Origin of the sequence: Burkholderia glumae LMG 2196 = ATCC 33617 (assembly GCF_000960995.1) — a bacterium.
GTDB lineage: Bacteria > Pseudomonadota > Gammaproteobacteria > Burkholderiales > Burkholderiaceae > Burkholderia > Burkholderia glumae.
On record NZ_CP009434.1, the window covers coordinates 458353 to 573695 of the forward strand.

102 protein-coding genes and 3 pseudogenes (2 of these 105 only partly in view) are annotated in these 115343 nt (G+C 68.7%); 45 read left to right on the plus strand and 60 right to left on the minus strand.

Annotation, left to right across the window (positions count from 1 at the left end; translation table 11 throughout):
* On the plus strand, positions 1-1282 hold the 3' portion of the coding sequence (locus tag KS03_RS03330; RefSeq protein ID WP_015878184.1) for an OprD family outer membrane porin. It extends 173 nt beyond the left edge of the window; only the last 1282 of its 1455 coding nucleotides appear in the window; its start codon lies off the left edge, out of view; it ends in the stop codon at positions 1280-1282.
* Positions 1283-1325: 43 nt separating this feature from the next.
* Here KS03_RS03330 and KS03_RS03335 read toward each other — a convergent pair whose 3' ends face one another.
* The 3 genes from KS03_RS03335 to KS03_RS03345 all read right to left on the minus strand — a co-directional run bounded on the left by KS03_RS03335 (position 1326) and on the right by KS03_RS03345 (position 4344).
* Positions 1326-2315, minus strand: a complete 990-nt coding sequence (locus KS03_RS03335) for a DedA family protein/thiosulfate sulfurtransferase GlpE (RefSeq protein WP_015878183.1) — start codon at positions 2313-2315, stop codon at positions 1326-1328.
* A 174-nt stretch (positions 2316-2489) separates the two neighbouring features.
* A complete protein-coding gene (locus KS03_RS03340) occupies positions 2490-2759 on the minus strand; it encodes a hypothetical protein (RefSeq protein WP_015878182.1) in 270 nt (89 codons plus the stop codon).
* A gap of 181 nt (positions 2760-2940) precedes the next feature.
* Complete coding sequence (locus KS03_RS03345) at positions 2941-4344, minus strand: GntP family permease (RefSeq protein WP_015878181.1); 1404 nt, start codon at positions 4342-4344, stop codon at positions 2941-2943.
* Positions 4345-5553: 1209 nt separating this feature from the next.
* Here KS03_RS03345 and KS03_RS32580 point away from each other — a divergent pair.
* The 3 genes from KS03_RS32580 (at position 5554) to KS03_RS03360 (ending at position 9212) form a co-directional block, all read left to right on the plus strand.
* Entirely contained in the window at positions 5554-5841 is a 288-nt protein-coding gene (locus KS03_RS32580) for a hypothetical protein (protein WP_015878180.1), read from the plus strand.
* A 101-nt stretch (positions 5842-5942) separates the two neighbouring features.
* Positions 5943-6233 (plus strand): H-NS histone family protein, encoded by a 291-nt coding sequence (locus KS03_RS03355; protein ID WP_015878179.1) that lies wholly within the window; start codon positions 5943-5945, stop codon positions 6231-6233.
* A gap of 588 nt (positions 6234-6821) precedes the next feature.
* Positions 6822-9212: a bifunctional acetate--CoA ligase family protein/GNAT family N-acetyltransferase gene (locus KS03_RS03360; protein ID WP_015878178.1), complete on the plus strand. Its 2391-nt coding sequence runs from the start codon at positions 6822-6824 to the stop codon at positions 9210-9212.
* 399 nt (positions 9213-9611) lie between these two features.
* Here the strand turns inward: KS03_RS03360 and KS03_RS03365 are convergent, their stop codons facing one another.
* On the minus strand, positions 9612-10163 hold the full coding sequence (locus tag KS03_RS03365) for a hypothetical protein (protein WP_015878177.1): 552 nt from the start codon (positions 10161-10163) through the stop codon (positions 9612-9614).
* Positions 10164-11028: 865 nt separating this feature from the next.
* Between KS03_RS03365 and KS03_RS03370 the strand changes: the two genes are divergently transcribed.
* Together KS03_RS03370 and KS03_RS03375 are read left to right on the plus strand one after the other, a co-directional pair.
* Positions 11029-11646 carry an N-acyl amino acid synthase FeeM domain-containing protein gene (locus KS03_RS03370; RefSeq protein WP_015878176.1) on the plus strand — a complete coding sequence of 206 codons (618 nt, stop codon included), beginning with the start codon at positions 11029-11031 and terminating at the stop codon, positions 11644-11646.
* Between the two features lie 190 nt (positions 11647-11836).
* Positions 11837-14824, plus strand: a complete 2988-nt coding sequence (locus tag KS03_RS03375) for a putative bifunctional diguanylate cyclase/phosphodiesterase (protein WP_015878175.1) — start codon at positions 11837-11839, stop codon at positions 14822-14824.
* 45 nt (positions 14825-14869) lie between these two features.
* Here KS03_RS03375 and KS03_RS03380 read toward each other — a convergent pair.
* From KS03_RS03380 to KS03_RS03455, 19 genes and pseudogenes are all read right to left on the minus strand, one after another.
* Positions 14870-15364 (minus strand): annotated as a pseudogene (locus tag KS03_RS03380) (TonB-dependent receptor domain-containing protein); the annotation flags it as partial.
* A 34-nt stretch (positions 15365-15398) separates the two neighbouring features.
* Entirely contained in the window at positions 15399-15827 is a 429-nt protein-coding gene (locus KS03_RS29420) for a tail fiber assembly protein (protein WP_015878174.1), read from the minus strand.
* A 4-nt stretch (positions 15828-15831) separates the two neighbouring features.
* Entirely contained in the window at positions 15832-16788 is a 957-nt protein-coding gene (locus KS03_RS03385; RefSeq protein ID WP_015878173.1) for a gp53-like domain-containing protein, read from the minus strand.
* A 12-nt stretch (positions 16789-16800) separates the two neighbouring features.
* A complete protein-coding gene (locus tag KS03_RS03390; RefSeq protein WP_015878172.1) occupies positions 16801-17397 on the minus strand; it encodes a putative phage tail protein in 597 nt (198 codons plus the stop codon).
* The gene (locus KS03_RS03395; protein WP_017432231.1) at positions 17397-18518 is read right to left on the minus strand and encodes a baseplate J/gp47 family protein; all 1122 of its coding nucleotides are present in this window, start codon (positions 18516-18518) and stop codon (positions 17397-17399) included. Before KS03_RS03395 ends, KS03_RS03390 begins: the two co-directional genes overlap by 1 nt.
* Positions 18515-19129 (minus strand): phage GP46 family protein, encoded by a 615-nt coding sequence (locus KS03_RS03400; RefSeq protein WP_015878170.1) that lies wholly within the window; start codon positions 19127-19129, stop codon positions 18515-18517. The genes KS03_RS03395 and KS03_RS03400 overlap by 4 nt, the downstream gene beginning before the upstream one ends.
* Positions 19130-19186: 57 nt before the next feature.
* Entirely contained in the window at positions 19187-19702 is a 516-nt protein-coding gene (locus tag KS03_RS03405; RefSeq protein ID WP_015878169.1) for a phage baseplate assembly protein domain-containing protein, read from the minus strand.
* Complete coding sequence (locus KS03_RS03410; protein WP_015878168.1) at positions 19699-20868, minus strand: phage baseplate assembly protein; 1170 nt, start codon at positions 20866-20868, stop codon at positions 19699-19701. The genes KS03_RS03405 and KS03_RS03410 overlap by 4 nt, the downstream gene beginning before the upstream one ends.
* 3 nt (positions 20869-20871) lie before the next feature.
* Positions 20872-22242, minus strand: a complete 1371-nt coding sequence (locus KS03_RS03415) for a DNA circularization protein (RefSeq protein WP_015878167.1) — start codon at positions 22240-22242, stop codon at positions 20872-20874.
* Positions 22243-22245: 3 nt separating this feature from the next.
* Complete coding sequence (locus KS03_RS03420) at positions 22246-24636, minus strand: phage tail tape measure protein (protein WP_015878166.1); 2391 nt, start codon at positions 24634-24636, stop codon at positions 22246-22248.
* 48 nt (positions 24637-24684) lie between these two features.
* Positions 24685-25233 (minus strand): phage tail assembly protein, encoded by a 549-nt coding sequence (locus KS03_RS03425; RefSeq protein ID WP_017432229.1) that lies wholly within the window; start codon positions 25231-25233, stop codon positions 24685-24687.
* 89 nt (positions 25234-25322) lie between these two features.
* Entirely contained in the window at positions 25323-25694 is a 372-nt protein-coding gene (locus KS03_RS03430) for a hypothetical protein (protein ID WP_017432228.1), read from the minus strand.
* Positions 25695-25741: 47 nt separating this feature from the next.
* Positions 25742-27199 (minus strand): phage tail protein, encoded by a 1458-nt coding sequence (locus tag KS03_RS03435; protein ID WP_234038089.1) that lies wholly within the window; start codon positions 27197-27199, stop codon positions 25742-25744.
* Positions 27200-27270: 71 nt separating this feature from the next.
* Positions 27271-27537, minus strand: a complete 267-nt coding sequence (locus tag KS03_RS29425; RefSeq protein WP_102952619.1) for a hypothetical protein — start codon at positions 27535-27537, stop codon at positions 27271-27273.
* Positions 27506-28120, minus strand: a complete 615-nt coding sequence (locus KS03_RS03440) for a hypothetical protein (RefSeq protein WP_017432226.1) — start codon at positions 28118-28120, stop codon at positions 27506-27508. The genes KS03_RS29425 and KS03_RS03440 overlap by 32 nt, the downstream gene beginning before the upstream one ends.
* Entirely contained in the window at positions 28120-28554 is a 435-nt protein-coding gene (locus KS03_RS03445) for a phage virion morphogenesis family protein (protein ID WP_015878164.1), read from the minus strand. Before KS03_RS03445 ends, KS03_RS03440 begins: the two co-directional genes overlap by 1 nt.
* 117 nt (positions 28555-28671) lie before the next feature.
* Positions 28672-28842: a hypothetical protein gene (locus KS03_RS32585; RefSeq protein WP_230674376.1), complete on the minus strand. Its 171-nt coding sequence runs from the start codon at positions 28840-28842 to the stop codon at positions 28672-28674.
* 302 nt (positions 28843-29144) lie between these two features.
* Positions 29145-29543 carry a hypothetical protein gene (locus KS03_RS03450; protein WP_015878163.1) on the minus strand — a complete coding sequence of 133 codons (399 nt, stop codon included), beginning with the start codon at positions 29541-29543 and terminating at the stop codon, positions 29145-29147.
* Positions 29540-29923, minus strand: coding sequence for a regulatory protein GemA (locus KS03_RS03455; RefSeq protein WP_017432225.1), 384 nt, complete (start codon positions 29921-29923; stop codon positions 29540-29542). The genes KS03_RS03450 and KS03_RS03455 overlap by 4 nt, the downstream gene beginning before the upstream one ends.
* A 121-nt stretch (positions 29924-30044) precedes the next feature.
* Here KS03_RS03455 and KS03_RS29435 point away from each other — a divergent pair.
* Positions 30045-30862, plus strand: a protein-coding gene (locus KS03_RS29435; RefSeq protein ID WP_085962362.1) for an IS5-like element ISBugl2 family transposase whose coding sequence is annotated in 2 segments (ribosomal slippage) — positions 30045-30393 and positions 30393-30862 — 819 coding nt in all. Because the reading frame shifts where the segments join, the coding sequence is not laid out codon by codon here.
* Here the strand turns inward: KS03_RS29435 and KS03_RS03460 are convergent.
* From KS03_RS03460 to KS03_RS29440, 7 genes are read right to left on the minus strand one after another with little or no spacing between them, the layout of a single operon-like run.
* Entirely contained in the window at positions 30787-31218 is a 432-nt protein-coding gene (locus KS03_RS03460; RefSeq protein WP_158335143.1) for a hypothetical protein, read from the minus strand. The two genes, KS03_RS29435 and KS03_RS03460, sit on opposite strands and share 76 nt — an antisense overlap.
* The gene (locus KS03_RS32215; protein WP_167343584.1) at positions 31215-31382 is read right to left on the minus strand and encodes a hypothetical protein; all 168 of its coding nucleotides are present in this window, start codon (positions 31380-31382) and stop codon (positions 31215-31217) included. The genes KS03_RS03460 and KS03_RS32215 overlap by 4 nt, the downstream gene beginning before the upstream one ends.
* A complete protein-coding gene (locus KS03_RS30895; protein ID WP_127913876.1) occupies positions 31379-31594 on the minus strand; it encodes a hypothetical protein in 216 nt (71 codons plus the stop codon). Before KS03_RS30895 ends, KS03_RS32215 begins: the two co-directional genes overlap by 4 nt.
* Positions 31595-31601: 7 nt before the next feature.
* Positions 31602-32594 (minus strand): AAA family ATPase, encoded by a 993-nt coding sequence (locus KS03_RS03465; RefSeq protein ID WP_015878161.1) that lies wholly within the window; start codon positions 32592-32594, stop codon positions 31602-31604.
* A gap of 9 nt (positions 32595-32603) precedes the next feature.
* Positions 32604-34214, minus strand: a complete 1611-nt coding sequence (locus KS03_RS03470; protein WP_020379842.1) for a Mu transposase C-terminal domain-containing protein — start codon at positions 34212-34214, stop codon at positions 32604-32606.
* A gap of 54 nt (positions 34215-34268) precedes the next feature.
* Positions 34269-35318: a hypothetical protein gene (locus KS03_RS03475; RefSeq protein WP_017432570.1), complete on the minus strand. Its 1050-nt coding sequence runs from the start codon at positions 35316-35318 to the stop codon at positions 34269-34271.
* Positions 35315-35506, minus strand: coding sequence for a DNA-binding protein (locus KS03_RS29440; RefSeq protein ID WP_015878158.1), 192 nt, complete (start codon positions 35504-35506; stop codon positions 35315-35317). Before KS03_RS29440 ends, KS03_RS03475 begins: the two co-directional genes overlap by 4 nt.
* A gap of 81 nt (positions 35507-35587) precedes the next feature.
* Here KS03_RS29440 and KS03_RS29445 point away from each other — a divergent pair, with 81 nt between their 5' ends.
* From KS03_RS29445 to KS03_RS29465, 7 genes are all read left to right on the plus strand, one after another.
* A complete protein-coding gene (locus KS03_RS29445) occupies positions 35588-36058 on the plus strand; it encodes a helix-turn-helix domain-containing protein (RefSeq protein WP_015878157.1) in 471 nt (156 codons plus the stop codon).
* Between the two features lie 54 nt (positions 36059-36112).
* Complete coding sequence (locus KS03_RS29450; RefSeq protein WP_080569416.1) at positions 36113-36646, plus strand: hypothetical protein; 534 nt, start codon at positions 36113-36115, stop codon at positions 36644-36646.
* 731 nt (positions 36647-37377) lie between these two features.
* Positions 37378-37752, plus strand: a complete 375-nt coding sequence (locus KS03_RS03480; RefSeq protein WP_015878156.1) for a putative holin — start codon at positions 37378-37380, stop codon at positions 37750-37752.
* Positions 37749-38420 carry a transglycosylase SLT domain-containing protein gene (locus KS03_RS03485; RefSeq protein ID WP_015878155.1) on the plus strand — a complete coding sequence of 224 codons (672 nt, stop codon included), beginning with the start codon at positions 37749-37751 and terminating at the stop codon, positions 38418-38420. The genes KS03_RS03480 and KS03_RS03485 overlap by 4 nt, the downstream gene beginning before the upstream one ends.
* Complete coding sequence (locus KS03_RS03490; protein WP_042967439.1) at positions 38417-38878, plus strand: hypothetical protein; 462 nt, start codon at positions 38417-38419, stop codon at positions 38876-38878. The genes KS03_RS03485 and KS03_RS03490 overlap by 4 nt, the downstream gene beginning before the upstream one ends.
* 343 nt (positions 38879-39221) lie before the next feature.
* Positions 39222-39497, plus strand: a complete 276-nt coding sequence (locus KS03_RS03500) for a hypothetical protein (protein WP_017432575.1) — start codon at positions 39222-39224, stop codon at positions 39495-39497.
* 3 nt (positions 39498-39500) lie between these two features.
* Positions 39501-39716 (plus strand): DUF1804 family protein, encoded by a 216-nt coding sequence (locus KS03_RS29465; protein ID WP_017432576.1) that lies wholly within the window; start codon positions 39501-39503, stop codon positions 39714-39716.
* A 29-nt stretch (positions 39717-39745) separates the two neighbouring features.
* Here the strand turns inward: KS03_RS29465 and KS03_RS03505 are convergent, their stop codons facing one another.
* Entirely contained in the window at positions 39746-40792 is a 1047-nt protein-coding gene (locus KS03_RS03505) for an IS481 family transposase (RefSeq protein WP_012734099.1), read from the minus strand.
* A gap of 191 nt (positions 40793-40983) precedes the next feature.
* Between KS03_RS03505 and KS03_RS32590 the strand changes: the two genes are divergently transcribed.
* The 3 genes from KS03_RS32590 to KS03_RS32600 are packed head-to-tail and all read left to right on the plus strand — an operon-like array spanning position 40984 to position 41824.
* Positions 40984-41199, plus strand: coding sequence for a phage head morphogenesis protein (locus KS03_RS32590; RefSeq protein WP_230674560.1), 216 nt, complete (start codon positions 40984-40986; stop codon positions 41197-41199).
* Complete coding sequence (locus KS03_RS32595; RefSeq protein ID WP_017433755.1) at positions 41200-41412, plus strand: hypothetical protein; 213 nt, start codon at positions 41200-41202, stop codon at positions 41410-41412.
* On the plus strand, positions 41390-41824 hold the full coding sequence (locus KS03_RS32600) for a hypothetical protein (protein WP_017433754.1): 435 nt from the start codon (positions 41390-41392) through the stop codon (positions 41822-41824). The genes KS03_RS32595 and KS03_RS32600 overlap by 23 nt, the downstream gene beginning before the upstream one ends.
* A 261-nt stretch (positions 41825-42085) precedes the next feature.
* Here KS03_RS32600 and prpR read toward each other — a convergent pair whose 3' ends face one another.
* Entirely contained in the window at positions 42086-44125 is a 2040-nt protein-coding gene (gene prpR, locus KS03_RS03515) for a propionate catabolism operon regulatory protein PrpR (protein WP_015878154.1), read from the minus strand.
* Positions 44126-44339: 214 nt separating this feature from the next.
* On the opposite strand from prpR, the gene prpB reads away from it, so the two are divergent.
* The 5 genes from prpB to KS03_RS03540 all read left to right on the plus strand — a co-directional run bounded on the left by prpB (position 44340) and on the right by KS03_RS03540 (position 51657).
* Positions 44340-45233 carry a methylisocitrate lyase gene (gene prpB, locus KS03_RS03520; RefSeq protein ID WP_015878153.1) on the plus strand — a complete coding sequence of 298 codons (894 nt, stop codon included), beginning with the start codon at positions 44340-44342 and terminating at the stop codon, positions 45231-45233.
* 101 nt (positions 45234-45334) lie between these two features.
* Positions 45335-46504: a bifunctional 2-methylcitrate synthase/citrate synthase gene (prpC, locus tag KS03_RS03525; protein ID WP_015878152.1), complete on the plus strand. Its 1170-nt coding sequence runs from the start codon at positions 45335-45337 to the stop codon at positions 46502-46504.
* Between the two features lie 85 nt (positions 46505-46589).
* Entirely contained in the window at positions 46590-49184 is a 2595-nt protein-coding gene (acnD, locus tag KS03_RS03530; RefSeq protein ID WP_015878151.1) for a Fe/S-dependent 2-methylisocitrate dehydratase AcnD, read from the plus strand.
* Between the two features lie 126 nt (positions 49185-49310).
* Complete coding sequence (prpF, locus tag KS03_RS03535) at positions 49311-50501, plus strand: 2-methylaconitate cis-trans isomerase PrpF (protein ID WP_015878150.1); 1191 nt, start codon at positions 49311-49313, stop codon at positions 50499-50501.
* A gap of 91 nt (positions 50502-50592) precedes the next feature.
* A complete protein-coding gene (locus KS03_RS03540) occupies positions 50593-51657 on the plus strand; it encodes a CaiB/BaiF CoA transferase family protein (RefSeq protein WP_035978987.1) in 1065 nt (354 codons plus the stop codon).
* Positions 51658-51796: 139 nt separating this feature from the next.
* On the opposite strand, the gene KS03_RS03545 is transcribed toward KS03_RS03540, so the two are convergent.
* Both KS03_RS03545 and KS03_RS03550 read right to left on the minus strand, forming a co-directional pair.
* On the minus strand, positions 51797-52240 hold the full coding sequence (locus KS03_RS03545; protein ID WP_015878148.1) for a PaaI family thioesterase: 444 nt from the start codon (positions 52238-52240) through the stop codon (positions 51797-51799).
* A 247-nt stretch (positions 52241-52487) separates the two neighbouring features.
* Positions 52488-53600 carry an AGE family epimerase/isomerase gene (locus tag KS03_RS03550; RefSeq protein WP_015878147.1) on the minus strand — a complete coding sequence of 371 codons (1113 nt, stop codon included), beginning with the start codon at positions 53598-53600 and terminating at the stop codon, positions 52488-52490.
* Positions 53601-53710: 110 nt separating this feature from the next.
* Here KS03_RS03550 and KS03_RS03555 point away from each other — a divergent pair, with 110 nt between their 5' ends.
* The 3 genes from KS03_RS03555 to KS03_RS32220 all read left to right on the plus strand — a co-directional run bounded on the left by KS03_RS03555 (position 53711) and on the right by KS03_RS32220 (position 56361).
* Positions 53711-54406 (plus strand): MgtC/SapB family protein, encoded by a 696-nt coding sequence (locus tag KS03_RS03555; protein WP_015878146.1) that lies wholly within the window; start codon positions 53711-53713, stop codon positions 54404-54406.
* Between the two features lie 231 nt (positions 54407-54637).
* Positions 54638-56059 carry a hypothetical protein gene (locus tag KS03_RS03560; protein ID WP_052690853.1) on the plus strand — a complete coding sequence of 474 codons (1422 nt, stop codon included), beginning with the start codon at positions 54638-54640 and terminating at the stop codon, positions 56057-56059.
* A gap of 146 nt (positions 56060-56205) precedes the next feature.
* Positions 56206-56361 carry a hypothetical protein gene (locus tag KS03_RS32220; RefSeq protein WP_015878144.1) on the plus strand — a complete coding sequence of 52 codons (156 nt, stop codon included), beginning with the start codon at positions 56206-56208 and terminating at the stop codon, positions 56359-56361.
* A gap of 410 nt (positions 56362-56771) precedes the next feature.
* On the opposite strand, the gene KS03_RS03565 is transcribed toward KS03_RS32220, so the two are convergent.
* Positions 56772-59675: a heavy metal translocating P-type ATPase gene (locus KS03_RS03565; protein WP_080942740.1), complete on the minus strand. Its 2904-nt coding sequence runs from the start codon at positions 59673-59675 to the stop codon at positions 56772-56774.
* A 161-nt stretch (positions 59676-59836) separates the two neighbouring features.
* The gene (locus KS03_RS03570; protein ID WP_015878142.1) at positions 59837-60187 is read right to left on the minus strand and encodes a DOPA 4,5-dioxygenase family protein; all 351 of its coding nucleotides are present in this window, start codon (positions 60185-60187) and stop codon (positions 59837-59839) included.
* 365 nt (positions 60188-60552) lie between these two features.
* Here KS03_RS03570 and KS03_RS03575 point away from each other — a divergent pair, with 365 nt between their 5' ends.
* Positions 60553-62004 (plus strand): DUF1254 domain-containing protein, encoded by a 1452-nt coding sequence (locus KS03_RS03575; protein WP_015878141.1) that lies wholly within the window; start codon positions 60553-60555, stop codon positions 62002-62004.
* 413 nt (positions 62005-62417) lie between these two features.
* Positions 62418-66313, plus strand: a pseudogene (locus tag KS03_RS03580) (DUF748 domain-containing protein).
* A 68-nt stretch (positions 66314-66381) separates the two neighbouring features.
* Here the strand turns inward: KS03_RS03580 and KS03_RS03585 are convergent.
* Entirely contained in the window at positions 66382-66612 is a 231-nt protein-coding gene (locus KS03_RS03585) for a hypothetical protein (RefSeq protein ID WP_015878139.1), read from the minus strand.
* A gap of 102 nt (positions 66613-66714) precedes the next feature.
* On the minus strand, positions 66715-67941 hold the full coding sequence (locus KS03_RS03590; RefSeq protein WP_015878138.1) for a YbfB/YjiJ family MFS transporter: 1227 nt from the start codon (positions 67939-67941) through the stop codon (positions 66715-66717).
* A 197-nt stretch (positions 67942-68138) separates the two neighbouring features.
* On the opposite strand from KS03_RS03590, the gene KS03_RS03595 reads away from it, so the two are divergent.
* Positions 68139-69068: a LysR family transcriptional regulator gene (locus KS03_RS03595; protein ID WP_015878137.1), complete on the plus strand. Its 930-nt coding sequence runs from the start codon at positions 68139-68141 to the stop codon at positions 69066-69068.
* A 405-nt stretch (positions 69069-69473) separates the two neighbouring features.
* A complete protein-coding gene (locus tag KS03_RS03600) occupies positions 69474-70010 on the plus strand; it encodes a carboxymuconolactone decarboxylase family protein (RefSeq protein WP_015878136.1) in 537 nt (178 codons plus the stop codon).
* Between the two features lie 103 nt (positions 70011-70113).
* On the opposite strand, the gene KS03_RS03605 is transcribed toward KS03_RS03600, so the two are convergent.
* Positions 70114-70401, minus strand: a complete 288-nt coding sequence (locus KS03_RS03605) for a hypothetical protein (protein ID WP_015878135.1) — start codon at positions 70399-70401, stop codon at positions 70114-70116.
* A gap of 212 nt (positions 70402-70613) precedes the next feature.
* Between KS03_RS03605 and KS03_RS03610 the strand changes: the two genes are divergently transcribed.
* Positions 70614-71684, plus strand: a complete 1071-nt coding sequence (locus tag KS03_RS03610; protein WP_015878134.1) for a phytoene/squalene synthase family protein — start codon at positions 70614-70616, stop codon at positions 71682-71684.
* 70 nt (positions 71685-71754) lie between these two features.
* Here KS03_RS03610 and KS03_RS03615 read toward each other — a convergent pair whose 3' ends face one another.
* The 3 genes from KS03_RS03615 to KS03_RS03625 are packed head-to-tail and all read right to left on the minus strand — an operon-like array spanning position 71755 to position 74389.
* Positions 71755-71949, minus strand: a complete 195-nt coding sequence (locus tag KS03_RS03615; RefSeq protein ID WP_015878133.1) for a hypothetical protein — start codon at positions 71947-71949, stop codon at positions 71755-71757.
* Entirely contained in the window at positions 71921-72928 is a 1008-nt protein-coding gene (gene cydB, locus KS03_RS03620; protein WP_015878132.1) for a cytochrome d ubiquinol oxidase subunit II, read from the minus strand. The genes KS03_RS03615 and cydB overlap by 29 nt, the downstream gene beginning before the upstream one ends.
* A gap of 45 nt (positions 72929-72973) precedes the next feature.
* Positions 72974-74389, minus strand: a complete 1416-nt coding sequence (locus KS03_RS03625; protein WP_015878131.1) for a cytochrome ubiquinol oxidase subunit I — start codon at positions 74387-74389, stop codon at positions 72974-72976.
* Positions 74390-74886: 497 nt separating this feature from the next.
* On the opposite strand from KS03_RS03625, the gene KS03_RS03630 reads away from it, so the two are divergent.
* The 4 genes from KS03_RS03630 to ltaE all read left to right on the plus strand — a co-directional run bounded on the left by KS03_RS03630 (position 74887) and on the right by ltaE (position 78015).
* A complete protein-coding gene (locus KS03_RS03630; protein WP_015878130.1) occupies positions 74887-75228 on the plus strand; it encodes a hypothetical protein in 342 nt (113 codons plus the stop codon).
* Positions 75229-75245: 17 nt separating this feature from the next.
* Entirely contained in the window at positions 75246-75815 is a 570-nt protein-coding gene (locus tag KS03_RS03635) for a YMGG-like glycine zipper-containing protein (protein WP_015878129.1), read from the plus strand.
* Between the two features lie 518 nt (positions 75816-76333).
* On the plus strand, positions 76334-76822 hold the full coding sequence (locus tag KS03_RS03640) for a MarR family winged helix-turn-helix transcriptional regulator (protein ID WP_015878128.1): 489 nt from the start codon (positions 76334-76336) through the stop codon (positions 76820-76822).
* A gap of 173 nt (positions 76823-76995) precedes the next feature.
* Positions 76996-78015, plus strand: a complete 1020-nt coding sequence (ltaE, locus tag KS03_RS03645) for a low-specificity L-threonine aldolase (RefSeq protein ID WP_015878127.1) — start codon at positions 76996-76998, stop codon at positions 78013-78015.
* Positions 78016-78785: 770 nt separating this feature from the next.
* Here the strand turns inward: ltaE and KS03_RS03650 are convergent.
* From KS03_RS03650 to KS03_RS32605, 6 genes and pseudogenes are all read right to left on the minus strand, one after another.
* On the minus strand, positions 78786-79193 hold the full coding sequence (locus tag KS03_RS03650; RefSeq protein ID WP_015878126.1) for a DUF6232 family protein: 408 nt from the start codon (positions 79191-79193) through the stop codon (positions 78786-78788).
* Between the two features lie 123 nt (positions 79194-79316).
* On the minus strand, positions 79317-79577 hold the full coding sequence (locus KS03_RS03655; protein WP_015878125.1) for a DUF2866 domain-containing protein: 261 nt from the start codon (positions 79575-79577) through the stop codon (positions 79317-79319).
* 203 nt (positions 79578-79780) lie between these two features.
* Positions 79781-80938 carry a porin gene (locus KS03_RS03660; RefSeq protein ID WP_015878124.1) on the minus strand — a complete coding sequence of 386 codons (1158 nt, stop codon included), beginning with the start codon at positions 80936-80938 and terminating at the stop codon, positions 79781-79783.
* Between the two features lie 409 nt (positions 80939-81347).
* Positions 81348-82463: a succinylglutamate desuccinylase/aspartoacylase family protein gene (locus tag KS03_RS03665; protein WP_015878123.1), complete on the minus strand. Its 1116-nt coding sequence runs from the start codon at positions 82461-82463 to the stop codon at positions 81348-81350.
* Positions 82464-82663: 200 nt separating this feature from the next.
* Positions 82664-83446, minus strand: a complete 783-nt coding sequence (locus KS03_RS03670) for an ABC transporter substrate-binding protein (RefSeq protein WP_015878122.1) — start codon at positions 83444-83446, stop codon at positions 82664-82666.
* 332 nt (positions 83447-83778) lie between these two features.
* A pseudogene (locus KS03_RS32605) lies at positions 83779-84433 on the minus strand (LysR family transcriptional regulator).
* A gap of 372 nt (positions 84434-84805) precedes the next feature.
* On the opposite strand from KS03_RS32605, the gene katG reads away from it, so the two are divergent.
* Positions 84806-86989, plus strand: coding sequence for a catalase/peroxidase HPI (gene katG, locus KS03_RS03680; RefSeq protein ID WP_015878121.1), 2184 nt, complete (start codon positions 84806-84808; stop codon positions 86987-86989).
* Between the two features lie 150 nt (positions 86990-87139).
* On the plus strand, positions 87140-88327 hold the full coding sequence (locus tag KS03_RS03685; protein WP_015878120.1) for an SGNH/GDSL hydrolase family protein: 1188 nt from the start codon (positions 87140-87142) through the stop codon (positions 88325-88327).
* 19 nt (positions 88328-88346) lie between these two features.
* On the opposite strand, the gene KS03_RS03690 is transcribed toward KS03_RS03685, so the two are convergent.
* The 3 genes from KS03_RS03690 to KS03_RS03700 form a co-directional block, all read right to left on the minus strand.
* Positions 88347-89816, minus strand: a complete 1470-nt coding sequence (locus KS03_RS03690) for a carbohydrate porin (RefSeq protein WP_015878119.1) — start codon at positions 89814-89816, stop codon at positions 88347-88349.
* Between the two features lie 50 nt (positions 89817-89866).
* Complete coding sequence (locus tag KS03_RS03695) at positions 89867-90079, minus strand: hypothetical protein (RefSeq protein ID WP_127913879.1); 213 nt, start codon at positions 90077-90079, stop codon at positions 89867-89869.
* Positions 90080-90259: 180 nt separating this feature from the next.
* Positions 90260-91672: an MFS transporter gene (locus KS03_RS03700; RefSeq protein WP_015878118.1), complete on the minus strand. Its 1413-nt coding sequence runs from the start codon at positions 91670-91672 to the stop codon at positions 90260-90262.
* A gap of 99 nt (positions 91673-91771) precedes the next feature.
* On the opposite strand from KS03_RS03700, the gene KS03_RS03705 reads away from it, so the two are divergent.
* Positions 91772-92722: a LysR family transcriptional regulator gene (locus KS03_RS03705; RefSeq protein WP_015878117.1), complete on the plus strand. Its 951-nt coding sequence runs from the start codon at positions 91772-91774 to the stop codon at positions 92720-92722.
* A 180-nt stretch (positions 92723-92902) separates the two neighbouring features.
* Here KS03_RS03705 and KS03_RS03710 read toward each other — a convergent pair whose 3' ends face one another.
* The 8 genes from KS03_RS03710 to KS03_RS30910 all read right to left on the minus strand — a co-directional run bounded on the left by KS03_RS03710 (position 92903) and on the right by KS03_RS30910 (position 106821).
* Complete coding sequence (locus tag KS03_RS03710) at positions 92903-97717, minus strand: cellulose biosynthesis protein BcsC (RefSeq protein ID WP_045678724.1); 4815 nt, start codon at positions 97715-97717, stop codon at positions 92903-92905.
* Positions 97708-98943: a cellulose synthase complex periplasmic endoglucanase BcsZ gene (gene bcsZ / locus KS03_RS03715; RefSeq protein ID WP_015878115.1), complete on the minus strand. Its 1236-nt coding sequence runs from the start codon at positions 98941-98943 to the stop codon at positions 97708-97710. The genes KS03_RS03710 and bcsZ overlap by 10 nt, the downstream gene beginning before the upstream one ends.
* A gap of 4 nt (positions 98944-98947) precedes the next feature.
* Entirely contained in the window at positions 98948-101473 is a 2526-nt protein-coding gene (gene bcsB, locus KS03_RS03720) for a cellulose biosynthesis cyclic di-GMP-binding regulatory protein BcsB (RefSeq protein ID WP_045678725.1), read from the minus strand.
* 106 nt (positions 101474-101579) lie between these two features.
* Positions 101580-103784 (minus strand): UDP-forming cellulose synthase catalytic subunit, encoded by a 2205-nt coding sequence (bcsA, locus tag KS03_RS03725; protein WP_015878113.1) that lies wholly within the window; start codon positions 103782-103784, stop codon positions 101580-101582.
* On the minus strand, positions 103781-104572 hold the full coding sequence (bcsQ, locus tag KS03_RS03730) for a cellulose biosynthesis protein BcsQ (protein WP_015878112.1): 792 nt from the start codon (positions 104570-104572) through the stop codon (positions 103781-103783). Before bcsQ ends, bcsA begins: the two co-directional genes overlap by 4 nt.
* Positions 104569-105459: a cellulose biosynthesis protein BcsP gene (bcsP, locus tag KS03_RS03735; RefSeq protein ID WP_015878111.1), complete on the minus strand. Its 891-nt coding sequence runs from the start codon at positions 105457-105459 to the stop codon at positions 104569-104571. The genes bcsQ and bcsP overlap by 4 nt, the downstream gene beginning before the upstream one ends.
* 65 nt (positions 105460-105524) lie before the next feature.
* Positions 105525-105980 carry a cellulose biosynthesis protein BcsD gene (bcsD, locus tag KS03_RS03740; RefSeq protein WP_015878110.1) on the minus strand — a complete coding sequence of 152 codons (456 nt, stop codon included), beginning with the start codon at positions 105978-105980 and terminating at the stop codon, positions 105525-105527.
* 493 nt (positions 105981-106473) lie between these two features.
* Complete coding sequence (locus KS03_RS30910) at positions 106474-106821, minus strand: hypothetical protein (RefSeq protein WP_127913880.1); 348 nt, start codon at positions 106819-106821, stop codon at positions 106474-106476.
* Positions 106822-106823: 2 nt separating this feature from the next.
* On the opposite strand from KS03_RS30910, the gene KS03_RS03745 reads away from it, so the two are divergent.
* From KS03_RS03745 to KS03_RS03775, 8 genes are all read left to right on the plus strand, one after another.
* A complete protein-coding gene (locus KS03_RS03745) occupies positions 106824-107582 on the plus strand; it encodes a DUF969 domain-containing protein (protein ID WP_015878109.1) in 759 nt (252 codons plus the stop codon).
* Positions 107579-108529 (plus strand): DUF979 domain-containing protein, encoded by a 951-nt coding sequence (locus KS03_RS03750; RefSeq protein WP_015878108.1) that lies wholly within the window; start codon positions 107579-107581, stop codon positions 108527-108529. Before KS03_RS03745 ends, KS03_RS03750 begins: the two co-directional genes overlap by 4 nt.
* Positions 108530-108888: 359 nt before the next feature.
* A complete protein-coding gene (antA, locus tag KS03_RS03755) occupies positions 108889-110277 on the plus strand; it encodes an anthranilate 1,2-dioxygenase large subunit (protein WP_015878107.1) in 1389 nt (462 codons plus the stop codon).
* A 3-nt stretch (positions 110278-110280) separates the two neighbouring features.
* Entirely contained in the window at positions 110281-110778 is a 498-nt protein-coding gene (gene antB, locus KS03_RS03760; protein ID WP_015878106.1) for an anthranilate 1,2-dioxygenase small subunit, read from the plus strand.
* A gap of 16 nt (positions 110779-110794) precedes the next feature.
* Positions 110795-111835 carry an anthranilate 1,2-dioxygenase electron transfer component AntC gene (gene antC, locus KS03_RS03765; RefSeq protein ID WP_015878105.1) on the plus strand — a complete coding sequence of 347 codons (1041 nt, stop codon included), beginning with the start codon at positions 110795-110797 and terminating at the stop codon, positions 111833-111835.
* An 86-nt stretch (positions 111836-111921) separates the two neighbouring features.
* Positions 111922-112926: an AraC family transcriptional regulator gene (locus KS03_RS03770; protein ID WP_015878104.1), complete on the plus strand. Its 1005-nt coding sequence runs from the start codon at positions 111922-111924 to the stop codon at positions 112924-112926.
* Between the two features lie 219 nt (positions 112927-113145).
* Positions 113146-113544, plus strand: a complete 399-nt coding sequence (locus KS03_RS31975) for a hypothetical protein (protein WP_102952620.1) — start codon at positions 113146-113148, stop codon at positions 113542-113544.
* Positions 113507-114472 carry a chemotaxis protein gene (locus KS03_RS03775; RefSeq protein ID WP_015878103.1) on the plus strand — a complete coding sequence of 322 codons (966 nt, stop codon included), beginning with the start codon at positions 113507-113509 and terminating at the stop codon, positions 114470-114472. Before KS03_RS31975 ends, KS03_RS03775 begins: the two co-directional genes overlap by 38 nt.
* Positions 114473-114732: 260 nt before the next feature.
* Here KS03_RS03775 and KS03_RS03780 read toward each other — a convergent pair whose 3' ends face one another.
* Positions 114733-115343, minus strand: partial view of a 2-oxoglutarate dehydrogenase E1 component gene (locus KS03_RS03780; RefSeq protein ID WP_015878102.1) — the 3' portion only. It continues 2041 nt past the right edge of the window; the window shows 611 of its 2652 coding nt (coding positions 2042-2652); its start codon lies off the right edge, out of view — the gene reads right to left on this strand; it ends in the stop codon at positions 114733-114735.

A 115343-nucleotide genomic window follows, 5' to 3' on the forward strand; every position in this document is an offset into this window, starting at 1 on the left:
GACCGGCACGGCGGCGAATCAGGCGGGCTCGCCCGTGCCGAGCCCGGACCTGTCGAGCCAGGCGAAGTCGCAGGGCTTCGTTCGCGACAGCCACTTGCAGCTGATGTTTCGCAACTACGCGGACCTGCTCGACGCCAAGGGCGGCCCGCATCGCCACGCCTGGGTCCAGGCGCTGATGGCGAACTTCGAGTCGGGCTACACGACGGGGCTGATCGGCTTCGGCGTGGACGCGTCGGCCTACGCGGCGCTGAAGCTCGACGGCGGCGCGGGCGGCGGCAACATGGTGCATGTGGCCGACGGCGGCGGCTCGAACCAGCTCGCCTGGGCCTATCCCGGCCTCTACGACGTGAAGGCGCGGATCTCGAACACCGTGATCAAGTACGGCCTGCAGATCGTCGACAACCCGTTCATGGAGCCGCACGACAATCGCGCGCTGCCGCCGACCTTTCTCGGCGCGACGATCGTCAGCAACGAGTTCCGCAACGTGATGCTCGAGGCCGGCAGCTTCACGAAGACCGACGCGCGCGGACGCTCCACGCTGATCGGCCTGCGCTCGCAATACGGCGGCACGCGCATCGATCGGCTGAGCTACGCCGGCGGCACCTGGGACTACATGCCGGGCGGCACGGTGGCGCTCTATGCGAATCAGGCCGAGAACGTCTGGAACCAGTACTACGCGTCGGTGCGGCAGAGCTTCGGCGTGCCCGCCGGCATCAAGTGGAGCGGCTTCGGCAACGTGTATTCGACGCACGACACCGGCGACGCACGGCAGGGCGGCATCGACAACCAGGCCTATAGCCTGTCGCTGGCCGCCCAGCACGGGCCGCATGAACTGCTGCTCGGCTACCAGCAGGTGCTCGGCAACCAGTTCTTCGATTACCTCGCCGAGACGAACGGCATCTTCCTTGCCGATTCGATGGACGTCGACTACAACGCGCCGCATGAAAAATCGCTGCAGCTGCGCTACACGTTCTACGGCAAGGACGGCGGCCTGCCCGGCTTCAAGGCGATGGTCTGGGCGCTGACGGGATGGGGCGCCGACGGCTCGGCGGGCGCGGCGCAGGACCCGACGCACGCGGGCATCTACTGGAAGGACGGCCTGCCGGTGCAGGGGCGCCACCACGAGTTCGGCTTCATCCCTTCCTACACGATCCAGGGCGGGCGCTTCAAGGACACCCGGATCACCTTCGTCGCGATGTGGCACGTGGGCTCGGCGCACTACTCGGACAGCACCAATCAGGAATACCGGCTGGTGGTCAATCTGCCGATGACGGTGTTCTGAGCGTCGGCGCAGAGGCGGGCCCGCGGGCCTCGGGCCGCGCGGCTCAGGCCGTCTTCGGCGCCGGCGCGGCCGGGACCGGTTCGGCCAGCACGATGCCGGCCAGCGGCCGGCCGGAGTCGCGCCAGGCGTCGAGGCCGCCGCGCAGCGCGAGCGCGTCGGTGAAGCCGGCGTCCGACAGCCGTCTGGCCATCAGCACCGCCGACACCTCGTTCGGGCAGGCGCAGTAGGTCACGAACCTTTGCGACAGCGGATAGCGGGCGGCCAGATCGCGGATGTGCCGCTCGTCGGCGAACACCGCGCCGGGAATCGAGAACGGATCGAGGCGCCGATGCTCGGCGGTCCGCACGTCGATCACGACGGGCGGCGGCCCCGCATCGGCATGCAGCAGTCGATCGAGCTCGTCGACGCCGATGCGCGCGTGGACGAGCTGGCGCAGCAGCGCGCGGCGGCGCATCCAGCGCACGCTCGCGTAGAGCGCGAGCAGCACGGCGACGACGGCCAGCGCGGCGTGGCCGAGCCGGCTCGCGGCCGCCAACAGCCAGTCGATCTGCTCGGCGAACACGAGCCCGATCAGCAGCCCGGCCGCGGCCCACAGCAGCGCGCCGAGCGCGTCGTAGCCGACGAAGGTGCGATAGCGCGTGCCGAGCGCGCCGGCCAGCGGCACCGACACCAGCGACAGCCCCGGCACGAAGCGCGCGATCGCGAGCACGCGCACGCCCCAGCGACCGAAGAACTGCTCGGTTTTTTTCACGCAACTGTCGCGCGATAGCGACAGCCGGCAGATCGTCCTCAGCGTCTTGCCGCCGAAGCGGCGCCCCGCCGCGTACCAAGCCGAGTCGCCGAGCAGCGCCGCCGCCACCGACAGCAGCAGCACCGGCACCAGTTGCATGCCGAACACCTCGGGATGCAGGGTGGCCATCGCGCCGAACAGGACGAGCGTGGGCATTGCCGGCACGGGCAAGCCGAGCGCGGCGGCCAGCACGTTGACGAACACGATCAACGGCCCGTATCGGGCGATGAGGTCATGCAGCATGATCGATGGGTGAAATGCGAAAGCAGCGGGCGTGAGTCGGACACGCGAATCGGACGGGACCGATTATCGATCACTTTCGGGTCAAGGGAGCGTCGGCTGAACGGCCGGGCCGGAGGGCGGGAGGGTGGGGGTGAGCGATGCGCAACGCAAACGCTCACCGCCGGGCGGAACGACTCAGGAAGGCGTGCGTGCGAACGTGGCCACGCCGTGCGATTCGCCGGGCAGCTCGGCGCCGTGCGAGCGGATCGCGGCGATCAGTTCCGCCGGCGTGATCTCGTAACGCACCTCGCGATGGATGCCGGGCTTGCGCTCGTCGACCTCGATCAGCAGCACGCTTTTACCGTCATCGGTGGCTTCGAGCCGCAGCGAGCGTAGCTCGCGGCCGTCGGCTGCATCCAATTCGGTCAGCAGGGTCATCGCCCCGGAAGCACCGGTAGTGCGCATCGAACAGATCCTCGTGTCGTGTCAATGGAAGATATCGTGCTGCTAACTGCTCTGTTGCAGTGTAACGCGAACCGGCCAATCGCAACGAGAATTTCGAGTTCCGAGGCAGCGCGGGATGCCCGGCTGGCGCGAGGTATCGGGCGACCGGGCGGCGCCGGCCAGGCGGCGCGCCCGCTGCATTTCAAACCAGTCCGGTAACGTAATAGACGGCGATCACGAAGAACACCGCGAGCGTCTTGATCACCGTGACCGCGAAGATGTCGCGATACGACTGCCGGTGCGTGAGGCCGGTGACCGCCAGCAGCGTGATCACCGCGCCGTTGTGGGGCAGCGTGTCCATGCCGCCGCTGGCCATCGCCACCACGCGATGCAGCACTTCCATCGGAATCTGCGCGGCTTCGGCGCCCTTGATGAAGGTGTCCGACATCGCGGCCAGCGCGATGCTCATGCCGCCCGAGGCCGAGCCGGTGATGCCGGCCAGCGAGCTGACCGACACGGCGGCGTTGACGAGCGGGTTCGGGATGCTCTTGAGCGCGTCGCCGACCACGAGGAAGCCCGGCAGCGCGGCGATCACGCCGCCGAAACCGTATTCGGAGGCGGTGTTCATCGCCGCCAGCAACGCACCGCCGACGGCGGATTTGGTGCCGGTCGCGAAGCGCGCGCTCACGCGCGGGAACGCCGTGATCACCACCAGCAGGATGCCGAGCAGCAGCGCCGCCTCCACCGACCAGATCGCCACCACCGTCTTGATCGGGGTGGTGACGGGCGCGTGCAGGCCGGGCAGCACCTCGGGCGGCACGGTGTAGGTAGCGCCGCCGTACCACTGCGGAATCCACTTCGTCATCACGAAGTTCGCCACGCCCACCAGCACCAGCGGCGCGACGGCGAGCACCGGGTTCGGCAGCGCCTGCGTCTCGACGCGCTCCGGCTCGTTGACGAGCGAGGTGCCGTAGCCTTCGCCGGCCGCCATCGCCGCGCGGCGGCGCCATTCGAGGTAGCTCAGGCCCACCACGATGATGAACGCCGAGCCGATCGTGCCGAGCGCCGGCGCGGCCCAGGCCGTCGTCTTGAAGAACGTGGTCGGGATGATGTTCTGGATCTGCGGCGTGCCGGGCAGCGAGTCCATCGTGAACGAGAACGCGCCGAGCGCGATCGCCCCCGGCATCAGCCGCTTCGGAATGTTGCTCTGGCGATAGAGTTCGGCCGCGAACGGATAGACCGCGAACACGACCACGAACAGCGACACGCCGCCATAGGTGAGCAGCGCGCAGACCGCGACGATCACGGCGTTCGCGCGCGAGCGGCCGATGTAGCGAATCGCGGCCGCGACGATCGATTCCGAGAAGCCCGACAGCTCGATCACCTTGCCGAACACCGCGCCGAGCAGGAATACCGGGAAATACAGCTTGACGAAGCCGACCATCTTCTCCATGAAGATGCCCGAGAAGACGGGCGCGACGGCGGCGGGATCGGTCAGCAGCACCGCGCCGAGCGCGGCGATCGGCGCGAACAGGATCACGCTGTAGCCGCGATAGGCGGCGAACATCAGAAACGCCAGCGCGGCGAGGACGATGACGAAGGACAAGTGAGTCTCCTGATTGTTTGATTTCTGGCGCGGCGGCCGGACCCCGTCGTGCGAGTCGGCCCGCGCCGCGGCGCGCATCGGAGCGCGCAGGTTCCGTGCCAGTGTAATAGCCGCCTGACTGCGCGGCTGCCGCCCCGCACGCCGCGGTGCCGGCGCGCCCGATTCTACCGGGTTGTCCCGTTGCCGAGACGGTCGACGGGCACGCGCGGCGGCCCGATTCTGTCCGGTGGCGCGGCGCGGTCGGCGACGATGGCCGCAATCGCTTGCCAGGCCGGCCTTGGCGCGATTCCGGCGTGCGTTTGCTGCTGCGCGGCATGAGAGGATCCGCCCCGCTCGGAAGACGATGCCGCCAACCCGAGGCTATGCGCCGACGGCGACACGATGATGAACACCGGGTGAACCGGCCGGCGTTTGCGGCGGCGCCCCGGCACGTGCGTGCCGAATCGCCGTTGCGCAACGGCGGTGGTTCGAGCGCCGGCAACGCCGGTCGTCGATCGCCACGCCCGCCGGCGCAGGCGATACCGTTGCATTTGCAACGGTATCGCCTGCGCATGGGTTCGCCGGGTGGGAGCGCGGCTGTCGAGCGACGCGCCGGCGGGCGGCAACCGCCGCGTCATGGAAGCGGCCGCGCGAATCGGCACTGGCCGCGCGGCGTTTTACAAAGAAGATCGCGGTGCTCGGATTCGTGGCATGACGAATGCGAAGCCAATCGCGAATCGGAATGGGCGAGTGCCGAAATGGAAATCGGCGCGATGCCGACCGGTCTGTCGATTAATAGAAAATTCCGACGAATGTCGATAACGGGATGGGTTGGTGCGCTGCGCTTGGTCTGGTGAGGCATCGGCGCGCGGCGAACGGTTCGCGAAACCGCCGAATGCGGCGGGCGGCAGGCCCGCCGATGCCCATTCGCGACGCACTCGCTACGCACTCGCGCGGGCCGCGCAGGACCGGGCGCGCCGTGAAATCGCCCTGAAGCGGAGCGACGCCGGCGCGCGGCTTTGTCATTGATTCGCATGATATTCGTTTGCCGCGTTGTAATCTCGCAAATGCTCGCGCCGGTCGCAATCCATATCGCAACGCGGCAACGATCTTTGCGACTGGCGACATATCGCGCGAATGATAGCGTTCGGACCGCATTGAATTGACTTTGGACCGTTGCGGCATGGCATACTCGCGTCGTCCCAAAAGTAGATTGACTGGAAACCGCCCATGAAACATCGATTGGCGAAGCTGCCCTCGCCACGCAAGCCCGCCGTGCAACTGGCATTGTCGATCGCTTTGCTCGCGAGTCTCGCGGGATGCGGCGGCGGCGCCCCGCTGTTTACGCCCGACGGCCGCGCGACCGTGCAAGTCCAATGCCCCGAAGCCGGCCCGTGGGACACTTGTCTGCAAAATGCCCGCGGCATTTGCGACGGCAATTTCGACACGATTCGCCAATCGGTCGACGACGGCACCCGCACCCTGCTCTTCGCCTGCCGTGTCGGTGCGGCCCATTAGCGGTGGCATTGACGGCCCGGCGTGCGATGCGAAAAAACACGTACTCCGGGTAAATTGATTTCTATACTGTCCAAATAACCAATCACGGAGCCGAATTCGATATGGCGACCTACCGGCAACTGACCGTCCAGCTCGAAAAGCTGCAACAGAAAATCGACAAGGAGCGCGAAAAGGCCATCTCGGACGCGATCGCCGATATCAAGGCGAAAATCGCGGAATACGACATCACGCCTGAAGAACTCGGGTTCCGGAGCGCCGCTGCCGCAACGAAGCCCAAAAAGCCGTTGCCGCCGAAATACCTGAATCCGAAGACCGGCGAGACCTGGAGCGGCCGAGGCCGCGCGCCGGCTTGGCTCGGCAAGAACCGGAACCGCTTCCTGATCAAGGACTGATCCCGGAAAGTCTCACCTTTGGCGCCTGCTGAAACGGTGCGGATCGACTTCAGGTCGTTCGCGCCGTTTTGTTTTGCCGTTTTACGGCCGGCCGCTTTTCCTGTGAAACAATTGGCTTGTTTTGTTTCCCGAGTCAGCCAAACTGCAAAATCGCCTTGCATTCACGATAAATACAAGGCGAATACGCCATATATCGCGGAGCTCCGCTCGAGATGGCAATGATTCGGCGGACCGCGGGCCGGCATCCTGATGCGCGATGGGCAGAGGGGGCCGAATGGGTTTCGACCGCTTTCGGTGATGCGGCAGCACGTGAATGGCGCACCTCCCGAATCAACTCACCTTTGCCGGCGTGGGCCTGCGCTCCGGCTCCCGAAACTCCTCACCTTTGCCTGCGCCGACCGGGCGGCGGGCCTCCGATGCGGGCCGGGCGGTGGTCGGCCGCGCGGCGGCAGCTTCCAATGCGCCTTCATCGCCGCGCGAATTGACGTAGCTGCACACCCGGCCGTTTGGCCTATAGGCAGGCTCCGGGCGTTCACCTATCCTACCGCTGACTGTCGCGTTTCCCGCGTCATGCCGAAGGAGCCCGCCGTGACCGTCCGTAATCTCGATGCGTTGTTTCAGCCGAAATCCGTGGCCGTGGTGGGCGCGTCCCGGCGCGCCGGCAGCCTCGGCGCGATCGTGTGGGCTCGCGTGCTGGACGGCGGATTTGCCGGGCCGATCTGGCCCGTCAATCCCAAGTACGACGAACTGAACGGACATCCGGTGTTCGCGCGCGTGGCGCGGCTGCCGCAGCCACCGTCGGTGGCGCTCGTCTGCACCCCGCCCGCCAGCTGGCCCGGCATCGTGCGCCAGCTCGGCGAGCTGGGCGCGCGCTGCGCGATCCTGGTCGGCGAGGCGCGCACGGCCGGCGAGCGCGCCTCGGTCGAGCGCGCGCTCGCCGCAGCGAAGCCGTATCTGCTGCGCATCGTCGGGCCCGGCAGCCTCGGCGTGGTGACGCCGCAGCTGAATGCGCACTTCGGCGCGCCGGCCTGCTGCGTGAGCGCGGGCGGCGTCGCCTGGGTCTCGCAGTCGAACGCGCTGACGAATGCCGCGCTCGGCTGGGCAAAGGCACGCGGGCTCGGTTTCTCGCATGCGGTCGCGCTCGGCGACGAGGCCGACGTCGATGCGGGCGACGTGCTCGACTACCTCGCGAGCGATCCCGATACGCGCGCGATCCTGCTCGAACTCGACAGCATCAGGTCGGCGCGCAAGTTCATGTCGGCCGCGCGCGCGGCGGCGCGCAACAAGCCGGTGCTGGCGCTGCACACGGGCCGCACCGATGCCGGCGACGCGTTGTATACGGCCGCGTTCCAGCAGGCGGGCATGGTGCGCGTCGATGCGCTCGACGATCTGCTCGACGAGATCGAAACGCTCGGCGTCGGGCGCGTCACGGCGAGCGACGCGGTCACCGTCGTCACCAGCGATGCCGGCGTCGCGCGGCTCGCCGTCGATGCGCTGGCCGCCGTCGGCGACATGCGGCTCGCACCGTGGCCGTCGGCCGCCACGGCCGCGTTGGCCACCGTGCTGCCGCTGCCGCCCGGCATCGAGGCCGGCAATCCGCTGCTGCTCGGCGACAACGTGCGGCCGGAAGATTTCGGCGCCGTCGTGCGCGCGCTCGGCAAGCTGGGCGGCACCGGCACGCTGTTCGTTGTCCACGCAACTTCCCACAATGCGCCGGTCGAGGCGGTGGCGCGCGAACTGATCGAGGCGAAGCGCGCCTCGTCGCACGGCGTCGTGGCCTGCTTTTTCGGCGGCGTCGACGCGCTCACGCGCGATGCGCTGCATGCGCAGGGCATTCCCGTGCACACCACGCCGCAGCGGCTCGCACGCGCCTACGCGCGGCTCGTCGAGTACCGGCATGGCCGCGAGCTGCTGATGCAGACGCCGGAAGGCCTGCCGCCCGAGCCGCCCGCCGCGGTGGCGCGTGCGCGGGACGAGGCGCGCGAGGCCGCCGCGCGCGGCCCGACCAAGCTCGACGGCGCGGGCGCGGCGGGCTGGCTCGCGCATTTCGGATTGCAGCCGTTCACGCCCGGCGAGCCGGGCGGTGCCGAGTCGGCCGACACGGGCAGCGGCGTGATCGTCGAAATGACGGTCGACATGTTCGACGATCCGAACTTCGGCCCGGTGTTCCGCTACGCGGTGCCGGCCGCGGACGGCATCTCGGCGCCGCTCGTCGTGTACGGGCTGCCGCCGTTCAATACCGTGCTGGCCCGCGCGGTCGTGAGGCGTTCGCCCTATGCACGCCGCGCGGCGCCCGAGCCGCTGCTCGACGTGCTGACGGCGCTGTCGCTGGCGGTATGCGAGGTGCGGGAGCTCGTGTCGCTGTCGTTGGTGCTGCGCGTGCTGCCGCGCCGCGTCGTATTTCGCGATGCGCGCCTGCGCTTCGCGGCGGGCCGCAGCCGGCTCGCGATCATGCCTTATCCGCGGCACCTCGAACAGCGCGTCGATTGGCACGGCACCACGATGACGGTGCGGCCGATCCGGCCCGAGGACGAGGCCGCGCATACGGCGCTGCTCGACGCGATGACGCCCGATGATCTGCGCATGCGCTTCTTCGGCGCGATCCGCAGCTTCGATCATTCCCAGGTCGCGCGGATGACGCAGATCGACTACGACCGGGAGATGGCCCTGATCGCCACCGTCGATGATCAGGACGGCAAGCGGCAGACGCTCGGCGTCGTGCGGGCCGTGGCCGACCCCGACAACGAGACGGCCGAGTTCGCGATCGCGATCCGCGCGGACCAGAAGGGCAAGGGACTCGGGCGGCTGCTGATGGCGCGCATCATCGACTACGCGCGCTCGCGCGGCACGCAGTGGCTCGTCGGCGAGGCGCTGCGCGAGAACGGCGCCATGATCGGCCTCGCGCGCGCCTCGGGGTTCACCGTCGCGTCGACCGCGGAGCCCGGTGTCGTCGGGTTCCGCTTGAAGCTGCAAGCGTGAATGCGCGGCGTGCCGCGGCGCGTGGAGATCGCAGGCGCGCCCGGCAGGCCGTCATGGCGCACGGCGGCGATCGGCGCGAAGGTGAGCCGATACGGGATCGATGGTGAGGCAGAGAGGGCCGCGCGTGGCGCCCGTCCGGGGCATGACGGCAGCGGCGCTGCCGTGTCGGCGGCGCCTGTTCGGGGATGTGGCGCAACGGCGGGTGGTGCGGCCCGCTGAGCTTGAGCGGCTCGAATGACGCTGCGGGCCGGTGCAACGGGAGGTGTGATAGCGGGCGGCCGCAACTGGAAGGCTTGCCAGGCTCCCGGTGGCTTCCGGCTGCGGCCCGAGTCGAGCGCCCGGCCGGGCCGCGGCCCGGCTGGGCGAGCCGCGCTCAGGCAGGCCGCCCGGGATGCCAGTTCAGGCCGCCAGCTTGTGCGACGCGTCGTCGATCTGTGCGCGCGACAACGCGAGTTCCTCGAGCAGCGCCTCGGCATAGACGGCGCCCGTCTCGCGCTCGAGCCGCGCGATCGTCAGCGCGCAACGCGCGGTGTCCTTCGGCATCGCGATGAAGCGCTTGACCGATTCGCCGGTCGTGAATGCCTCGAACAGCGCAGCGCGCACGTCGTCGGGCAGCGTCTTGGTCCATTGGTAAGGCTTGCCGTTGAAGGTGATCGACGGCGGCAGCACACGCTCTTTCTTGCTGGCCGAGATCAGGCCATAAGTACGCGCGGCGTCGCCGATCTGCTCGGGGGAGAACAGCTCGTCCGGCGAAATGTCGAATTGCGAGATGTAGGTTTCGATCGCCTGCATCGCGGCGGCGCGGTCGTCGCGCTTCTTCTGGGCGCGGGCAACGATGTCGCGCAGTTCGTCCGCCTCCTCGGGCGTGATCGTGAAGCTTGCCTGCTTCTGCTGAAGTTCGGAGAAACGCTGGAATTCGAGATCGGTCAGAAGTTTGGCCATGAGGGTCATCGTGCGGGCACCGTCCGGATGGCGGCGCCGGATTGCAAAAGGGCCGCCATTTTAGCGTCGCGCGCCGCTGCGATCCAGCGCGCGTTCCTGGCCGGCCGGCACTGGCCTGCATCGCGGCGCGGCCAGCCACGCCGCCCACGCGGGCGGCCGATTCGCGAGCGGGCCTGCGCGGGCGGCCGACGCCGGCCCCGCGTGCCCTCACGGCCCCGCCCCGGGTTCGTCGCTGCCGGTGCCGAGCGAGTCGCGGCACCGGCGCCGTGGCGGGGCGGCATATTCGCCTGCCGCGGCGGTGCCCGCCGGCCGCGCGCGCTATGCGTGCGCGCGGCCTCGCCGGCCCGGAAAGCGAAGCGGCGGAATGCGCCGCCCGTGCGCGGCGCTCGGCGCGACCTCGGGCCCCGCGGGGCTTTCACGCGTTGCCGAGCCAGGTCACATGCCCTTCGGGCGAACCAATCGCCCTGTAGAAAATATTGGCCTGGGCGGCAACCGACTGATGAGCGAGCGGGATTTTGTCCGGATATAGGAAGCCAGCGGAAGCCGATTTTTGTGCGCGGCACGGTCATGCGAAAACCATACGAAACCGCGTAGAATCGTTTGCGGACTGCGCCGCGAGCCGCCGCCGTGCATGGTGCGGGAAGCCGGCGTGAGGTCTTAGCGGCATCGAGCGACCCCTACCGTGATGAATGGCTCATTGTAGTGTGAAGAGTCGAGCGCCTCGTTAAACATCTCCCATTCCGATGATCGGCAGCGTTCGTGCATACCGCCTCATCCCGGCCGCGGGATGTGGATGGCGGCCACGATCGCCGCTGATCGCGGAGGTCTCACGCGACGTTCCTTTTTACTCGCCAGTCATGCCACGGAGCCCATCATGGATCGCGCCAAGCCGTCGTTTCTCCTAGACGAATCGCTGCTCGCGAATCCGCCCACCTCGCCCGCCGGACTGCCTTCGCGCAGCGAGCGGCTGCCGTTTACGATCCGTGCCGAGGTCGGCGATCGCAGCCGCGACGCGGTGGTCCTGCTGGCGCAGTCGCGGCTCGACCACGAGCCGGTCGGCACGATGCGCATCCAGAGCAACGCACACGGGCCGCTGCCGCTCGAGGCGTCGGTGGCGCTGCCGGCGCAGATGGCGGGCTGCCGGCTGGCCGAGGCGACCCAGCTCACGGTGCGCGACGGCCTGATGGGCCGCGCCGTGAAGGTGGCGCTCTGCAAGGCGCTCCTGATCTACTGCCGGGCGGCCGCGATCGACTGGGTCCTGATCGCCGCGCGCGCGCCGCTCGACCGCGATTTCGAGGCGATGTTGTTCGACGACCTGCATGGCGCGCAAGCGACCTTTCCCATGACGCATCTCGGCGGCCAGCCGCACCGCCTGATGGCCAAGCGCGTGGCCTCCGCCCAGCGCCGCTGGGCCGAAGTCCAGCATCCGCTCTATGGCTGCATGTTCGAGACCCAGCACCCGGACATCGACGTCATTCCCCGCCGCGCCTGATCCGTTCGACAGGCCCTGGCGGGCGCCGCGACGAGCCCGTTTGGTGCCGCGCGTGCTGCCCGCGGACTTCCGGTTGTCGAGCCGGGGCATGGCCAACCTCATTGCTTCCTGAAAAGAATTAATAAAATTGAATTTGGATCAAACCTATTAGAATCGGAAGCATTTCAGCACGCGACAGGAGACGACAGACATGCGGCTGTCAGGATGGGGATCAAGGTTCAGACAGCTGGCTGGCGGATATCGGTTCGACCGCTGGTTCGACGTTTTCTCGATCCATCTGATGCTCGTGCTGGTGATCGTGACCGTGCTGTTCCTGACGATCTCGCCATCGAGCGATGGCGTCATCGATGCGGCACCGCTCGGCTTTCGTGCCTGGCTCGACCGCGGCGGCCAGGCCTCGCCGGCCGATGCCCTGGCGGCCACGCGCGGTGCGCCCCTCACGCAGCGTTTCGGCACGCACCTGTCCGAGCAGCCGGTCTGGATGCTGCTCGACCCCGGTGTGCATGCCGGCGGCAGCCCGCCCGCGCCCGCCCTGACCGCCTCCCACGATTCGCACGACTACCTGGCTTTTCCGTCGCGGCACGCCCGCTCGCTGTCGTGCTGGAACGCGGGCACGCTCGCCCCGCTCGGCAGCGCCGAGCGGGGCGCGACGCATGGCGCGCTGCACGCGGCCGGCACCGGTTTCGCGCTGCGGCTCGACGCGCCCGGCGCGCCGGGCGCCGCAGATGAGCCGGCGGCGGTGCTGTGCCGCGGCCGGTACGGCGGGCCGGCCTATCTGACGGCGAGCCGGCTGTCGCGCGCCGCGCTGGTGGAAACGCGCCTGCAGTTCGAGCGCAACGCCTCGCTGATCAGCGGCGGCTTGCTCACGCTGGCCGTCTTCATCTTCGTGATCGCGCTGATCAATCGCGAATGGACCTACATCGTGTTCGCGGCCTGGCTGCTCGGCAACCAGCGGCTCGCCGCGAACGCGCTCGGCTTCGACGACGCGTGGCTCGCCCATCTGCTCCCGCCGGCCTGGATCGACCTGATTCGGCAGCTCACCTTCGCGATCTACTACGTCGTCACGACCTCGCTGTTCGTGCGGCTGTTCCGGCGCGAGCTGGCGCAACTGCCGCTGCGATGGCTGCTGAAGGGGGTGCGGGTCGGCGGCGGCGTGCTGCTGCTGCTCGCCTTCACGCTGCCGTACCGCTGGTTTCTCCCGCCGCTCTGGACGCTGGCCGGCGCGGGCATGCTGGTGCTGCTGCTGTTGCTCGGGCAGATGCTGTGGCGCGTGCGCACGCGCACCATGATCTGGTATGCCGCGTCGCTGAGCGTGGTGCTGTTCGCGATCCTGTCGGAAGTGTTCGCCGCCGCGTTGGGCACGCCGCTGCTGTTCGGCGGCCTGAATCCGGTGGTCACCTCGCTGGCCGCGAGCATGCTCGCGGCGTTCGCGATCGCCGAGCAGCAGCGCGCCGACCGCCAGCGCCGCCGCGAGTCCGAATCCGATCTGCGCAACACCTACGCGCTCACGCCGATCGGACTGTTCACGCTCGATCCGGCCGGCCGCTTCACGCGCGCCAATCCGGCGCTGCTGTCGATGCTGTCGCTGGCGCAGGACGCCTATCGCACGCGCTACTGGACCGAGTGCTTCGGCGCGAGCGCCTGGCGGCGCCTTTGCGAGCTCGCGCGGCAGGGCGGCGCGGGCGCGATCGAGATCGCCGGCCCGGCCGCGGCCGGCACCGCGCGGCGCCGCTATTCGGTGCGCGCGAGCTTTTCCGGGGGCGCCTATCAAGGCTCGATCGAGGAGGTGACCGAGCGCGCCGAGGCGCTGGAGCGGCTGCATTTTCTTGCCGACCACGATTCGTTGACGGGGGCGCTGAACCGGCGTGGCATCGAGCGCCGGCTGGCGTCGCTCATCGGCACGCGCGCGCGCGGGTCGGTCGCCTACGTCGATCTCGAACCGTTCAAGGTGATCAACGACATGTTCGGCCACGCGGCCGGCGACGAGGTGCTCTGCCAGCTCGTCGCGCGCATGACCGGCTGCCTCGCGCCGCGCGGCGCGATCGGCCGGATCGGCGGCGACGAGTTCGTCTGCGTGTTTCCGGAGATCGACGTGGACGAGGCCGCCGCGCTTTGCGAACAGCTCGCCGAGACGATCGGCGCGCAGCCCTATCAGATCGGCAGCCGCACCGTGCGCGTGCGGGCCTCGATCGGCGTGGTGGAGTGCCTGCCCGCCATGTCGGTCCACGACATGATCGCGCACGCCGATCTGGCCTGCCGCGAATCGAAGCGCGACGGCACCGGCCGCATCATCGTCTATCGCAGCGATTCGCGCGACTTCGAGCGCCGCATGCGCGACCTCGCGCTGATCGGCACGCTCAGCGAGGAAGCGGTGCCCGAGGGGCTGGTGCTGGCGATGCAGCCGATCGTGTCGGTCACGCACGCGGGCGAGGCGCTCGATTTCGAGGTGCTGCTGCGCCTGAGGCGCGAGGACGGCACGCTCCTGAGCGCGGCCGATTTCATCGACGCGGTCGAGCGGCTCGGCACCATCGGCGCGATCGATCTGTGGGTGCTGTCCTCGGTGCTCGCCTGGATCGAGCGCAACCAGGCGACGCTCGCCAAGACGCGCTTCATCTGCGTGAACCTGAGCGGCGCGTCGCTGAACGACGAGCGCATCGTCGCCGAGATGTTCCGGCGCCTGGAGGCGCACGCCTCGATCGCGCACCTGCTGTGCCTGGAAATCACCGAGACGGTCGCGCTGCACGACCTGAAGACGAGCCAGCACTTCGTGGCGCGCGCGCACGACATGGGCGTCCGCATCGCGCTCGACGATTTCGGCGCGGGCCACACTTCATTCAAGTACCTGAAGGCGCTGTCGGCCGACGCGCTGAAGATCGACGGCGAGTTCGTGCGAAGCATGTGCGAGCACCCGGCCGACATCGCGATCGTCGAATCGATCGTCGATCTGGCCAGGAACCTCGGCATGCGCACCATCGCCGAGTGGGTCGAGGACACCCGGACCTTCGAGGCGCTGCGCGCGATCGGCGTGGACTACGTGCAGGGCTACGCGGTCGGCCGGCCGGTGCCGCCCGAGCAGATCCTCGCGGCCGACTCGGCGCTCGATTTGGTGCCGCTCGACGCGATCCGCCGCGCGCTGGCCGCGCCGGCCGCGGCCGATGCCTCGCGTGACGGCCACTGAACGGGACATGAGCGCGGCTGGCGTGCGCCGCCAGCGGCACGAGAGCTAGAAGTCGGTCGTCATCGACAGCCAGATCGAGCGCGGCGCGCCCTGCGTCAGGTAACCGCCCACGGCCGACGCCCAGTACGACTGGTTGGCGACGTTGCGCACCATCACGCGCAACGTGGTCGGTTTCCTGAACAGCTCGGTCCGGTAGCGCGCGCCGAGGTCGAAGCGGTTCCACGACGGGATCGACAATGTGTTGGCCAGGTCGAGGTATGCCGGGCTGGTGTGGATCCAGCGTGCCGTCAGCGTCGCGCCGGCGAGGAACGGCAGGTCGTACTCGGCATTCGCGGTGAACGTGAACCTCGGCACGCCGATCGGGCGCTTGCCGTCGCTCGTGCCGCCCGCGGTGTCCCGCAGCGTCGCGTCGATGTAGCTGGCACCGGCGATCAGGCGCAGGCCCTTGAGCGGTTCGCCGTTGATCGACGCCTCGATGCCGCGATGGCGCTCCGTGCCGTCGGCCGCGAACACCCGGGTAGCCGGATTGGTGTAGGCCAAGTAGCGCGCCGTTTAATTTGACCCAGCCTGACGTTTAATTTGACCCAGCAATTGCCGGTGCGGCAGGCCAGTCAGGAAGCGCAACACCGAGGTCAACCTTTTTGAGTGCTCGGGCATAGACGATCCATTGTCGTGCCAGCGCCTTCTCTGCCTCTGTTGCGTTCCCAAGTAGCATGGCTGTCTGAAGCGGTGTCAGGGCAACGCTCGCCCGCTCCAGAAGCCAATCACGATACGCGGTGTTCCGTGCACGGATTTGATCTGGCGATGGCGGAGCCGGGTCAAGCAGGATCGGCCTTTCTTTGTCATCCACGGCCATCACCTTGCCGTTTGCGGCTCCCTCCAAGAGCCATGCTTGCTCATCCTCTGAGATTTTAATGAATGGCAGTGCTTCCGGCATCGATTGATCGTCCCCGAAAGCGCAGATATGCCGTTGTGTGTCAAAAGCTGCGTAGATCACGCTCATTTTCTTATACTCCAATAGCCCGGTAGAAAACCTTCCAGTATTGCCCCGTAACGCCAGCGTCATTGGAGACTCGAACCTTCACACCATTCTGGGTCATGGTTCCATCAACGACGATCATCATTGCAGCACCGACGCCAGCGTGATTTCCGACGACGTTGAAGCAGGCGGTCGGAAACCGCTTCGGGAACACGAAATTGATTTCACCGTTTGCATCTGTGACGCCACTTCCCCATTGCTCGATGTACCCGGTTGGCAATCTCTGAAAGCCGGTAGCTGCCAGCGATGAACTGAACAATGTGGAAAATTTCAGCGCAGCTGTTCCGCCCACAATGTTCCATTCGCCAGAACCGCGCGACATCAATTTGAGCGTCTCTCCAGGCTGAAGCGCGATAACGACGACCCGATTACCGGGAACGGTGATCGTGTCGAAACCCTGAACGGCGATGGCCATCACCGATCCACTCGTGCCGTTGTTGAAGAACGTAATAGCGCTGCCGACTGGCATCGTGGCCCCTAACGGCAAGGTCACTGTGATTGATGCGGACGCGTAGCTCTGGATTGCAAAGCCGGCGAAATCCGCAGTTAAGGTCGTATCCGCCTTGGTGCCAGCGAAACCAGAAAAAGAGCCGAGTGCACGCAGAACAAAAGACGTCGTTGCGAGCCGAGTCGTGTTGTCGAACTGCGGGGCAAGTGGCGCTTGAGGCGATCCCCTAAATGCCGGCGAATCGAACGGCGCAAATGTTGCGACCAGCGCATCGCGAAATCGCGTGTAGGACGCAGGATCGTCTGGGTTGAATGCCTTACCGGTGATGCCGCCCAGCCTCAGCACCTCCATCAGACTCCAGATCACCATGTTGCCGTCATTACCCGACCATGCTGTCGGCATCGCGATGCTGTCGCTGTGCATGCGGTGCCCGGTCCCGCCATGCACCACATTGTCGATACTGGTTGTGTAGTCCATTCAGGTGCCTCTCTACAGATAAATCACGTTGATTTGAAAGCGCGCCGGAGCGATCCGGGCGAGCAGGCATTCAATTTCAGTACCGTCTTGGGAGCAGATTCGAAGGCGCTGGCCGACACGATTCCGGCCGACGCGAAACGGCTGGCACAGGTACAGCACCTTGACGTTGAGCACGCCGTTAAGGGCACCGAGTCGATCGCCGACGCGGTTGCGGCCGACGCGAAACGGCGTCGAGTACCAGACTTCGACCTGGTAGCCGTAGCGCGCGAGATAGGCGGTGATCGCGGCCGGACTTTCCGCCGAGCTATCGTCATAGGCCAGATCGACATCGCCGCGCAGGCGCGCCAACATATTCGTGCGCCGCTGTTCTTCGTCTCGTTCGCCTGCGAAGCACGGATCGGGCAGGCCCAGCGCTTCTTCCCATTCCTCCAGGCGGGAACATGTCCGATGCGGAATCCATTGGCGTACGGCGCTTTTGGCCCAGTCGTGATGCTCGCGCAATACCGCTGCCCACGCTTTCAGCCACCGCATCACGACCGATCCCGGCGCGCGCGGAAACGCGAAACCGGGCGGTAGCAGGTGCACCAAGGCTTGCCAGAATTTGTCCATCAACGGAACGCCACCGAGCGGAGAACCAGAATCTGGAAAGTGCCGGCGACCAGAAACCCACCCTCGGTGAGCACGGGCTGGACAAAGCTGTGGTCGAACTCACCGGGGGCCGTCGACACCGCCTCGCGCAAGTGCGTGTGCGGGATGCGACCATGTGGCACGGCCTCGCGGAAAAACAGGTCTTTCAGTTCCAGCTTGATCGCATCGCGCGTGGCGGTGGTGTCGGGCGTGATCTGCAGCACGATGTCGACAAACAAAGGATCGGGAATAAGCACAAACAGCTCGTCGGGCGGCCCACGCTTCGGATCGCGGATGTAGTCGTACACCGCTTGTCGTTGCACCTCGGTCGGCAGGCCGTACGGTTCGTTGTTGTCGGCCATGATGACGACGCCGGCCGATGTTGGGCCGCTGGGATTGCGAATGCCCCAGGCGCGGGTGATACCCGGCACCGACAGCGCCCATCGCTCATAGTCGCCGGGCGCACTGCCGCGCGGCGGGTTGGCCAGCCGCTGGCTCAGCCGATAAATCGCCTCCTGGTCGGTTTCCCGGTCGGTGCCGCCGCTGAGTCCGGCCGGACCGATCTTGAACGTCGCGTCGACGCCGGGCACCGTTGCAACCAACTCCAGCAATGTATCGGCGGCAAGGTTGCCGGCGCGGCCCGGCGTATCGCATGCGAGCTTGGGCTTTATCGTGGTGTCGGCCGCTACGCTGACATCCTCCAGCACCGTGAACGTCAGATCGTTGTCGGCGCGCAGCACGCTGCTGGCCGCCAGCTTCGCGCCAACGACGCCGGAACCGACTGCCACGCCTTGCGCGACGATCGCGTCCTTTCGGGGCAGGCCGTAGGCGACCAGCCAGTCGTCCAGAAACTCGTCGACGGCCTTGGTCGGAATCGCCTGGCGAGCAATGAAGTCGCACAGATAGCGGTACGCGCCGTGAATTCCGACGCCCTGGACGAACGCCTGCACTTCGATGTTAGACCGGGCCAGCGCGATGTCGGTCGCGGACAGCGCATCGCCCTGGGCAATCGCAGCGTCGGTCAAGCCCTGTTGCAGCTCGCGCGCGGCATTGTCTTTCAGTTCAGCGATGGTCGGAATAACAACTTGGACGGACGTGCTCATGCGACAGCCCTCCGCAGCGTAGTACCCCACAGCACGTCATACACCGGCCGGTCGGATTCGCCTTGGTAGATGCGCGGCCGCAGCGCCAAGCACTCATCGCCGGTGCCGGTCCATGTCGCGATCACGTCGACGCGGCTGGCCACGTCGGTGCGGACCATCCACTGCAGGGATTCCCACGCGGCGAAGCGCGCGCGTTCCAGCATATCGACGCTCGATTTCGAGACGTAGCAAAGCCAGAGGTGCGAACCCCACGTATCGGACTCGTCGCGCGGCGCGTCCGTCGCCGGCGTGGCGAACTCGTCGCCACACCAGCCGCGTCGGTCGGTCTGGTTGTGCGGCAGAATTACGTCCGCGTCGGCGCGGCGATCGCAGAACAGCGACAGAATTACCGCCGTGCAAAGGCTGTCGTCCAGTTTGAGCGCGCGGATTTCTAACGCCTGGACGTGATGGCCGGCTGCAACGCAGGGGTTCGAATAGTCGTGCCATGCGCTTTCGCCGGCGCGGCCGGTTCGTACGACGCTCCAGTCGAACGGTAGCGTCAGGGCGGCGGCAGAAGTGGTGGAATTGGTCAGGATGTCGATCATGGTGGCCAGCGCTTGAACTGGCTTCATGATCGTTTCAAGCGATGTTTAAGTCGCTGTGAAACATTTCATAAACAGACTTTGGCGTCAGACGACACCGCCCGAATTGTCGTTACCGCGCTGGATTTCCTTGTGACCGTGATCGATGAAGTCGCGGCCGGCGATAGTCGCGCTTTCGGTGATGCTCGCGGCCTTCGACTCGATCGCTTCGCTGGCGGTAACCTTCGGTGTGGCCAGTTCGATGCCGGCTTTCGCCGCGACCTTGTAGTTGTCGCACTCGACTTCGTACGTCGTGCACTCAACGCGAATCTTGCCGCCGTCCGTCAACAGGATTTTATGACCGTCTTTATGCCAGACAGCAACTTCGCCGACCTTCAGCTGCGGCCGGCTGTCAATGCGATCCAGACGCATGACGACGGTGTGGCCGCCTACCTCGATCACGAGCCCCTGACCATCACCCGGATTCCCTGCGAAACCGTAATCCTGCCAGCGCTCGGCGTTCTCCCGGCCGGTCGAGTCGAACACCTGCACCGCGACCTCTTGCACCGGGCCTTCCTTCAAGCCACGCATCAGCGCGCGGCGCAACATGTTGAGCAGGTTCACGACGGGTCTCCCTTGACTTCGAGCACCGCGCCATCCTTGCCGCGTTTGCCTTTGCCTTGACGCCGTTTCATCTTGGTCTTCAGCGGCCCCGTGTCGTATGCCTCTTTCGGCCGAACCAGCAACTCGGTTACGTCGCCTTCCTTCAGTTCGACGCTCTGCTTCACCTCGCAGATCAGCCATTCGTCGCCGTCCAGGCCGGCGATGTCGTCGTAAATCGGCACGCGCGTATTGATCTCCCACGGCTTGCCTTTCCACGTCCAGCCTTCGACTACGTATTTCAGGCCGTACGCATGCCCGCGCCGCACACGCATTGTGTGGTCGACCAGGCGCTGCATATCGGACGCGTCGTTGTTGCCGTTCGCGTTGATGACCAGCGGCAGATACCGCCTCATTTCCGGGTCTTTCGCTTGCGCCTTCTGCTGGATGGCTTTCTTGAACGCCTTGACTGGATCGGCGGCCGTACTGCCAACTTCCAGCGTCTGCAGGCTGGACCGGTGCGTGACGTTGCCCTGGCCGTAGCAAAAATAGTCCGAATGCCGCTCGGCATCGGTGCCGACGCTTTCCATGCTGATGACGTTCACACCGCGCACGATTGCGCCGTGGCTCTTTTCCTTGCCGGCCCTCGTGATGAGCACGCGCCCTTGCGCATCGGTCGTGACCAGCACACCGCGCAGGCGCGCCGCGCGCGACAGCACGTCGACCACCGTTTCGCTATGCTCGACCTTGAGGTCGCGGATCGGTGCGCCGATGTCGGTGTCGATCGTCACGTCGATGCCGAACGGCGTACACAGATCTCGCGCGATACGGTCCAGCTTCGCATTGCGCCACTGTCCGCCCTGGTAGATCGCCGAGCACGCCACCAGGTCGCCGCTGCGGCTGCGCCCCTCGACTTTCAGACCGCAATCGTCCCGCTTATAGAACGGTTCGGCGGCCAGCACAGTGCCGGTCACGACCAGGGTGTCGTTGATGCGGACCTTGATCGCGTCCTGCCGCTTGATGTTGGGCGGATTGCCCGGAATCAGCGACACCGGGATGGTGAAGCGGCTGGACAGCGTTTCCAGCGAGCGCTCGATGTTGGACGACAGCCAGCCCTGATAATCGCGACCGTTCACGGTCACATAGATTTTTGCGTCGTCGCGGGTGAATTGCTCGGGTTTCGTCGCCATGGTTCAGTCGTGCTTGATGACGCGCAGCGGCGTGTCAGCGGGCACCAGCAGCGGATGGCGAATGTGCGGATTCATGGCCACGATCTCGTCGGCCCAGCGCGTTGTACCAAACATGCGATAGGACACGTACAGCGCCGGCTGCCACGACTCCGGCGTATACGTGGTCAACCTGGCAAGGTCGCGCGATCGCGCCTGCAGGTCGGCCAGCACGGCCGTTTTCAAACGGACCAGCGCGTCGTGAGTCGTCGTCTCGCCAACACCACCAACCGGCTCGGCCGCGCTCGCCAGAATCAGTTCGGTGATCTGCTGGTTGAAGTCCGTGCGCAGCGCCAGCGCCTGGTCGTAGTTCCCCAGCTCGATCTGTGCGACTGCCCGCACGGCCATGATCGTGACCACGCCGTTAAAAAACCGCTCCAACGTCTTCAACGACTGTGCCTCGGCCTGGCGCGCAGCGGTCTGGTAGGGGCTCGCGGGCGGCGTGAAGGCTTCGGCAAGCTTCGCCTGGGCAGCGGATGGAACGAATCCGGCCGGAGCGTAAGCCGCCGCGATAGCGGGGCTGATGGCCTGCGGGAGCCCGGACGGCGACGGCGTCTGCGACAGCAAGCTGCGCGTCTCGGTGGGCGCCTTCCAGAGGTTGCGCGCTGCGCCGAATGCGGACCACGCTTCATTTGACGTGAGCGTTTCCGGAATTTTCGTCAGGTCGCAGATACGGCGGCCGAGAAGCGACGGGATCGCGGCCAACTCGTTCAGCGGGAACGTGATGTACTGCCGCACTAGGCTGTTGTACGTGTCGTAAATCCGGTTCACGAACGAGATACCGTCCCACAGCGTGTCCAGGCCCGAACGGATCCGGCTCAGCACGTTGTCGTGCGCCCAACCGGTCAGCTTGGCCAGGTCGAGATTAGCCGACAGCGAATCGAGCAGCGACTGTTCGGCATTGTCGGCCGCGTCCGCCACCTGGTCGGCCGTGTTGGTCACGCCGGCCGGATACCGGCGCGGCTCGGCGCGGACGAACGACAATTCCAGGCGTGCGCATCCGCCTTCGGATGCTGGCGCTTCCTTGACGGTGTACTGGCCGTTGCACCAGCAGCGAATGCTGCCTTGCGTCGGATGCACCAACACGCCGTCGCCAGTCAGCACCTGGCGCAGGCGATTGAGCTGGTCCAGGTAGTCGTCGCCGACCACGTATGCCGAAAACTTGATTTCGTTCGCGCCCGCGCCCATGCGGAACACGGTGGGCATGTCCTGGAACGGGTATTCACGCATCACCGTGTTGTCGCCGTCCGTCATCTCGATCGTGTCGACCTGGAACGACACGTCGCGCCATGACGCGGTGCGCAGTTGGTCTAGCCAGGTTGTTCCCAGCAGTGCCATCGCTTAAAAACCTCCCGGGTTGGTTGAGCCTGCGTCGACGCGCAGTGCGAACGGCTGCTGCGTCACAGTCGCGGTCGTCATGATTCGCTCGTCGCGTACGGCAACGTTGACGTTCAGCGTGCCGTTGCCGACCTCGACTTTCTGGGACTCGGCCTGGATGTGGTCCATTATCGCAAGCGCGGTTGACGGCTGCAGCATCGGGTTGATCAGATAGGCCGGCTGCGTGCGAAGGATGCTGATGCGGTCCAGTAGTTCCTGCGGCACCTGGGCGGTTGATCCGTCGCTGGCGCGTGTCTCACTCACACGCTGCGACGGCGGGCGGGACATCACACTGGTGAGTTGGTCACCGGCCCATTGCGCGCCGAGAAAGCCCACCGCACCACCGAGCATGCCGCCCAGCGGCACCGTGATAGGTGCGAACGGTCCACCGAAGGCGCCAAGCGCTATACCGGCCTGGGCGCCAGCCCAGCCGCCGGCAACACCTGCAGCCGTACGGCCGGCGGCGTTAGCCTTCTCGGTCGGCGTCTTGCTGCTGTCCAGCAGCGTGGGCAACAGATCGTATGCAGCGAGCCCTGCCGTCACGAGCCACGGCGCGGCTCCGCCGAGTCGGCCGAATAGCCCACGTCGTGCGCCACCGGTAGCCGCACCTGGAGCGCCACCAGCAGCACCGCCTGGCGTCGGCGCGGTCCAGCCGGGAATCTTGTTCACGACGTAGACCGGTATGGGGCCACTGCCGACGCCCCCCAAACCACTGGCACCACCCGGCACACCGGGAGTACCGCGAGGACCGCGGCTGAGCAGACACCGCGCAGGTACGCCGCCAACGCCTGCCGCCGTAACTACCGCCGCCGTCAGGGCAAACGCGGTAACGGCTGTGGTCGCACCTGGCATTACCCGTGCCAATTGCGTTACAGCGTCCAGTACCGTCTTGAGGGGGCCGTCAATCTGCTCGAAGACATGACTGCGCGCCATGTCCGTTTCGTTAGCGATCTGCTGAGCCTTGAATGCTGCACGGCTCGACACAACGCGGAAATTCGACTGGACTGCCTCGCCGTTGTCGGCGTGGATCTGCTCCTGGACTTTCTTCAGGGAGTCCGGGTTTGCCGTGATGCCGACAAGTGCCATCAGCGCTTGCGGATCGTGAATGATCTTGCCAATTGCAGAACCTTGCAAAATGGCGGCCATCGCTCGATAGGTTTCCCTTTGCTGGTCACCCGTTTCGCTCGACGCTTTCTTTCTCAGCTCGACGTAATTCTTGTCCTTCCCGACAATCTGATTCGCGAAATCGGCAAAAGCCATAATTCCGTCGAAGCCGCGTTCGCGAGCACGAGCCAGCGACTTCGGAAGGTCGTATCCCATCTTCTTGAAGCCGTTCTTCGTATCGTCGCTGTTGATCTTCAGAATCAGATTTTTGAGGCCGATACCTGCCGCATCAGCGGTTCCTGATGTGATGGCCGATGCCTGTGCATAGGACAGCAGTTTCTCGTAATCTCCCATACCACGCATACCAAGCTTGTCATTCGACGATGCCATCAGGTCGGGCAGGTAAGGGGCCATGTTCTTGATATTGAATCTTCCTTCATGCCCGGCAACCACCATCTTCGAAATCACCTTGTTCATATCGTCTTTCGACAGCCCGAAATTGCGCATGCCGGCCACTTCAACCTGCGCAATTTCAGTCACATCCGCGTCGCAGGCCGTCGCACCTTTCAGCAGATCGGGCAGCATTGATTTCGCATCGTTGATTTCGACAGATCCCGACGCCATGACAGCGCCAAGCGCTTGAAGCGCAGTATCGCGCGACCCTCCACCGTACCGAACGGCAGCGTTGATCGTGTCCTCCAGATTGCCGATCTCCAAAATGCGCTGTGCCGGAGTTTTTTGGCCGTACGCAAAATTGGAAAGATGCGCCAGCCGCTCGTCGAATGACATCGGTCGCTGAAGCGTCGCAGCAGCTGCGGTACCGACTGCGACTGCTCCCCCGACGACAGCCGCGCCAGTCTGCCCAATACGACCGACGACATGCGCTGCACGCTCGGCGTTGCGGCGAACGTCATCGATACGCCGAGAAACGCTCGCCAGATACGCGTTCATGCGATCTAGCGACGACCGGCCACCCATTTGCGACAGTGCCGTCGTCGCGCGCTGCGTCGCGTTCGCGACGCTGGCCAGCGCCGCCGCCATGCGCCGCGCGCTGCCCTCCGGGCGCGCGGCGTTCGTCTTGCTGCTCACCTGTTCCAAAGTCTTCTCGGTTTTCTGCGCAGCGCGATCTACGTCCGTGAGCGCCTTGGTCTGACGCTGGCTGGCCTGTTCGAGCGCACGCGCGTTCTCGGCAGCGCGGCGCTTCAGGTCGCTTGTCAGGGTGATGACGTACCGCAGCACCATATTGCTCATCGCCGTTTCCTCGTCTGTTCCTGTTGCGCCTTATGGGCGCGGTCCAGTTCAGCGGCCTGCGCCATCAGTTGCGACAGCGGCATGCTGCGCACCGAAGTCAGCGAGCACGGCAGGGCCAGGCTGAGCTGACGCGCCAGCGTCTCCCATTGCTTCAGCCTGGCCCTCGGTTCGCGGGACGGACTGTTCCTTCTCGCCGGCCAGGATTGCGTCGAAGTCGGCCTGCGTGATGAGCGCGTGCCGGAGTTGCGCTGCCAGGTCGACCAGCACGCATCGTTCTTCGATCTTCGCCAGGTCGAGCGGCGACAACCGGCCGAACATGTCCAGTGTCATTAGCTTCTGTTCGATCGGATCGAGCCCGGCGCACTCGAAGCGCTCGACATGGCGCAGCGTCATGGCGACGCGATACAACTCGTCCGAAACCAACAGCGTTGGCTTTCCCTGGATCGACACGACGCGCTCCGCCAGTTCAACGGCGGCGAACTCGTCGGCCACGGTCGTCTCGCGCAACCGAACCGTGCGATAGCGCACCGTCTGCTCGCCGACCTGAGACGGCAAGCCGTCGACCAGTTGCACGACATTGATATCGTTCTTGTTCATGGTGATGTTCCGATGATGGGAATGCGCCGGCCGGATACGACGAAGGCAGGGCCGGCGCCTGCCTTCGTCTCGTTCGTGTCAGCGGTGATTTACAGCCACTGCAGTGCCGTGAGCGCGATGAACTCAATGCTGACCGGGCCGTTACCGACCTCCCCCATGCTCTTGAACGTGCATTTGCCAGCACGGCAGCGTCGGCCGGTACGCAGGTTCGTCATCACAATCTGCGCCTCGCGGATCGAGCTGATGCTCTCAGGCTCGAGCGAGCCAGTGAAAAGCAGCTTGGTCTTGATGACGCGAGCGACGCGCTTGCGCGTCGTGTAGTCCTGGCCGTTTGTGGCCAATGTCGCTTCGCGCTCGAAGCCCGCCGCACCCTCAACAGTTGCACTGCCGTCCTCGATCGCCCATTCCTCACCGTCCACGGTGAGGCTGTCCACACGGAAAATTTCGCTATCGCAGGCCATTTAAGCCCTCCATTAAAGTCAGAGAAATGTGTGTGTTTCGGGGCCGATCAAACGTGACCTGCGATGAACTCGCTGGTGATCTCGGTTTGGTAGTGCTGCGTGATGAGCACCGGCTGGTCGAGGATCTTCAGCTTGCCGTTCGGCCCGTCGACTTCGACTCGCAACGTCTTCTTGTAATGGTCCATGTTCTGGAACAGGCCGGCCGTCATAAACTGCTCGTAGTTGTTCAGCATGATGTCGGTGCCAAGCGGGACGGTCATGATCTTCTGGCCTGGAATCGGCTCGGTGACGTACTCGGCCAGCTTGTAGCCGCGATACTTGGTCTGGATTTCCGTCACCGTGAACCAGCGGTAATACGACAGCGTTTTCACCCAGTTCAGGTTTCGCCACGACGGGTCTATGGCACCGGTCGGATGCGTCGTGTAGTTCGTCACCACGCGCAGCATGTGCGCGGTGCCGTCCTCCATCGTCTCGAGCACTGAGCCGCCCGCCGTCAGCATGTTGTTGCGCTGGTCGATTTCCCAGTCGTCTTCCAGGCGCGCTGCGACATAGCCGCTCAGCGCCACACCCGTGAACGGGACTGCCGGGTCGATCGCCACGTGGCTCTCGATCGCGGCGGCGGCCATTGCGGCTGTCTCCCACGGATTGGTAAGGTCACGGGTCACGCAGATCGTGTGCACCGCCGGACTGTTGCGGGGGCCGAGCCAGGCGACAACTTCCCCCTCGCTTCCGCGCATGACCGTCACGGCCTGGCCATCCTGCATGTTGTCGAAGTTCCAACGCCGTTCCAGCTCGGCCTCCAGCACACCCATGTTCGCGCTGTCGGTGTACGGCATCGCGTATTCGGTCGCACGAAAGCCTTTGATCGCCGAGATGACCGGCGTGATGTCGGGATTGACGGCACCGCCAGCCATCGACGTGATCGTCACCGTCACGCCCTGCGGCAGCCGATCATCCGCGTAGTACGTGCTGCGCAGATCGATGCTGTTGCCCGTCGCGCCTTTCCAGCGGCAGGTCAGCTTCACTTCTCCGGCTGCGGTGCCCGCGACAGCAGTAACGGGAAGACTCGGTGTCGCCTGGATTGCGTTGAGGAGCTTCGTGGCTGCAGTCGTCGCAGTGTCGTTGACCGCGATCCCGATCCGCACGCGTTTGCCGCCGATGTACAGCGACACTTCGCCGGACGCGTGATTCGCATCGACCTGCAGCGTCACCTTGCCCGTGGCAGCCAGTGCGGTCGCATCGTCAGCAAGGATCGCCAGATCGATCGGCATGCCAAGATCGGCGTTTGCCTTTGCCGCACGCCACATTGCGAGCAGCATCGAGCCTTCACCCAGCAGGCCGATCGCTTCGGCCTCGCTGGTGACGCGTTGGCGCTTCTTAATGTCGACGCCGATCGGCGGGTTCGCCTGGCCGATCAGCAGCACGCTGCGCGGCATACCGCGCAGGCCGCGAATCGCCTTCGACGCATCGAATTTGTGGGCCACAAAGGGCACCTGAAAGTTCAATGAAAGCAAGTTCGTAAGCATCTTCTATTGCCCTGTGAATGAGGTTTGAAGCGGGTTTAAGCGACCTTCCGTTACTCGGGACGTTGGCGGATCAGATCGCCGTCTTCGAGCAGCCGGAGAACGCGAACGTCGACCGTCGCCGGGCCGGCTGCCGTCTCGCTATACAGGCCGCCGAATTCGCGATTGATGACGACGCGACCGGCACCGGCTACGACGGCGATCTGCTCGCCCAGTCGTGGTGATGGAAACGGGGCAGGCTCGGTAACAACCTGTTCGATGTCGTCGATAGCACCGTCGATATCGGTGTCATCTATCGTCGTAGTCTTGGCTCGAGCCATTTGTCACTCCTTTGATGTCGATTTGCACTTCGGGGCCAGGTCTTGGCGGCGGTGGGTCGGGCGGTCGAATTATGGGATTCCATTCAATGTCGACCGCTTTCAAGTCGGGCGGCTCGTCGGGATTAAGCAGGCCGTCGAACTCGATTTCCTGCCACCAGCCGACCATCCAGACGGCCAGCCCCCGTGCGTCGAACTTGCGGCTGTATATGCTTTCGGCGACCACGTTGTCGGCTTTGCCGGTACATGGCGGGCGATCCCAGTTCGAAAGAATTCGCGACACCAGCTCGGCACGCTGCATCGCCGCGGCCGCACGCACCACGCGATTGCCGTCGTTCGTTACGACGAACACTGCACACTTTGCGAGCCAAGCGTTCTTCCCGATGTACTGGCCGGCCTTCGGCAAGCGCCGCCACCCGAGGCAGGTCGTAAATGCGGCAGGCGCAACAAACGAGTGCGCGGGCACTTCCTCAGCGTCCAACTGGCCGCCGTACAGATCAATCGTTTTGAAGAGCTTGCCGGCCTTCTCGCGCAGCACGACGTTGAGCGCATTGAGCAACGCCGTGCTCATGACGTTCGTGTCCATCACCTCATCCTCACTGCGTCGAGCGGCATTTGGCCGGTCAACGCGCCATCGTGATCGTTGACGCCGAGCACAGGTCGCGCCTCGATATGGACGGAACGGTCACGCCCAGTGTCACCGCCGAAATGGTGAATGCGCTCGCATTCCTCGCCGTTTCCAAATTCCAGGCCGTCAGGAATCACGTTGTACACATAGCTGTCATACAGGGCGCGCGAGTCGATCAGCGTCGGGCCTTGACGCTCGAGCGCAGCGGCCGATTGCGGCATCGGACTGCCATCCCAGAGCATCTGCTGGTCGAATCGATCCTGAATGTGGCCGAGCATGTATTCACCGATTTCCTCGTGCCCGCCCGTGAACGTTGCACCACCGATCGCTGCGAGGTGCCGACACAGCGCATCATCGCCAGCGAAGTCCCATTGCACCGACACCCCGTTCATTTCCCGTACCTGTCCCAGTTGTAGGTGATCGGCACCTTGCCCCACAGCACGCGACGACCGCTCGCTGCAGGCGGTGGCAGCACCCCGACTTTTCCGGTCCACACATCGCGCAACCAGTCATTCCAGTACTTGCAGCGCGTTTCCCGCTGGTTGGTCGCGTTGTCCGGATCGTCCTGCAGCGAGCAGCGAGCAGCGCGTGAGCGACGGACCGCAGGTCTTCAGCTGTGTCCGGTCGATGTCCGCGTGGTCCAGCGGCAAACCCTCGTTGGCGCGCAGATAGCCGTCCATGAACCGGCTGGACCGCGCCAACATGGAAGTCAGCCTGCTTCGATCCAGTTGGCGAGGCCCGCGGCTTGGGGAGAAGTGGTCTTGTCCATGCCTCGCAGTTTGCGAGGCGCGGATCAGAAAAAAATGGTGAACCATTTCACAAGCAAATGATTCTCCGTGACGCTGCGGGAGTGGGACGGATTTAAACGGCCTAGAGGCCGTTGGCGGGGTTGGACGACCATAGAGTCGTCCAACGAGTCATCAGCAGTTTTTGATGATGTTTCAGCGCTTTTTGAAAAGGGTCTTGCTGGCGCGGGCGGCAATCACTCGAACAGGTCGCCGCTGGACGGCTCTGCGGAATGCTCGCCGAGTATCTGAAATACGCGGCGCATCGTGTACCCGGTGCGGATCGCGATCTGGTCGACCGTGAGTCGCTCCATGCGGAGCTGGCGAACGATCTGATGCCGTTGCTGGCGCGTCACGGCGTCCTTCTTGGGCAACATGAGGGTCTCGCCGCCGAAGCGCTCCACCAGGGCAACGAATGCGACCGGGCCAATATGCTCGACCAGCATGTGCTGCGGATCGACACGCTTGGGCACCGACAGATATGTACCGCCGCGCCAGTCGATCAGCGCGAACGCAGCCGCCTCACCGACGCAGTCGATGAGTTCGCGCAGCAGCTCGGGCAGCGCAGCACGGTTGATGCGGGGCGTCGTATTCATGCGGTCACTTCGGCATCGGGTTGCACGCGAAGTAACCATTTCTTCGCGGCTTCGATCAGATACGGCAACTGGCCGGCGCGGGCGAAGCGCAGCGCGGCGGGCGTCGGAATGCGACCCGTCGCCCACGATTCCAATGCGGTGGGCGTGTTCACGCCCACCGCGCCGCACGCCGCGAGCTGTGCCCACAACGCGGACAGCTTGCGCGGCTGCGGCTCGTTCCATGCGCCAGGCGCGGCCTGCGGCTTCATCAAGTCGAGCAGCTTGTGCCGACGTGCATGCGCCTCGCGGCGTTGCTTGGCCGACAGCTCGGCGGCCGAGCGCACGCCGAAGTGCGCCAGCAGCCAATCCTTGTACTGGTCTTCGCTCATGCCGGCTTTCATCGCCTTGCGGCGGACCAGCTGGCTGTCATGCTTAGAGGCCAGTTCAAAAACTCCCGAGAGGGGCTGTTTACTTCCTCGGCAAGCTGTTAACCTTGGGCATCAGAACAACGGAAGTCCAAGGATGGAAGCGCCAATCATTGACGACGAACTGTGGATACTGATCGAACCATTGCTGCCACCTGCGAAGCTTCGAGCGAAGAGCGATCCTGGTCGCCCGCGCGTGTCCGACCGTGCGGCTCTCAACGGCATCCTGTTCGTGTTCAAAACGGGAATTCGTTGGAACCACTTGCCGACTCGTCTGGGCTTTGGCTCGGGCGCCACATGCTGGCGGCGATTGAGCGACTGGCAAAAGGCTGGTGTATGGGACCAACTGCACGAGTTGCTACTCGACAAGTTGCGTGCGGCCGGCCAAATCGATCTGTCATACGCTGCGGTCGATTCGTCGTCCGTGCGCGCCGTTGGGGCGGGCGAAAAACTGGCCCGAACCCCACCGATCGCGCGCGACCCGGTTCCAAGCACCACGTCCTCGTAGACGCCAACGGCGTTCCTCTCGTTGCGATCCTGACTGGCGCGAACACCAACGACGTCACGCAGTTGCTGCCGCTCGTTGATGCGATTCCACCCATTCGCGGCGTTCGTGGCCGACCGCTTCAGAAGCCCGGCGTCGTCTACGCCGATCGCGGCTACGATTCCACCCGACATCGTCGCGCGTTGCGCGAACGCGGTATCAAGCCCGTGATCGCCAAGCGCCGGACCGAGCATGGCAGTGGTCTGGGCAAGTATCGTTGGGTGGTCGAACGTACGCATTCCTGGCTCCACAATTTCCGGCGCCTACGCACTCGCTTCGAGCGAAGTGCCTACATTCACGAAGCATTCCTCAAACTTGGCTGCTCGATCATCTGTTGGAACATCTTCAGACGAGCTGAGCAGGGTTTTTGAACTGGCCTCTTAGACGGATATGTGGACAGCGCCATGTCAGCGGGCCTTCGCTTTGCGTTGCAGGTGTTCGAGCAACACGCGGGCTTGAGCCGTGTTCGCAAACATCGATGCGAGGTGCGCTTGTTCTGTTCGACGTACGCGACGGCGGCAGCGAACGCCGCGTCCCGCATGCGGCCCGTCCTGACCGGTGCGCCGGACAATAGGTGCGTGACGGTCAAGACGACGCGCCCCCACGTGTCGCAGTCCGCGTGCATGCCGAATGAAGCGTCGGTGTACGACAGTCGAATGCTGTCGCCGCGCACGGTTTCCACTTCGTCACCGTCGACATCCTCATAGAAAATTTTCATGTTGGTCACGGCGTTACTCCAGGTGTGGATTCGGCGGGCACGGTGCATACGAGCGGATCGGCACCGAAGTAGATGCGAACGTGGCCAATACCGACCGCTTCAAGCGATGCGGCAACGGCGACTGCGGCACCGACAGTGGCCAATACGATCACGATGCAATGGGCAGCGGTCATCGCGCCTCCCAGGAGCCGGACAGAAACGATTCCAGCGCCGACGCATGCTGTTCGCCAGCACCGTGAGCAGCGCACATACCGAGCGCGCATTCGGCGGCAGCACGTTGGCCCTCGGTCAGCGCGACGGAGCGCTCCTGCTCGAACTGCAGCTGGAAGTTGAGCAAGTGCATGGCCAGCGCCTTACAGCGAAGCGGATCAGTTTGGTTCGTCATGGTGGCCTCACGCACTACGTTGCTCGCCGAGCAGCAGCGCGTCGCGTGCGACGGCGTGCACCAGGTCGGCGGATAGTTCGTGGTTCTTCTTCAGACCGTAGTCCCGCAGGGCCGGAATGAAGTTCTCGATGAGCATCCGAGCCGAACCCCTGCAGTACAGCCAGAGCGCATCCAGCACTTCGCCGGACAGCTCGCCCTGGTCGTCCAGTGCGGCTTGCGCGAGCGCGCCAGCGTCTTCGCGCGAGACACCGCGAACAATCTGCGGCCAGAAACCGACACGCGAGCGGATTTGATCGAACTGCCCGTAGCTCGGCTTGATGAGCTGCAGCAGCCGATCGGTGCCGACCAGGACGATGCCGATGCCGGCCTTGTCGCGAATGCGTCGCAGGTAATGCAGGCAGCTCGGCATCATCGTTTCAGCTTCGTCCACGATGATGAGATACGTCGTGCCGTTCAATGCTTCGGCGATCGACGAGAACTTTCCATCGAGTGTGCGCGCCATAGGGGCCGACGATGCCGCCAGCAGCTCATCGAGCATCATGGCCGGCGACATGTTCGGGTTGGCGTCGATGATGATGGTATGGCTGTTCTGTTCCTTGTACTGGCGCACGGCATCCGTCTTGCCGACACCGACGAAGCCCGTCAATACGCCGAAGTTGCGGTACCTCCGGGCGCGATCGCATACGACGTTCGCGAGCTGAGACACGCTCGTCTGGACATGCGGCATCGTGGTGATCGTCGCGCGGCCGGTGTACGTCGCGAGCGCGTCGGACATCATGCGCAACCACTTCGTCGGCTCGGTGCCGTACTTTCCGTTCAGCACCGTGGACATCGTGCCGACGTTGACGCGCGACAGACGAGCGAGCCATGAGCGTGTTTTTCCGATTTCGCTCAGTTGCGCGACGATGGCCGCGGCCTCAGTGCGGTTCGATTCGCTGTAATGGTCCGGCCACTCGACAGGAATAGCCACGGCGTTGTCGGTTTGGGTCTTCGCAGTCATGGTCGCTCCTTATTCGTTGTCGAGCAGATCGATCACGATGCCCTTCGCGGATCGATTCAGATCGATGACGGGTTGAATGCTGACGTCGGGGAGCTGCGCCAGTTGTTCTTCGACAGTGATGCTGTCCTGGGCACGTGCACGGGCCTCCTCGGTCTTGCGCTCCAGGCGCTTGATCTGGCCTTGCAGGCGCTTTTCGCGCTGTTCATCCAGGCGCGACTGCGGCACGACGCCGACCGTGCGGACGATTGCGGCCTGGCACACGAACTGGTCTTTCGCGTCGTACAGCCACACCGTGCGGTCGTCGTGCAAGTCGTATTCGATCGTCAGCGACTTGCCGTCGTACAGCGCCAGTTCGGCCGCGTAGTACTGACGTTTGTGCAGTTCGACCATCTGGCGGCGCACGGTGCGTTTCTCCCGCGGCCGGACGATTGCTTCGGCGGACAACACGACCGGGTTGCGTTCGAGCGACGCCCACGCCTGAGCAGGCGTGCGGCCATCCAGCACGTCCATCGGCGTGTGGTTGTATTCGTGGATGAAGTTCGCCAGACTGGCCCTGTACTCGTCTAGCTGCGGCAACTGGCGCTTGCCCGACCGCACCTCGACGGACAGGCGGCGATTCACCTCTGCGGCCATGTCGTCGCCGCAGTAGAACCTACCTCCCGCGAAAAACTTGTCGTGGTGGTCGCGCACCGTGCGGAACCAGCGTTCGATCCAGCCCTTGCCGTGCGGGTTGCCCGGCAACGTACCGATCACGTCCATTTCAAAGCGGGCATAGAAACCCGTCGCAAGGTCGTTAAGCATCTTGGCGCGATAGCCTGCACCTCGGTCGAGGTAGAGGAACAGCGGCAGGTGGTCGTAAGTCTGCATCGCGTGTGACAGAGCGAACACCGTCGACAGCGCCGATTCCGATTCGGACAGATACCAGCCCGGCACGTACCGCGACCGAATGTCGATGAACGCGGTCAGCTCGGGCCGGAACAGACCGCCCGTGTTCGGGTGTGCCACGTAGCAATCGCTCGTGTGGCCATCGCCCGCGTAGATGTCGCCGACCTTGATTTGTTCGAGCGTGCGTGGCTGGTATTTCTGGTGCCGCAGCTTGTGCAAATGCTTGCCGACGCGGGCGGGGCTGTTCTCGCCGAGCGTCGCCGGCAATGACTTCAGGTAACGGGTCACGCGCGAGTCGGTCGCGGTGTCGAATCCCTCTTTGCGCAGCTTCAGCGCGACCGCAGCGTAGGTCGGCTTGCTAGGCAAGTTGTACAGCGCGGTTGCGCGCAGCTCCCAGCCGTAATCCTTACGCACGCGGCCGGTGTGGTTCGACAGCAAGCCGATCTTGCCTTCGCGCCGGTAGCCGGACAGCCATCGCTTCAGGGTGGACACGGACGGCACCTCACCCAGTCGGTCCAGCAGCTGTTTCTGGACTGCCGAATTGGTGTCGCGCAGGCGCTCGGCCAGCAGCGCTGCAACGTTGTTGAGGCTCGCGCCGGATTGGATCAGTTGCACGCCGGGGCCGATCAGCTGATGACGCAGCTCAGCCGTCTGCCGCTGCGCTTCGGTGGCGATCAGCCACGGATCGCTATTGAGCGCAGCCGGAACTCGGCTGGTCATGATGTCGGATTTCAAGAGTACGGATCGCATATCGCACCTGTTCGGGCGGCAGTCGGTCGGATGGATGGATTATTTCGTCGGGGCGTTGCGAGGCCGGCCTACCTTGCGTGGGCGGTTCATTTCGCGTTCCCACTCGCGCGCCTTGGCTTCGTGGTCGTGCTCCTGGATCAGCGCGCGGTATTCGAGCGCGCAGCGCGTGGTCTCGTCCGGCGAGAACGTGTCGAGCACGGACGGTTCGCCGTCCAGCAGCGCGCCGAAGCTGCGGTGCATGTCGGCAATCTGCCCGCCAATGACCGCATGCAGTGCCGCGAGCGAGCCGTACAGGTGCCGCATGACGGGGGTGTTCCACTGGGAATCGTCGGGCAGTCCTTTCGTCAGGAACTCGTGGCCGAGCTGGCCGATGTCCTCGGCCGCCATCAGCGCTTTCTTGTGCAAAGCCGCGCACTCCAGACGAATGTTCTGGACGACGACGGGCACGTCGGCACCGGTCTTGACGCGGCCTTCGTGCAGCTCGCGCAACTCGTCCTGCAGGCGGTCGCGCTCGCGCTCCAGCTTCTCGTTCCGGGTGGAAAGGTCGGCCCGCTTCGCGTTGGCGTCGCGCAGCGCGACGCGCAGATCACGCACAGACAACGCTGTCAGTTCGCCGAACTTCGCGTCGTCTTCGAACAGGTCTTGCAGGACTTCCGGGTCTGCCTTAGCCAGCTCCAGCACCTTGGTTTTCGGCAGTTCAATGACGCGATCGCGATCCTCGGGCGACAGCGACGCGGCGAACCGAGCGTACGTCATCGCCTCGCTTGCGCGTTGGCTGGGCATGCCGTGGCTTTCGAGTAGCGCTTCGAACTCGCCGTGCTCGCATTCGGAGCGTATGCTGAGCAGCATCAGCCCGGCCTCGATGACCAGTCGCAGCGCGGAATTCGTCTTCGAAATTGCACTGCTGATGCGAGCTTCCGTCCCGCCGGAGACAGACACGCCGAGAACGTCTGCCAGCGCCTGTTCGGCAGCACCGAATCGAATTCCCCGTACGTACGGGGAATTCGTCTTGCCGACAAGTGGGCCGCTGGATTCCTGCGCGTCGGCGGCTGCGGCGGTCGGACGGGATTTTTGGGCGGACGTGCTCATGCATTCACCTCCCCAGGCTTCTTCATGCCTAGGGCAACCGCAACATCGTGCCCCTTGCCATAGTTGGCTTTTTGGACACCACGAATGACGCGTGAGACCAATACATAGTCGTAGCCGTGCTCTTCGGCCCACGCTTTGATGGTCTTTCCCTGTTCGCGCAGCTTGCGCTTGACGGCTTCACCTGTCATATTTGCTCCGCAATTGACAACCATACAGCAAACATTTGAATCACAATAGCAAACAAATGTTTATCTATCAAGAGGTCGGCCATGGAAGACAGCGTAGGTGCACGTTTGCGCGAGGAAAGAACTCGTCTTAAACTTAGCCAGACTGCATTTGCTGATCTCGCAGGCGTAACAAAGGCAACTCAAGGCAACTATGAGACAAACAAACGTTCGCCTGATACAACATATTTGGCGGCTGTTGCCCGGAATGGTGTTGACATCCAATACGTGGTCACTGGACAACGTGCCGCACATTCCGGAGTCGCCGTCGATACGGTAAAGTCCGCAGTGGAGAAGGCTTTCACGATGGTTTCGGCTGCCAACGTGGCGATTACACCCGCACAGTTGGCCGCTATGGTCGTGGCATTTCTCCCGGAGACTCAGCCAGTGTCACTGGACGATCCAGCTCCATCGGGTGGTGGTCACCGAGTTCAAGGCGACGGGAACATGGTCGCGAGTGGAAGTGGAATCACGCAGGTCGGCGATCGAATGAGGATTCGCACGGGCAAAAAATGAAGCTCAATTGATGATCAAGCCAATCGCCGACGGCATCGAGAGAACACGTAAAGCATGGCAACTAAATCGAGTAAAACGCTCGGCACAATGAGCGCATCGGGGTTCGGCATCATTCAGGTAGCCGGCGATTTGTCGATCACGCAGGTGCTGCAATCAGGCGCACCGCCACTAGATGTTGTCGAGCGACTGTCCCGTGAAGAACGCGCCCAGCTCTCTGCGTGGGCGGAAGAAGTTGTCGCTGCGGAAGCTGGGCTGGTGACGACGAAGTTGGTACGAGCGTCCCTCAATACATATCTCGGGGTGAAGAGTGTCGACGAAATGAACGCTGACATGTTTCCACGCGCGACCGTGTATTTGAATGGGTGGCGTAACTGCGCATTCGGTCGAGAATTGTCTATCGACGCAATAATTGCCCAAGTAATGCGGATTTGGACTATCGTGCCTCATGTCAAAACAGCAACACTTGAATTCAGTCGTGCGAACTTCAATCGTGAGCTGCTGCGAAATATGACTGCATGGGAGTTGCGCGCTACGCTCGCATTCGCGATGACAAAATGGCAGTCGCATTGGGAGGCACGCAATGCATAACATGTCTCGAATCATCTAAGTCTGCCCTGCGCTTGTGGCAAGTGGCTGCGACAATTCATCAACGTTTGTCGGCAAAAACGCGGATGAGATTCACCTATATCGCGAACAGCGCCATAATGCGCAATGGTTTCGTGAGGCGGTCGTCAGCTCCATGAACCAGACAACGGGATTGATGCTGAAGATGCTGTCCACTCCCGGCTCGTTCATGCAAAGCGATGCCGCTACGTTACAGACAGGGCTTCATAATATTCAGCTGGCTGGGCTTTTCAGTTGTTCGGAAAACCAATGTTGGAACCGCTCGGATGGTGCGCAATGTTGGGCATGTCCGCAGGTCAAGCAGCCGAAGAATCGATCCGTACCACTTTGGAAAAGGATCGTCAGTCGTGGGCGGAGAAGAGTACCGAGGCTTATGAGAACAACATTGCCGATTGCGATAGGCAACTAAAGAATCCCGGGCACCCCCGCAAAACGATATTTCAGCAACCTGCTAAGGACGCGACCGCGCCGCGAGAAGGTTGCGAACCGGATCTGCTAAGACAAGCCAAGCGAGGTAAGGCCCTGTGGCGCTGTTTGGGCAATTCCGCAACATCTTAACGACAGCAGGCCTTAACTCGCTTTAGCAGTTGGTGAAGCCTTTCATAAAGCCCTTCTGATCCCCAATCCGTAACCTGAAATCTCATCAGGTGACGGGCGCCACCTTCGCGAGCGCGCCCGATCTTGGAGTGCATATCGTGAAGGTGTCCCACCTCAAAACCCCGCGTCTTACCGTTTGGCTCGTCGCCAGCATCGTGTTGGCGGTCCTTGCCTACGCCAACCGGCAGTCCGACCCGCTGCTGTCCGTCACGTTCTACAAAGCACACCTCATGTCGCTCGGCGGCTGGGGCGGCTACTGGCTTGATCGCCTGATTTTTCCGTACGCGCGCCCGCACGAATTTGTGCCGACTGCGGATCAATTTGAAGTCGACGTGGCTGGTGTCGAACTGAGCGAATTCGAATGCAAAATCGCGCTTGATCCGCGCGCGCATGCGGAACTGTTCAAAGCGGTTAGTCTACGCCGCGCGATCATCGTCGCGGCCAGCCTGATCTGCGTGGGCCTCGCAGCATGAGCTTCGACGCGATCCCGCGTGCGCTGCGCGACGACCTTCTCCGTACCCTCCACGCGTTGGCTCTCTCCGTGGCGGCGATCGCGGTCCTGGTGATCGTCGCGCAGGTGCTCACACCGTCCGTCCGCGCCCAAGTGCCGGCCGATGCTGCCCGTTATCGGCTCGATCTGCGTCGTCAGGCGCAACTCGTATGGGGGATCGATGCACCCGTCGCATCGTTTGCCGCGCAAATCCATCAGGAGAGCCGCTGGCGTGCCAATGCAAAGAGCCCGGTGGGTGCGGAAGGTCTGGCGCAATTCATGCCGTCGACTGCGAACTGGATCAGCGGAGTCTACGCGGGCCTGGGTGACAACGAACCGTACAACCCGACTTGGGCAATGCGCGCACTAGTGACGTACGACAAACACCTGTATGACCGCGTGAAAGCGGCCAACCAGTGCGAGCGCATGGCGTTTGCACTGAGCGGCTACAACGGCGGCCTGGGATGGGTCTACAAGCGCCAGAAGCTGTCCAGTACGCCGCAGTACTGCCTGGACCAGACGTGTGACATCAATCCGGGCATCACTCTCGGCAACCAGCGTGAGAATGCCGACTACCCACGCCGCATCCTGAAGCAACACGAGCCGCTCTATGTGCGTGCTGGCTGGGGGCTTGGGAGCTGCACGCCATGATCGACCTACCGGAACTCGACGTGCGCCTCCTGCGCGCGATCGGCGCGGCGGCCGTGCTCGTTCTGATCGTGACGCACGGTGCCGCGTACATCGTAGGCCGCGCCAACGGCAAGAGCGCGGCGACGCGCGACAACGCCGCAGCCTCACAACGTGCCTACCAGGGCGATATCAAGCGGATCGATCGCGACATCAAGCGCGGCCAGGACGCCGGTAAGCGTGCTGACTCGATTACGAAGCGCGTCGATCGCTATTTCCACCAGCTCGAAAAGGATGCCCGCCATGACGCGCCTGAACCTGTTGACGATTGCGTGCTGCCTGATGTCCGCCTGCAGCGCTGGCGTGCCGCCAACGCAGGACCCTTTGCGAGTGCCGCCGCCGCCAAATCTGACGCGGGCGCCGGACATGCTGCCGCAGCCGGCGAGCGGGCGCATGCCCGACCTGGAAGCGAGTCACCGTGACACGGCAAAGTTGTACTACGGCCTCGCTGCACGGTTCTGTGGCGTGCTGATGGCAATCGACGCGATGCCTGCTGGATGCGCGCCGTACCTGTTGATGGACGACAACGAAGATGAATGAACGTGAGTTCGAGCTGGCGCAGCAAATCGAGCCGCTACAGCGAGATGCGGCGATCGAACTTGCCCGTTCTCAGTGCCAGGGCGCTGGCTCCGCAGAAAGTGTAGTGTGTGGCTAACCGATTCCCGCCGCGTGACGCGCATGCGTGCTATACGCGACGCGCTGTACCGAATGTCGCGGACGGTTTGAGCAACGGAATACGGGGGATCCGCGATGAGTGGTGAAGACATGAACAACCAGGTGTTGTTGGCGCTGGGCACGATCCAGGGCGAGCTGCGCGGCATCCGTGAAATGGTGCAACACGGTCAGCGAGCGACCAACCAGCGCATCGATGATCTGAAGGAGGCTGTGACCGAGCGTATCGACTGCCTCGAAGGTCGAGTGAAAACGCTGGAAGGCGACCACGGCAAACTGATGGCGAAGACGGCTGGCCTGGGCGGTGTCGCAGGCGGTGCTATGACGGCGCTGGTCGAAGTCGTGCGCTACTTCGCGACCAAGCGCTGATGCATGGCGCACGACGATAAGGTTCGCAACCAACTGCATACGAAGTACTTGCAGGGCATGCCACTGACGACGGCCGCCGAAGCCCGCAAGGTGTCCTACCAGACCGCACGCAACTTCAAGCGATCCGCGCAGGAAGCCGGCGACGATTGGGATATTGCGTACGGAGCTGATTTACCGGGCCAACATGCACTCAGCTGTAGAAGTCGCGACCCGATCTGACAGTTACCCGTTCCGACGGTGCGTGACTGTCAGATCAGATTCAGGTGGCTCACTTTCTCCTTCCACACCTCCTTGCCCGCGATGAGCGTTTGCAAAGGCGTGCGACCACAACACATCTTACCTTGATGCGTTCGCTCGCCGTTGTAGTACATCAGCCAAGTATCGAGATCGACCTGCAGTTCCGCCAGCGTCAGATAGAGCTTGTGGCGGAACGCGACCTGATAAAACTCCTGCAGGATGGTTTTATGGAACCGCTCGCAGATGCCATTGGTCTGCGGATGTCGCGCCTTGGTTTTGGTGTGCTCGATGTCGTTCAGCGCCAGGTACAGCTGATAATCGTGCGATTCCGGCTTGCCGCAATACTCCGTGCCTCGATCGGTCAGCATGCGGATCACACCCATGCCGTGCTCCTCGAAGAACGGCAACACCCGGTCATTGAGCAGATCGGCCGCCGTGATCGGTGTCTTGGTCGTGTACAGCTTGGCCATCGCCACTTTGCTGTAGGTGTCGACGAAGGTCTGCTGGTAAATCCGGCCTACGCCCTTGATCGTGCCCACGTAGAACGTGTCCTGCGAGCCCAGATAGCCGGGATGAGCGGTTTCGATTTCGCCATGAGCCACATCGTCGTCCTGCTTTCTTTCCAGCGCGGCCACCTGGTCCTCGCTCAGCACGATGCCTTTTTCAGCGACCTGCTTCTCCAGCGCCACGAGCCTCAGCTTGAAGGACGACAATTCGTGACGCAGCCAGATCGAACGAACGCCGGATGCAGACACGAAAATACCGCGCCGGCGTAATTCGTTGCTGACCCGAACCTGCCCGTGGGCGGGCTGCTCGATGGCATAGGCCAGCACGGCGATTTCCGTCGCTTCATCGACTCGATTCTTGGGATTCGGCTTGCGCCGATTGCTGTCGAACAGGGCATCGACGCCGCCCTCGGCCACGGCATTCTGATAGCGGTAGAACGTATCGCGCGACAGCCCCATCACCTTGCAGGCCTTCGACACGTTCCCGAGCTCGGTGGCCAGATTCAGCAGACCGATCTTGTGGCGGATGACATTTTGGTTGAGACTACTCACGGGGTTACTCCTTGGCGCTTGCGCGCTGTTTTGATGAAGATTCGCACCTCTATCAAAACGGGTAACCCCGCCTCTTGGCAAGGTCTTACTGTCAGATCAAGTCTGAACTTCTACAACTCAGCCTATATGGCCGGCTGCTGGCGGCAGACTGTCGCGAACGCCGATTGGCGTCCGTACCAGGAAACCGCGCGGTGCTCGACAACCGCACTCGACCGCAGCATCGAGCCTGGAGCGGCACTCTGTTGCCGGTCACACTCGGTTTCTGGCGTACGCATTACCCGCCGTACGGCTGGAATTGCCGATGCACGGTACGGCCGTATTCCGAAGCTGAAATGAAGGCAGCCGGTAAGCAGGTTTTGGGCAATCCTGACGCGCGCTATCGCCTGGTCACGCATGCGGACGAGTAAGTGACCGACCGGGTGCCGGTCGGCATTGATCCTGGCTGGGATCACGACGTCGGCCAGTCGCGGCTCGGCCCCGACATGGCGCTGGACCAGAGGCTGGCCAGCTTGTGCATCGACACGCAGAACAACGCGATCATGAATTCTGTGGGGCTAGAGTATCGCGACGCGCTGGCGCGGTTGGCTCGACAAGCTGATGACGCCGCTGCAACCTGCTGAACCCGTCGTCATCGGCTTCATGGCAGTGGAGCTGCCGGCAGTCATCGCCCAGGCGTTTCCGACGTATGCAACGCAGTCCCTGGTCGCGGTTGCGCAGGCTGCGACCGAAGAAGTCATCGCGGCGACCGACGCCATGGTGGCGCTGGCGAACTGGCCGCGTCCGTGGCTCAACCGGTTGCCTGCACTGTTGTGGAGTTACAAGGCGGTTCTGGTTGATACGGCGTACACGGGCGCGACGCCGCTCGTTATCCTGGTGCCTGAAGGCAAAATCAGCGGCAAGGTGCCCGTGATTCGGCTGCGGCTCGACCAAGTGTCGAACGGTGCCCAGACCGGTACAGCTATCGAGGTGGGAACGATGGACGCCGCAGACATGTCGTCGGCGAGATATCGGGTCGTCTGCGGGACGTTTTGACTGATCGATTGACAGGGTTCGGGCGGGGGATGGATGAATTTTTGCCGAAATCCGCACCGAATTTTGGCACTTTCTAGGTCAAATTAAACGTCGATTGCCAACTTCAGGTTATCCACAACCTGAGCCTCGCTAGACCAATGGTTTCCGGGCTTTTTTGGCTCTTTTGTGCCGCCGTTGAATATCTCAAAGTAAACGTCGCCCTTCTTGACCCCTGCAAGGCGCGCCGGATGGGGAGCCGGCGGCAAGCGCCGTCCCGGGGCCTCAGCCGCGGCCGCGCCGGCCCTCGACGGCGGCCAGCTTGCGCCACAGCGTGGTCTTGCTGATGCCGAGCACGGCGCAGGCGCGTGCCCGGTCGCCGCCGCAGGCGTCGAGCACGGCGCGGATCTCGTCGGCCTCCACGCGCCGGCGGCGCTCGCCGAGCGTCGGGGCGGGCGCCTGGGCCGCCTGGGCCGCCTGGGCCGGCGCCGCGGCGTCGGCCCGGTGCCGGCCGCGCGCGGCCTCGCTGCCGGCACCGGCGCGGCCGCCGGGGGCCGCGAACAGCTCGGGCGCGATTGCGCGCAGCGTGTCGGCGGTGGGCGCGAGCGCGGCGTCGCCGTCGGCCAGCTCCACGGCTAGCCGCTCGATCACGTTCTGCAGCTCGCGCACGTTGCCGGGCCAGCGGTGGCGCGCGAGCGCGGCGGCCAGCGGCGCCACGGCGCGCGCCGCCTCCGCGGCGCCGGGCAGCCGGGCGGCCAGCCGCGGCTCGCGCCGGGCTGCCTGCGCGAGCAGCTCGGCCGCCAGCGCGGCGATGTCGGCGGGCCGCTCGCGCAGCGGCGGCAGCGCGATGTTGAGGATGTTCAGGCGGTAATAGAGGTCGGCGCGGAAGCTGCCCGCCTCCACCGCGGCGAGCAGCGAGCGGTGGGTGGCCGCCACGATCCGCACGTCGATGCGGATCGGTTCGGTCGAGCCGAGCCGCACCACCTCGCGCTCCTGCAGCACGCGCAGCAGGCGGCTTTGCAGCGACAGCGGCATCTCGCCGATCTCGTCGAGGAACAGCGTGCCGCGATGCGCGGCCTCGAACAGCCCCGCCTTGCCGCCGCGCCGCGCCCCCGTGAACGCGCCGTCGTCATAGCCGAACAGTTCGCTTTCCAGCAGCGCCTCCGGAAACGCGCCGCAGTTCATCGCCACGAACGGGAACGGGCTGCGCGCGCTCAGCGCATGCAGGCTCTGCGCGATCATCTCCTTGCCGGTGCCGCTCTCGCCGAGCACCAGCACGGTGGCGTCCGACTTCGCGTAGCGGCGCGCCAGCTCGCGCACGCGCTGCATCGGCGCGGACTCGCCGAGCACGTCGTCGAGCCGGTAGCGCGCCGCGAAGCGCTGCGCGTGCGGCTGCGAACGCAGCGTGCGGTCGAGCCGTTCGACCGCGCGCGACTCCTGGAAGGTCAGCACGCTGCCGGTGGCCGCGCCGTTCGCCGCGAGCGGCCCGCGATGCACCACGTAGCGCACGCCGCGCACGGTCGCGAGCGTGTCGCCGTCGGCCGCGCGCAGCGCCGCCAGCTCGGGCGTCAGCTCGTCGAGCGCGCGGCCGACGGCGGCCTGCGGATCGACGCCGAGCGCGAGCGCGAGCCGTTCGTTGATCGCCTCCACGCGGCCCCGCGCGTCGAGCGCCACCACGCCGTCGCGCAGATGCTGGAGCAGGTTGTCCAGGCGCTGGCGGCGCAGCGTCTCGGCGTGCGTGGCGTGCGCGACTTCGAGCGCGGTATCCACCGCCGCGCGCACCGAGGCGTGCGAGTAGAGGAATACCGCGCTCATGCCGGCGCTCGCGGCCAGGTCGGTGACGAGCCCGGGGCCCACCACCGTGTCGATGCCGCGATCGCGCAGTTCGTAGACGCGGGCCTCGGCTTCCTGGCGCGACTGGTACGACGCGAACACGATGTCGAGCCCGAACGCGGCCGCGAAGCGGCGCAGCTCGGCGGGTGTGTCGCCGTAGTTGACGAGGGCCACCGGCGAGCTCGCGTCGCGCCGCGCGCGCGCCAGCGCGTGCAGCAGGTCGTAGCCGGTCGGGCTGACCAGCACCACCGGCACCGCGACGCGGGTCTTCAGATAGGTGCCGTTCGAGCCGGCGGCGACGATCGCGTCGGGCCGCTCGGCGCCCGCCGTGGCGAGCGCGGCGATCGCCTCGTCGTAGCCGCGCGTGACGATGCGCAGGTCGGCGCGCGCTTCGTATTCGTCGGCGAGATCGCGGAACAGCGCGCGCAGCCGGCTGATGCCGACCGCCCAGATGCGCGGGCGAAGGGGCGGGGCGGCGGGGGAGGGCGTCATGGAGGCCGGGGAGTCGGAAGCATGGTCGGGTTCGCGTGCATTATCGCAATTGCATTTCAAATATGGAATCGCGGATTTCCATCATGAAACTGGCCGGTGCCCGGCCGGCCCGCGTTTGGGTTGCGAATCAGCGGTGTAGCGGCGGGCGGCGGGCCTGGCCCGATCCTTGCTGCAGCCATGGCGACAACGTCATTCGCCAGGAGGCAAGTTCGCGATGGGCCATTCCCAACTTTCCAGCGCCGGCGCCAAGTTCCGCGCCGCGGTCGCAGCCGAGGCGCCGCTGCAGGTGGTCGGTGCGATCACCGCCTATGCGGCCAAGATGGCCGAGGCCACCGGCTTCAAGGCCGTCTATCTGTCGGGCGGCGGGGTGGCCGCGAATTCGCTGGGCATGCCCGACCTCGGCATCAGCACCATGGAAGACGTGCTGATCGACGCAAACCGCATCACCAACGCCACCAGCCTGCCGCTGCTGGTGGACATCGACACCGGCTGGGGCGGCGCCTTCAACATCGCGCGCACCATCCGCTCGTTCATCAAGGCCGGGGTGGCCGCGGTCCACCTCGAGGACCAGGTCGGCCAGAAGCGCTGCGGGCACCGCCCGGGCAAGGAGTGCGTGCCGGCCGAGGAGATGGTCGATCGCATCAAGGCCGCCGTGGACGCGCGCACCGACGACCAGTTCGTGATCATGGCGCGCACCGACGTGGCGGCCGCCGAAGGGCTCGACGCCGCGATCGAGCGCGCGGTGGCCTACGTCGAGGCCGGCGCCGACATGATCTTCCCCGAGGCCATGAAGACGCTCGACGACTACCGGCGCGTCAAGGAGGCGGTGAAGGTGCCGATCCTCGCGAACCTGACCGAGTTCGGCTCGACGCCGATGTTCACCATCGACGAGCTGAAGCGCGCCGACGTCGATATCGCGCTCTACTGCTGCGGCGCGTATCGTGCGATGAACAAGGCGGCGCTGAACTTCTACGAAACGGTGCGCCGCGACGGCACGCAGAAGGCCGCCGTGCCGACCATGCAGACGCGCGCGGAGCTGTACGAGTTTCTCGGCTACCACGCCTACGAGGACAAACTCGACGAACTGTTCAGCCAGGGCAGGCACTGAGCGGCGGATCGGTTCAGAATCCCGAATCACGGCCGGCGCCGACCGGAAACGGACCCGAAGACGGCCGAACGAACCCGAAGAACGACCAGGAGAACATCACGATGAGCGAGACGAAAGACGCGGCACCGGCCGCGGCCGGTGGCTTCAAGCCGAAGAAATCGGTTGCGCTGTCGGGCGTCGCGGCCGGCAACACCGCGCTGTGCACGGTCGGCCGCACCGGCAACGACCTGCATTACCGCGGTTACGACATCCTCGACTTTGCCCAGGCCTGCGAATTCGAGGAGATCGCCTATCTGCTCGTCCACGAGAAGCTGCCCACCCGGGCCGAACTGAGCGCCTACAAGACCAAGCTGCGCGCGCTGCGCGGGCTGCCCGCCGCCGTGAAGGCGGCGCTCGAGGCGGTGCCGGCTTCCGCGCATCCGATGGACGTGATGCGCACCGGCGTGTCGGTGCTCGGCACCGTGCTGCCCGAGAAGGACGACCACAACCTGCCCGGCGCGCGCGACATCGCCGACCGCCTGATGGCCTCGCTCGGCTCGATGCTGCTGTACTGGTACCACTGGTCCCACAACGGCCGCCGCATCGAGGTGGAGACCGACGACGATTCGATCGGCGGCCATTTCCTGCACCTGCTGCACGGCAAGGCACCGTCGCAGGCGTGGGTCGAGGCGATGCATACCTCGCTGATCCTCTACGCCGAGCACGAGTTCAACGCCTCGACCTTCACCGGCCGCGTGATCGCGGGCACCGGGTCCGACATCTACTCGGCGATCACCGGCGCGATCGGTGCGCTGCGCGGGCCGAAGCACGGCGGCGCGAACGAGGTGGCGTTCGAGATCCAGAGCCGCTACCGCAACGCCGACGAGGCCGAGGCCGACATCCGCCGCCGCGTCGGCAACAAGGAGGTGGTGATCGGCTTCGGCCATCCCGTCTACACGATCTCGGACCCGCGCAACAAGGTGATCAAGGAAGTCGCCCGCAAGCTCTCGAAAGAGGCCGGCGACACGCAGCTGTTCGAGATCGCCGAGCGGCTGGAGGCGGTGATGTGGGACGCGAAGAAGATGTTCCCCAACCTCGACTGGTTCAGCGCCGTGTCGTACCGGATGATGGGCGTGCCGACCGCGATGTTCACGCCGCTGTTCGTGATCGCGCGCACCTCCGGCTGGAGCGCGCACATCATCGAGCAGCGCATCGACAACAAGATCATCCGCCCGAGCGCGAACTACACCGGGCCGGAAGATCTCACCTTCGTGCCGATCGAGAAGCGCTGAGCGAAAGCGGCGCGGCGGCCGGCGGCTTCGGTCCGCCGCCGGCCGCGCCGTGCCCGCCGTTGACTTTCCCCGCATGCCCCAGAACATGAATACCGCCCATCGCAAACCGCTGCCCGGCACCGGGCTCGACTACTTCGACGCGCGTGCCGCCGTGGACGCGCTCGCGCCCGGCGCCTACGACGCACTGCCCTACACGTCGCGCGTGCTCGCCGAGAACCTGGTGCGCCGCTGCGACCCGGCGCAGCTCGACGCCGCGCTGCGCCAGCTGATCGAGCGCCGTCGCGACCTCGATTTTCCGTGGTATCCGGCACGCGTGGTCTGCCACGACATCCTCGGCCAGACCGCGCTGGTCGATCTGGCCGGCCTGCGCGACGCGATCGCCGCGGCCGGCGGCGATCCGGCCAAGGTCAACCCGGTGGTGCCGGTGCAGCTGATCGTCGATCACTCGCTCGCCGTGGAATGCGGCGGCGCCGATCCCGATGCGTTCGCCAAGAACCGCGCGATCGAGGACCGCCGCAACGAGGACCGCTTCCACTTCATCGAATGGACCAGGACCGCCTTCGAGAACGTCGACGTGATCCCGCCCGGCAACGGCATCATGCATCAGATCAACCTCGAGAAGATGTCGCCCGTGATCGGCACCCAGGACGGCGTGGCCTACCCCGACACCTGCGTCGGCACCGACAGCCACACGCCGCACGTGGACGCGCTCGGCGTGATCGCGATCGGCGTGGGCGGCCTGGAGGCCGAGAACGTGATGCTGGGCCGCGCGTCGTGGATGCGGCTGCCCGACATCGTCGGCGTCGAGCTCACGGGCGAGCGCCAGCCCGGCATCACCGCCACCGACATCGTGCTCGCGCTGACCGAGTTCCTGCGCAAGCAGAAGGTGGTGGGCGCCTATCTGGAGTTTCGCGGCCCGGGCGCGGCTAGCCTCACGCTCGGCGACCGCGCCACCATCTCGAACATGGCGCCCGAGTACGGCGCGACCGCCGCGATGTTCTTCATCGACGGCCGCACGCTCGACTACCTGCGCCTGACCGGCCGCAGCGACGAGCAGGTCGCGCTGGTGGAGACCTACGCGAAAACGGCCGGCCTGTGGGCCGACAGCCTCGCCGGCGCGCAGTACGAGCGCACGCTCGCGTTCGACCTTTCCACCGTGGTGCGCAACATGGCCGGCCCGTCGAACCCGCACAAGCGGCTGCCCACCAGCGAGCTGGCCGCGCGCGGCATCGCCGCGCCGCACCAGGACAGCGCCGGGCAGATGCCCGACGGCGCCGTGATCATCGCCGCCATCACGAGCTGCACCAACACCAGCAACCCGCGCAACGTGATCGCCGCCGGCCTGCTCGCGCGCAACGCGAACGCGCGCGGCCTCGCGCGCAAGCCGTGGGTCAAGACCTCGCTCGCGCCGGGCTCGAAGACGGTCGAGCTGTACCTGAAGGAAGCCGGCCTGCTCGGCGATCTGGAGGCGCTCGGCTTCGGCGTGGTGGCGTTCGCCTGCACCACCTGCAACGGCATGTCGGGCGCGCTCGACCCCGACATCCAGCAGGAGATCATCGACCGCGATCTGTACGCCACCGCCGTGCTGTCGGGCAACCGCAACTTCGACGGCCGCATCCATCCCTACGCGAAGCAGGCGTTCCTGGCCTCGCCGCCGCTGGTGGTGGCCTATGCGATCGCCGGCACGATCCGCTTCGACATCGAGCACGACGTGCTCGGCACCGACGCCGACGGCAAGCCCGTCACGCTCGCCGACATCTGGCCCGACGACGCCGAGATCGACGCGATCGTCGCCGCCAGCGTGAAGCCCGAGCAATACCGGCGCGTCTACGAGCCGATGTTCGCGCGCCGCGCGGCCAGCGCCGCCAGCGTGCCGCCGCTCTACGCGTGGCGCGCGCAGAGCACCTACATCCGCCGCCCGCCCTACTGGGAAGGGGCGCTCGCCGGCGAGCGCAGGCTCGCCGGAATGCGCGCGCTGGCGGTGCTCGGCGACAACATCACCACCGACCACCTCTCGCCGTCCAACGCGATCCTGCCCGACAGCGCGGCGGGCGAATACCTCGCGAAGATGGGCCTGCCCGAGGAGGACTTCAATTCCTACGCGACGCATCGCGGCGATCACCTGACCGCGCAGCGCGCGACCTTCGCGAATCCGACGCTCGTCAACGAGATGGCGGTGGTGGACGGCGCGGTGCAGAAGGGGTCGCTCGCGCGCCTCGAGCCGGAGGGCAAGGTGGTGCGCATGTGGGAGGCGATCGAAACCTACATGGCGCGCAAGCAGCCGCTGATCGTGATCGCCGGCGCCGACTACGGCCAGGGCTCGTCGCGCGACTGGGCGGCCAAGGGCGTGCGGCTCGCCGGCGTGGAGGCGATCCTGGCCGAGGGCTTCGAGCGCATCCATCGCACCAACCTGATCGGGATGGGCGTGCTGCCGCTCGAGTTCAAGCCCGGCGTGAACCGCCTCACGCTCGGCATCGACGGCACCGAGACCTTCGACGTGATCGGCGAGCGCCGCCCGCGCGCCGATCTCACGCTGGTGGTCACGCGCCGCAACGGCACCCGCGTCGAGGTGCCGGTCACCTGCCGGCTCGATACCGCCGAGGAGGTGTCGATCTACGAGGCGGGCGGCGTGCTGCAGCGCTTCGCGCAGGATTTCCTCGAATCGTCGCAGGCGGCATGATGGATGCCTGGCGCCGGCCTGCCGCCGGCGCGACGCGTTCGAGACTCGATTAACCGGCGTGGCGCCCCGACCGGCGCGACGCGCGCGGGCGGCGCGGCCGCCCTCGTCCTTTCAGGAACCTCCACCATGGCCCACGTTCCCCAGATCCGGATACCCGCCGTCTACATGCGCGGCGGCACCAGCAAGGGCGTGTTCTTCCGCCTCGACGACCTGCCGGAGGCCGCGCGCGTGCCGGGCGCGGCGCGCGACCGGCTGCTGCTGCGCGTGATCGGCAGTCCCGACCCTTACGGCAAGCAGATCGACGGGATGGGCGGCGCGACGTCGAGCACCAGCAAGACCGTGATCCTCTCGAAGAGCGCGCGGCCCGGTCACGACGTCGACTATCTGTTCGGCCAGGTCTCGATCGACAAGGCCTTCATCGACTGGACCGGCAACTGCGGGAACCTGTCGGCCGCGGTCGGCCCGTTCGCGATCGCGGCGGGCCTCGTCGACGCGTCGCGCGTGCCCGCCGACGGCATCGCCACCGTGCGGATCTGGCAGGCCAACATCGGCAAGACCATCGTCGCGCACGTGCCGATCACGGGCGGCGAGGTGCAGGAGACGGGCGACTTCGAACTCGACGGCGTGACTTTCCCGGCCGCCGAGATCCAGCTCGAATTCCTGGACCCGGCCGCCGACGAGGACGGTGCCGGCGGCGCGATGTTCCCCACCGGCAACCTGGTCGACGACCTGGAAGTGCCCGGCATCGGCACGCTGAAGGCGACCATGATCAACGCCGGCATCCCGACCATCTTCGTCGAGGCCGAGGCGATTGGCTACACCGGCACCGAGTTGCAGGACGCGATCAACGGCGATTGCGCCGCGCTCGCGCGCCTCGAGGCGATCCGCGGCTACGGCGCGCTGCGCATGGGCCTCATCGGGACGCTCGACGAGATCGCCACGCGCCAGCACACGCCGAAGATCGCGTTCGTGGCGCGCCCGGCCGACTACGTCGCGTCGAGCGGCAAGACGGTGGCGGCCAAGGACGTGGACCTGCTGGTGCGTGCGATGTCGATGGGCAAGCTGCATCACGCGATGATGGGCACCGCCGCGGTGGCGATCGGCACCGCGGCCGCGATTCCCGGCACGCTCGTGAGCCTCGCGGCGGGCGGCGGCGAGCGCGAGGCGGTGCGCTTCGGGCATCCGTCCGGCACGCTGCGGGTGGGCGCGCAGGCCAGCCGCGCGAGCGGCGAGTGGGTCGTCACGAAGGCGATCATGAGCCGCAGCGCGCGCGTGCTGATGGAAGGCCAGGTGCGCGTGCCCGGCGACGCGTTCTGAGGCTCGCGGCAGCCCGCGCGGCGTGGGTGCGTGCGGGCGCTGACGTGACAGCGGGCGCGGCCGCGACGCGGCGCGCCGAACGGAGGCCGGAATGAACGTGGCGATGCCGCTGGCGGGCGTCGAAGTGCTCGAACTCGAAGGGCTCGGCCCCGCGCCGCTGGCCGGCTGGATGCTGGCGGCGCTGGGGGCGCGCGTGACGCTGGTGGCGCGCCCGGGCGGCCGCGCGGGCGGCCCGCCCGGCCTGCAGGCGCGCGACGGCGACCTGCTGCGCGAGGGCAAGACCGTGGTCGAATGCGACCTGAAGGCGGCCGGCGCGCGCGAGGCGATGCTCGACCGGATCGCGCGCGCCGACGTGCTGATCGAGGGCTACCGGCCCGGCGTGATGGAGCGGCTCGGCCTCGGGCCGCACGCCTGCGCCGCGCGCCGGCCGTCGCTCGTCTATGCGCGCATGACGGGCTGGGGCCAGCACGGGCCGCTCGCCGGGCGCGCCGGCCACGATCTCAACTACGTCGCGCTGACCGGGCTGCTCGCGCTGGCCGTCAAGCCGGGCCAGATGCCGGTGATCCCGCCCACCGTGGTCGGCGACGCGGGCGGCGCGCTCGGCCTGGCGTTCGGCATCGTCAGCGCGCTGCTGGCCGCGCGCGCCAGCGGGCGCGGCCGCGTGGTGGACGGTGCGATCGTCGATGTGGTCGCGATGCTCGGCGCGCTCGCGCTGTGGGCGCGCGAGCACGGGCAGCTCGGCGGGCCGGATGGCGCGAGCCTGTTCCACGACGCGCCGTTCTATGCCGTCTACCGCTGCGCGGACGGCGCGTGGATCAGCGTGGCCGCGCTGGAGCCGGCGTTCTACCGCCGCTTCGTGGCGGGCTTCGGGCTCGACGGCATCGATCCCGAGGCGCAGTACGCTCGCGAGACCTGGCCCGCGCTGAAGACGCGCTTCGCCGCGCATTTCGCGAGCGCGCCGGCGGCGTTCTGGTGCGAGCGCTTCGCGGATGCCGACGCGTGCGTGGCGCCGGTGCTCGATTTCGAGGCGGCCGCGCGGCACCCGCACAACCGCGCGCGCGGCGTGCATGCTTTGACCCCGGACGGGGCGCTGCGGGTCAAGGTGGCGCCGCGCTTCACCTGGCTCGATGACGAGCCGGCCGCCTGCGGCGAATGAGGCAGACCTGAGGCAGACCTGGGGGAGACCTGGGGGAGACCTGAGGCAGGCGCGCGGGCGCTGCCGGGCGGTCGCGCGGCGCGCGTGGGGGGCGGTGGCGCGGCGACGCAGCTTGGCCGCCCCGGCGTGCTGGCGCCCGTCAGGCCGCCGAGGCCTGCACCTCGTCGGCGCGCGCCTCGCCGAGCCGGTTGACGGTGCCCTGCGCGACCGCGACGAGGCGCTCGTCCTTGCCGACCGCCACGAACACGTGGCACTGGCAGGTGGCCTGGTTCTTGCCGCCGTACAGCAGCTTGGCGCGCGCGATCAGGCGGCCGTGCGTCGCCGGGCGCAGGTAGTTGATCTTGTATTCGCCGGTGACGACGCGCGGGCCGAGCGCGAGCGCGCCCGCGAAGGTCAGCGCATTGTCGGCGAGATAGCTGATCACGCCGCCGTGCACGAAGCCGTGCTGCTGCCGCAGATCGTCGCGAATCGGCAGGCAGAGCGCGACTTCGTCGCCGCCCATCGTCATGAGTTCGGTGCCGAGCAAGATGCTGAACGGCTGGGCGAGCAGCGCGCCGCGCGCGTGGTCCACGATATCCGTCATCGACGTTCCTTGGTTCAATGGGGCGCCGCCCCGCGCGGCCGACGGGGGCCGGCCGCCTGCGCTCCACTCTAGGAAGCGACCAGCCGATACGCAAGGAGATTCGGGGAAGGTGCGCGACGCGGCCGCGTGGCCGGCGCGCCGGCGGGGCGGCCGTGGCGGCCGCCGCGGGCGGGCCGGATGCGCGGATCGCAGGCGGTATTGCGCGGGCCGCGCGCTGGGGCCGCCGAACGCGGCCCGCGCGGTGCGATCAGGCGCCGGCGGGCAGCGCGGCGTAGGCGGTCGCGAGATGATACGGCGTGGTGGACGGCAGGTCGGCACGCGAGACCTCGCCGGCCGCGGTCTTGCATTCGAACCAGCCGCGCGGGTGCAGGAAGCGCGCCGCGAAGCGCTCGATCTGCGTGGCGAGCGCGGGCGAGCCGGCGTGCTCGCCGCGCGTGGCGAGCGCACGCAGATATTCGGTCTGCGCCCAGATCCGCTGCGTCGCGTCGAGGCAGGCGCCGTGCCCGTCGACGGCCGCGCACACGCCGCCCGTGGCCGGATCGACGCCATGCCGCTCGGCGAACCGGTAGGCGCGTTCCAGCGCGTCGGCGAGGCCGGTCGACGCGAGCCGCCGGCCCGCCGCACTGACGAGATAGAACCACTCGAACTGGTGGCCCGGCTCGACGCGGTTGCCGGGCGTGCCCAGCGCCAGCTCGGCGACGCAGCCGGTGGCCGGATCGACGAAGCGCTGCTCGACGGCGCGCGCCGTGCGCAGCAGCGCGGCGTCGAACGCGGCGTCGCCGAACGCCGCGCCGGCCGCGAGCCATGCCTCGGTCAGGTGCATCAGCGGATTCTGCAGCGGGCCGCCGCCATCGAGGCGCGCGAAATCCTCGGCGCGCGCCGCGTCGAGGCAGGCGTCGCCGGCGGCCGGCGCGAAGCGGTCCTCGATCAGCGCGGCGGTGTGCTCGGCCACCTTGCGCGCGTCGCCGTTGCCGGACGCGGCGAAGTACGCCGCGCAGGCGAACACGACGAACGCGTGGGTGTACAGATCCTTGCTGCGATCGAGCGGCGCGCCGCGCGCATCGACGCTGTAGAACCAGCCGCCGTGCCGCGGATCGCGGAAATGGCGGCACAATGCGTCAAACAGCGTCTGCGCGTGCGCCAGCTCGCCGGCGTCGGCGAACACGAACAATTGCCGCGCGCAGGCCATGGCCCGATAGCGCGTGACGGGCAGCGGCGCATGCGTGTCGGCGCTCAGCGCTTCGAACGGCAGTCCGATTGCCGTGTCGAAACCGGGGCCTCGCCACAGCGGCAGCAGGATTTCCGCGAAATGCCGGCGCAGTTCGGCAGCCTGGACGGAAGCGGGACGGGTAGCGGACATCGTCAAAACTCGTGGATCGAACAAAGTGCGGCAGCGTGCTGCCGGCCGGATCCGGCTGTCCGGCCCGGCCGCGCCGATGCGCCGACACAATAACAGGAAGGAGAGCGCACATGCTCAACAACGTCGAACTCATCTTGCGGCTGCTGCTCGCGGCCGTGCTCGGCAGCGTAATCGGTTTCGAGCGGGAGCGTTTGTCATGGGCGGCCGGCCTGCGCACGCACATGCTCGTCTGCGTCGGCTCGGCGCTGATCATGATCGTTTCCGCGTTCGGCTTCGCCGACGTGCTCGGCAGGCCCCAGGTGGTGCTCGATCCGTCGCGGATCGCGGCGCAGGTGGTGTCCGGCATCGGCTTTCTCGGCGCCGGCTCGATCCTGATGCGCGGCGAGATCGTGCGCGGGCTGACCACGGCCGCGAGCCTGTGGTCGGTCGCGGCGGTCGGGCTCGCCGTCGGCGGCGGGCTCTACGTGGCGGCGGTCGCGGCCACCGTGATCGTGCTGGTGATCCTGGCCGGCATCAAGCCGCTCGAGCGGCGCTACATCACCGTGCGCCAGCGTCGGCACATGCTGCTGCTCGTCGATCGCGGCTCGATGACGTTCAGCTCGCTGCATGCGGCGCTCGGCACCGACGCCGCGCGCGTCAAGCAGTTCGTCGTCCAGCAGAGCGAGGAGCAGCCCGACTGCGACGACGTGACGATCTCGCTGGCGCGCGTTTCGTCGGTCGAGTACGAGCGGATCTGCGCGCGGCTGCGCCAGCTGCCCGGCGTGCAGACGTTCAAGGAGCAGGAGGGCGTGGCGAGCGCCGAATGAGGCCCGGGCCCGAATCCGGCCGAACTTGATCGCGATGGCCCGGCCGCTCGATGGCAGCCCGCAGAGCGGCCCGGCGGCGCGCGCGGCCGGACCGGTTCGGCCGGCTCGCGCCGTCCGGCATGAGACAATGCCGTCTTCCGTCCCCGAGGACCTTTCCTGTCGCTTGCCAGGCCGAGGGCATCGCGCGCCGCGCGCCGCGCCCCGGTGATCTGCCGTGGTAGTCATTGCTCCATGATCGAATCCCGCGTCTCTCCCCATACCCGTTCCACCCGTGCAGGCCGGCCGTCCCGCCGGCGCAGCGCCGCCGCCAACGCCGGACAGCCGGACCGCAATGTCGCGCCGGCCGACGCCGAGGGCACGGCGCACGACGAGGCGAGTCCGGCCGCCGGGCCGCGCGACGCGTACACGCTCGACCTGTTCGGCGGCCTGCCGGCGGGGCCGCCCGCGCGCGAGGCGGCAGCGCCGCCGGAGGCGGCCGGCGCGACCGCCGAGCCGCAGCCGGAGCACGACACGCGGCAGGGGAGCCTGGCCGGCTTCGACTGGCCCACCGACGCGGCGGTGCCGCCGGCGCGCGCCAGCGCGGCGGACTTGCCCGCCCTGGGCGCGCACCGCGGCGGAGATGGGCCGGCGCAGGAGGCGGTCTCGCCGGCGGCCGGGCAAGCGATGCCGGACGCACCGGCGGCGGCGCTTGCCGCCGGGCGCGGCGACCATCGGCAGGCGCGGGCGTTGGAGCAAGCCGCCGCGGCCGACGCGGCGCGTGATGCGAGCGACGCCGCGCCGGCCGCGGCGCCGGCGGCGACCGGAAAGGCCGCGGCTTCGGCTACGCCGGCTCGCCAGGCCGGCGCGCCCGCCGCGCTTGATGCGCTTGGTGCGCACGTTGCGCCCCGCCAGGACCTGCCGGCGCCGGCCCCCGAGCGGCCCGCGTCTGCGGTCGCGGTGCCGGAGCCGGCAGCGTCGATCGACGTGGTCGAAGTGGCGGCCGCCGTGCAGGAAACCGTCGCCGGTCTCGCGGCCGGAACGGGCGAGGCCGCGGCGTCGGCGCCGGCACGGCCGGCGCGCAGCGGCGCCCGGCGCCACGCCGGGCGCAACGTCGAACCGGCCGGTGCGCCGGCCAGGCGCCGCAAGGCCGGCGCGTCCGCCGACGAAGTCCGCCCGCTGGCGGCGGCACCGAGCGTCCCGGCCGCGCCGGCGCCGGCCGACGCCATGCCGCCAGACGCCGCGGGCGGCGGCATGCCGGCGGCAGCCGAGCCGGCGCCGCCGGCCGTCGATTCCGATGCGCCGCAGCGGGCGCTGGCCGACCGGGTTCGCGCGCTGCAGATCGAGACGGTCGACCTGCGCCGCGCGGCCAACGGCGAGATGCGCCGCGTGAATCGGCTGCTGCTGGCCCTTGCCGTGGTCGTGCTGGCCGGCATCGCGGCGCTCGTGGTTCAGGCGCTGGCACTGTCGAACGCACGCGGCGAAGCGGCCGCGCTGCGGCAACGCGTCGATCGCCTCGTGTCGTTGCAGGAGACGCAGCAAGCCGATCTTGCGGCCATGCAGCAACGCAATGAGGCGCTCGGTGCGCAGGTTCAGCGGCTGACCAATCGGGGCACGATTGCCGCACCGCGCCAGCCTGTATCGGCGCCGGTCCGGCACGAACGTCGCAGACGCTGAGCAGAAAGCGGGAGAGCACCTTGTGCGTCGCCTTGCCGCGTCGCATCGACGACACAGCATGTTGCGCTGCACTAGTGTTGATCGGGGAAAACCCTTAATATTCTTTTTAGGGATAACCCTGATCAACCTACTGTCGGGAGCTGCAAATGACCCTCATTTTCGCGCTGCTTCAAAAGATCGACGATCTGTTCGTTTCGCCGCATCTGCCGCTCGACCGCGACTATTCCTACGCCGCCCGCCATGCGGAAGCCGAGCGTCAGCGCAAGGCGCAGATCTCGCGCGTCGGCCTGATCCGTCGCTGAGCGGCTGCCGGCGCTGGCTGCCGCCGCCATCGCCGCCGCCGCCTTCGCTTCATTCGTCGTTTTCTCTGCGTCAGCTTCCGGCTATCGGCGCCGCGTCATCGCCCGCCGGCCCGGTTTGGCGCCGTTGCGGGTCGGGCGCCTTGCCGCGCGCGGCCGCGGCCGCGCCGGTTGGTTTTCTCCCCCTTTTGGCTCCCCCGGTTTGCCGCTGATGGGCGCCCGCCGTTCGGCTCAGGCCGCAAGGCGCGGCATCCGTCCGGCTAGCCTGCTTGCCCGCATTCCATTCCATTGCATTTCGTGTCGCGCCGTCGGCGCGGCCGTCGCATGGCCGCCATGAAGCGACGCAGCCCGCGCACCGATGCCGGGGCGCGGGCTGCATGCCGGATCGCGCCCGGCTTGTCAGCGCGGCGCGGTCATCGCGTGCCGGCCTTCCAGGTTTTCAGCAGCAGCGCGTTCGTGACGACACTCACGCTCGAAAACGCCATGGCCGCGCCGGCGATCATCGGATTGAGCAGCCCGAACGCCGCGAGCGGCACGCCCACCAGGTTGTAGACGAAGGCCCAGAACAGGTTCTGCCGGATCTTCCGGTAGGTGCGGCGCGAGATGTCGATCGCGGCCGCGACGAGCGCCGGGTCGCCGCGCATCAGCGTGATGCCGGCCGACTGCATCGCCACGTCGGTGCCGGTCGCCATGGCCATGCCGATGTCGGCGGCGGCCAGCGCGGGCGCGTCGTTGATGCCGTCGCCGACCATCGCCACCACGCCGCGGCTGGTCGCCTTCAGGTCGCCGATCACGCGCGCCTTGTCGTCGGGCAGCACCTGTGCGTGGACTTCGTCGATGCCGAGCGTGCGCGCGACCGCTGCCGCGCTGCCGCGGTTGTCGCCGGTCACGAGCGCGGTACGGATGCCGAGCGCGTGCAACTGCCCGATCGCGTCGCGCGCGCCCGGCTTCACGGTATCGCCGAAGGCGATCAGCGCGAGCACCGCCTGCGGTGCGTCGAGCCGCATCAGCCAGGACACCGTGTTGCCGGCCGCCTCGAGTTCGGCCGCGCGGGCCTTGGCGCCGGCCGGCATCTCGATGGCGAGCTCCGCCAGCCAGCGCGCGCTGCCGATCGCATAACGCGTGGCGTGGCCCGCCGCGCCGACGCGGGCCTCGACGCCGCGCCCGGCCACTGCGCGCGCCTCGGCCACCGGCAGCGCGGCCGCGCCGGCGGGCGCCTCGCGCTCGAACGCGGCCACCATCGCGCGCGCGAGCGGATGGTCGCTCTGCCGCTGCACGGCGGCGGCGATCGCGAGCGCCTCGCCGCGCGCGAGGCCGAGCGCGTCGAACGCCGTCACCGCCGGCTTGCCTTCGGTGAGCGTGCCGGTCTTGTCGAAGGCGACCACGGCGGCGCGCTGCGCGAGTTCCAGCGCAAGCGCGTCCTGGATCAGCACGCCGTGCCGCGCGGCCACGCCGGTGCCGGCCATGATCGCGGCCGGCGTGGCGAGGCCGAGCGCGCAGGGGCAGGCGATCACGAGTACCGCCACCGCGTCGAGGATCGCCGTTTCGGTGTCCGCGCCGGCCAGCAGCCAGCCCGCCAGCGTGACCAGCGCAATCGCCAGAATGACCGGCACGAACACCGCGCTGACGCGATCGACGAGGCGCTGGATCGGCGCCTTCTCGGCCTGCGCCGATTCGACCAGCCGGATGATGCGCGCGAGCGTGGTCTCGGCGCCGATCGCGGTGGTCTCGACCGTCAGCGCGCCTTCCGCATTGATCGCACCAGCCGTCACGCGGTCGCCGGGCGCTTTCGCCACCGGCAGGCTTTCGCCCGTGATCAGCGATTCGTCGACGTGCGACTCGCCGGCCAGGATCGTGCCGTCCACCGGGAAGCGCTCGCCGGGGCGCACCGCCACGATCGCGCCGACCTGCACCTGCGCGAGCGGCACCTCGCGCTCGGCGCCTTGTTCGACGATGCGCGCCCGCTCGGGGCGCAGCGCGTTGAGCGCGCGGATGGCGTCGGTGGTCTGGCGCTTGGCGCGCGCCTCCAGCCATTTGCCGAAGCGCACCAGCGTGACGATCACGGCCGCCGCCTCGAAGTACAGATGCTCGGCGTGGCCCGGCGCGCGCAGCAGCTGCCACAGGCTCAGGCCGAACGCGGCCGAGGTGCCGAGCGCGACGAGCAGGTCCATGTTGCCGGCGCGCGCGCGCAGCGCGTGCCACGCGGCGCGATAGAAGCGCGCGCCGAAACCGAACTGCACCACCGCCGCGAGCGCGAGTTCGAGCCACGCCGGCAGCGTTGCCGAGACGCCGAACGGTGCCGCCAGCATCGGCGCGACGAGCGGCACGGTCAGGAGCGCCGAGCCGATCAGCAGCATCAGGTCGCGGTGCGCTTCGGCGGCTTTGCGCGATTCGGCGCTCGGGCGGGCGTGGGGCGCGCAGGCGGCCGGCGCCGAATGGGCGGTGGGGGCGGCGCGATAGCCGGCCTTCTCGACGGCCGCGACGAGCTGCGCGGCCGAAACGGAGGCAGCGGCGCTCACGCTCGCGCGTTCGGTGGCGAGATTGACGGTGGCACTCGACACGCCGGGCACTTGCGCGAGCGCCTTTTCGACGCGGTTCGAGCACGAGGCGCAGGTCATGCCGCCGATGTCGAGTTCGATCGCCGTGGTCGGCGAAGCCGGCGCATCACTTGCGGCGGGCGCCGCGTCCACGGCCGGCTTGGCGCGCGGCGTCGGCTGCGGCGCGAACGCCACGGCAACCGGCGCGGCGGCCTCGGACGCGCGCGCCGCCGCGGCGGATGGCACGGCGTGGGCGGGCTCGGCGCGATACCCCGCGGCCGCCACGGCGTCGATCAGCGTTTGCGCGCCGACCTCATGGTCCGCTTCGACGGTGGCCGTCGCGGCGCCCAGATCGACGCGCGCGTGCACGACGCCGTTCACGCCGGCCAGGGCCTGCTCGACGCGTCGCGCGCAGCCGCCGCAGGTCATGCCGCCGACGCGCACGGCAAGGACGTGCGTCGCGGGCCCGGCGTCGGACCCCACGGGCGATTCGGGCGATGTCGTGGGCTGCGGCGCGGGCGGCGTGCCGGAGGCATCGTGCCGCGGCAGGACGCGCGCCGGGTAACCGGCTGCCGTGACCGCCTCGGCGAGCGTCTTCGCATCGACGTCGGGCAGGCAGGTCACGCTTGCCGTCTTGGCCTCGAGATCGACTTGCGCCGTCGCGACGCCGGGAATCTGCGCGAGCGTGCGTTCGACACGGCGCGCGCAGCCGCCGCAGGTCATGCCCTCGATGCGCAACTCGGTTGTCTGGTGGGGCGCGGGATTGGACAGATCAGTCATCGTGAAAACCGGTCGGGTGCGGCCTTAAGCCGACGATGTAATCAGTATCAACCTTCCAACGATGGCAAGGTCAAGCAGGTTTTATCGGTTCGGTCCCCGCTCGTCGCTTCGCTTTCTGCCGGCGCAGGCCGCTATCCGCCGGGTTGCTGCTTTCGCGGCATTCAGCGCAGCGCATCGAGATTCAGCGCGTGCGATTGCCCGATCCAGAGCGCCGAATCGCGGTGGTCGCGCAGCGCGTCGCCGGTATTCGGATGCACGAACACGTCGAGCGCGCCGTGATTCAGCGCCAGCCAGCCGGCCACCGCCGCGAGTTGTCGGTGGTCGAATTCGAGCTGATACGACCACCTCGGATGCGGGCCGACCGGCCGCTCGTGGAAGCGGCCGATTAGCACCAGCGGGCCGAGATGCGCTTCGATCGCCTCGCGCAGCGCCCAGGCGGCGTCGCGGCAGGCGGCATCGAAATAGACGTGCGCGTGCCAGCTCGTGATGCCGGCGGGGTCGAGAAAAGGCATGGATGGCAAGCGGGCAGGCCGGAGTGATCAAGCGCTCATTGTCCGCCATTTGCCGAAAACCTTCGTTCCGGCCCGGCCGCCGCACGATGCGGCCATTCGCGGTCGGCCCGGCGCTCGCCGTATGACGCCGAAACACGATAATCACCGCTGCTTTTCGGCGACTGTTGCGCAGGCCAAATCAAATCGTTGCCAGACAAGGCATGTCTTCGCATGCGGACATTGTTTTTGCGGTGGGCGTCGCGGTACGATTCTCGCGCTCCGGCGCGCCGGATGCGAACGGACGACGCACCCGCCATGAGCATGAGACCGCGCGCGCCGGCCCCAATCAACAAGCACAGCCGACGCTGCGCCGCTCGCCGACCACCATGACAACCCTTCTCCCGTTTTCCGCTGTTCGTCCGTGCGCCGCGATGGCGGTCGCCTGGGTCACCGTGCTCGCCGGTTGCGCCTCGCCGCCGCAACCGGAGGTCGTCGCCCGCCAGACCGGCTGGATGCGCAGCGAGGTGGCCGATTCCTATGTCTATGCCTATCCGCTCGTGATGATGGATCTCGCGCGGCAAGCCGCGGCCGGCGGCGACGGCGCGGCGCCCGTGCCCGTCAACACGCTGAGCGGCGGCGTCGCGCTGCCGCCGCCCGGCGCCACGAACCCGCCGCTGCCGGGCGTCGACACGCTCGACTCGGCGGGCTGGCTCGACGTGGCTGCCGAGCCCGTGCTGGTCACGCTGCCGGATACGCACGGGCGCTATCTGGACGCGCGCGTGCTGGACATGTGGACCAACGTCGTCTGGTCCACCGGGGCCGACCCCAAGCCGCGCAGCGGCTCGGCTCGGGAGCAAACGATTGCCTTCGTCGGCCCCGATTTCCACGGCACGCTGCCGGACGGCGTCAAGCGGGTCGACCTGCCGGCGCACGAGGCCTGGATCGGCGTGCGGATCCGCACCAGCGGCGGCCGCGACCTGAACGAGGCGCGCCGCTGGCAGCGCGCGGTGCGGATCGTGCCGCTGTCGGCGTTCGCGGCGCGCCCCGCGCGCGCGGAGCGCGCCAGCCGCGCGCAGGCGGCGCTCGACGAAACGGCGGCCAACGCCGCCGCGACCTCGGCGACGACCGCCGCGCGCGTCGCGGCGCTCGACGCCAAGGCGTTCTTCTCGCGTTTCGCGGCCGCGTTGCGCGAGAACCCGCCGGTGCAGCCGGACGCGCATGTCGACCAGGTGCTCGACGAGATCGGCGTGAAGGCGGGCAGCGAGGTGGATTGGACCGACGAACGCCTCGCCGCCGCGACGCGCGGCGTCGAGGATGCGCGCGCGCGGCTCGCCGTGCCGCCGTCGAATCTGCTCGCGGCCGACGGCTGGCGCTGGCTCGGCGGCGACGCCGGCCATTACGGGCAGGATTACGCGCTGCGCGCCTACGTGGCGGCCACGCGTTTCGGCGCCGGCGCGCGCGAGGACGAAACCGTCGCCGTGGTGACGGTGGACGGCGACGGCAAGCCGCTCGACGGCGCCAATCGCTACGTGCTGCATTTCGCGCCGCGCGCGCTGCCGCCGGTGCGCGCGTTCTGGTCGCTGACGCCCTACACGGCCGACGGCGCGCTGCCCGAGGTGGGCCGCGGACGGCGCGCGATCGGCAGCTTCGACCGGCTGCGGCGCAATCGCGACGGTTCGGTGGATGTCGTCGTGGCGGCGGCCTCGCCGGGCCGGGCTCATGCGGCGAACTGGCTGCCCGTGCCGCGCGCCGATTTCCAACTGGTGCTGCGCCTGTACGCGCCGAAGGCCGAGGCCACCGACGGCTCTTGGCAGCCGCCGGCTGCGCAGCGGCGCTGATTTTCTTGAAAGTGAGTGCCTGCTTCGAAATATTGGCCGGGACGCGCGGCGCGGCCGTGGCGCTCAGGCCGGGCCCGCCTGGCCGATGCGCGTGACCGGGCAGGCTCGCCGGTGGGTTGCCCGGACGCGTCGGCCATGACGGGCCGGCGGCGCGGTTGCCGGCCGGCCGCCCCGGCACCGGCCCGAGCCAGGCCGCCAAGCTCGGGCGATTCAATCATAAGTGAGCAGTCACTTCATCTCCGATGCAACGGCATCGCGCCGCTCGCCGCGGGTATCGTCTCGTCCCTCGTCTCGGGATTGGCGAAGCCGGCGACGCCGGGCGTGCCGGACAAGCGCCTATACTTCGCACGTTTCCAGGCTTGTGCCCCGATTTTGCCGACGGCGTCCGCCGTCGCTTCACCAGCATCGCTTGCATGACCCGTATCCAGACAAAGCACTCCGACGCGCTCCGTTCCCGACTTGCCCGCAGGCTGGGCGGCCTGCTTCGCGCGCGCCGCACCCGGCGCGTCGTGGCCGGCATGGCGGCGCTCCTCGTGCTGTTCGGCCTGCTCGGCTTTTTCGCGGCCCCGCCGCTGATTTGCCACTTCGCCGAGCAGCAGCTGAGCCGCCAGCTCGGCCGCCCGGCCCGGATCGCCCGGATCGCGCTCAATCCCTACACGCTGCGGCTCGAGGCCGACGGCATTCGTCTGGGCGAGCCGGCCGGCGGCGGCCCGTTCCTCGATATCGCGAAGCTGGTCGTGCGGCCGGCATGGACCTCGCTGCTGCGCGGCGCGCCGATCGTCGACGAGGTGCGGATCGACTCGCCGCGCCTGCATCTGGTCCGCTACGATGCGCAGCGCTTCAATGTCAGCGACCTGATCGAGACATTCTCGAAACCGTCCCCGCAGCCGTCGTCGGGGCCGGCGCGCTTTTCCGTGTCGAACATCCAGATCAACCAGGGCCGGATCGATTTCGACGACCGGCTGCTCGGCGTGCGGCACACGGTGGACCAGTTGACGCTCGGCGTGCCGTTCATCGCGACGCTGGCGTCGAAGGCCGACCTCTTCGTGCAGCCGACGCTGCGGCTGCGGCTCGACGGCAGCCCGATCGCGATCGACGGCCGCACCAAGCCGTTCGCGCGTTCGCGCGAGTCGCGGATCAACCTGAAGTTCGACGGGCTGGACGTGCCGAAGCTGCTGTCCTACGTACCGGCCAGACTGCCCGTCGAGGTGAAGTCGGGCCGGCTGTCGAGCGATCTGGCGGTGAGCTTCGCGATGGACGGCGACGCCCGCACGCTGCGCGTATCGGGCCGCGTCGATCTGGCCGACGCGGACCTGGCCGATGCGCGGGGCCGGCCGCTTTTCGCGGCGCGCCGCCTGCAGGTGGCCGCCGCCTCGCTCGAACCGCTGCGCCGCGCGCTGCATTTCGACGAGATCCGCGTGGCGGCGCCGGTGCTGACGCTGACGCGCGACGCGGCAGGCATGCTGAACGTGCAGCGGCTCGCGGCGGCGCAGGGGGCGCCGGCTGCGCCCGGCGCCTCGCCGCAGGCGGCTGCCTGGTCCGCCGCGGCCGCCGAGGCACCGACGAGTGAAGCGGCCGCCGCCCCGGCCCCGGCCAGCACGCCCCCCGCCGCGACGGCGCCGCCGCGGCCCCTCGACCTCACGATCGCGCGCCTCGCGATCGACGGCGGCACGATCCGCCTCAGCGATGCCTCGGTGTCGCCGCCGGCCGCGCTCACGCTCCAGAACCTGACCACCACGCTCACCGGCTTCACGCTGCAGGGCCGCCAGCCGGCGAAGTTCTGGGTCTCCACCTCGCTCGCGCAGGGCGGCGCGCTGCGCGCGGCCGGCGCGTTCAGCCTCGCGCAGCGGCAGGCGGGCGGTCATCTGGCGCTCGACGCGCTCGCGCTGCCGGCGTTCGCGCCATATCTGGCCGGCGCGAGCCGGGCCAAGCTGATTGCCGGCAAGCTCGGCGCGAGCGTCGATGCGTTCGCCGACTGGTCGAAGGCGCCGCTCGCGGCCAACATCGGCCCGAGCACGCTGACGCTGAGCGCGCTCGAGCTCGGCGCGCCGTATGCGAAGGGGCCGGTGATCGCGCTATCGAAGGCCCGCGTCGGCCTCACGCGCATCGACCTCGGCGCGCGCCGCGCCGAGGTCGCGAGCATCGATCTGGACGGGCTGTCGGCCGAGGTGGCGCGGCTCAAGGACGGCCAGATCGATCTGGCGTCGCTGGCCGGGCCGGCCACGGCGCGCGAGCCGGCGCCCGGTGCCCGTGGCGGCCGTGCGCATCTCGATCGCGGCGCCGAAGCCGCCGCGCCGTGGCACTACCGCATCGGCGCGCTGAACCTGACCGATGGGCAGGCCAGCTTCACCGATTTCTCGACGCCGCGCCCGGTGAGGCTGGCGTTCTCGCCGCTGACGCTGAAGCTCGGCCCGATCGGCGACGATCTGTCGAAGCCGCTGCCGCTGTCGCTGCATGCCACGCTGAACCGCAAGGGCAGCGTCGAGGTCGCCGGCGAGCTGCGCGCCGTGCCGCTCGACGCGCGCCTGCGCATCGACGGCAAGCGGCTCGACGCGGCCGCGTTCGAGCCGTACTTCGGCAGCGCGCTCAACGCGACGATCGCCAGCGCGCGGCTCGACGCGAGCGGCGACCTCGCGGTGTCGCAGGGCGGCGCGGCCACCCGGGCGTCCTATCGCGGCGATCTCGCGCTGCTCGACGTGCGGCTGCTCGACAAGGCCTCGTCGGACCCGTTCGCGGGCTGGCGCTCGCTCGCGCTGTCGAACCTGAAGGCGGATTACGACAGCGCGCGCGGCACCGACCTGGACGTCGCGCGCGTGAGCTTCGCGAACTTCTACGGCCGCGTGCTGCTCGACGCACAGGGGCGGCTGAACCTCAACGACGTGGTGGCCAAGCAGAGCGGCCCGGCCCACTCGCTGACGCGCGACGCGGGCGGCGCGCAGCCGCTGCCGCTCTCGCCGGGCGCCTCCGCGGTGGCGGCCGCGAGCGCGCCGCCGGCCTCGGGCGCCGCCCCGGTGGCACCCGCAGCCGTTGTGTCCGCAACCACTGCCGCGGCCGCCGCGCCGGCTTCCACCCCGGCTTCCGCCTCCGCGATCGTGACGGCCGCGCCGGCGCCGAGCCGGCCGGTGCGGATACGCGTGGGCGAACTGGTGCTGCGGACGGCCGCGTGAGCTACACCGACAACTTCATCCGCCCGAACTACACGGCCGACCTGGTCGCGATCGAGGGCACCGTCGGCGCGTTCGGCACCGAGTCGCAGGCCGCCGCGCCCGTCGACATCGGCGCGAGCCTCGAGGGCAACGGCCCGATCTCGATCCAGGGCTCGGTGAACCCGCTGATCGCCAAGCCGGCGCTCGACCTGACGGCCTCGGCGCACGGCATCGAGCTGACCAACCTCACGCCGTACTCGGCCAAGTACGCGGGCTATCCGATCACGAAGGGCAAGCTCAACGTCGACCTGCACTACCAGCTCGCGGACGATCGGCTCAGCGCCAACAACCACATCTTCATCGACCAGCTCACGTTCGGCGACCACGTCGACAACGAGACGGCCACGAAGCTGCCGGTGCGCCTCGCGATCTCGCTGCTGAAGAACTCGCGCGGCGAGATCGACGTGAACATCCCGGTGTCGGGCTCGCTGTCGAACCCGGAATTCAGCGTCGGCGGGCTGATCTGGCATGCGGTGCTGAACCTGCTGAAGAAGGCCGTGACGGCGCCGTTCTCGCTGCTCGCGAGCGCGTTCGGCGGCGGCGGCGAGGAGCTCGGCTACGTGGAATTCGCGCCGGGGCGCGCGACGCTGTCCGACGCCGCGCAGCGCAAGCTCGACACCGTCGCCGGGCTGCTGGCCGAGAAGCCCTCGCTGCGCCTCGACCTGACGGGCCGCGTCGATCCCGCACGCGACGAGCCGGGCCTGCGCGCGGCCTACGTCGAGCGGCTGGTGCGCCAGCAGAAGTTCGAGGACCGGGTGGGGCGGGGCGAGAGCGTCGATCCGAGGACGCTCACGGTGGCCCCGGACGAAGCCTCGACCTACCTGACGCGCGCCTACAAGGCGGCCGACTTCAAGAAGCCGCGCAACCTGATCGGCCTGCAGAAGACGCTGCCCGATGCCGAGATGCGGCAGGCGCTGGCGGACCACGCACCGGTGAACGAGGCGAGCCTGCGCGGCCTGGCCCAGGCGCGCGCGCAGGCGGTGCGCGAGTATCTGGACGCCAAGGTGGGCGCGAGCCGCATGTTCGTCGTCGCGCCGAAGCTCGACGCGAGCGGCATCGAGGACAAGGGCGCGACCACCCGCGTGGACTTCGGACTCAGGTGAGGCGCGCGGCCGGCACGTCGCGCGGAGGCGGCCGACGCCGGCGGCGGCAGCTTGGCTTGGACGCCGCCTCAGCGTCCCGTCGCGGCGGCCGGTGCCGGCTCGCGCCTGGCCAGCTCCTTGCGCGCCGCGAGCGGGATCCGCGCGTCGTCCCACCCGCTCAGCCATTCCACTTCCTTGACGGTAAACACCTGGCCGTAGTTGCGCAGCGCGTAATGCAGCGAATCGATGATGTGATTGCGGATGATTTCCGGCGTGCGTGTGTCGTCTAGCACGGAGCGGAACGCTTCGAGCGTGGCCATCGTCGGGCTCCGAATAAGGGAAAACCCGCTTATCGCACGTCAATAGTCGTTCGCCAACCCGGAAAAAAAAGTTTCGCGGCCGCGCGCGCCCCAGCGCGTGCGTCAGGCTTGCGCGTCACGCCGCGGCAAGCCGGCGGCCAGGTCGATCAGCAGCGCCAGCAGCATCGACGCCGTGCCGATCGCGAACAGCAGACGGTAATCGCCGCCATGATGCGAGAACACGTAGGACAGCCCGTAGGCGGCGAGCGCCTGGCACAGCGCGAAGCCGGCCGTGGCGGTGCGCCAGGCCGGATCGCGTCGCGCCGGATGGTGCGCGAGCAGCTCGTGCAGGCGGCCGAGCACGAGCGGCACGGTGCCGGTGACGAACGCGCCCACCACCACGCTCGACAGCATCAGCCAGGAGGCGCCGAGCCCGAGCGCCGGGATCGCCACGCCGCCGATCTCGAGCACGAACGCGAGCCGCAGCGCGTTGCCGAAGCCGATCCGGTCGGCCAGCGCACCCGCCACCACCGGCCCGAGCGTGGCGCCGATGCCGAACAGCACCCAGTATGCGGCGCCCACCTGCAGGCTCTGGCCGAGGCCGCGCGTGACGTAGTCGACCAGGAAGATCATGTGCGGCACCCAGCCGGCCGCGTTCAGCGCGTATTCGGCGTAGAGCGCGCGCAGCGGGCGCGTCGCGCCTGGGTGGCGATGCCGTGCCGGCGCGGCGGGGGCGGCCTGCGGCGCGGCCTCGTGCGGCCAGCCGTGCCAGGCGAGCGCCGTGAGCGCGAGCGAGAGCAGCCCGAGGCCGGCCCAGGTGGCCGGCAGGCCGCGCTGCAGCAGCAGCGGCACGACCGTGCCCGAGGCCACCACGCCCACCCCCACGCCCATGAAGATCACGCCGCTCGTCAGGCCGCGCCGCGAGGCGGGGACCTGCTGCAGCACGGTGGGCGCGGCCAGCACCATCAGTGCGCCGCCGGCCAGCCCGGCGAGCAGGCGCCAGCCGAAGAACCAGGCGAACGAGAGCGGATACGCGCAGGCGAGGAACGCCACCGTCGCGAGCAGCATCATCGCGCGCAGCGTGAGCGTGACGCCGGCTCGCGCGGCGGCCTGGCGGCCCGTCAGCGCGCCGAGCAGGTAGCCGGCCAGATTGGCCGCGCCGAGATAGGCGGCCAGCGACGGCGCGAACCAGTGCGCGTCGACGATCGCCGGCAGCAGCGGGGTGTAGGCGAAACGCGCGAGCCCGATACCCACCAGGCTCGCGCAGAATCCGGACAGGGTGGCGCGCCAGACCTGCACGCCGCGCGCGTCGCGCCCGGCGTGGGCGGAGCATTCCGCTTCGCGTGGCATCGTCCCTCCTTCGCTCGATTCGAAACCTGGATGGCTCGAGCCTACTCGCGGCCGTTGATTCATAGAATTGAATTATCAAGATGGGAGCCATCTGAAACAGAGATGGCGGTCGCGCCGAGCGGCCGTTGCCCGGCGCGGCGGCGGGCTCGCTACAATCGTCGCGTCGATAGCCCACGAAGCGTTCCGCTTTTCCGATCATGGATCTTGCCGACCTGAAGACCTTCGAAGCCGTAGCGCGCCATGGCAGCATGAGCAAGGCGGCGGCCGAACTGCACACGGTGCAGTCGAACGTGACCGCGCGGATTCGTGCGCTGGAGGACGAACTCGGCATCGCGCTGTTCCAGCGTCATGCGCGCGGCGTGACCGTCACGCCGGCCGCGCAGCGGATGCTGCCGTTCGTCGGCCGCATCGCGCAGCTCGTCAACGAGGCACGCGCCGCCGCCGCCGATGGCGGCGAGCCTACCGGCACGCTCGCGCTCGGCACGCTGGAAACCACCATGGCGTTGCGGCTCTCGCCGCTGCTGACCGATTTCGCGCGCCGCTGGCCGGAAGTGCGGCTCGTGGTCAATTCGGGCACCACCTCGGGGCTGATGCAGGACGTGATCGACTACCGGCTCGACGGAGCCTTCGTGGCCGGCCCGATTCACCATCCGGCGCTGCATGCCGAGACGATGTTCAGCGAGGAGCTGGTGCTGGTGGCGGGCCCCGCGGTGCGCTCCGCGAAGGAGCTGGCCGGCCGGCCGGACCTGAAGACGGTGGTGTTCCAGTTCGGCTGCTCGTACCGGCAGCGGCTCGAAGCGTTCCTGGCCGGGATGGGCATCGTGGTGGCCAAGCCGCTCGAATTCGGCTCGCTGGACGCGATCGTCAGCTGCGTGGCGGCCGGGGTGGGCATCACGCTGCTGCCCAAGGGCGTGGTGGCCGACGCGGTGGCGGCCGGCGACGTCTCGATCCACCGCGTGCCGAAGGCGCTGGCGCAGGTCGAGACGCTGTTCGTGCGGCGCGAGGACGCCTACGTATCGAGCGCGATGACGGCGTTCCTGCAGATGGCGCGGCAGGCCTACCGGCAGTCGACGGCGGCGCCGCGGCGCGGGCGCCGTGGCATCGAGCCCCGGGCGGTGCCGGCCTGAGGTCTGGTGCCCGGCTGGCCGCGCCGCCCCGGCGCCGGCCGCTCCGCTGCCGTGTCATCGACCGCCCGCCCGGGCACGCGCGATGACCCGATCCGCTGGCGGCGGGCGGCACGCTTGCGCGGTTCGAGGCGGCGCGCATTTCGCGCAATAAATCAGAATGCCAAAGGAAAGGCGAGCGTCTGGAAAGGCGCGCGTCGGGCGCCTGCCATGCCCGATCGTCGCGACTCGTGCGAATCGAGTCCCCCGTCCATTGGCCAAACGGCGAGGCCGGAGCGGGTGAGACGAACGAGCATGAATATGAGGAATTCAGGCATTCATGGGCTCCCGGTGCGGGCCTACACTGGCTTCACCGTCACAGCCGTGACGAAGCCGGCGAAGCCGGCCAACCAATCCCAGGAGTCCATCATGTCCCGTCTTTCCACCCTCGCCCCTGCCGACGCCACCGGTGCCGCCGCGGAGGTGTTCGCGAAGATCCGCAAGGCCGTCGGCAAGGTGCCGAACGCCTACGCGACGATCGGCACGCATCATCCGGAGGCACTCGCCGCGATGCTCGGCGTCGATGCGCTCGTCGCCGGCGGCACGCTCGGCAAGGCCGAGATCGAGACGATCAAGCTCGCCGTCAGCGAGGCGGCCGGCTGTGACTACTGCGTCGCCGCGCACACGCTGGCCGGCAAGTTCGCCGGGCTGTCGCCCGAGACGATGCAGCAGGTGCGCGCCGGCGAGCCGACCGGCGACGCCAGGCGCGATGCGCTGGTGGCCTTCGTGCGCACGCTCGTGACGACGCGCGGCACGGTGCCCGCCGACGCGTTCGAGCGCTTCATCGCGGCGGGTTTCACGGAGCGGCAGGTGGTGGAGGTGAGCCTCGCGATCACGTCGATCACGTTCACGAACCTGATCAATCGCGCGAACGATACGACGCTGGATTTCCCGGCCGTGAAGTGAGTGGCGCTGCACGAGCGGCCGGCGGGAAGCACGCGGCGGCGGCTGCCGTGCCGCGCGGCGGGCGCTCAGGCGGCACCAACGCCGCCTGGGCGCCCGCCGCGGCTTACTGCGTGCGTTGCGCGAGGCCGGCCGTCAGCAACTCGGTCAGCAGGCCGGTCATGCCTTCCGGATGGCCGGCCGCGTGCTTTTGCAGGTCCGCCACCAGTTCGACATTGAGCTTGCAGGCGAACGGCACGAGGCCCTGCGCCTGTTCGATGCGGCGGCGCTCGCGCCGGTCGAGCGCCGCCGCGTCGGCGCTGGCCTTGCCAAAGCGCGCCGAGCCCGACTGCTTCATCGCCTGCGTGAGCTTCAGCGCCTTGTTCTTTTCCAGATCCGTTTTCTTCATGGCCATCGTCGGCACCCGTCATCCCAATCAAATGGGTGCGATTGTACGCATCGCGGTGCCCGAGCGGGTGCCCGGCGTTGCCGATCGCACCGCTGCGTTATCTAAAAAATAAGAGTTTTTGCGCATAAACCAGGCGCCGGCCGCGCCGGGGCCGGCGGCCGCCGCTGGTTTGCCGGATACAATGCGGCAGCCCGTTTTCACGACGACCCGAATTTCGCATGACCCAAGCCTCCCGCGCGTATCTGCTCGGCCCCCTGCTGAAAGGGGTATCGCGCTCGTTCTACCTGACGCTGGCCGTGCTGCCCGCCGGCATGCGCGATCCGATCGGCCTGGCCTACCTGCTGGCGCGCGCGGCCGACACCATCGCCGACACCTCGCTGCTGCCGCCGGCCCGGCGCCTCGAATGGCTGCTGTCGCTGCGCGAGCAGGTGAACGGCACCCCCGACCCGGCGGCGCTGCGCACGATCGCGGCGGAAGTCGCGAGCCAGCAGACCGAATCGGACGAGAATGTGCTGCTCGAATCGCTCGGTCCGGCGCTCGCGATCCTCGCGCAGCTCGACGAGACCGATCGCGCGGCGGTACGCGGCATCGTGACCACGCTCACGCAGGGCATGGAGTTCGACCTCGTCACGTTTCCGGACGAGACCTCGGGTCAGCACGCCGCGCTGCCCGACGGCGCGGCGCTCGATCGCTACACCTACCTGGTGGCCGGCTGCGTCGGCGAATTCTGGACCACCATGACGCTCGCGCATCAGCCGGGCGTGCTGCAGCGCGACGCCGACACCATGAAGGCGCTCGGCATCCGCTTCGGCAAGGCGCTGCAGCTGACGAACGTGCTGCGCGACGCGGCCAAGGACCTGCGGATCGGCCGGTGCTACCTGCCCGCCGACCGTCTCATGCGCGAGCGCATCGCGCCGGCCGACCTGCTCGGCAGCGACGCATCGCGTCTGGCGCGGCCGGTGATGCTCGAACTGGTGCGCGTCGCGCTCGGACACTTTCGAGCGGCGATTGACTACACGTTCGCGATCCCTCCCACCGCGATGCGGCTGCGCCTTGCCTGCATCTGGCCGATCGCGATCGGGCTGATGACGCTGCGGCTGCTGGTGGTCAACGACGCGTGGCTCGCACCGGGCCATGCGTCGAAGGTGCGCCGCAACGACGTCTACAAGGTGATCGCGTGGTCGATCCCGCGTTCGCTGTCGAACGGCTGCCTGCGGCGCTGGTTCGACCGGATGATCGGCGAGATCGAGCGCGTGATCGACGCCTCGCAGGTGACGCGGCACCGCTGACGCTCGAGTCTGTTCCTGCCGCCATCGCCCTCCCGCCGGCGCTCGCGCGGCGCGGCGTTCCATTCATTCTTCACTTCGTGACCGCGAACAGCGTGAGGTTCATGAAGATCTTGAACGCGTAGCCGAGCGCGAGCGCGCCGGCCACGCCGCCGAGCCACAGCAGCACGAACCAGGCCCAGCCGGGCAGGCGGCCCGGGCGGCGTGCAGCGCGCGAGCGGCGGCCGCCGGCCGGCGGCTCAGTGGTGGTAGTTGTGCTGGTCTTCATGGCGGATCTTGCCCCGGAATACCCAGTAACCCATCGTGGTGTAGCCGATGATGATCGGCAGGATCACCGCGGCGCCCACCAGCGTGAAGATCTGGCTCGAACGCGGCGCGGCCGCTTCCCACAGCGTGACGCTGCGCGGGATCGCATACGGGAACAGGCTCACCAGCAGCCCGAGATAGCCGAGCGCGACGATCGCCAGCGCGAGCACGAAGGGCAGCGTATCACGCCGCGCGCGCACGGCGCGGTACATCCACGCGCCGCAGGCCGCCACCAGGAACGGCACCGGCATCAGGTAGGCGAACAGGCCCGAGCCGAACCAGCGCTGGGCCACGGCCGGCTCCTGCAGCGGCGTCCAGACGCTGACGATGCCGATCAGCGCGAGCAGCACCACGGTGAGCGGCCACACCACGCGGTGCAGGCGGCGCTGCAGGTCGCCCTCGGTCTTCGCCACCAGCCAGCAGCAGCCGAGCAGCGCATAGGTGGCGACGAGCCCGAGGCCGGTGAGCAGCGAGAACGGCGTGAGCCAGCCGAACGCTTCGCCGGCGAAGCGGCCGTCGGCCACCGGAATGCCCTGCAGGTAGGCGCCGAGCGCGATGCCCTGGAAGAACGTCGCGCCGGCCGAGCCGCCGATGAACGCGAGATCCCACAGGTGCTTGGTGCGGCGCGCCTTGGCGCGCAGCTCGAACGACACGCCGCGGAAGATCAGACATACCAGCATGAAGACGAGCGGCAGGTAGAGCGCCGGCAGCACCGTCGCGTAGACGATCGGGAAGGCCGCGAACAGGCCCGCGCCGCCCAGCACGAGCCAGGTCTCGTTGCCGTCCCAGACCGGCGCGACCGTGCTCATCATCAGGTCGCGCTCGCGCTCGTCGGGAAAGAACGGAAAGACGATGCCGATGCCCAGGTCGAAGCCGTCGAGCACCACGTACATGAAAAGGCCGAGGGCGATGATCGCGGCCCAGATGACGGTGACGTCCATGAGAGTTCCTTGTGCTTCCGGATGCGGTTCGTGTCGTGGCGGCGCTCAGGCGGCGTCGATCGGCTGGTCCGGGGCCGACAGCGGGCGCCGGCCCGACTGCTCGCCGTGCGTACCGGCGTGGCTGCCCGTGTGCGGCGCATCGGGCAGCGCCGGGCCCGCGTCGATCAGCTTGAGCAGGTAGTAGATGCCGGTGCCGAACACGAGGAAGTAGACCAGCACGAACGTCATCAGCGACAGCCCCACCTGCTGCGTGCTGAGCGGCGAGGCGGCATCGGCGGTGCGCATCACGCCGTACACCACCCACGGCTGGCGCCCGGCCTCGGTCGTGATCCAGCCGGCCAGCAGCGTGACGAAGCCGCTCGGCCCCATCACCAGCGCGAGCCGGTGGAACCAGCGCGCCTCGTACAGGCGGCCGCGCCGGCGCAGCAGCCAGCCCGCCAGCGCGAAGCCGATCATCGCGAAGCCGAGCGCCACCATCACGCGGAAGGTCCAGAACACCAGCGTCGAGTTCGGGCGATCCTCGGGCGCGAAGCTCTTCAGGCCGCGGATCTCGCCGTTCCAGCTGTGCGTGAGGATCAGGCTGCCCAGGTGCGGCACCTGCAGCGCATAGCGCGTGGTCTCGGCCTGCATGTCGGGGATGCCGAACAGGTTCAGCGCGGTGCCGCCCGGCTCGGTGTCCCACAACCCCTCGATCGCGGCGATCTTGGCCGGCTGGTACTTGAGCGTGTTGATGCCGTGCTGGTCGCCGACCACTGCCTGGAGCGGCGCGAGGATCAGCAGCAGGCCGAGCGCCATCGAGAACATGGTGGTGACGCTCTTGTCGCGGCGGCCCTTGAGCAGATGCCAGGCGCCGGTGGCCGCCACCACCAGCGCGGCGACGATGAATGCCGCGATCGCCATGTGGGCGAGCCGGTACGGGAACGACGGGTTGAAGACGATCTTGAACCAGTCGGTCGGCACCACGCGGCCGCCGACGATCTCGAAGCCCTGCGGCGTCTGCATCCAGCTGTTCGAGGCGAGGATCCAGAAGGTCGAGATCAGCGTGCCGATCGCCACCATCAGCGTGGCGCCGAAGTGCGCGCGCGCGCTCACGCGGTTCCAGCCGAACAGCATGATGCCGAGGAAGCCGGCCTCCAGGAAGAACGCGGTCATGACCTCGTACATCAGCAGCGGGCCGGTGACGGCGCCGGCGAAGCTCGAGAAGCCGCCCCAGTTGGTGCCGAACTCGTAGCTCATCACCACACCGGAGACCACGCCCATGCCGAACGCGACCGCGAAGATCTTCGACCAGTAGAGGCAGAGCGTCTTGTAATGGGGCAGGCCCGTTTTCAGCCAGCGGTATTCGAGCACGGCAATGAAGCTCGCGAGCCCGATGCTGAGCGCGGGGAACACGATGTGGAACGAGACGGTGAAGGCGAACTGCAGGCGGGCCAGATCCAGGGCCGAAAAAGCGGTTTCCATGAGCGTTTGACCGGGAACGTGCGACGGCCGCGAGCGGTTGCCGGGCGGCCCTCCCGTGGCCGCGCGATGCGCTGCGGCAGCGGGGATGCACGCAGTATTGCGAGCAGGATCGGCGTCCGAAATGTGCCAACTCGTCGCACTCAGAGTCGCTGCATTTCCTGTTCCCAATCAATATTGAGATAAAGCATTGATATAAATCAAAAAAGTTCGAGTTCGGGTGCGTGCGTCGAAATGCGGTTGTCTGCCGCACCTGCGGCAATCAACCGCTGCGTAGGGCGCGCGAGGACGACAGGCGCGATGCCGCGCCGATTGTTTCCCCGCGTTACGAGCGAATTCAAGGCACACCAATTCGCGCGGTTTTGCCACGCCACGATCACGAATGTAACGGTCCGCAAAATCGCTGCGCAGACTCGTAACGGACGGCGTGCGGCCGCCGGGTAGCGTCTCGGGTATCGACAAGACGCGGGGCAGCGACCCCGTTTTTCCCGGAGCGTGAAGTGAGCAAACTGAAAATCGTGCTCGGCGTCGCGGCGCTTGCCGCCGTGAGCGCCACGAGCGCCGCCCAGGCGGCGCGGGTGGGGGTGTACATCGGCCCCGGCTGGGGCGGCTACTGGTATCCGCCACCCGTCTATTACGCGCCGCCGCCGGTGGTTGCGGTGCCGCTCGATCCCGGCCCGCCGCCCGAATATGTCGAGCAGGGCGGGCCGCCGGCCGAGGCCGCCGGCGCGCCGCCGCTCGATCCCGGCTCCTGGTACTACTGCAGCGCGTCGAAGCGTTACTACCCCTACGTGAAGACCTGCCCGTCAGGCTGGCGCGAAGTGCCGGCCCGCCCGCAATGACCATGACGAGAACACCGATGAGATTCGAAATTCGCCGCGGCGGGCGCTGGGCGCTCGCCGCCGCCGCGGGTGCCGGCCTGCTCGGCGCCTGCGCGATGGTGCCGCCCGGGCCCAGCGTGATGGCGCTGCCCGGCACCGGCAAGACGTTCGACCAGTTCCAGGTCGACGACGGCAACTGCCGCCAATACGCCGCCCGCCAGGTGGGCGGCGTGTCGTCGGATCAGGCCGCCGCCGCGAGCGCGCTCGGCAGCGCGGCGGTAGGCACCGCGCTTGGGGCGGCCGCCGGCGCGGCCTTCAACGGCGGCCGCGGCGCGGCGATCGGCGCGGGCGCCGGGCTGCTGGCCGGCAGCGTGGTCGGCATGGGCAGCGCGCAGGGCTCGGCCTACGACGTGCAGCGCCGCTACGACTCCGCCTACCTGCAATGCATGTACGCGGCCGGCGACCGCGTGCCGGTGCCGGGCCGCGTGCGCAGCCGCGACGACGAGGGCTACGGCGGCGGCTATGGAGGTGGTGGCGGCTATCGCGGCGGTCCCGCGCCGGGCGGCTACACGCCGCCGCCGCCGCCCGACATGCCGCCGCCGGACTGACCGGGCGCGGGCCGGCGCCTGCCGATGCCGCGCCTCATGCCGGGCGCCGCTATCGCGGCGCATCCGTCGTGAAGGCATGCCGAAGATTCGGCATGGCCGCGATGCATTTTGCCGATCCACGACCACCTCATCGATAAAGTTTGATCCCGCTCAAATTCATGGCGGTTCCGGCGCTATAGCGTGACGAAGCTGTGTCGTTATCTCGTTTGGCGATCCGCGAATATGCGCCGTATGTCCTGGCTTGGTAACGATGCGTGCGCAAGGGCGGTGCAGTCGAAGTAGCGGGCGATTCGGCGGAGAATCGCCGGCCGCCGGGTTCGCCGATCCGAGGTGGCTTTCCCGATGTATTGCGCGGCCCGTTCGCTGCCGGGCCGAAGCGAGATACCGGGGAAATGAAAGGCGATCGCGTCGCCGCCGTGAGAGGTGCCCTGCTCTGGCCGCATGCGCGCGCAAACGGAAAACGGCGAATACACGATTCCCGTTTTGATAATCTCAATTTTCGAGAGAACCTTCGCGAGATGGAAGATTCTTTAATACACCCGTTGAAGCTGGTCAGCCTTACCACGCGTCTCTACACGCGCGTCGTCGACCGGCCGTTGCGCGGACTTGGTTTCGCGATGAGCCAGGTGCCGGTGCTGAGCCTGCTCAAGACGGCGGGAGCGCTGTCGCAGGCGGAACTCGCGCGCCGCATGCAGGTCGAGCAGCCGAGCATGGCGCAGCTGCTGAACCGCATGGAGCGCGACGGGCTGGTCTGCCGCGTGGCCGATCCGGCCGACAAGCGCAGCCGCCTGATCTCGCTGACCAACGATGCCGATTGCAAGCTGCCCGACGGCAAGGCGGTGCTCGACGAGGCGAGCCGCGTCGCGCTCGACGGCTTCAGCGACGACGAGCGCCGGCAGCTGGCCGGACTGCTCGCGCGCATGAACGCGAACCTCGATCGCGTGATTCAGACCGACGGCCTCGACCGCGCCACCTGCTGCTGCGCGGAAGAGGCGCACGCCGCCTGAACGGCGTGCGCGGCGCGGCCTGCCGATGACGGCGGCCGTCCCGCCGGCTGGTCCGTGCCCGATATCGCTCGGAAAGGGCGCGGCGGCACGCCGGATTGCGTACACTCGGTTTTTCCCGCCACCACGACGGCCGCACCGGCCTGCCGGCCCGGCCGACACCGAGGACGCATTTCATGATCGATCTACGTAGCGATACCGTGACTCGCCCGAGTCAGCCGATGCTGGCCGCGATGAGCGCCGCCGAAGTCGGCGACGACGTCTGGGGCGACGATCCGACCGTCGCGCGCCTGCAGGCTGCGGTCGCGGAACGGGCCGGCAAGGAAGCGGGCCTGTTCTTTCCGAGCGGCACGCAGAGCAATCTTGCCGCACTGATGGCGCATTGCGCGCGCGGCGACGAGTACATCGTCGGCCAGCAGGCGCACACCTACAAGTACGAGGGCGGCGGCGCGGCCGTGCTCGGCAGCATCCAGCCCCAGCCGATCGACAACGCCGCCGACGGCACGCTGCCGCTCGACCGCATCGCCGCCGCGATCAAGCCGATCGACAATCACTTCGCCCGCACGCGCCTGCTCGCGCTCGAGAACACGATCGGCGGCAAGGTGCTGCCGGCCGGCTATGTCGGCGAGGCGACCGCGCTCGCGCGCCGCCGCGGCCTGGCGACCCATCTCGACGGCGCGCGCGTCTGCAATGCCGCGGTCGCCTCGGGCAAGCCGCTCGCCGAGCTGTGCGCGCCGTTCGATTCGGTGTCGATCTGCTTCTCGAAGGGGCTCGCCGCGCCGGTCGGCTCGGTGCTGGTCGGCAGCCGCGCGCTGATCGAGGTGGCCAACCGCTGGCGCAAGGTGCTCGGCGGCGGCATGCGCCAGTCCGGCGTGCTCGCGGCGGCGTGTCTGTATGCCTTCGATCACCACGTCGAGCGGCTCGTCGACGATCATGCCAACGCCGAGCGGCTTGCCGCCGGCCTCGCGCGGATCGACGAGGTGAAGGTGCTGTCGCAGGCCACCAACATGGTGTTCGCGCAGTTCCCCGACGCCGATTGCGCGCCGCTCGAAGCCTGGCTGAAGGCACGCGGGATACTGACGCAGATGCTGTACGCCTCGCGCTTCGTCACGCATCGCGACGTGTCGGCCGACGGGATCGACACCTTCGTCGAGGCCGTGCGCGCCTATTTCGCGCAGAAGGCGCGAGCGGCCTGAATGGCCCCACGGGATGGCTGACGGGCACCGCGCGTGCCGGTGCGCGGCGTGATCGAGCCGCGCGAGTCCGGTCCGCCGCGAGGCCCGCTTCGGCGAGATTGCGCCGCTCGGCGCCGAGGCCCGCGGTTGCCTCGATGCGGGCGGGCCCCGCGCCTCGCGCCGCGCGTTCACGCAGCCGGCCCGCGCCGTGCCGGCCGTTCGGGCCGGCACCATCAGCGGCGGCGCGCCGCCATCGTGGCGATCGCGCATGGGCGGCAAGGCGCCGCCGGCGCATGAGCGGCTCTCGGAGCCCGGAATTCTCCGGTTCGAACGTCGGGCTCGTTGCGGCTGGCTCGGTGAGAGGTGCACCTGGCTGGCGTGGCCTCGCCTCGCCATGGCCGCGCTGACCAGCGAAAGACGATCGGCAAGCGAGGCTGATAGATGGGAAGGCTTACCCTTGCTGTCCGACGCGGCTCGGCTCGGCTCGGCTCGGCTCGGCTCGGCGCGGCGCGGCTCGGCGCGGCTCGGCTCGGCTCGGCTCGGCGCGGCGCGGCGCGGCGCGCGCAAGGCAACCGGCCGCGATCTTATTCGCAACTAACGGTCTGACCGGCCGGCGTTCGCGGCCACTGCGGCGGGTGGCCCGCCCGCGATGTCGCCAAGGCTGGCAGGGGGCGGCCGGCCTGGGTGACGAGGGAAGAACGGGAAAACGAAGCGAGCGCTGCGGCGGGGGGCAGCGCGCGCACTGCCGGGGCGTGAAACGGCTGGCGGCCGGCGGCCAGCCGCCGGGTGGATCAGCGCTTCGCCGGTGCCGGCGAAGGTGCCGCAGCCTGAGCGGCCTGCGCGGCGCGAATCGCCTGCGCGACGCGGTCGAGGAAGGCCGGATCGACGCTGACCACGGCTTCCCGCGTGCCCTCGGGCGTCTCGACCATCAGCCGGTGCGTGACGTCCTGCGAGGACCACGTCAGCCAGCCGACCACGATCAGCATCGCGCCCACCACGATCGCGGCGCTCGACGCATGGAGCAGGCCGGCAACGAGTCCGGTCACGCCGAGCAGCGAAATCGCGACCGGCACGATCCAGTCCTTGTCGACGGTCACGACCTCGACGCCGCGGATGTCGCGCAGCGCGAACACCAGACCCGCGCAGGACAGACCGTGGCGATTGACCGAGACGCCCTGCTCGTTGAATGCGTTTTCCATGATGACATGCCCGGTGGAAAACGGGGAGCGTAGCAGAATTCCCGCCGGATCTGCCCGAAAAAGCGACACGGCGGAATGACCGCGATCAGGGATGCGCCTCGTCGCGCCGGTCCGGCGCGGTGCTCAGAGCAGCGAGGCGCCGTCCTCGTAGAGCCGGCCCGGCACATGCGAGGCCACGGCTTCCGCGATTTCGATGTCGGTGCTTTCGGCCGGGACGATGCGCCGTCGCGCCGGGGCGTCGAGGTGCATGGTCCATTCGACGAGCCGGTAGGGGCGGCCCCATGGCCGCTGCATCGCCACCGACACGCGGCAACTCTGGACCGGATACGCGTGCTCGCGTGTCAGGATCGTCGGGAGGTGGCTGAACACGATATCTTCAATCATTGTTTCCTCCAGTCCTGTTCCGCCCGGGGGCGATGGCCGTCCGGCGCGCGGGCAAAAAAAACGCCGCCGATGCTCAGGCGGCCAACAGGGGGGGTGAGAGGATGCTCTCAATCCAGAATTAAATGAAACTTAAAGCGCAAAAAAAAACGTCCCGCCGAGAGGCGGGACGTTCTGCCGTCGCACTGCGCGAGTGAAGCAGATGCTTAGAACTTGTGACGGATACCGATGCGGGCGGCGACCTGGTTCTTCGAACCCGAGCCCGAGGTGTTGAAGTAGCCGGTGCTCGAGCCGATCTGCGCTTGCACGCCCCGGCCCGAAGCCTGCTGGTAGACCACCAGGCCGTAGACGTCGGTGCGCTTGCTCAGGGCGTAGTCGACCGTGCCGTTCACCTGGTTCCAGTGGTACGACTGGCTGTTCTGCGTCGCGTTCGAGTACGTGTAGCCCACCGCGCCCGACAGCGCCGGCGTCAGGGCGTACTTCACGCCCGCTTCGTAGGCGTTGTACTTGGTGCCGAACGAGTTGATCGCGTCGAACTGCGTGTTCGTCCACAGCAGCCATGCCGTTGCCGGGCCCCAGACGTAGCGGCCGCCGACGCCGAACGTGCGCAGGTCACGCACCGTGCCCGTGCCGATATTCGCGATCGTGGTCGAGAAGGCCGGCGAGGCCTGTGCCGGGAAGCGGATGTCCGTATAGGCCGCGCCGATCGACGCCGGGCCGTTCGCGTAGTTCAGGCCGAAGCTGTACGCGCGCGACGAACCGGCCGTCGTGGTCGTGCCGGCCGTCGTCGAGTTCGCGCCGGCGAACGCGCCGGCCTGGTTCGAGAAGCCGTACAACGCGCCGAACGTGAAGCCGTAGTAGTTCGCGCTCTGGAACTTGACCGAGTTGTTGATGCGGCTCGAGGTCAGCTGGTCGATGTCGTTGACGTGGTAGGCGTAGTTACCGACGACCGTGTTGCCACCCGTCGAGTAGTTCGAGCCGAGGATGTCGGTCGAGAACGAGTACTGGCGGCCGAACGTGACCGTGCCCATGTCGTTCTTCGACAGGCCGACGTAGGCTTGACGACCGAACATCGCACCGCCCTGGCCCAGCGTGCCGTTGCCGCTGTTGAAGCCGTTCTCGAGCACGAAGATCGCCTTCAGGCCGCCGCCCAGATCTTCCGTGCCGCGCAGGCCCCAGCGGCTGCCTTGCGCGACGCCGTCGTCGTACTTGAACAGCTTGCTCGAGCCGCCGGCGGCGTTCTTGCTGTGGTTAACGTAGCTGATACCCGCGTCGATGACGCCGTACAGCGTGACGCTGCTTTGTGCGTGCGCGGCGCTTGCCGTCGCGGCCAGGATGGCGGTGGTCAACAGTTTCTTGTTCAAAGCAATCTCCGAGCGAAATAAAGGTATGCGGTTCCGCGCTCTTGAGGGCGTCTTGAAGGGAACGGGGCGAACTGTATCGGCGCGCGGGGAAGCGAATATGACAGCCGCGCTTATCGTGCAGACCTGTCGCGCCCGCGCCACAGCCGCGCCCGGCGGTTGCACCCGCAACGAATATGACGGCCGCGCGTCTGCTTTTGAGCGGCGGCGCGCCGGCGTGCGCGGCCGCGATCAATCATGATTACGCCCTGAAGGGCGGGCTCGCGCGTCGAGGAGGAGATCGAGGATCAGAAGCGGCGGACTTGCGCGAACCCGATCGCGCTGCGCGCGCAGGATCGCGCCGGCGTGCCGAGGCGCGGGGCGGCCGCCAGCATCGAGCGCGCCGCGCCGTGCCGCGCGGCGGCGGCCGGCGTCAGGCCGACAGCAGCGAGCCGCTGCGAAACGGCGTCGCGCCGGCGATGCGCGCCACTTCCATGCCGGCCGTGGCGAAGCGCACCACCTGGCGCGCGTAGAGCACGCCGCGCACGCTGGCCTTGAGCGTGACGACGCGGTCGGTCAGCGGATCGACGATGTCGGCGATTTCCTGGCCCGGCTCGACCACGACGCCCACCGGCGTGCGGAACACCAGCACGCCCGACACCGGCGCGACCAGCGGCTCGGTGCCGGCGAGCGGCGTGGCCGGATGCGCGAGCGGCGGCAGCGGCGCCGCGGTGCCTTCGATCGAACCGCGCAGCGTCAGGAACTCGACGATCGCCTGGGCGTCGCGCTGCGCGAGCTCGTAGCTCACGTCGCGCTCGCTGCGCAGCTCGACGGTGACCGAGATCGCGCCGTTCGGGATCGGGAAGCGGCTGCCGAAGCGCTCGCGCAGCTCCGACCAGCAGAAGCTGTGCACCTCGTCGAACGGGTTGCCCACCGAGTTCAGCGCGAGCAGCGAGGCCTGCGCGCCGAGATAGCGCGCGAGCGGCTCGACGTCCTGCCAGAGGTCCGGGTTCGTGTAGAGATGCATGACCGCGTCGTTGTCGCAATGCAGGTCGAGCACCACGTCGGCGTCATACGAGAGGCGTTGCAGCGCGAGGCGCTGCGAGTCGAGCTCGGTGCGCGGCTTCTGCTCGTCGAGCGCCTCGCGCATCGCCTCGCGCACCGCCAGCAGGTTGCGCGCGGGGTCCGCCGTCAGCCGGCCCTCCACGCGCGGCATCACGAGCGCGGCCAGATCGTGGAAATTGCGGTTGAAGTTCTGCATCGAGCCGAGCTCGAAGCGCCCGAGATGGTCGCCGAACACGTGTTGCGCGAGGCCGATCGGGTTCGGCACCGGCACCACCACGATCTCGTCGCGCAGCTTGCCGGCCGCCTCCAGCGTGGCGAACTGGCGGCGCAGCAGCGTGGCCACCAGCATGCCGGGCAGCTCGTCGGCATGCAGCGACGACTGGATGTAGATCTTTTTCCCGCTGCGCGGACCGTAATGGAAGCTGGTGAGATGGCGCTCGGTGCCGAGCGCGGGGGAAATCAGCGGATGGGTCAGCGTTTGCATGATCGGGGAGCGGGCGGCGGTGCCGCGGCGCGTTCGTTCGAGACGGGGAACGACGATTGTACGTTGCGCGGGGCCGCCGGGTGGAATCGGGCGCCGGCCCGGGGCCGGTCGCGGCGCGCGGCACGGCGGCGGGGGCGCGGCGCCCGCGCCAATGACAACGGGCCCCGCAGGGCCCGTCGGCGCACGCGTCGAGGCGGTGCTTACTTGCCGTAGACGTCGAAATCGAAGTACTTCTTGGCGATCTTGTCGTAGGTGCCGTCCTTGCGCATCGCGACGATCGCGCCGTCGATCTTCGCCTTCAGGTCGGTGTCTTCCTTGCGCAGGCCCACGCCGGCGCCTTCGCCGAGCGTCTTCGGATCGTCGATGTCGCCGCCGGCGAACGCGTAGCCGGCGCCGCGCGGCGTCTTCAGGAAGCCGATCTCGGCCTGCACCGCGTCCTGCAGCGTGGCGTCGAGGCGGCCCGAGAGCAGGTCGGCGTAGACCTGGTCCTGGTTCTGGTACGGCTGGACGTTCACGCCCTTCGGTGCCCAGTAGGTCTTCGCGTAGGTTTCCTGGATCGTGCCCTGCTCCACGCCCACCGTCTTGCCCTTCAGCGAGGCGGCCGTCGGCAGGATGTTCGAGCCCTTCTTGGCGACGAGGCGCGTCGGCGTGTTGAACAGCTTGTCCGAGAAGGCGATCTGTTCGGCGCGTTGCGGCGTCATCGACATCGACGACAGCACGCCGTCGAACTTGCGGGCCTTCAGCGCCGGGATCAACCCGTCGAAGTCGTTCTCGACCCAGACGCACTTCGCGGCGATGCGGCGGCAGATTTCATTGCCCAGGTCGATGTCGAAGCCGACCAGCTTGCCGTCCGCGCCCTTCGATTCGAACGGCGGGTAGCTCGCGTCGACGCCGAAGCGCACCGTCGACCAGTCTTTTGCGTAGGCGCCGCCTGCCGACACGGCAAGCAGGGCAACCGTCAGGGCCGCCAGAACTTTTTTCACTATGACTCCTCGTTGTACGTGGTTTGCGCGCGGTCGTGCCGCAGTGCGCTTCGCCCGGCGCCGCAGCGGCCGGGCTGACTCGGACCCCCGCCCGATATGGACGAGCGTTCGCGGAAGATTACCAAGACAAAAAGCCGTGCGGGCTCCTAGGACAAGCCCGGATAGCCCGACTTGCCCTGCGCGCCCCGCGTCGCCAGGCTTGGCGCGCATTTTGTTGCGAATTCGGAAATGATGTGGGTGGGGTGGGGCGAAAATGCGCCGGAACCCGGCTGGAATCGGCACTGAACGGCCGGTATCGGGTGCCGGGCGGCTCGTGAGTGCGACCGCATGCCTCAATCGAGCGCGTCGGCGGCCGCCTGTTTCAGACCGGCCGCGAACTGCGCCACGGCTGGTGTCGGCAGCCAATCGCGCCGCGAAATGATCGACGGCGCGTAGGCCGGCAGCGTCTTCCCGATCGCGGCGATGCGGATGCCGGGCGGCGCGACCCTGTCGGCGAGCGGCGTGGCCAAGCAGCCGATCAGGTCCGGGCGCGATACCGGCCCGAGCGTGACCGAGCGTGACCGAGGGCGACGAGGGCGCACGTAGCCGCCGCGCCGGCAGCGGCAGCCCGTGGCTGACGAAGCTCGACATCATCGTGCTTGCGGGAAAGCGCCGGCGTCCACCGTCACGCCCCATTCGGCGTCGAGCGGTTCGGCGAGGCTGCGCGCCTTCGAGCGGGTGCCCGGCGCGCATCACGATCACGAACCCGGTGGACAGCAGCGGCATCTGCGTGAACTCGCGGTCGAGTGCGGGCAGAGGGTGGTTCGCGGCGATCGCGGGCGCGCCGTTGCCCGGCTGCGCGAGCGCGTCGCGCATCGTCGCGCGGAGCTGTTGCGCCGCCCGCGGCAGCGCATGCTCGACCTCGCCGATCGTGGGCGTGATGGCCGGCTGCGTGACGCCGAGTGCGCGCGCTGCGGCGTGCGGGCTGCGATGATGCGCGGCGGCCATCTAGGCCTGCCGCTGCACGAGCTTCAGGAGGGGGCGAATGCGTGCCGTTGAAACGGTCCGCAGCAGTGTTGCAGCCTCAGCGCGAACGGGCGCGAACGGGCGCGAACGGGCGAGACGGGCTCCTCGCGCGCGGCCTGCGCGGCGCGGTGCCGGCGAGGCTTGATGCGACGCAGAGAGCCGGTGCGCGGACCCGCCGGTTTCGACACGCGCCGGCTACGCTGAGCGCTGCCTGGCGGCACGCATTAGTTTTTCCGATTTCCGGCAATCAATTAAACCTATTTCCGCTCGGCGGGCGCAGCCATTAGTATTCACGGACAATCCGGCCTTCATCCCCACGGGCCGTCGAGCGTTTGCGATCAAAGGAGAATACAGATGTCGACTCAGACGAAGTGCCCGTTCAACCACACAGCCGGTGGCGGCACGTCGAACCGCGACTGGTGGCCGAACCAGATCAACCTGAAGATCCTGCATCAGCACTCATCCCTGTCCGACCCGATGGACGAGGGCTTCAACTACGCCGACGCCTTCAACAGCCTCGACCTCAACGCCGTGAAGCAGGACCTGCGCGCGCTGATGACCGTGTCGCAGAGCTGGTGGCCGGCCGACTTCGGCCATTACGGCCCGTTCTTCATCCGCATGGCATGGCACAGCGCCGGCACCTACCGCACGGCCGACGGCCGCGGCGGCGCGGGCGGCGGCCAGCAGCGTTTCGCCCCGCTCAACAGCTGGCCCGACAACGTGAGCCTCGACAAGGCACGCCGGCTGATCTGGCCGGTCAAGCAGAAGTACGGCCGCAAGATCTCGTGGGCCGACCTGATCGTGCTGACCGGCAACGTCGCGCTCGAATCGATGGGCTTCAAGACCTTCGGCTTCGCGGGCGGCCGCGAAGACACCTGGGAGCCGGACGAGGACATCTACTGGGGCAGCGAGACGACCTGGCTCGGCGACAAGCGCTATAGCGGCGACCGCGAACTCGAGAACCCGCTCGCGGCCGTGCAGATGGGCCTCATCTACGTGAACCCGGAAGGCCCCAACGGCAACCCGGACCCGCTCGCCTCGGCGCGCGACATCCGCGAGACCTTCGCGCGCATGGCGATGAACGACGAGGAGACGGTCGCGCTGATCGCGGGCGGCCACACCTTCGGCAAGACCCACGGTGCCGGTGATGCCTCGCACGTCGGGCCGGAGCCGGAGGCCGCGCCGCTCGAACAGATGGGCCTCGGCTGGAAGAGCAGCTACGGCACGGGCTCGGGCGCGGACGCGATCACCAGCGGGCTGGAGGTGATCTGGACGTCCACGCCGACCAAGTGGAGCAACAACTTCTTCTGGAACCTGTTCGGCTACGAGTGGGAGCTGACCAAGAGCCCGGCCGGCGCGCATCAGTGGCAGCCGAAGGGCGGCGCCGGGGCGAACAGCGTGCCCGACCCGTTCGACAAGAACAAGCGCCGCGCGCCGTCGATGCTGACCTCCGACATCGCGCTGCGTGCCGATCCGGCCTACGAAAAGATCTCGCGCCGCTTCTTCGAGAACCCCGACGAGTTCGCCGACGCGTTCGCGCGCGCCTGGTTCAAGCTGACCCATCGCGACATGGGTCCGGTGTCGCGCTACCTCGGGCCGGAAGTGCCGAGCGAGCAGTTGCTGTGGCAGGACCCGCTGCCCGCGCGCGACTACGCGCTCATCGAGGACGAGGACGTGACCGCGCTGAAGGCGAAGGTGCTGGCCTCGGGCCTGTCGGTGTCGGAGCTGGTGTCCACCGCCTGGGCCTCGGCCTCCACGTTCCGCGGCTCGGACAAGCGCGGCGGCGCCAATGGCGCGCGCATCCGCCTCGCGCCGCAAAAGGACTGGGAGGCGAACCAGCCGGCGCAGCTCGCCAAGGTGCTCGACGTGCTCGCGAAGATCCAGGCCGATTTCAACGGCTCGGCCGCGGGCGGCAAGCAGGTGTCGCTGGCCGACCTGATCGTGATCGCCGGCAACGCGGGCGTCGAGCAGGCCGCGAAGACGGCCGGCTTCGTGATCACGGTGCCGTTCACGGCAGGCCGCGTCGATGCGACGGCCGAGCAGACCGACGCGGAATCGTTCGCGGTGCTCGAGCCGGTGGCCGACGGCTTCCGCAACTACCTGAAGGGCAAGTTCACCATCCCGGCCGAGAAGCTGCTGATCGACAAGGCCCAGCTGCTGACCCTGACGGCGCCGGAAATGACGGTGCTGCTGGGCGGCCTGCGCGTGATCGGCGCGAATGTGGGCGGTGCGAAGCACGGCGTGCTGACCGATCGTCCGGAAGCGCTCACCAACGACTTCTTCCGCAACCTGCTCGACATGAGCACGGAGTGGCGGCCGGTGTCGGAGGCGAACGACGAGTACGAAGGCCGCGACCGCGAGACGGGCGCCGTGCGCTGGACCGGCACGCGCGTGGACCTGGTGTTCGGCTCGCACGCGCAGCTGCGTGCGATCTGCGAGGTCTACGCGAGCGAGGACTCGCAGCAGAAGTTCGTGCGCGACTTCGTGGCGGCCTGGACCAAGGTGATGAACCTCGATCGCTACGACGTGAAGAAGTGAGCGCCACGCAGTGAACGTGTAAGATGCGCCGGGCCGGCTGGCCCGGCCGCATGCCACGGCCGGGCCGGCTGGCCCGGCCGCATGCCACGCGGCGGCCGATCCGGGGATCGGCCGTTTTTTATTTCGAGCGCCCGCGCGGCGCGACGCCCCATGACGAATGCCATGCCCGCCTGGATCGAGGTGCCGATCCGCGACGCGCTCGTGCGCGGCGCGTTCGAGCTCGAGCCGACCGCACGCGGCGTCGTGCTGCACCGCCTGCCCGCCTGGGCGCGCGCGCAGTGCGCCGATCCGCAACTGACGATGGTCGAGGCGCAGCCCTCGGGCGTGCGGCTGGTGTTCCGCACGCGCGCCACGCGCCTCGAACTCGATACGCTGCCCACCCGCTACCGCTATGCCGGCGTGCCCGCGCGGCCGCCCGGCGTCTACGACCTGCTCGTCGACGGCTGCCTGTTCGCGCAGGCCAGCGCCGAAGGCGGCGAGCACGTGGTGCTCGACCCCGGCGGCGGGGCCGCCACGCACCAGGCGGGGCCGGCCGCCACGCTGCGCTTCGCGGGCCTGCCCGCGCACCACAAGCGCGTCGAGATCTGGCTGCCGCACAACGAGACGACGCGGCTCGTCGCGCTGCGCGCCGATGCGCCGCTCGAGGCGATCGATGCGCGCGACGACGGCGCGCGCCGCGTCTGGCTGCATCACGGCAGCTCGATCAGCCAGGGTTCGAACGCGGCGAGCCCCACCGGCATCTGGCCGGCGCTGGCCGCGGCGGCGGCCGGGGTCGAGCTCGTCAACCTCGGCTTCGGCGGCGGCGCGCTGCTCGATCCGTTCGTCGCGCGCACCATCCGCGACGCGCGTGCCGACCTGATCAGCCTGAAACTCGGCATCAATCTCGTCAATGCCGACCTGATGCGGCTGCGCGCGCTCGCGCCTGCCGTGCATGGCTTTCTCGACACGATTCGCGACGGCCATCCCGACACGCCGCTGCTGGTGGTGTCGCCGATCTATTGTCCGATCCACGAGGACACGCCGGGGCCGGGCGCCTTCGATCCGGCCGCGCTGACGGCCGGCCAGCTGGCGTTTCGCGCGAGCGGCGACCCGGCCGAACGCGCGGCCGGCAAGCTGACGCTGACCGTGGTGCGCGACGTGCTGCGCCGGGTCGTGCAGCAGCGCGCGGCCGACGACGCGCGGCTGTTCCATCTGGACGGCCTGGACCTGTACGGCCGCGACGACTTTGCCGAACTGCCGCTGCCCGACCGGTTGCATCCCGATGGCGCCGCGCATCGCCGGATCGCCGAGCGCTTTACCGCGCGCGTGTTCGGCCGCGGCGGCGGGTTCGACGCGTAAGCGCCGCCGCGCGGCTCGCTCAGAAGCTGACCACGGTCCGCACGCCGGCCACGAACGCGTTGCCGATCGCCCTGACCGTGCCGCCCGCCGGGGCGTCGTACCCGCCGCCCGGCCGCACGATGTACTGCAGGTCGCCCTGCAGCGTCCACCACGGCGCCACCTGATACTGATAGGTCGCCTCGAAGACGGTTTCATTCACGCGGCGCGGTCGTGCCAGATCGCTCGTCACGCCGTCCACGTTCAGCGTCGCATTGGTGTAGCCGAGCGCGATGCCGGCCGTGTCGTTGTCGCGTCCCGCGAACGGCGCCTTCAGCGAGACGCCGGCCTGCGCGGAGAAGTCGATCGGGTTGCGGTCGTCCGGCGCGCCCATCACGCGCACGAACACGCCGAGCGCGCGCGACGGGTTGGCCGCCGAGCGCCACACCATCTGATCGGCGATCGCATAGGCGCCGTAGTCGCCGCGATGCGTGCGGGCGATGCCGTTCGAGCCCGGCGCCGCCAGCGAGCCGCCGCTCGTGTCGACGTGCGGATCGGCGAACGCGCCGCTCAGATACCAGACGCCGAGCTTGTAGGTGCCCGGCAGGCCATCGGGCTGCGCATCGGGCGCGCCCGCCGGCTGGCCGTTGAGCGCGTATTGCAGCTCGCCGATCCAGAGCGCGCCGTCGTGCAGGTTGAAGTTCGTGCCGTGCGGGTTCGCGCGCTGCGCGTCGGCCTGCCCGAGTCCGCCGGGATAGCCGTCGAACACGCCGGCCAGCAGCGTCAGCGCGCGGGTCGGCTGGGCCTTCACGCGCACGCCGAGCGCCGACAGCGGATAGGCCGGGCCGCCGCCCGGCAGATCGGCCGACGGCAGGACCGGCCAGCCGAACGTCGCGTTGATGAAGGTGCTGGCGGTCTGGCTGACCATGAACTCCTGATCGACGCTCTGCTGCCCGAGGCGGACATCGGCCGCGCCGCCGGCGATCGATTGCCCGTACCACAGCTCCCATAGCCGCGTGCCCGCTTCCGCCTCGATGCCGCTCGCGCTCTGTAAGGCCGACAGCGCGCGCGAGCTCAGGTTGGTGCCGTGGATCTGCAGCGCGCTGACGTTGAAGGTGCCGCCGGCCAGCCCGAACAGCTTGCTCGTGTCCACGCTCAGCGCGGCCTGGGTCAGGCCGTCGTAGGCGCCGACCCGGCGCGTGCCGCCGGCGAGGTTGCCCAGGTATTCGCTGGTCTCCTGCAGCGTGAACGTGATGCCGTGGTTGCCGAGCGCGCCGCGCAGGCCGCCGAGGTCGCCTAACAGCGTCGCGCGCTGCCACAGCCCGTCGGCCGGCGTGGCGCCGCCGGCCGGGGGCGGCGTGCCGGGCGCATCCTGCGCGCAGGCGGCGGCCTGCATGGCGGCGCAGGCCGACACGAGCGCGGCCGATGCGGCCGCGCGGCGCAGCGCGGCCGGCGATGCCGCGAGCCGGCATGGCGGTAACGCGCACTGGAGATGACGGACGAGTGTTTTCATGGCTGGTAGGGGAACGCAGGTTTTTGTTTGACGAATGACAGCAGCGGTGCTCAACCCGCTAGTGTCGGCGGCTGTCGTGACGGATTCGGGACGGCGAGCGCCGGCTCGTCGCGGGCCGGCATCCCGGTCTGCCGGTCATGACAGGATTGGCCGCCGCTGGCGGGCGGCCAGGGCGGTGCGGGCGGCTCGGCGGCCGGCCAGCCGCACAGCGCGTCGTCGCGCTGGCGCAAATAGGAATGCGAAACAAACAGGAACTGCTTCACGTACATCGAATCCTCCGGCCGGCTGGCTCGGGTGAATCGCGAACGAACGCGATCCTGCCGTCGCGCGGCGGGCGCGACGGACGACGGGATGGAAGCGGGCGGCGGAACGGACCCGGGACGGGTTCGCAAGGCGCGCGCTGCTCGAATCACACGGGCAGCGGCGACAGAAGACTGTGGTCGCTAGCGCGTGCGGTGGCTCAGGTCGCCGGTCGGGGCCGGCGGACAACTGTCGCTGCTAGGCATGGTTACCGTTGATTTCTCGGAAGTGAACGGGCGAGCCCGTGGCGGCGCTTCGCGCATGGCGTGCGTATCGCGTGCGTTGCTGCCGGGCACGGCGGATTCTATGCTCCGAGGCGCGAAGCGTGCAACAGGAAAATCACGTGCCGTGGCTCGGCTGCCGCGCCGCGCGGGGCCGGCATGCGCGATGGCCGCCGGCGTATCCGCGGCACGCGGCGCGCGCCAGAACCGCGCCGCCAGCACTGCCACGAGCAGTTGCGCCGCGACGACGAAGGCGATGCAGCCGGCCCAGCCCCAGCGATGCCAGGCCGGTATCGGCAGCAGCGAGCCGAGGCTGCCGCCGAGGTAGTAGCACGACAGGTAGAGGCCGATCGCGGTGGAGCGCGCGGCCGGCGCCGCCTGCGAGACGAACGCGTTGGCGCAGGCCTGCTCGACGAACACGGCGGTCGAGCCGAGCGCGAGCCCGAGCAGGATCACGGTGATCTGGCCGGACAGGGTCAGCAGCGCGCCGGCGACGGCCAGCGCCGCGGCGCCCAGCGCGAGCTCGCGCGGGCCGCGGCGGCCCGCCATGCGCCCCGCGAGCGGCGTGACCACCACCGCCACCAGGAATACCGCGTAGATCGCGCCGATCCCGAAGGTCGTGAAGCGGAACGGCGCGCCGGCGAGGCGCAGCCCGACGAACGTGAACGTGGCGACCTGCGAGGCCAGCACGCAGGCGCCGAGCGCGAACGACGCGAGCAGCGCGGGGCGCGTGACGAGCCGCCATGGGCGCGGCGCGGCGGGGCCGGGCGCGGGCGGCGGCGCGGCGGCGGGCAGCCAGGCGTGGATCGCGAGACCGGCGGCGAGGCATAGCAGCGCGACCAGGTCGAGTGCGTGGCGCCAGCCCAGCAGCGCGGTCAGCGCATTCGTGACGAAGCGCCCGGCGAAACCGCCGAGCGTGGTGCCGGCCACGAACAGCGCGCCGACCTCGGTGGCCGCGGCCGGGCCGAACAGCTCGCCGATGTAGGCGATCGAGATCGCGAAGATGAACGGCACCAGCGCGCCGGCCGCGAAGCGCGCGGCCAGGAACGCGCCGAAGCCGTCCGCGTGCGCGCAGCCGAGCGCCGGCAGCGCGACTGCGATCGCCGCCCACGCGATCACGCGGCGGCGCGCGAAGCGCGCGCTCAGCGTGCCGGCGAACGGCGCGATAATGGCGACGGCCAGCGTGGTCGCGCTCACGCCCTGGCCGGCCCGCTCGGCGCTCACGGCGAAAGCCGCGGCCAGCTCGCGCAGGATGCCCTGCGTCGAATAGAGATTCAGGAAGGCCGCGAAGCCGCATAGGAAAAACGCGGCGCGAGTCGTCGTCTTGTCGCTCATGGAAACGCTATGTCCCGTCAGGTCCAGCCGACAGTCTGACGACGCCGCGCGGCGCGCGCCAATACCGTTTTCGTCGCCGTTGATACCGGAACCACCACCATGCTCGACCTGCGCCGACTCCGTTACTTCGTCACCGTCGCCGACGAGCTGCATTTCGGCCGCGCGGCGCAGCGCCTGCGCATCGCGCAGCCGCCGCTCACGCGCCATATCGCGGCGCTCGAGAGCGAGCTCGGGATTCGCCTGCTCGAACGCTCCACCCGCGCGGTGCAGATCACGCGCGAGGGCGCGCTGTTCCTCGAACGCGCGCGCGCCGTGATCGAGGCGGCCGGCGAGGCCGAGGCCACCGCGCGCAAGCTCGCGCAGGGCATGATCGGGCGCATCGTGATCGGCTACGCGAGTTCGATCCCGATGTCGGACGCGTTCTCGAACCTGGTGCGCGATGCGGGCAAGGCGATGCCCGAGATCGAACTGGTGTTTCGCGAGGCGCCGACCACGCACCAGCGCCAGCAGATCGCCGACGGCGCGCTCGACCTCGGCTTCGGCTGGGCGATGGCTGCGACGCGGCCCGGGCGGACGGAGCCGGTTGCTTCGGCCGACCAGCCGCTGCGCTCGCGGGTGCTGTCGCGCGAGCCGCTGGTGGCCGCGGTGCCGGCGCACGGCGAGCAGGCGCGGCGCGGCGCGCTCGCGTTCGAGACGCTGGCGGGCGAGACCTTCGTCACCTTCGTGCCGGAACACGGCTCCGCGCTGAACGCGGCGCTCGACACGCTGGCCGCGCGGGCCGGCTTCACGCCGCGCTGCGGCGCCACCGCCTCGCAGATCACCACGCTGGTGTCACTGGTGGCCGCCGGGCGCGGCATCGCCATCGTGCCGGGCTTCACCGCGGCGCTGCAGCGCCCCGGGGTGGCCTACGTGCCGCTCGCGGCGGCGCCTCTGATGATCGAACAGACCGTGACGTGGCGCGAGCCCTGCGCGGCCGGTTGCGTCGCGCGCTTCGTCGAACTCGTGGACGCGGTCGCGCCGGATCGTGCCGGCGGCCCGGCCGGTCGGTGAGGCAGCCCCGATGCCCCCTGGGCTTGCTCGTCACGGCCGGCGCCGTCGGCGGCGCCGGCGCGACGAGATCGAGCGGGCTCGGCCAGCCCGTTTGCCGAAGGCGGCAGCCGGCGTGCCCTGCCCCGTCGCGCCGGCCGTCGGCGCGGCGCGATTCGGCAGGGCCTCGAACGCGGCGCGCCGTTAGTCCGAATCGGCCAGATACGGCGAGCTGAACTTGCGCGGCGGGAACAGCGGCGCGCCCGACTGCGGCGTGAAGCTGTAGCGCAGGTAGACGGCCGCGAGCCACTCGCGATACTGGTAGGCGTTGCCGTACGAGGCCATCGCGCCCACCGCCACCTGCGGCGCGAGCTGGTACTCGCCGCTCGCGTACAGCGAGTACGAGAAGCTGGTCTTGCTCTGCCCCGGGTAGACGGCGTTCGAATCGAGCACCAAGGTGGGATTGGCGGCAGTCGCGGCGTTGCGGTTGGCGGCCGCGCTGCTGTCCAGGCCCGGGTCGAGCGGGAAGTAGCGCGCCGCGTTCTGGCGGTAGTGCTGCAGTCCGGCCGAGCCCTTGAGGTCATAGGTGAACGGCCCGCTGCGGCCCGCGTATTCGAGCGGAATGTTCAGGATCACGTACTGCTGGGGACTGAAGTAGCCGCCCTGGCCGTAGGTGAAGTACGACTGGTTCTTGTCGAAGCTCATCCAGGTCGCGTTCACGCCGGCCGTCAGGGTCTGCTGCGCGTCCTTGTACAGACGCGTATAGAAGCCGCCGCCCGCCTTGCCGCCGATGTTGTTCGCGACGTGATGGCCGGCGTAGTACATCAGCTCGCCGTTCACGTAGAGGCCGTTGGTGCCGTCGTCCCAGCCGAGCGCGGCGCGCCCGCCCGACTTGGTCACGCCGCCCCACTGCTGGCCGGTGGCGGCGTCGCGCGCGCCGGCGTAGGACAGCAGGCTGTCGGTGACGGCGCGGCGCGTGACCGCGAGCGAGTACGACACCTTGTCGTTGAAGCCGCCGTGGTACTCGAGGCCGCCCACCGCGGTCTGGTAGCGGAAGCCCACCGGCGTCGAGCCCAGGTCGGCCTTGATCGACTTGGTTTCGTAGCCGAGCGACACGCCCACCCCCATGGCCGTCTGCGAGCCGTAGCCGCCGGCGGGCGAGGCGGTCTGCGAGAGACCCGAGCCGAACCGCGCGTGGGTCGGGATGTCGTCGACGCCGGTGCCCGAATCGAGCGTGACCGGGGTGGCCGTGATCACGAGGTGGCCGTTGCCGGCCTTGATGCGGCCTTCGATCGGCGCCTCGATGTCGTTGAGCGTGGAGAGCCCGTCCTCGCCCGCGCGGTTGCGTAACACCAGGCCGGCCGATACCGAGCTTGACTGTTCGCGGTTGATCGCGGCGAGCTCGTCGGCCACGCCCACCGTCTGCGGGTTCGCCGACGGCTGCGGCGCCGCCTCGGCGGCGACCGCGGCCGGCGCGTAGGGCTGGGCGTAGCCGGCGGGCGGCGGCGGAATGTAGTCCGGCCCCTGGGCCGGCTGCGGATACGGCGGCTGCGGGTTGTACGCCGGGTAGGGCTGCCGGGCGTAGCCGTTTGGCGCGTAGGCCGGCTGCTGCGGATAGCCGCCCTGCGGATAGCCCCCCTGCGGGTACGGCGGCGCGTAGCCCTGCTGCGGGTACGGCGCATAAGCTGGCTGCGCATCGCCCGGTTGCGGATAGCCGCCCTGCGCGTAGGCCGGCTGCTGCGCGGCGCGATTCGCCCTGGCCGGCCTGCGCGCGGCGCCTCGCTTGGCGGCCGGCTGGCGGTAGGCGTCCCGCTGGGCAGCCTGCGCGGCCGGCGACATCGGCCACGGCGCCGGCGCGTAAGACTGCGGCGCGTAGGCGGGCGGCGGGTTAGCCTGCGCGGCGTAGCCCTGCTGCGGATAGCCCTGCTGCTGCGCATAGCCCTGCGGCGCGTAGCCCGGTTGCCGATAAGCCTGCTGCGGGTAGCCGCCTTGCGGCGGGGCGTATTCCTGCTGCGCATAGCCTGGCGCATCGGGCTGCGCCGGCGCGCCGGGCGCGTACTGCGAATACGGCTGCAGCGGCCGCGCGGCCGGGCCGCCCGATTCGCCGCCCGCGGCGGCGGCCGGCCCGTAGCCGGCGCTGTCCGCGGCGCCGGCGGCGCCCGCCGACGCGGCCGGTGCCCGGCTGCCCGGGGTGACACCGGCGGGCGCCCGGTAGGGCGCGACGTAGGGCGCGGGGTGCGCGGCAGGCAGATAGGCAGGCACGATCGGTACGGGTGACGAAGGAGTAAACGACGACGGAACGGCGGGCGCGTAGGTATTGGCGGCCGCGGCGGCGGCCGCGCCGGCCGAATCCGGCGCGCCGGTGGTGTCGACGGCGGCGCGGCCCTCGAACGGATTGGTGCCGGGCAGCGGGTTCGCGCCGAGCGGGCGGCTCAGCGCCTCCCAGCCGCGCGGCACGTTCGCCACGGGCCCGGCGGCGACGCGCCCGGCGGGCGGCGTCGAGCTCGCCACCAGCGACTGCTTCAGGTAGCGCGCGGCCAGCGTCAGGTTGCCTTCGGCGCGATACATGCGGCCCACCGCGGCCAGCGTGCCGGGGTCGTCGGGGGCGCCGGCCAGCGCGAGCTTCGCGATCTGCTCGGCATAGCGCCACTGCTTGGCGCCCGTGGCCGCGTAGAGCGTGGCCAGTTGCAGGCCGTGATCGTCGGCGCGGCGCGCCAGCGCGATCCGGTAGCAGGTCAGCGCGTTGGCCGGATCGCCGGCCGAGGTGTAGAGCCGGCCGAGCGCGGCCTGCAGGTCGGGGTTGTCGGGCAGCGCCGCGAGCCACGGCGCGATCACCGCGTAGGCGCTCGCCAGGTCGCCGCTGGTGCGCACCAGATCGGCGCGGCGCACCACGATCGCGAGATCGATGCGGTCCAGCTCGGCACGCTGCTCGGCGTTCAGCGGCATGGCGTGCAGGCGCTGCATCTGCTCGCCGAGCAGCGCGTCCTGGTGGCTCGCGAACAGCAGGTTGGCGTACTGCAGGCGCAGGCCGGCGTCGGCCGGCGCGGACGCCATCGCGCCCTGCACCAGCGCCATCGCGCGGCCCGTGTCGCCGGCGGCCAGATAGGCGCCCGCGAGCTGGCCCAGCAGCGCCGGGTTGCCCTGCGCGACCGGCTCGGCCGCGCGCAGCAGCGCCATCGCCTGGCCGGTCTGGCCGCGCCTGACCATCTGCATCGCGAGCTCGGCCTGCTGGCCGAGCCAGAGCCGGTGCTGCAGTTCGCCCATCGCGGCGCTGCGCTTGTCGGCCGGCACCCGTTCGAGCAGGCGCAGGCCGTTGCCGTAGTCGTGGGTCTGCTCGGCGAGCAGCGCGCCCGCGTACTGCGCATCGACCATGTCGGGATGCTCGGCGAGCAGGCCGTCCATCATGCTGCGCGCCGATGCGACCGCGCCCTGGCGCACGTAGATGCGCGCCAGGTCGAGCCGCAGCCACGGATCGTCGGCGTCGCCGACCAGCGCCTCCTCGAACAGGCTGCGCGCGCGGCCCAGGTCGCCCTGGGCCTCGGCCGCGCGCGCCTGCGCGGCGAGCGCGGTGCCGCGCAGCCTGTCGAGGCCGCCCGCGCTCGCCTGCTGCTCGGCGGTGAGCTGGTTGGCGAACTGCAGCGCCTCGTCGCCGCGCCCCTGCGCCGCGAGGGCGCCCACCAGGCCGCGGATCGCATCGGGATTGTCGGCCTGGCGGCGCAGCGCCATCCGGTAGGCCTGCTCGGCGCCGCGCGGATCGTGGTTGCCGAGCAGCAGCTCGCCGAGCATCAGCTCGCCGCTGACTTCCGACGGGTCGAGCGCGATCGCGCGCTCGAACAGCGACTTGGCCTTCGCGGGGTCGCCGTTGCTCTGCGCGCCGAGCGCCTCGCTCGTGTAGGTCCAGTAGGTGGCGCTCTTGAGCGCCTCGCGCCAGCGCGTCGGATCGCCCGTGCGCGAGGCGCGCTCGAGCGCGTCGCGCGCTTCGCGGAAATGCTCCTGCTTCAGCTCGACGATGCCGAGCCCGCCCAGGGCGTCGCTGTCGTTCGGCGCGCTGCTCAAGACCGCGGTGAAGCGCGCCCGCGCGGTGGCCAGATCGTTGCGGTCGAGCGCGGCGAAGCCCTCGCCCACGGCGCGGCCGCGTGCGTCCTGGGCCTGCTCCCGGGCGCTGCGCTGGCTGCCGGCCTGCCCCTGCATGACCATGCTGTCGTAGCGCGCCTTCACGGCCGAATCGTTCGGCGCGAGCTTCAGGTAGGCGTCGAACATCGGCTGGTCGGACGGCCGCGCGGCCAGCCATAGCAGCGCCTGGCGCCAGCTCTCGCGCGCCTGCTGCCCGACCTTGGCGTCGTCGGCGAGCTGCTGCAGCCGCGCGATGCCCTCGCGGCGCGTGACGTCCCGGTAGGTCAGGTGCTGCGCGTAGGCGAGCGCGTAGCGCGGATCGTCGGGATTCTCGCGCGCGAGTGCCTCGAGCCCCTTGCGCGCCTCGTCCCAGCCGCGCGGCGTGGCCGAGAGCGCCTGGTAATACTCGAGCCGCAGCTCGGGCGTGGCGGGCGCGCCGCTCATCGCCTTCTGGTACTGCTGCACGGCCGAGGCGCTCTGTCCCGACTGGGCGAGGCGGCGCGCGTCGTCGATGGTCTGGTCGCGCGGCGTGGACTGGCCGAGGCGCCGCCCCAGCTCGTCGATGCCGGGCGTGTTCGGCGCGCTGCGGCGCAGCCGTTCGAGATAGGACGCGGCCTGGGCGCCTTCCTTGCGGTCGGCCATCACCATGCCCATGCCGAGCAGCGCGTCGGGCTGCTTCGCGTCGATCCCGAGCACCTTTTTCCAGGCCTGCTCGGCCAGGTCGCCGCGGCCGTGCGCCTGCCAGTAGCGGCCCTGATCGATCAGGGCCTGCAGCGCGGGGTCGGCGGCGGCCGCGGCCGCGCGCGGGGCGTGGGTGAAGGCGCCGGCGGCCAGCGCGAGCGCCAGCAGCAGGGCGGGGGCGCGCGCCGGCGCGCGCCGGACGGCCTGAGCGCGTTTCATCGGCATGCCTTGCTCCAGGCCGGCACCAGCCGGCCGCTCGCGTCGAAGTGGTAGCGGCCGGCCACGGCGCCCGCGCCGAACAGGCCCAGCACGCGGTCGTAGTAGACCGGCTCGTGGCCCGGCACCTCGCCGTCGAGCGCGGTCAGGCGCGAGCGTGCCAGCGCGAGGCCGCGCGTGTCGCCGAGCGCGGCGAAGTACGGCGCGAGCGCGCCCCAGTAGCTGAGCGGGCCTTCGCCGCTGCCGACGCCGGTCGCCACCGCGACCTTCTCGGGCGGCACGCCGGTCTGCGCCACGCGCGCGGCCATCCCGCGCACGGCGTCGAGCCAGGGCTTGGCGAGCGGATCGGCCGGATTCGCGAGGCCGGCCCACAGATAGACGCGGATCGCGTCGTAGCTGCCGAGGTCGCCGGTCTTCGGATCGACCACCACCTGGCCCGCGCGCCAGGCCGCCCAGTCGGGGGCGAAGCCGTGCGGCGAGGCGCCGGCCACCAGCTTCAGGCCGTTGCTCGCGAGCGCGTTCCACGGGTCGCCGCCGAGCTGGGTGGCGAGCCCGCGCAGCACCGGCAGCGGCAGGTAGCTCGGATTCAGGCGCGTGACGTCGCCGTTGACGAAACCCTGCGGGCCGGGCAGCAGCATCGGGCCGAGCCCGGCGAGATCGACCACCTCGCGGCGCACGACCTGCGCGGCCAGCGCGGTGCCGAGCGCGGTGTAGTCGGGCACGTGCCAGAGGCGCCCGGCCTCGAGCAGGTCGTAGGCGATCCAGAGGTCCGAGTCGGATGCCGAGTTCGGATCGAGCACGCCCCACGCGCCGCCCTTGCGGCCCCACAGCCAGGCGGGCAGGCGCACGTCGCGCGCGCTGAAATGGCCGCCGGCCAGATTCTCGCGGATCCAGCCGAGGATGCGCTCGAAGTTGTCGCGATCGTTGGCCACCAGCGCGAAGAACAGGCCATACGACTGGCCTTCCGAGGTCGACTGCTGAGCCGGGGTGGACGCGTCGAACACGCGGCCGTCGGGCTGCACGTTGCGCGCGATGAAGGCGCGGTAGGCGCTCCAGTCGCCGCAGCGCGCGGCGGCCGGCTGCGGGTGGGCCGCGGCCGGCGGCGCGGCCTCGACATGGCCGGCGCCGGCCGCGCCGAGGCAGGCGCCGAGGCCGGCCACGGCGGTGGTCAGTGCGGCGAGCGGGCGCCGCGCAGGACGTGGGCGGCCGCAGCCGCGCTGGAACAGGACACGCATCGCCTCAATCCTGAAGTCGGCGCGCAGCGATGCGGCGCAGCGCGCGATAGAACAGCGCGGCGATCACGATCGCCGCAAGAACGCCGCTGAACGCCAGCAGCAGCGGATGTGACGACAGCGCCCAGCGTGCGTATTCGAACGGCGGGAGCCTGCCGAGATAGTAGGTGTTGCCGTTCGAGGCGACGGTCACCGAGCGGCCGTGGATCACGTCCATCGCGCCCTGCACCTGCGGCAGCACGTCGGCGTCGAGCAGCGCCGAGGTGATGCCGGCCTCCGACTCGCCCGGCGAGCTGATCAGCGCGACCACGCTGCGCCCCGCGTGCAGCGGCGATTCGAAGCCGGCGATCAGCGCGCTGTCGCCGTTGCTCACGAGCGAGAGATCGGCGCGCGCCGGGGCGCGCTCGATGCCGTGCGGGCCGAGCCACCAGTCGGCGATGCGCGGGCCGATGTCGGACAGCGTGAAGGTGGCGGCGTCGCCGTCGCTCGAGAACGGCATCTGCTTGGCCCAGCGCTGCAGGAGCGGCTGGCGGCCGGGGCCGCCGAGCACCAGCAGATCCTTGTCGGCGAAGCGCTCGACGTCGCCGGGGCCGCCCACCGTCACGCCGGTCACCGGGTAGCCGGTCGATTCGCCCATCCGGCCCATGGTCAGCAGGAACAGGCTGTAGTCGCCGGCCGTCGGCGCGTCGGGCAGGATCGCCGCGGTCTGCGAGAGATCGGCCAGCCGGGTGAACGGGAAGCCGCTGTTGGCGAACGCGGCCAGATCGGGCAGCGCCATGTAGTGCGGGAAGTCCGACAGGTCGATGGTCGAATCGGGCTCGATGGTGCCCGCCACGTTCGGCAGCAGCGCGCCGGAGCATTCGCCGGTGTTCGGGATGTCGTAGTAGTAGGTGAGCTCCAGCTGCGAATGCGGCGTGAGCAGCAGCGGCGGAATCCGCACGAGGTGGCGCGCGCTGCCGGTGTCGCCGGCCTGCACGCCGAAGCGGCCCAGAAAGCGCGCGATGCCCGAGCGCGACGGATCGGCGGCCGGGATCGGCAGCGCCTGCACGAAGTGGCCGTTCACGCTGACGTTCAGCGACGAGCGGTCCGGCTTCGGCCGCACCGAGTAGCGATAGCGCAGGTCGAGCGGCGCGCCCGGGGTGTTCCACATGAACAGATCGGGCGGCACGCGCAGCGTGATCGAGATCGGGGCGGCGTTGTAGCCCTGCACCGACAGCGCGCGCGGGTCGGCCAGCTCGCCCAGGTGGACCGGGCGGTTGGCGGGCAGCCAGTTCGGCGCGTCGTAGGGCGCGCGCGGCTTGAGCGTGACCAGCTGGTTGATGGTGGCGAGGCTGCCGTTCAGCGTGCTCTGGCCCAGCGCGAGCGCGCTGGCGGCGGTCTTCAGCTCGTCGCCGTTGCGGCCCAGCACCAGCAGCAGCGAGCCGCGCGCATTGCCGTCGCGCGGCACCACCGCGAGGGTCGGGCCGGTCACGGCCGGCAACGTCAGGCCGGCCAGCTGCGCGCCGGCCTGCGCGAACACCACCGCGTTGCCCGTGAGCGGCAGGCTGCCCACCTGGGCCGGGAACAGCGCGCCGCGGTAGCCGGCCAGCGCGCCGAACCACGAGGTGAGCGTGCCGGCCGCCTCCAGCGTGGCCGGGTCGGGCTTCTCGGCGAACACCACCGGCAGCTCGAGCCGGCGCACGTCGCGGCGGTCGAAGAACGGCGCGGGCAGCGTGCCGAGATCGGCCTTCGCCGGCAGCGACGCGTAGGTGAGGTCCAGCGAGCTGGCATTGCTGACGGTGGCCCACAGCGTGGTGTTCGCCGGGTCCTCGCAGCGCCGCGTGTAATGGCCGATCAGCTCGATGTTCAGGTGGTTGAATTCGGTGATGAAGCGCGGATCGAGCGGCACGTCGCGCGCCACCGTGGTGCCGGCCTGCGATTGCGGCACCGGCAGCGTGGCGGCCACCTCGCCGTTGATCAGCACCTTCAGCTGCGACAAGTCGGGCAGCAGCGCCGGCGAGTAGCTGTAGATCAGGTGCAGCGTGGCGGCGGTCACCACCTCGTCGTTGCGCACCGAGAACGGCACGCCGTTCTGGCCTTCGGTGCCGCGCAGCTGCAGCGGATCGAGCGCGCCGAGATCGGCGAAGCTCAGCGTCTGGCGGCGCCCGCCCGGCAGCAGCGTGCCCGGGTTGGCGGTGGTCGGCGGGCGCATGCCGAGCAGCTTCTGCTGCTCGGGCGGCAGCGGCGCCACGGCCAGCGCGACGGCCGGCTGCGAGCCGGCCTGCGCATCGAACCGGCGCGCGGCCGACGGCGCCGGCACGGCGCCGACCGACCGCGCGCCGTCGCCCGACCGGGTCGCGGCCTGAGCGTCGCCGGCCTCGCCCGGCTGCGCGGCGCCGGCGGCCAGCGCCGCGAACGGCGTCATGGCGAACTGCAGCGCGAGGCCGCAGACGAGCGCGCGCGCCGCGCGCGGCAGGCCCGCCGCGCGCGCGGCGGCGGCCGGCCGTCCGGCGCGCGGCGTGTCCCGCTTCGTGGCCGGCCGCGCGCCCGGCATGTGGCGGCCGGTCTCGTCGCCGGCGTGGTCCGCATCGCCCTTGCCTTGGCAGGGAGTTGACAGGGTGCTTCCTTGGTTCATCTGCCGTCGCTGTCCGTGGTGCGGTCTACCGGCCCGCGCGCTTGCCCCAGGCGCGCGCGTCGGCATACAGGTGTTCGAAGAGATTGAAGATCCCGCGGGCACCGGCCGACAGCACGGTGCCGAGCGCGCGCAGCGGCGCATCGGGCTTGCGGCCCTCGGCCCAGCCGGTCCAGGCGTCGGCGCGCGCGAAGGTCGTTTTCACGAAATTGAATTCCTGGTCCTTCGTCATCTCGACGAACTGCAGGCCGGCGCGGCCCGGCGTGGAGGAGGCGACCACCGCGCGGAACGCATATTCCTCGTCGCCGCGGAACAGCGAAACGGTGATCCGCTCGTGCAGCGGCACCGAAATCTTCTGCGGCAGCGCCACGCCCACGCCGCCTTCCGAGTAGTCGATGGTCTCGCAGGCGAGGGTGCGCCCGGTGCCGAAGCGCAGCATCACGGGCATCGTCATTGCCACCCGAGGCACGGCGCGCACCTGCTTCTGCTCGGTGGCCGCGGCCACGCTCGCGCCGAGGATCAGCATGTTGTAGGCGGTCCAGCCGATATTGAGAACGAGCGTGTAGACCTCGCTCTTGACCGCCCAGTGCGTGTGGATGTGCCAGACCCCGATCACGAAGCCGAGCAGGTTCAGCACCAGCAGGATCAGGTACGGGCGCGACACCGCCCAGTCGAAGTACTTCTGCTCGATCATGCCACCCTTGGCCGTCACGTTGAACTTGCCGAGCTTCGGGTTGATCAGCGCGAGCAGCGTGGGCGGGGTGATGTACGAGGCGAGCACCGACTCGTACACCTCGGCCCAGAACGAGTGGCGGAACTGGCGCTGCATGCGCGAGTTGGTGGCGTTGGCATGCAGCATGTGCGGCAGCGCGAACAGGGCGATCGTCACCGCCGAGGCCTGGATCACCTGCGCGCCGAAGAACAGGAACGACAGCGGCGCGGTCAGGAACACCAGGCGCGGGATGCCGTAGAAGAAATGCAGCATCCCGTTCAGGTAGCAGAGGCGCTGGGCGATGGTGAGGCCGCGGCCCACCAGCGGGTTGTCGATCCGGAAGATCTGCGTCATGCCGCGCGCCCAGCGGATGCGCTGGCCGATGTGGCCCGACAGGCTCTCGGTGGCGAGGCCGGCGGCCTGCGGGATCGCCAGATAGGCGGTGGTGTAGCCGAGCCGGTGCAGCTTGAGCGAGGTGTGGGCGTCCTCGGTCACGGTCTCCACCGCGATGCCGCCGATCTCCTCCACCATCGAGCGGCGCAGCACCGCGCACGAGCCGCAGAAGAACGCCGCGTTCCAGAGATCGTTGCCGTCCTGCACCAGCCCGTAGAACAGCTCGTTCTCGTTGGGCACCTTGCGGAACGTGCCGAGGTTGCGCTCGAACGGGTCGGCCGAGAAGAAGTGATGCGGGGTCTGCAGCAGCGACAGCTGCCGGTCGCGCAGGAACCAGCCGAGCGTGAGCTGCAGGAACGAGCGGGTCGGGATGTGATCGCAATCGAACACCGCGAAGAACTCGCCATGCGTGATCTTGAGCGCCTCGTTGATGTTGCCGGCCTTGGCATAGCGGTTGTGGGCGCGGATCGTCCAGTTCACGCCCACTTCCTCGCAGAACGCCTTGAAATCGGCGCGCCGGCCGTCGTCGAGCACGTGGATGGTCAGCTTGTCGGGCGGATAGTCGAGCGCGAGCGCCGCGTAGACGGTCGGCTTCACCACCGACAGCGGCTCGTTGTAGGTGGGGATGAACACGTCCACGGTGGGCCAGTCGGCGCGCGAGGCCGGCATCGGGACCGGCTTGCGCTTGAGCGGCCAGGCGGTCTGGAAGTAGCCGAGCAGCAGGATCAGCGCGGCGTAGATCTCGGCGGCCACCAGCAGCACGCCCCAGATCATGTCGAGCGGGCGCGACCAGTAGGTGGTGTCGCTCAGGCGCCAGACCATGTAGCGGCCGGTGGTGATCACCGACAGCATGATCATCACGAGCGTGACGTAGTGCCCCTCGATGCGGCGGAACAGCAGGGCCGCCACGAAGCAGCAGGTGGCGAACGCGAGCTGCTGGAGGTTGGTGAGCGGCACGGTCCAGACGAAGAACAGCGTGACGGCGGCCAGCAGCGCGAGCGGCAGGACGATCGGCAGGCGCCCCCAGAACGGCGCGTCGACGAAACGCTGCAGGCGCGTGGCGGCCGCGGCGTCGCCCTGCTGCACCGGCCCGGCCTGGCCGTCGCGCGGCGCGCGGGCGGCCTTCATGCCGCGCTCCCGCGCGCCGCCGGCCGCCGCGCCTCGAGCGTGTCGAGCAGCCAGGCGGCGCAGGCGCGCAGATCGGCCGAGACCTGGCTGAGCGGATCGTAGTTGACGATGGTGGTGTTGCAGGCGAGCGATTCGCTCACGCCGTCGTCGTCGTGGATCACGCCGGGGAACATGTGGCTGCCGAGCATCTCGCGCAGCACGCGCAGCACGTCCTTGTTCAGCTGGCGCGACTGGTCGATCTGGTTCACCACGTAGCCCTCGCCGACGAATTCGGGGCGCGGCGCCGCATAGGCGTCGATCATCCGCTGCATCTGCGGGATCGCCGCATACGACGCGGCATCGGCCAGCACCACGTTGACCGCGAAATGCGCGGCCGACAGGGCCGCGCGCGTATAGGCCGAGGAGCCGGGCGGGGTGTCGATGATGACGATGTCGTCCTCGCCGAGGTGCAGCTCGCCAATGCCGCGCGCGAGCCAGGTGGGATCTTGGTCGAGGCGGCGCTCGAACAGGTGCTGCTCCGCCTCGACGAGCGCGCCGAACGCGAGCACCGTGACGCCGTCGCTGCCGTCCACGATCGCGCTCTGCCAGAGCGCGCCGGCCAGGGCGGCGCGCGACAGGCCGTCGACGCTGTCGAGCGGCACGCCGAAATACAGGCGCAGCGAGTTCTGCGGATCGAGATCGATGGCGACCACGTGGCGGCCCTGCGCGGCCAGCACCGAGGCGAGGTTCGCGGCGATCGTGGTCTTGCCGACGCCGCCCTTGGCCGATACGACGCTGACGACCTTCATGACCGGCCCGCCCCGCCCAGGAACCACGGACGGCGCGCGGCCGCCTTCGGGGCCGCGGCCGGCGGCATCACGGCGATCTGCGGCGAGGGCGCCGTGCCGCCGCGGCGCAGCCGCGAGAACAGCGCATCGAGGCGCTCCGCGTCGTGCGCGGGGGCGGCCGGCGCGCCGGCCAGCTTCTTCAGCGAGGGCGCGCATGACGGCGCGGCGGCCGGAGCCGCGCCGAGCGGCGCCGGGAAGATCTCCGTCGAGGCGGCGCGCGCGCGGCCCGGCGAGGCCAGGCGCGCGAACATCGCCGCCGCGTCGGCGGCGGGCGCGATCGGCTGCCCTGCCTCGGGCGCCGCCGCGGCGCCGGCCGCCGGCAGGGCGGTCACGCGCACGGGCCGCACGAGGCGCGGTGCGATCGCAGGCAGCGGCGTCGCCGCCGGCGCGGGTGCGGTGGCCAGTTCGGTGCCGGCGGCCGGTGCCGGCGTCGCCGCCAGGGCGGGCGCCGGGCCTGCCGCCGGCTCGGCGGGCGGCGGCGTGAAGCGGTAGGTCGAGCCTTCCGGGCCGGCGGGCGGCGGCGCCTTGACGATCACCGGCGGCACGTCGCGGCGCGGCGAGCGCGTGAAGAGCGGCGCGGTGCTGCGCAGCACCGCATGGGTGCGGTTGCGCGAGGCGCCCTGGCCGCGCGTGCCGGCGGCGGCGGCCGGGTGGTCCGCGTCGGCCTCGGCGGCCGGCGCCGGCGAACCCGCGGCGGACACCTCGGTCTGGCGCGGATCGATCATGCCGAGCAGCGGCCACCGCCGGCGGGCGTCGAGCGCCTCGTTTTCCATGCGGATTTCCTGGTAGCTGCTGGCATCTCCTCCGAACCGATCGAAGAGTGCTTTGACATCGCGGGAATTTTTCATACGTTTTAGAGATAGTCGCTAGGGCCGATTGCTTCCGGCCGCGTCGAATAGGGGGGCATTGCGCGTCAGGCGGTTTCGGGCGACAGGCGGAATTCGACGGCGAAGCCGTGCTGCTCGGTGCCGGCTTGTACCACGCTCAGTGACGTCGCGCCCATCGCGTCGAGCCAGACCTGGTAGCTGCCCTGCAGGAACGCCGGCATCCAGGCCAGCCCGCCGCTGCCGAACGCCGACATCGGCGCGCCGCAGTGGACGATGCGCAGATGGTCGCCTTCGTCGGACAGCTCGACGTAGCCCCAGCGCGCGGACGCCCAGTGCGCGTTCAGTGCCGCCGCCAGCTCCGTCGTGGATTCGCAGGGCGGCAGCGGCTGCTCGCCGGCGTAACGGCATCCGATGCGAAACATCAGCTGGCGCAGCTCGTCGGGGCTGAGCTGGGATTCGAACTCCCGGGCCAGCGCGAGCAGGAAGCCCCGCCATTGGGACGAGATATTCTGGTCGAGCAGGAAATCAACGGCGGTCGGCATGGAGGGCTGGCTCACTCGATCAATCTGAAGAAATCCGGGCGTCAGGGTCCGGTTCGAAAACTTGCACGCCTCAATGGCGAGCTTTTAATTATGACGTCCAATAAATCCATTAGCAAACTTCATCGGATGAATTTACCGGATTCCAGTTATTAAATCGGTAATTATTTCTCATAACGCCGTTTGTGTCGTTTCCCATGACAAGACGCTTACGATACTCGACCGATCGTTCATACGTTTTCGCGCATCTAACCAAGCCCTAATTTCTGCTGCCGAGGGTCCGACTCGCGGCGGCACCTCGCCCAGTGTCGCTTATCCTGACGCAAGCATCGAGTCAGTTTGTTACATAAGTGGAAAATCTTTAAATATCGCGCAAAACCCGCGCCGGGCGCGAGGATATCGCGGGTCGCACGCGATATTTTCCCTCCTCGGACGCCCGCGCCGGCATCCATTCGAGCGGCCGTGGCGGCCGAGCCCCTGAGCGGCCGGGGCCAATTCAAATCCATTCGAAGCCGACCCGCAGCCGATTCCAATCGAATGCGCCCCCGATATAAAGGCCGATGACGAGCGCAATCGCGCCTGCATCGGCACGACGAGGCGCAGGCGCGTCGCCTGCCGCCGGGTTCGCCTTGGCTCGTGCGCCGGTTTTATTTTTTCGCATCGACGCGCTGCGCGCTGCCGCCGACAATCCGCTCCGGTACGACATCTGCCGTGCCGCTGGCGGCGCCGGCCGGCACTGCCGGCCGGTCGCGGCGGTATCGTCACCCACAGCGTCGCGCGCCGTGCGCGACGCAGGCCGCCCCGCCGCCCCGGCAGGGCGCTCACCACCGACCAGGAGAATCACCGATGTCGTCCGCAGTCAATCTGACTCCGCTGATCGGCGTAGCGCTGATCGCCGCCGGTTTCGCGCTGCGCTTCCATCCGATGCTGATCGTCACGCTCGCGGCGATCGCCACCGGCCTGGCCGCGCACTTTTCGCCCGGGCAGCTGCTGGCCGTGATCGGCACCGGCTTCCTGAAGACGCGCACCATCCCGCTCATCATCCTGCTGCCGCTCGCGGTGATCGGCCTGCTGGAGCGGCACGGGCTGCGCGAGCGCGCGCAGGCCTGGATCGGCGGCATCCGCGCGGCCACGCCGGGCCGGCTGCTGCTGGCCTACCTGCTGGCGCGCGAGCTGACCGCCGCGCTCGGGCTGACCGGCCTGGGCGGCCATCCGCAGATGGTCCGCCCGCTGGTCGCGCCGATGGCCGAGGGCGCTGCGCAGACGCGCTTCGGCCCGCTCGGCGACGCGGTGCGCCAGCGGCTGCGCGCGTTCGCGGCCTCGGCCGACAACGTCGGGCTGTTCTTCGGCGAGGACGTGTTCGTGGCGTTCGGCGCGATCGTGCTGATGGTCACCTTCCTGCGCGAGGCCGGCATCGCCGTCGAGCCGATGCAGGTCGCGCTGTATGGCCTGCCCACCGCGCTGGCGGCGTTCCTGGTCCACGGCTTGCGGCTCTGGCGGCTCGACGGCTGGCTCGCGCGGCAGGCCGCGTCCGGGCCGGCGGCCGCGGCGCCTGGGTCCGCTTCCGGGCCCGAGGCGGGCCAGGCCCGGGGAGACCGGGCATGACGGTCTCGCTGACGCTGTTCTTCTGGCTGCTCGGGCTGCTGCTCGTGACGATCGGCGCGATCATCGCGGCCGACCGCCGGCATCCGAAGCGCTTCCTGGCCGGCGGCTTCTGGACCGTGTACGGCATCGTGTTCCTGGCCGGCGATCACCTGCCGCCCGCGCTGGTCGGCGCGCTGGTGGTGGCGATGGCGCTGGTGGCCGGGTTCGGCGGGGTGGCGGGCGCCCGGCCCGACGTGCCGGCCGAGCCGGTGCGCCGCGCCGGCGCCGCGCGCCTCGGCAACCGCCTGTTCCTGCCCGCGCTGACGATCCCGTTCGTCACCGTGGCCGGCACGCTGCTCGCGCCGCATCTGCGGTTCGGCGGCGCGGCGCTGCTCGACCCGCACAACGTCACGCTGGTGGCGTTCGGCATCGGATGCGTGAGCGCGTTCGGCTTGGCCTGCCGGATCACGCGCGACTCGGCACGGCAGGGCGTGCGCGAGGCGCGGCGGCTGGTGGACGCGCTGTCGTGGGCGGTGGTGCTGCCGCAGATGCTCGGCATGCTCGGCCTGGTGTTCGCCGACGCCGGCGTGGGCAAGGCGGTGGCGCATCTCGCCACCGCCTACGTGAGCCTCGACCTGCGCATCGTGGCGGTGGCCGTCTACTGCATCGGCATGGCGCTCTTCACGGTGATCATGGGCAACGGCTTCGCGGCGTTCCCGGTGATGACGGGCGGCATCGGCGTGCCGGTGCTGGTCGGGGTGTTCCATGCCAATCCCGCGCCGATGGTGGCGATCGGCATGTTCTCGGGCTATTGCGGCACGCTGCTCACGCCGATGGCGGCCAACTACAACATCGTGCCCGCCGCGCTGCTCGAATTATCAGACAAATACGGCGTGATCCGCGCCCAGGCGCCCACCGCGCTCGTCATGCTGGCCGTCAACATCGTCCTGTTGAATACCCTGATGTAGCGCGCCGGCATGGCCGCCGGCGGCCCCGCGCCCGACCTCGGGGCACCCCGGCGTGCGCCTGCCGCGCCCGGAAGCCGGCATCCGGGCCGAAAGCGGCGGGCTCGGCGCCGGGCCGCGCGAGCGCCGGCCGTCCGCCGGGACGCGCGCGCGAGGGCGAGCGCCTGCTGCGCCACGCCTGCTCGAAAGGCGCCGGATTGCGAGGCCGCTCGCCGCCGCGCCATGGCGTTTGCGCGATGAACTCAAAAAAAACGGATAGTGAAAGGCGATCAGGTGGATAGCGGCCGAATCGGCCCGGGTATTCAATCGAGTCCATCAAGGACCAGGCGGCAAGGCCGCCGAGCAGCCGGAGGGTACCCATCGTGAATGCAGGGAAAGTTACGTCGCAATGGCAGGAATTCGTCGAAGGATGCCTCGATTTCCGCCCGGACGAGGGCGTCTACCGCATTGCCCGAGACATGTTTACCGAGCCGCAACTGTTCGATCTGGAGATGGAGTTCATCTTCGAGAAGAACTGGATTTACGCGTGTCACGAGAGCGAGATTCCCCAGCCGCACGACTTCGTGACCATGCGGGCGGGCCGCCAGCCGCTGATCGTCTCGCGCGGCGGCAACGGCGAGCTGAACGCCATGATCAATGCCTGCCAGCATCGCGGCGCAACGCTCACGCGCATGGGCAAGGGCAACCAGTCCACCTTCACCTGTCCGTTTCATGCGTGGTGCTACAAGAGCGACGGGCGCCTCGTGAAGGTCAAGGCGCCGGGCGAGTATGGCGAGGACTTCGACAAGTCCAAGCGGGGTCTCAAGAAGGCGCGCATCGCCAGCTACAAGGGCTTCGTGTTCGTCAGCCTCGACGCGGCCGGCACCGACACGCTCGAAGACTATCTGGGCGACGCGCGCGTCTTCCTCGACATGATGGTGGCGCAGTCGCCCACCGGCGAGCTGGAAGTGCTGCCGGGCAAGTCCACCTACACCTACGAGGGAAACTGGAAGCTGCAGAACGAGAACGGCCTCGACGGCTATCACGTGAGTACCGTGCACTACAACTACGTCGCCACGGTGCAGCATCGGCAGGAGGCGAACGCGCGCAAGGGCGGCGCGACGGCCGGGACGCTCGACTACAGCAAGCTGGGCGCGGGCGATGCGGATACCGACGACGGCTGGTTCGCGTTCCGCAACGGTCACAGCGTGCTGTTCAGCGACATGCCCAACCCGAGCGTGCGCCCCGGCTATGCCTCCGTCATGCCGCGCCTCGTGGCTGCCCACGGCCAGCAGAAGGCCGAGTGGATGATGCACCGGCTGCGCAACCTGAACGTCTATCCGAGCCTGTTCTTCATGGACCAGATCAGTTCGCAGCTGCGCATCGTGCGCCCGGTCGCCTGGAACAAGACCGAAATCATCAGCCAGTGCATCGGAGTGAAAGGCGAATCGGACAGCGACCGCGAAAGCCGCATTCGCCAGTTCGAGGACTTCTTCAACGTATCGGGAATGGGCACGCCCGACGATCTCGTGGAATTCCGCGAGCAGCAGCGCGGCTTCCAGGCGCGCCTCGAACGCTGGAGCGACGTGTCGCGCGGGCATCAGAAATGGGTGGCGGGGGAGACGGCAAACACGCGCCTGCTCGGCATCGCCCCCGTGCTGTGCGGTACCGAGCTGACCCATGAGGGGCTTTACGTCAACCAGCACGGCGCCTGGCAGAAGTTTCTGATGCAGGGGCTCGCACAACGATCGAATGCCGGGAAGGAGGATTGAATCATGGCTGTCACGCATGCGCTGCAACAATCGGTCGAGCAGTTTCTGTACCGGATGGCCGAGCTTTGCGACGCCCAGAGCTGGGACGAGTACCTCGACCTGTTCGACGAGAACAGCGAATACCACGTACCGCAGTGGGACTCCGAGCACGTGTATACCACCGACCCGAAGCGCGGCATGTCGCTGATCTACTACGCGAACCGCGCGGGGCTCGAGGATCGCGTGTTCCGGTTGCGCACGGGCAAGTCGGCGGCCTCCACGCCGCTGCCGCGCACGTTGCACCAGATCACCAACGTGCGGATCGCGCAAGGCGGCCAGGACGAGCTGGAAGTGAAGGCGAACTGGGTCACGTTCTACGCCCGCCACGGCGTGGCCGAGCACTTCTTCGGACGTGTCACCTACCAGCTGCGCCCGCACGGCGAGAGCTGGAAGATCATGCGCAAGCACGTGCTGCTGCTGAACGACACGATCAACGCCGTACTCGATTTCTACCATCTCTGATCCGGAGCGACGCGTCATGAACCATAGGGTCGCTTTCAGCTTTGCCGACGGCAAGACCGTTTTCTTCGACATCCACAAGGACGAGCTGCTGCTCGACGCCGCGCTGCGCAACGGCGTGAACATTCCGCTCGACTGCCGCGAAGGCGTTTGCGGCACTTGCCAGGGGCGTTGCGAGTCGGGCCGCTATACCCAGGACTACGTCGACGAGGAAGCCCTGTCGCCGGCCGATCTCGCCGCGCGCAAGATGCTTTCATGCCAGACGCGGGTGCAGTCCGATGCGTCGTTCTACTTCGACTTCGCTTCGGGCCTGTGCAGCGCGGCTGGAACGCAATCGCTCACGGGCCGGGTCGCGGCGGTCAAGCAGGTATCCGAGACCACCGCCATCCTGCACGTGGACGCAAGCGCCCATGAGCGGCGCATCGATTTTCTGCCGGGGCAGTACGCACGGCTGAAGGTGCCGGGCACGGACGTTTGGCGTTCCTATTCGTTCGCCAACCGGCCGGACGACGGCAACCAGTTGCAGTTCCTGATTCGCCTGCTGCCCGACGGCGCGATGAGCAACTATCTGCGCGAACGTTGCGCGCCGGGTCAGACGATCGAGTTCGAGGCACCGCTCGGGACCTTCTATCTGCGCGAGGCGGAGCGGCCCCTCGTGATGGTCGCGGGCGGCACGGGTCTTTCGGCATTTCTCGGCATGCTCGACGAGCTCGCGCATCAGGGCGGCTGCGCGCGGCAGGTGCGTCTCTACTATGGCGTGACCCACGCTCGCGACCTCTGCGAGCTCGAGCGCCTGACGGCATACGCGCAGCGCATCGCCAACTTCTCGGCCGAGATCGTGGTGATGAACGCCTCGGACGGGTGGCAGGGAAAAACGGGGCTCATCCCCGAGCATTTCGACCGGGACATGCTGGCGGCGGCGCCGTTCGACATGTACGTATGCGGACCGCCGCCCATGGTGGAAGCCATCAAGACATGGCTTGCGCGAGAACGGGTGAGCGATCATCGCCTCTACTACGAGAAATTCGCCGAGAGCAACAGCGCGCAACAGGCTGCATAAGCTTGCAGGTCAGGGTGTCTTAGTATTTTTTCCGGGCACGGTGTGGTTTACCATCGAACCACGACTAACCGCCCGGTGACACCCCCATGCATACGTCCGCCGTCAATGAGGCCCGCGGTATCGACGCGCTGCGTCACGACCTCGAAGGCGCGCGGGACTGGATGGCGTCGATTTGCGGCCCGCACGCGCTGCGGGCCCGGAGCCCGGACAAGCTGCAGTTCCATCATTCGGGCACGGTGATGCGGTCGATGGCGAGCACCTTGGGGTACGTCGAGTACGGCACCGACGTCACCGTCTCGGTGGACAAGGCGGCGCCGCTCAACTGCTACAGCGTGAGCTTGCCGCTCAGCGGCTACCAGGAGCTGTCCGCCCAGGGACGGCGGTGGCTGTCGGACCAGGACCACGGCATCGTGCTGTCGCCGCACGAGCGGCAGGATCTGGCGATCACGGGCAATTGCCGCAAGATCATCGTGGCCATTCCGGGCCAGGCGCTGCGCCAGGTGCTCGAAGGGCTGCTGCAACGGCCGCTGCAGGCGCCTTTGACCTTCGAACCCCGGATGAGTGCCGCCGAGGGGGACCAGGCCGCCTGGTGGCGCATGGTCAGATTCCTGCTGGCCGAGCTGGAGCGGGCCGCGCCGCTGCTGGAGCACCAGCAGATGGCGGAGAACCTCGAGCAGGCCCTGATCAAGGGGCTGCTGCTCTGTCAGCCGCACAACTACTCGCCGGCGCTCGCCGGCCTGGTGCAGCCGGCCTGCCCGCACTATCTGTTGCGCGCTAGGCAGTTTATCCACGACAACGCCCGCGAGGATATCGCGCTCGAGGACATCGAGCAGGCGGCCGGCGTGTCGCGCTACAAGCTGTTCGAGGGCTTCCGGCATCACTTCGGTCAGGCGCCCATGGCCTATCTGAAGGGGCACCGGCTCGAAGCGGTGCGGCGGGAGATGCTCGGCGACCGCTCGGAACGCAATGTTTCGGCGATCGCGATGAACTGGGGCTTCTCGCATCTTGGCCGCTTTTCCAGCGACTACAAGCAGCGCTTCGGCGAAACCCCGTCGCAAACCCTCAAGCGCGCGACGCGGCGAGCCGCGTGAGCGGCCGCCGCCCGCCGTTCGCCGTCACCGCCGTTTGCCGTTCGCCATTTCCCTACGCCTGATTTCACGTTCGAGCCCGGCCGCTCCGGGGGCGCCGCAAGACAACCGCGCCCGGGACGGCTCACGCCGCGCGTGCCGCAGCCGTGCGGCCGGCAGCCGCCGTGGACGGCGGGCGGCCGTGCGCCGGCCGAATAACGGGAGCGGATCGACGCGGCGGCGGTGACGGGCGCGGGCGGCGCCCGGCGGCCGATTCCGCTGACACTGGCGCTGGCACTGACACTGGCGCTGACACTGGCGCTGGCGCTGGCGCTGGCGCTGGCGCTGGCGCTGGCGCTGGCGGCCCGCCGCCCGGGCCCCGGTGACGAAAACAGGAAAAAACTGCCGCCCGCGCGCCTCAGGGACGACACTGATTCAAGCTTGCCGGCGTGCCTGCCGATATCCCTTTCATCAGGTAAGCGAACGACCCGCTTCGTCGTCGAGACGTTGCTGCGGGCGCGGGACCTGGCCATCGCGCGCGGACCAGGGGGCCGGCGTGAATCGGACTGCCTGGCCAACACGGGCCGCCAAGTTTCTTTCGAGAATGCATATGACCACAAAGACGATGCAACGAAGCGTTGACGAACGAACCACGCTGACCAGCAACAACCGTTTGGAACTGCTCCTGTTTCGTCTGGGGCAGCCGCGGCCGGGCACCGCGCGCGCGCTGTACGGCATCAACGTGTTCAAGATCCGCGAGATCGTGTCCATGCCCGAAGTCACCCCGATCGCGGGCTCGCCGGCCCATTTCGTGGGCGCGGTGGACATTCGCGGCCAGATCATTCCGGTGATCGACCTCGCCTCGCTGATCGGCTCGACTTCCGACAAGGTGCCGGCGATCCTGCTGGTCACCGAGTTCTCGCGCGGCACGCAGGCGTTCGCCGTCGAGGAAGTCGAGGACATCATCAGGCTCGAATGGAAGGAAGTGCTGAGCGCGGAAACCAGCGGCACCGCCGGCTACGTCACCGGCATCGCGCGGATCGACGCCGGCGAGGGCAAGACCCAGCTCGCCCAACTGCTCGACGTCGAGCAGGTGATGCGCGACGTGTTCCCCGAGCAGCACGAGGACGTCAAGCGCGAGGACGTGGGCGACGCGGTGCGCACGGCGGGCGGCTGCATCCTCGCCGCCGACGATTCCGGCTTCGCGCGCGCGCTGATCGACCAGGCGCTCACGGCGCTGGAGGCGCCGCACGTGATCGCCTCGAACGGCGAAATGGCCTGGAACATGCTGCTGAAGCTGGCCGAGGAAGCCGACGAGGCGAACGTGCCGGTGCGCGACAAGGTCTCGCTCGTCATCACCGACCTGGAAATGCCCGAGATGGACGGCTTCATGCTCACGCGCAAGATCAAGGCCGACGAGCGCCTGCGTCACATTCCCGTGATCATCCATTCGTCGCTGACCGGCAACGCCAACGAGGCCCACGCGCGCAATGCCGGCGCCAACGGCTACATCACGAAGTTCGCGCCGGCCGAGCTGTCGGCGGCGATCCGCAAGGCGCTGGCAGCCTGAGGGCGGCCGCGCCTGCCGCGCGCCGCGCTTTGCGCGCGGCGCCGGCGGGCAGCCGGGTTCCCGGCTGAACCGCAAGGGCTTGGGTGGCCCGCCTGCCTGCCGCGCCCCGTTTCTCCCACCGCTCCTGTCCAGACGCCGCCCGGGCCGGTTCCCGCCGCCGCGCGCCGTGGCACGCCGCGGCGCGTCATGACGGGGCGCGGGACCGCCCGCATCGCGCCCGCGTCGCGGACGGCCGCCCGCGGTCCCCGCGCGTGGCGCCGTCAATCGTGGACGGCGGCCTCCTCGGCGGGCTCGGCGGCCCCGGCATCGGCCGGCGCCGCGTGGCTGCCGGGCGCCGCCTCGCGTGGCCCGAGCGCGCGCGCCACCAGCCGCTGCTGCTCGGCCTGATGCGCGCGCACCGAAGCATGCGCGCCCGACGCCGTCAGCGTCCGGCACACCGCGCTCAGGCGGCAGCCCGCCGGCAGCACCGCTTCCAGCTCGTCGCGGACGAACCGCCAGGCGCCCTGGTTCACGTCCTCTTCCTGCGCCCAGACCACCGTCTCGAGATTGCCGAATGCCGCGAGCGCGCATGCCAGCTCGAGCTGCGGGAACGGATACAGCTGCTCGACGCGTACCAGCGCGACGCTCGCGTCGCCGGCCGCGTCGCGGGCTTCCTGCAGCGCGTAATGGAATTTGCCGCTCGACAGCACCACCTTCCTCACGCGCGCCGCGTCGCTCACCGACGGGTCCGCGATCACGGTGGCGAAGGTGCCGTCGAGCAGCTCGGTCAGGCTCGAGTGCGAGCGCGCGTTGCCGTACAGCTGCGATTTCGGCGACATCACGACGAGCGGCTTCGGCTGCCGCGCCGCCGCCTGCTGGCGCAGCAGATGGA

Coding starts and splice junctions, on each gene's coding strand:
- KS03_RS03335 (WP_015878183.1), bottom strand. CDS start 2,315: ATGCTGCATGACCTCATCGCCCGATACGGGCCGTTGATCGTGTTCGTC.
- KS03_RS03340 (WP_015878182.1), bottom strand. CDS start 2,759: ATGCGCACTACCGGTGCTTCCGGGGCGATGACCCTGCTGACCGAATTG.
- KS03_RS32580 (WP_015878180.1), top strand. CDS start 5,554: ATGAAACATCGATTGGCGAAGCTGCCCTCGCCACGCAAGCCCGCCGTG.
- KS03_RS03355 (WP_015878179.1), top strand. CDS start 5,943: ATGGCGACCTACCGGCAACTGACCGTCCAGCTCGAAAAGCTGCAACAG.
- KS03_RS03365 (WP_015878177.1), bottom strand. CDS start 10,163: ATGACCCTCATGGCCAAACTTCTGACCGATCTCGAATTCCAGCGTTTC.
- KS03_RS03370 (WP_015878176.1), top strand. CDS start 11,029: ATGGATCGCGCCAAGCCGTCGTTTCTCCTAGACGAATCGCTGCTCGCG.
- KS03_RS03375 (WP_015878175.1), top strand. CDS start 11,837: ATGCGGCTGTCAGGATGGGGATCAAGGTTCAGACAGCTGGCTGGCGGA.
- KS03_RS29420 (WP_015878174.1), bottom strand. CDS start 15,827: ATGAGCGTGATCTACGCAGCTTTTGACACACAACGGCATATCTGCGCT.
- KS03_RS03385 (WP_015878173.1), bottom strand. CDS start 16,788: ATGGACTACACAACCAGTATCGACAATGTGGTGCATGGCGGGACCGGG.
- KS03_RS03390 (WP_015878172.1), bottom strand. CDS start 17,397: ATGGACAAATTCTGGCAAGCCTTGGTGCACCTGCTACCGCCCGGTTTC.
- KS03_RS03395 (WP_017432231.1), bottom strand. CDS start 18,518: ATGAGCACGTCCGTCCAAGTTGTTATTCCGACCATCGCTGAACTGAAA.
- KS03_RS03400 (WP_015878170.1), bottom strand. CDS start 19,129: ATGAAGCCAGTTCAAGCGCTGGCCACCATGATCGACATCCTGACCAAT.
- KS03_RS03410 (WP_015878168.1), bottom strand. CDS start 20,868: ATGGCGACGAAACCCGAGCAATTCACCCGCGACGACGCAAAAATCTAT.
- KS03_RS03415 (WP_015878167.1), bottom strand. CDS start 22,242: ATGGCACTGCTGGGAACAACCTGGCTAGACCAACTGCGCACCGCGTCA.
- KS03_RS03420 (WP_015878166.1), bottom strand. CDS start 24,636: ATGAGCAATATGGTGCTGCGGTACGTCATCACCCTGACAAGCGACCTG.
- KS03_RS03425 (WP_017432229.1), bottom strand. CDS start 25,233: ATGAACAAGAACGATATCAATGTCGTGCAACTGGTCGACGGCTTGCCG.
- KS03_RS03430 (WP_017432228.1), bottom strand. CDS start 25,694: ATGGCCTGCGATAGCGAAATTTTCCGTGTGGACAGCCTCACCGTGGAC.
- KS03_RS29425 (WP_102952619.1), bottom strand. CDS start 27,537: ATGGCTCGAGCCAAGACTACGACGATAGATGACACCGATATCGACGGT.
- KS03_RS03440 (WP_017432226.1), bottom strand. CDS start 28,120: ATGGACACGAACGTCATGAGCACGGCGTTGCTCAATGCGCTCAACGTC.
- KS03_RS03445 (WP_015878164.1), bottom strand. CDS start 28,554: ATGAACGGGGTGTCGGTGCAATGGGACTTCGCTGGCGATGATGCGCTG.
- KS03_RS32585 (WP_230674376.1), bottom strand. CDS start 28,842: ATGGACGGCTATCTGCGCGCCAACGAGGGTTTGCCGCTGGACCACGCG.
- KS03_RS03450 (WP_015878163.1), bottom strand. CDS start 29,543: ATGAATACGACGCCCCGCATCAACCGTGCTGCGCTGCCCGAGCTGCTG.
- KS03_RS03455 (WP_017432225.1), bottom strand. CDS start 29,923: ATGAAAGCCGGCATGAGCGAAGACCAGTACAAGGATTGGCTGCTGGCG.
- KS03_RS32215 (WP_167343584.1), bottom strand. CDS start 31,382: ATGACCGCTGCCCATTGCATCGTGATCGTATTGGCCACTGTCGGTGCC.
- KS03_RS30895 (WP_127913876.1), bottom strand. CDS start 31,594: ATGACGAACCAAACTGATCCGCTTCGCTGTAAGGCGCTGGCCATGCAC.
- KS03_RS03465 (WP_015878161.1), bottom strand. CDS start 32,594: ATGACTGCGAAGACCCAAACCGACAACGCCGTGGCTATTCCTGTCGAG.
- KS03_RS03475 (WP_017432570.1), bottom strand. CDS start 35,318: ATGAGCACGTCCGCCCAAAAATCCCGTCCGACCGCCGCAGCCGCCGAC.
- KS03_RS29440 (WP_015878158.1), bottom strand. CDS start 35,506: ATGACAGGTGAAGCCGTCAAGCGCAAGCTGCGCGAACAGGGAAAGACC.
- KS03_RS29445 (WP_015878157.1), top strand. CDS start 35,588: ATGGAAGACAGCGTAGGTGCACGTTTGCGCGAGGAAAGAACTCGTCTT.
- KS03_RS29450 (WP_080569416.1), top strand. CDS start 36,113: ATGGCAACTAAATCGAGTAAAACGCTCGGCACAATGAGCGCATCGGGG.
- KS03_RS03485 (WP_015878155.1), top strand. CDS start 37,749: ATGAGCTTCGACGCGATCCCGCGTGCGCTGCGCGACGACCTTCTCCGT.
- KS03_RS03490 (WP_042967439.1), top strand. CDS start 38,417: ATGATCGACCTACCGGAACTCGACGTGCGCCTCCTGCGCGCGATCGGC.
- KS03_RS03500 (WP_017432575.1), top strand. CDS start 39,222: ATGAACAACCAGGTGTTGTTGGCGCTGGGCACGATCCAGGGCGAGCTG.
- KS03_RS29465 (WP_017432576.1), top strand. CDS start 39,501: ATGGCGCACGACGATAAGGTTCGCAACCAACTGCATACGAAGTACTTG.
- KS03_RS32600 (WP_017433754.1), top strand. CDS start 41,390: ATGACGCCGCTGCAACCTGCTGAACCCGTCGTCATCGGCTTCATGGCA.
- prpR (WP_015878154.1), bottom strand. CDS start 44,125: ATGACGCCCTCCCCCGCCGCCCCGCCCCTTCGCCCGCGCATCTGGGCG.
- prpB (WP_015878153.1), top strand. CDS start 44,340: ATGGGCCATTCCCAACTTTCCAGCGCCGGCGCCAAGTTCCGCGCCGCG.
- prpC (WP_015878152.1), top strand. CDS start 45,335: ATGAGCGAGACGAAAGACGCGGCACCGGCCGCGGCCGGTGGCTTCAAG.
- acnD (WP_015878151.1), top strand. CDS start 46,590: ATGAATACCGCCCATCGCAAACCGCTGCCCGGCACCGGGCTCGACTAC.
- prpF (WP_015878150.1), top strand. CDS start 49,311: ATGGCCCACGTTCCCCAGATCCGGATACCCGCCGTCTACATGCGCGGC.
- KS03_RS03540 (WP_035978987.1), top strand. CDS start 50,593: ATGAACGTGGCGATGCCGCTGGCGGGCGTCGAAGTGCTCGAACTCGAA.
- KS03_RS03545 (WP_015878148.1), bottom strand. CDS start 52,240: ATGACGGATATCGTGGACCACGCGCGCGGCGCGCTGCTCGCCCAGCCG.
- KS03_RS03550 (WP_015878147.1), bottom strand. CDS start 53,600: ATGTCCGCTACCCGTCCCGCTTCCGTCCAGGCTGCCGAACTGCGCCGG.
- KS03_RS03555 (WP_015878146.1), top strand. CDS start 53,711: ATGCTCAACAACGTCGAACTCATCTTGCGGCTGCTGCTCGCGGCCGTG.
- KS03_RS03560 (WP_052690853.1), top strand. CDS start 54,638: ATGATCGAATCCCGCGTCTCTCCCCATACCCGTTCCACCCGTGCAGGC.
- KS03_RS32220 (WP_015878144.1), top strand. CDS start 56,206: ATGACCCTCATTTTCGCGCTGCTTCAAAAGATCGACGATCTGTTCGTT.
- KS03_RS03565 (WP_080942740.1), bottom strand. CDS start 59,675: ATGACTGATCTGTCCAATCCCGCGCCCCACCAGACAACCGAGTTGCGC.
- KS03_RS03570 (WP_015878142.1), bottom strand. CDS start 60,187: ATGCCTTTTCTCGACCCCGCCGGCATCACGAGCTGGCACGCGCACGTC.
- KS03_RS03575 (WP_015878141.1), top strand. CDS start 60,553: ATGACAACCCTTCTCCCGTTTTCCGCTGTTCGTCCGTGCGCCGCGATG.
- KS03_RS03585 (WP_015878139.1), bottom strand. CDS start 66,612: ATGGCCACGCTCGAAGCGTTCCGCTCCGTGCTAGACGACACACGCACG.
- KS03_RS03590 (WP_015878138.1), bottom strand. CDS start 67,941: ATGCCACGCGAAGCGGAATGCTCCGCCCACGCCGGGCGCGACGCGCGC.
- KS03_RS03595 (WP_015878137.1), top strand. CDS start 68,139: ATGGATCTTGCCGACCTGAAGACCTTCGAAGCCGTAGCGCGCCATGGC.
- KS03_RS03600 (WP_015878136.1), top strand. CDS start 69,474: ATGTCCCGTCTTTCCACCCTCGCCCCTGCCGACGCCACCGGTGCCGCC.
- KS03_RS03605 (WP_015878135.1), bottom strand. CDS start 70,401: ATGGCCATGAAGAAAACGGATCTGGAAAAGAACAAGGCGCTGAAGCTC.
- KS03_RS03610 (WP_015878134.1), top strand. CDS start 70,614: ATGACCCAAGCCTCCCGCGCGTATCTGCTCGGCCCCCTGCTGAAAGGG.
- KS03_RS03615 (WP_015878133.1), bottom strand. CDS start 71,949: ATGAAGACCAGCACAACTACCACCACTGAGCCGCCGGCCGGCGGCCGC.
- cydB (WP_015878132.1), bottom strand. CDS start 72,928: ATGGACGTCACCGTCATCTGGGCCGCGATCATCGCCCTCGGCCTTTTC.
- KS03_RS03625 (WP_015878131.1), bottom strand. CDS start 74,389: ATGGAAACCGCTTTTTCGGCCCTGGATCTGGCCCGCCTGCAGTTCGCC.
- KS03_RS03635 (WP_015878129.1), top strand. CDS start 75,246: ATGAGATTCGAAATTCGCCGCGGCGGGCGCTGGGCGCTCGCCGCCGCC.
- KS03_RS03640 (WP_015878128.1), top strand. CDS start 76,334: ATGGAAGATTCTTTAATACACCCGTTGAAGCTGGTCAGCCTTACCACG.
- ltaE (WP_015878127.1), top strand. CDS start 76,996: ATGATCGATCTACGTAGCGATACCGTGACTCGCCCGAGTCAGCCGATG.
- KS03_RS03650 (WP_015878126.1), bottom strand. CDS start 79,193: ATGGAAAACGCATTCAACGAGCAGGGCGTCTCGGTCAATCGCCACGGT.
- KS03_RS03655 (WP_015878125.1), bottom strand. CDS start 79,577: ATGATTGAAGATATCGTGTTCAGCCACCTCCCGACGATCCTGACACGC.
- KS03_RS03665 (WP_015878123.1), bottom strand. CDS start 82,463: ATGCAAACGCTGACCCATCCGCTGATTTCCCCCGCGCTCGGCACCGAG.
- katG (WP_015878121.1), top strand. CDS start 84,806: ATGTCGACTCAGACGAAGTGCCCGTTCAACCACACAGCCGGTGGCGGC.
- KS03_RS03685 (WP_015878120.1), top strand. CDS start 87,140: ATGACGAATGCCATGCCCGCCTGGATCGAGGTGCCGATCCGCGACGCG.
- KS03_RS03690 (WP_015878119.1), bottom strand. CDS start 89,816: ATGAAAACACTCGTCCGTCATCTCCAGTGCGCGTTACCGCCATGCCGG.
- KS03_RS03700 (WP_015878118.1), bottom strand. CDS start 91,672: ATGAGCGACAAGACGACGACTCGCGCCGCGTTTTTCCTATGCGGCTTC.
- KS03_RS03705 (WP_015878117.1), top strand. CDS start 91,772: ATGCTCGACCTGCGCCGACTCCGTTACTTCGTCACCGTCGCCGACGAG.
- KS03_RS03710 (WP_045678724.1), bottom strand. CDS start 97,717: ATGCCGATGAAACGCGCTCAGGCCGTCCGGCGCGCGCCGGCGCGCGCC.
- bcsZ (WP_015878115.1), bottom strand. CDS start 98,943: ATGCGTGTCCTGTTCCAGCGCGGCTGCGGCCGCCCACGTCCTGCGCGG.
- bcsB (WP_045678725.1), bottom strand. CDS start 101,473: ATGCCGGGCGCGCGGCCGGCCACGAAGCGGGACACGCCGCGCGCCGGA.
- bcsA (WP_015878113.1), bottom strand. CDS start 103,784: ATGAAGGCCGCCCGCGCGCCGCGCGACGGCCAGGCCGGGCCGGTGCAG.
- bcsQ (WP_015878112.1), bottom strand. CDS start 104,572: ATGAAGGTCGTCAGCGTCGTATCGGCCAAGGGCGGCGTCGGCAAGACC.
- bcsP (WP_015878111.1), bottom strand. CDS start 105,459: ATGAAAAATTCCCGCGATGTCAAAGCACTCTTCGATCGGTTCGGAGGA.
- bcsD (WP_015878110.1), bottom strand. CDS start 105,980: ATGCCGACCGCCGTTGATTTCCTGCTCGACCAGAATATCTCGTCCCAA.
- KS03_RS03745 (WP_015878109.1), top strand. CDS start 106,824: ATGTCGTCCGCAGTCAATCTGACTCCGCTGATCGGCGTAGCGCTGATC.
- KS03_RS03750 (WP_015878108.1), top strand. CDS start 107,579: ATGACGGTCTCGCTGACGCTGTTCTTCTGGCTGCTCGGGCTGCTGCTC.
- antB (WP_015878106.1), top strand. CDS start 110,281: ATGGCTGTCACGCATGCGCTGCAACAATCGGTCGAGCAGTTTCTGTAC.
- antC (WP_015878105.1), top strand. CDS start 110,795: ATGAACCATAGGGTCGCTTTCAGCTTTGCCGACGGCAAGACCGTTTTC.
- KS03_RS03770 (WP_015878104.1), top strand. CDS start 111,922: ATGCATACGTCCGCCGTCAATGAGGCCCGCGGTATCGACGCGCTGCGT.
- KS03_RS03775 (WP_015878103.1), top strand. CDS start 113,507: ATGCATATGACCACAAAGACGATGCAACGAAGCGTTGACGAACGAACC.